We start from the raw sequence: 114361 nt of genomic DNA, 5'->3' as shown, positions 1-114361 counted from the left end.
TCTGGATCGGCGCTGCATGCGCGCAGAGCGCCGTCAACCACGACGGCGGGAGCCCCATCCCCGCCGAGGAGGTCGACGGCGATCCGCACGACGCCGGACGGGAGTTCCCCGCCGTGCGGCGATCGGTCGGATCGCGTCACCCGGATCCGATGGTCAGACCTCGATGACCTGGCGGCCGTTGTACGTGCCGCAGACCGAGCAAGCCGCGTGGGGCAGCTTGGGCGAACGGCACTGCGGGCACGGCTGGGTGGAGACCGCGACGGCCTTCCACTGGCTCCGGCGCGACCGGGTGTTGCTGCGCGACATCTTCCGCTTGGGAACGGCCACGGGACCTTACTCCTCTGACGTCTTGATCTGGGACAGGGCTGCCCAGCGCGGGTCGATCTGCTCGTGGTTGTGTCCCTCGGGCAGCTCGTCGAGCGGTACCCCGCAGCCGGGGCACAGACCTGGGCAGTCTTCACGGCACACGGGGTTGGCGGCCAGGGAGAGCACCACCGCGTCCCGCAGTGCCGGCTCCAGGTCGATCAGGTCGCCCTGCAGCCGTCCGACCTCGTCCTCGTCCGTCGTCTCGTCCGTCGTGCTGTGCTCGTAGGCATAGAACTCTTGGAGCGGGACGTCCAGCGTGTCGCTGATCGGGCGTAGACAGCGCCCGCACTCGCCGACCAGCGGGCCGGTGACGGTGCCGGAGACGAGAACGCCTTCGGACACCGACTCCATGCGCAGCTGGAGGTCGAGTTCGGCGCTCTGGGGCACGCCGATCAGCTCCAGGCCGAGGTCCTCGGGCGCCGGCACCTTCCGCGAGACCGCATGCAGAGCACCCGGTCGGCGTGGGAGGTCTCTCGTCTCGAGGACCAGCGGCGACCGGGGATCCAGGTGCGGGTGCTGCTGATGTGGCATCTTTCAGACTCCGGCCAGGCAGGGCCGACGGACTAGGCTACCCGAGCGGCAGATCTTCCGTCGAATCGCCCCCACCATAGCGCGCCCGGGGCACGGGTCAGAACGGCAGCGGCCGGTCGTCCTCGCCGGAGGGGGTGAACGAGCCGATCTCGCGCAGCGCGTGCATCTTGTCGCGCCCGCGCTCGATCGAGGCCAGGGACCTGGTCAGGAACTGCTCGAAGTTGGCCAGCGCGGTGTCGACGTAGTCGTCGACCTCGTCGCGCAGCCGCTGCGTCTCCGCGCGCGCCTCGTTGATCATCCGCGAGGCCTCGTGCTCGGCCGACACGACGATCTCGTTGATCGACACGAGGCGGGTGTGCTCGGCCTCCGCCTCGGCGATGATCCGATCGGCCTCGCGCCGGCCCGCCTCGACGATCTTGTCGCGCTCGTCGAGCAGCGCGGTCGCCCGGCGCAGCTCGCCCGGCAGGTCGGCCCGCAGCTGGTCGAGCAGGTTGATCATGTCGGCGCGGTCGAACACGAAGTTGCTCCGCGACATCGGCGCCGACCGTGCACCCTCGATCAGCGCGATGATCTGGTCGATGCTCTCGAGCGGATCCACCTGCGGTCACTCCTGTTCACAAGGTCGAACGACGTAACCATCATGCGGCTCGAAGCACGATGCCGCTCCATCGCCACTCGGGGTTTCGCAACTACTTTCGGACCGAGGCGAACCGCTCCCGCAGGCGATTCGCCACGAGATCGGGTACATGTGGCGAAACGTCGCCGCCCCACTTGGCGACCTCTTTGATGAGGCTCGAGGAGACGAAGGAGTACTTCGGGTTGGTCGGGATGAACAGCGTCTCGATGCCGCTGAGGCCGTAGTTCATCTGGGCCATCTGCAGCTCGTAGTCGAAGTCGCCGGCCACCCGCACGCCCTTGACGATCGCGGTGATGTCGTTGGCGCGGCAGAAGTCGACCAGCAGGCCCTGGAAGGCATCGACCCGGACGTTGGCGTACGGCGCGGTCACGGCCGCGAGCATCTCCAGCCGCTCGTCGACGGTGAACAGCCCGGCCTTGCTCTGATTGATCAGCACCGCGACGACGACCTCATCGAACATCTTCGATGATCGACCCACGATGTCCAGGTGCCCGTTCGTGACCGGATCGAACGAACCGGGACAGACCGCGCGCCTCATTGCACCAGCCCAAGCCTCATGAGCGGGGACCGTACCAAAACTCCGGTCAGGCGGCGCGTGAGCCGTCCTGATCGCGTCGGGCGTACCACAGTGCCGTCTCACCGTAGCGTCGCTCGGCGAGCTGGAGCAGGCCCCCGGGCCAGGCGATCGGGGCACCCCGGCTGGACCGCTCGACCACCACCACGGCGTCGGGCGCCAGCCAGCGCCCGGCCAGCGCCTCCAGCACCGCGCCGACGCGCTCGTCGGTCACGGCGTAGGGCGGGTCGACGAACACCGCGTCGTACGCCCCGTCCGGCTCCCCCGCGACCAGCCGCTCGACCTTGTCGGTCACCAGCCGCACCCGGCCACCCACGCCGAGCGCCGCGATGTTGGCCCGGACGACCCGCGCCGCCTTGGCGTCGGCCTCGGCGAGCAGCACGTGGGCGGCCCCGCGCGAGCACGCCTCGAGCCCGACCGCGCCCGAGCCGGCGTAGAGATCGGCGAAGCGGGCCCCGCCGAGGTCGAGCAGGTTGTCCAGGCTGCTGAACAGCGCCTCGCGGACCCGATCCGAGGTTGGGCGGGTGCCCTGCCCGGCCGGCACGGAGAGCCGCCGGCCGCCGAGCGCCCCGGCCACGATGCGCGTCACGCACTCCAGAGTATGCGCCGGTCCGGTGTGATCTGGCTCACGCGGCGTCAGCCCTTCTCCAGGTACTCAGCCCGCTCCTCGTCCACCAGCCGCGCGATCGTGGCGGCCAGGGCCGGGTGCCGCTCCAGCTCCGGGTCCTCGCCGATGAGCTCCATCGCCTCCGTGCGGGCCTCGCCGATGAGTTCGGCGTCGCGCAGCAGCGACAGCAGCCGCAGGTGCGAGCGGTGGCCGGACTGCGAGGCGCCCAGCACGTCGCCCTCGCGGCGCTGTTCCAGATCGAGCTCGGCGAGCTTGAACCCGTCGGTGGTGGAGGCGACCGCGTCCAGGCGCGCCCGCGCGGGCGTGCCCTCCCCCGCCTCGGTGACCAGCAGGCACAGCCCGGGCGCGCTGCCCCGCCCGACGCGCCCGCGCAGCTGGTGCAGCTGCGAGACGCCGAACCGGTCGGCGTCGAGGATGATCATCATCGTCGAGTTGGGCACGTCGACGCCGACCTCGATGACTGTGGTGGCGACCAGCACATCCAGCTGCCCGGCGGCGAAGGAGCGCATCACCGCGTCCTTCTCGTCGGCGGGCAGGCGCCCGTGCAGCACCCCGATGCGCAGGCCGTGCAGCGGCCCGTCCTCCAGCTGCGGCGCGACGTCCAGGACCGCGACCGGGGGCCGGCGCCCGTCGTCGCCGGCCGGCGGGACGTCCTCGCCGTCGGACTTGGCGTCGCCGATGCGCGGGCACACGATGTACGCCTGGTGGCCCTTCGCGACCTCCTCGCGCAGCCGCCGCCAGGCCCGGTCCAGGAACGCGGGCTTCTCGGTGACCGGCACGACGTGCGAGGCGATCGGCGAGCGCCCGCGCGGCAGCTGGCTGAGCACCGACGTCTCCAGGTCGCCGAACACGGTCATCGCGACCGTGCGGGGGATCGGCGTGGCGGTCATGACGAGCACGTGCGGGGGCTGGTCCGCCTTGGTCCGCAGGGCGTCGCGCTGCTCGACGCCGAAGCGGTGCTGCTCGTCGACGACGACGAGGCCGAGGTCGGCGAAGTCGACGCCCTCGTAGAGCAGGGCGTGGGTGCCGACGACGATGCCCGCGCCGCCGCTGCGGATCTCCTCCACGACGCGGCGGCGCGCGGCCGCGCCCAGCGACCCGGTCAGCAGCGCCACGCGGGTGGCCTCCGGGGCGGCGTCGAGCTCGCCGGCCCGGGCCATGCCGCCGAGCAGGTCCACGACGTTGCGGTGGTGCTGGACGGCCAGGACTTCGGTCGGGGCGAGCATCGCCGCCTGGCCACCGGCGTCGACGACCTGCAGCATCGCGCGTAGCGCGCACAGCGTCTTGCCGGAGCCGACCTCGCCCTGCAGCAGCCGGTGCATCGGGTGCGGCCGCGACAGGTCGGCCGCGATCTCGTCGCCGACGTCGCGCTGGCCGCGGGTCAGCTCGTACGGCAGGCCGGCGTCGAACGTCGCGAGCAGCCCGTCGTCGCGGCGCGGGCGCGGCACCGCGGGCCAGTCCTCCGCCCGCTTCTTGCGCTGGACGAGCGTCAGCTGCAGCGCGAACGCCTCGTCCCACTTCAGCCGCCGCCGCGCGATCGCCAGCGACTGCTGCGACTCCGGCCGGTGGATCTCGCGCAGCGCCTTGTCCAGCGCGGACAGCCGGCGGCCCGCGCGCGTGGTCGCCGGCACCGGGTCGGGCGTGGGCGGCAGGACATCGAGCACGGTGCGCACCGCTGCGGCGATCCGCCACGTCGGCACCCGCGCGGTCGCGGGGTACACCGGGATGATCGCGCCGGCGAACTCCTCCACCGCCTCCTCGCCCTCGCCGGCGTCGAGCAGCACATAGTCGGGCTGGTTGAGCTGCAGCTTCTGGTTGAACCGGCCGACCTTGCCGGAGAACAGCCCCCACCGGCCCGGGCGCAGCTGGTTCTCCCGCCACGGCTGGTTGAAGAACGTGACGCTGATCTCGCCGCCGCTGTCGTCGCCGATGACCGCCTCGACCAGCGAGCCCCGCTTGCCGCGCGTGCTGCCGCGCTGCTGCGTGAACTGCCGCGACGTCACGCGCTTGACCTGCCCGAACACGGTGACGTCGGTGTCGATCTCCAGCGCCCGGATGTCGGTGTGCTCGCCGCGCTCCTCGTAACGGCGCGGGAAGTGGTACACCAGGTCGCCGACCGTGTGCAGGTCCAGGTGCTCGGCCAGCAGCTTCGCGCCGTTGCCCCCGAGCACCTTCTGCAGCGGCGTGGTCAGGTCGATGTCGGCCACTTCGGCTCTTTCCCCGTCTCGTTGCTACTCCACTCCCACGAGCAGTGGGTAATGCGGCTGGCCACCTTCGTAGCACTGGACCTCGACGAACGGCCAGGAGCCCTCGACGTGCGCCGTCAGGGCGGCGGCCAGGCCCTCGGGCGCGTCCCGGCCGGAGACCAGGGTGACGAGCTCCCCGCCGCCCGCGAGCATCCGGTCCAGCAGCAGGCACGCGGTCTGCGACAGATCCTGCCCGATCAGGTTGACCTCGCCGTCCACGATCGCGAGGATGTCGCCCGGCTGGCACCGCCCGGCCACCGTCAGCGCCTCCCGGCCGGCGATCGTGACCTCGGCCGCGCGGCACCGCGCGGCCGCCTCCGCCATGGCGATCACGTCGTCCTCGAACCGCCGCTCGGCGTCGCGCACCGCCATCGCGGCCAGCGCCTGCACCGGGGAGCGGGTCGGCACCACGCCCGCGCGGACGCCCGCGGCGCGCGCCTCCGCGGCGGCGGCCGCGGCGACGGCCAGGACGTTCGGGTCGTTGGGCAGCACCACGACGCGGCCCGCGCCCGTGCCGCGGATCGCGTCGAGGATCTCGCCGGTGGAGGGGCTGCCGGTCAGCACCGTGGCGCCCTCGGCCTCGAGCAGCCGGGCGAGGCCCGGGCCGCTGCATACGACGACCACGCCGCTATCCCGGCGCCCCGCCTCGGCGCGCTCCCCGTGCTCTGCGTCCGCGCGCTCCCAGTGCTCCGCCTCGCGCTCCTCACGCCCGGCGTCCGCGCGCTCCTCACGACCCGCGTCCGCGCGCTCCCGGTGCCCCGCTCCGGTCTCGCCCGCCTCCGCGCGCACGCCGACCGGGGCGCCCGCCCCCGCGGGCACGCTCTGCGGGGCACCCGCCTCCGCACGCACGCCGGCCCTGGCGCCCGCCTCCGCACCCACACCTGCCGTCTCGCCTGCCTCCGCGCGCACGCCGACCGGGGAGCCCCCGTCCGCGCGCACGCCGACCGGGGAGCCCGCGTCCGCGCGCACGCCGGCAGGCGCGCCCGCCTCCGCGCGCGCGTCGGGCGGGGCGCTCTGCGATGGCACGGCCGCGGCGGTCCTGGGTCGCGGGGCCTCCGCGCGGGCGGTGATCTGGTCGGCGAACCGGGTCACTGAGATCCGGCTCGGCCGCCCGGCCTCGACGCCCGCCTCGATGGCCGCGCCGACGTCGTTGACGTGCACGTGGACGTGCCAGGTCGGGTCGTCGCCGACCACCACGAGGGAGTCGCCGAGCCCCGCCAGGACGCCGCGCAGGGCCTCGACCGCCGCCGCGCCGGCCTGCAGGAGGTACTGCACCTCGTACGCGTACTCGCCCGAGCCCGCCTCGCGCTCCATCGTCCCGCCCGGTCGCGGGGCCGGCGGCGTCGCCGGCCCCGGCGCGCCCCCGGGCGGCGGCGCCTCGCCGGTCAGCGTCTGCACCAGCGCGTCGAGCAGCACCACGAGGCCGCGCCCGCCGGCGTCGACGACGCCGGCCCGGGCGAGCGCGGGCAGCTGCTCGGGCGTCCGTGCGAGCGCGACGCGCGCCCCTTCGGCGGCCGCCCTCGCCACGGCGGCGACGCCCCCGGACCGCGCTCCGGCGCCGTCCGCCGCGGCCAGCGCGGCCCGGGCGGCGGCCGCGCCGACGGTGAGCACCGTGCCCTCCACAGGCGCCGCGACCGCGCGGTAGGCGCCGCGGGCGGCCTCGTCCAGCGCCCGGGCGAGCTGCGCCGCGTCCGCCGCGGCCACGCCGTCCAGGGCGTCGGCGAGCCCCTTGAACAGCTGCGCCAGGATGATCCCCGAGTTGCCCCGGGCGCCCAGCAGGGCGCCGCGCGCCGCGCCGCGCAGGACGTCGCCCACCGCGGCGCCGTCCGCTGCCTCCACGGCGGCGGCCATGGTCAGCGCGAGGTTGGTGCCGGTGTCGCCGTCCGGGACCGGGTAGACGTTGAGCGCGTCGATCTCGGCCCGATGGCGCCGCAGCGCGTCGAGGCCGGCGGCACACCACCGGCGGACGGTCGCGGCGTCCACGCTGTCTGGCACGCGCCAGAGCCTAACGGTGAGTACCCCCATTCCCCACGGATGTGCCGCCGACAGGGCCGATTGGGTGTCGCGGGCGAGGATCAGGTAACCTTTCCGGGTTGCCCGCCGCTCACCCGGCCGGTGACGCCTGGAACGAGATCCGCGACGCGGGCCCGTTCCGACCCGAGACTGCAAATCAATCCCAGGAGATCCCCGTGGCTAGCGTGTGCGACGTCTGCGGCAAGGGACCGGGCTTCGGCCACAACGTGTCCCACTCGCACCGGCGGACCAACCGCCGTTGGAACCCCAACATTCAGACGGTGCGCACCCCGGCCGGTGGCGGCACCACGCGGAAGATGCAGGTCTGCACCTCCTGCCTCAAGGCCGGCAACGTCGTCCGCGGCTGACTCAGCCCGCCGAAAGGCCCCGTGACGCGGTCACGGGGCCTTTTGCCGTGCTCGGGTCGCCGGGCCGCGGCGTCAGAGATCGCGCCCGAACGACCGCACGTCCGGGTACCCCTTGTAGTGCCCGAAATCCTCGATTCGCGCATATCCGCTCCGCTCGTACAGCGAGATCGCCTCGGGCTGGGCGGTGCCCGTCTCCAGCCAGATCCGCTGCCGCCCGGCCTGCCGCGCAGCGTCCTCCACGGCGGTCAGGAGGGCCTTCGCCACGCCGCGGCCGCGGAACTGCGGCGGCACGTAGAGCCGCTTGAGCTCCGCCGTCGTCTCGTCCTCGGCGAACGTGCGGAAGCCGACGCAGCCGACCGGCGTGTGGTCCAGATAGGCGACGAGGAACGCGCCCTCCGGCGGGTCGAACTCGCCCGGCACGATCGGGGTGGTGTCCCCCTCGCCGCCGTACCGCTCGCTCAGGTCGGCGAGCGCGGCGGTGGTGAGTTCGGTGGCGACCCGCGAGCCGTAGCGGGTCAGTCGGATGTCGATCTCGGTCACGAGCGTAAAGGGTACGGGGCGTGAGGGCCCTTACTGCTTCGGCGGGCTTCCGTCACCGGAAGTGATCCCATCCGGGCGCACCGCCGCTGTACCTGCGCCCGTCGACCGTCACGCCGTCACCCGCTGTGAGCAGACTGGACGGAACGACGGTGCCCACGACGAGCCACTCCGCCGGCAGTTCGATGTCGGGCGGGAAGGTGGCGGCGAGGGCGTGGTCGTCGCCGCCGGCGAGGATCCAGCCGTACGGATCGACGCCGAGCGCGGTCGCGGCGTCGCGCATGGGCTCGGGCACGCTGAACGCACTACGGCGCAGGTCGATGCCGACGCCGCTGGCCGCCGCGATGTGGCCGAGGTCGGCGAGCAGCCCGTCGGACACGTCGATCATCGACGTCGCGCCCATCCGCGCCGCGACCGGGCCCAGGTGGTACGGCACCTCGGGCCGCCGGTGGGCGTCGACCAGCAGCTTCGGCGAGCGGAACCCGCGCGACAGGATCGTGTACCCGGCCGCGGCGTGCCCGATCCGCCCGGCCACGGCCACCACGTCGCCCGGGCGCGCGCCCGAGCGCACCAGCGGCGCCCGCCCCTCCAGGTCCCCGAGCGCGGTCACCGCGATGGTCAGCGTCGGGCTCGCCGACGTGTCCCCGCCCACGACCGTGGCGCCCGTCTTGGCCGCCTCCGCGGCCAGCCCGTCGGCGAGCTCCTCGGCCCACGAGATCTGCAGGTTGGCGGGGGCGCAGAGGGCCACCAGGAGCGCGGTGGGGCGTGCACCCATGGCGGCGATGTCGGCGAGGTTGGCCGCGGCCGCGCGGTGGCCGACGTCACGCGCGCTGGACCAGTCCCGGCGGAAGTGCCGCCCGTCGACCAGCACGTCCGTGCTCGCGACAACGCGCGCGTCCGGGGCCGCGACGAGGGCCGCGTCGTCCCCCGGCCCGAGCAGAACAGAGGGCGACGCCGCCCCGAGCCGGGCCGTCACCCGCGAGATCAGCCCGAACTCCCCGGCGGTTGCTAGGGTCACCCGTCCTCCAACGTGATGTTCGATAGTGTCGCCGACGCCGCGTGTCATGGCATGATCACGCACGGCGGTTGATTTGCCGATTCCATTCTTGCGGTAGGTTGACGCCTGGTCAGCGCTCGGGCGCAGGGAGGGAGTCGTGTCGTGGTACAGGCATACATCCTGATCCAAACAGAGGTCGGCAAGGCACGCGATGTGGCCTCGGCTATCCACGGCCTCAGCGGAGTGGTCCGTGTCGACGCCGTCACCGGCCCCTACGACGTCGTCGTCCTCACGGAGGCGCGCAACATCGACGAGCTGGGGCAGCTCATCGTGTCCAAGGTGCAGCTCGTGCCCGGAATCACCCGCACCGTCACCTGCTCGGTGGTGCACTTGTAGTGACCACGGACACAACACGCCCCGCAGCGGGCCCGGCCAGGATCGCGACCCTCGCGGCACTGCCGGTCGCGCTGGTGGTCGGCCTGGTCGCCTTCTGGGGCCTGGGCGGCTTTCCGAGTCATGCGGAAAAACCGCAAAACCTGGCAGCCGTACCCGCTGAGGCGCCCGGACTCGCCCCGAGCCCGGCCACGGTGTGCCGTGCGCTGGTTTCGAAGCTGCCGGACACGCTCGGCGGCCTCCAGCGCCGCCCGGTGACGGCCGGCGGCGAGCAGAACGCCGCGTTCGGCGACCCGCCGATCGTGCTGTCCTGCGGCGTGTCGAAGCCGGCGGTTCCGCAGGACGCGCAGCTGCTCGGCCTGTCGGGCGTATGTTGGTTCCCGGAGGAGCGCCCCGGCGAGACCGTCTGGCAGTCCGTGGACCGCGACGTCGCCCTCCGCGTCGTGGTACCGAAGTCCGTCGACGGGTCCTGGCTGGTGAATCTTTCAGCGCCGATCGTCGCCACCGTGCCCGCCACGGACCCCGGCCCCGTGCACTGCTGAACCGCTCCCCTCGGTTCGGGCTCGCATCTTCCGGCGGCGCAGCTGCCACTTCGCCCGTTCGCGTCCGCGCGGCACCGGCAGCCGCGCGATCGTGCTCGCGTCCGCGCGACCGTGCATTCGGTCCGGCTTAGCCCAGTGCGGCGTCCAGGGCGCGGCGGACGTCCGCGACCAGGTCGGCGGTGTCCTCCACGCCGCACGAGAAGCGGACGAGGCCCTCGGGGGCGTCGTCGCCCCACTGCGCCCGCCGGTCCGCCGTGGTGTGCAGCCCCCCGAACGACGTGGCGGCGAAGACCAGCTCGGACGCGGCCAGGAAGCGGTCCACGGCCGCCTTGTCCGCCAGCGTGAACGTCACCACGCCCGGCACGCGGCGCATCTGCCGGGCCGCCGCCTCGTACGCGGGATCGCCCGCGCGCCCGGGCCACCGCACGGACGCGACCGCCGGATGGCCCGCCAGCAGCTCGCTCACGGCGGCCGCGTTCGCGGTCTGACGCGCCAGGCGCAGGTCGAGCGTCCCGAGCGACCGGTGGGCGAGCCAGGCCTCGAACGCCCCCGGGATGCCACCCGTCCGCGCGCGCCAGGTGCGGATCGTCGCGAGCAGCTCCGGGTCACGCGCGCACACGTAGCCCAGCAGCATGTCGGAGTGTCCGGTCAGCGCCTTGGTGGCGGACGCGACCGAGAAGTCGGCGCCCAGGTCGAGCGGCCGTTGCCCGAGCGGCGTCGGCGTGGTGTTGTCCACGGCGACCAGGCCCCTGCGCGCGTGCGCCCGCGCGGCCAGGTCGGCCACGTCGCACACGTCCAGGCCCGGGTTGGACGGCGTCTCCAGCAGCAGGAGCCGGACGCCGTCGAACGTCGGGTAAGGCCCCGCGGTCGGCATCGTGCGCACCTCGATCCCGCGCCCGGGCAGGTGCTCGGCGGCGAAGGCGCGGGTGAGGAAGTACCCGTCGCCGGGCAGCACGACGGTGTCGCCCCCGCGCAGCGTGGCCAGGAGGACGGCGGTGATCGCCGCCATGCCGGAGGCGAACACGACGCACTCGCCGCCCTCCAGCTCGCCGATGGCCTGCTCCAGGAGGCGGTACGTCCGGTTGTCCGTCCGCCCGTATCCGTCCACGCCCGGCTGCGGCCCGGCGACCGGATCGAGGTGGTAGGGCGCCCCGAACACCGGGGAGGGCAGGAACGGCTCCCCCGCGACCGGCGCCGGCACCCCGGCATGGACGACGCGCGTACCGTCGCCACGGGGCGGCCAGGAGCCGCCATGCGGCGACGGCGCGGGCGCGGCGGTCGCGTCCCGGAATTCGCTGGTCACTGGCCGGTCGAGGGGACGCCCGGGCGCTCCGGCTTCGTCTCCCTCGCCATCAGCGCGGCGATGGCCTTGAGCGGGTCGACGCCCTCGTGACAGACCTGCTCGACCTGCTCCGTGATCGGCATCTCGACGCCGACGCTGTGCGCGAGATCACGAATCGACAGGCAGCTCTTGACGCCCTCGGCGGTCTGGCGGGTCGCGAGCTGCGCCTGTTCCAGGGTCTCGCCGCGCCCGAGCCGCTCGCCGAACGTACGGTTGCGCGACAGCGGCGAGGAGCACGTCGCGATGAGGTCGCCCAGGCCGGCGAGGCCGGCGAAGGTCATCGGATTGGCGCCGAGGGCCGCGCCCAGGCGGGCGGTCTCCGCCAGGCCGCGGGTGATCAGCGTGGCCTTGGTGTTGTCGCCGAACCCGAGCGCGGAGGCCATCCCGTAGGCGAGCGCGATGGCGTTCTTCACGGCGCCGCCGAGCTCGCAGCCGACGACGTCGTCGTTGGTGTACGGCCGGAGGTACCGCGTGCTGATCGCGCGCTGGACGAGCTCCGCGCGGCGGATATCGCGGCAGGCGACGACGGTGCCCGCGATCTGCTCGGCGGCGATCTCGGGCGCCAGATTGGGGCCGGTGACCACGACGACGCGCTCCGGTTCGACGCCGGCGACCTCGACGATCACCTCGCTCATCCGCTTGAGCGTGTCGAGCTCGATGCCCTTCATGAGGCTGACGAGCGTCGCGTCCGCGCCGATCGCCCCGCGCCAGGCGGTGAGGTTGTGCCGGAGCGTCTGCGACGGCACGGCGAGCACGACGAGGTCGGCCCCCTCGATGGCCTCGAACGCGTCGGACGTCGCGGTGACCGCCTCCGGCAGCCACATCGTGGGCAGATAGTCCGGGTTGTGGTGCTGATCCCGAATCGAGGCGGCGAGCTCGGGGCGGCGCGACCAGATGGTGACGTGAGGGGTACCGGCGTCGGCCAGGATCTTGGCGAAGGCCGTGCCCCACGAGCCGGCGCCCAGTACCGCCGCGCGCTGGATGCTCATGCTGCCTGCTCTTCGGGTCGCTGCGCGGTGCGCTTCGGGGTCCACAGCGGCGGCGGGGTGCCGCCCCGGATCTCCACCAGCATGTCGCGCAGGTGAAGCATGACGTGGTCGGTGATCTCGGCGAGAATCTGCGCCGTGGGCTGCGCGTCCGCCCAGGCCGACAGGTCGATGGGGTCGCCCGTCACGACGGTGACCTTCGCGCGCGGAAGCAGTTTGAGCTTCTTCGTGCGCGGGTCGTAGATCCGCTGCGGCCCCCACATGACGATCGGGATCATGGGTGCCCCGGTGTCCAGCCACAGCCGGGCGGCGCCGGTCTTGCCGCGCATCGGCCACAGGTCGGGCTCGCGGGTCGTGGTGCCCTCCGGGTAGATGACCACGGCTTCGCCTGCGCGGACGCCCGCCCGGGCGGCCTCGAGCGCCTTGACCGCGTCGGTGGTGCCGCGGCGCACCGGGATCTGGCGCACGGACTTCAGCAGGTATCCGAGCACGGGCACCTCGAACAGGCTGGACTTGGCCAGGAAGGACGGCCATCGGCCCGCGTCGTAGATGTAGTGCGCGACCGCCAGCGGGTCAGCGTGCGAGATGTGGTTGACCACGATGATCACGCCGCCCTCGGCCGGGATGTGCTCCATGCCCCGCCAGGTGCGGCGGGTCAGCACCTGGATCGCGGGCTTGACGGTCATGACGGCGAAACGCCGCCAGAAGCCCAGCCTCCGGCGCACCATCTCACCCTCCCCTCACGGTTCTGCTGCGAATCATGCCACTGCCGGGCGCCCGTTGGCCGTGTCAGGATGGCTCATGCACTGCCACGGCCAGTCGTCCACCCAGCCGACGGCTCCCGACCGGCCGGCCGCCTGGGTGGCCGTGGTGCCGGTCAAACCCCTGCGAGCGGCCAAGACGCGGCTGCGCGGCGCCGTGCCCGAGGCCGTACACCCGGACCTGGTGCTGGCCATGGCACGCGACACGGTAGCCGCCGCGCTCGCCTGCCGCGCGGTGGCGCGCGTCGTGGTGGTCTGCGACGACCCCGCGGTCTGCGCCGAGCTGACCGCCCTGGGCGCGTTGTGCCTGCCCGATGCCCCGGCCGCCGGCCTCAACGCAGCCCTGTCGTACGGCGCCCAGGCCGCCCAGCGCGCGACCGCGCCCTGCCACCGGTCGGAGGGTCTCCCACCCGACGGCCCAAGCCCCACCGACGCGGCGCACGCGGAGGCCAGGCCGGCGGACGACGCCGGGCCCGTGGACATGACGCGCATCGACACAGGTCGGACGGACGTTTCCCACATCAGCGTAGACCGCGCGGACGCAGCCCACATCGGCGTAGGACGCCCGGACGCAGCGCACAACGGGGCAGAGCGCGCGGACGCGGCGCACGTCGACGTGATGCGCGCGGATGCGGGCGGGATCGCGGTGGTCGCACTGACGGCGGATCTGCCGGCAATGCGGCCCGAGGATCTTGAGTCCGCCCTGGTCGCGGCCGTGCGGGCAGGGCGGCGGGCGTTCGTGCCGGACCTCGAGGGCACCGGGACCGTGCTGCTCGCGACGCCGGCCGGGGAGGCGCTGGCGCCGCAGTTCGGGCCGGGATCGGCGGCGGCGCACCTGCGCTCGGGCGCGGTGCGGCTCGACGGAGCATGGCCGAGCCTTCGACGCGACGTGGACACCGCGGCCGATCTCGATGCGGCGGCGCGGCTGGGACTCGGCGCACATACCGGACAAGTCCTCTGCACGGTAGCGTGATCGGCATGCAGGGCACAGTGGCGACGTTCGACGACGCGAGTCGCACCGGCACGGTGCTGCTCGACGACGGGGTCGAGGTGACGTTCCCGGCCGCGGCGTTCGACGCGTCCGGGCTGCGGCACCTGCGGCTCGGCCAGCGGGTTCGGCTCGACCACGACGATGTGGGCACGATCACGAAGGTCACGATCCCGACCCTGCCGTGATTCGCCAAGCAGCGGGAAGTTCATGTTGAGACCGGCACAAACAGGCCATGATGATCCGGTGGACGAGAGCACAACCGGTCGAAGCCGCCCGCGCAATGCCGCCCAGCGGCCCGATCCGGCGAGTGCACCACCCAAGACGACGAGGACCAGCGGGAGTGGGGACCCGGCGCGGGCTCGTCGAGCCACAAGGGTCGCGCGGCCGGCAGCGGCCGACGAAGCCACGGTGAGCGAGGTCACGGTGAACGAGGCCACGACAGAGACGACGAAGGCGCCCGATCGGGTTCCGGTGCAGAAGGCCCCGGCGAAGTCGTCCGCGCCCGGGCGAGCCGCGAGCACTCCGGCGAAGTCCACGGAGCCGAAGCCGCCGGCCGACGGCGCGGAGCCGGCCCCAGGGACGTCCGAGACGAGGCCCGGCGGGCGGCCGGACGCCGCCAAGCCCACGACGCAGGCGGCTGCCGGGAAGCCGGCTGCCGCCAAACCCGCGACGGACGCGGCTGGCACGAAGCCGGCGACGCGCGCGGCTGCCGCAAGGGCGACGACGCAGGCGTCCGCCGCCAAGCCCGCGACGGACGCAGCTGACACGAAGTCGGCGACGCAGGCAGCTGGCACGAAGCCGACGACGCAAGCCGGCGGCGTCAAGGCGACGGTCGCCACCACGCAGGATGCAACCCAGCCGGCTACCGCGAGCCGGGCGCACACCAACGGCGTGGCCGTTGCGGAAGCCGCGGTCAGCACCGAAACGGTGGACACCGCAGCCCCGGCGGGCACCACAGACATCGCGGCCCCGGCAGAGGGCGCGGACGCCGTGACACCGGCGGAAGGCGAGACGGACCTGGAGGGCGTCGCCGTGGAGGCGGGCGCGAAGGCAGCAGCGGTGCCGGGCGAGGGCGCGGGAGCCGCGCTCGGAGGCGTCGAAGCCGCACGCGAGGACGCGCCCGCGGCGGGCGCCCTGGCCGAGGGCTCGGCCGCGATCGGGGACGAGGCCGTCGAGGGCGTGGGCGGCGCCGGGTACGCCGCCGACCGCGCGGACGCCCCTGCCGAAGCACCAGAGGCCGTCCGCGGGGACCTCGGCGCCGGGTTGTTCGGGGCCGAAGGGGACGCACTGCGGGTACAGGAGGAAGAGAAGCCGCTGCCGGAGGACCGCTATCTCAACCGCGAGCTGTCCTGGCTCGACTTCAACGCGCGTGTCCTGACGCTGGCCGAGGACCCGACGACGCCGCTGCTGGAGCGGGCCAAGTTCCTGGCGATCTTCGCCAGCAACCTCGACGAGTTCTACATGGTGCGCGTCGCGGGGCTGAAGCGGCGCCTGCAGACCGGGCTGCCGGTGCGGCGGCCCGGGTTCCTGCCGCCGACGGAGCAGTTGGAGCAGATCGCCGAGCGCACGTCCGCGCTGATGTCGCGGCAGTCGCGGGTCTTCGCCGAGGAGATCGCGCCGGCGATGGCCGAGGAGAACATCCACATCGTTCGCTGGACGGAGCTGGACCCTGCGGAGCGGGAGCGGATGCGCGCGTCGTTCCGCGAGCAGATCTTCCCGGTGCTGACGCCGCTGGCGGTCGACCCGGCGCACCCGTTCCCGTACATCTCGGGGCTGTCGCTGAACCTGGCCGTGGTGGTGCGGGAGAAGGACGGCGGGCCGGAGCTGTTCGCGCGGATCAAGGTGCCCAACAACGTGCCGCGGTTCTTCGCGCTGCACGCCGCGCGCGACGGTGCGCGGGTGATGCGCTTCCTGCCCGTCGAGGAGCTGATCGCGGCGCACCTCGGGCAGCTGTTCTCGGGCATGCAGGTGGTCGAGCATCACCTGTTCCGGGTGACCCGCAACGCCGAGGTCGAGCTCGACGAGGACCGCGACGAGGATCTGCTGCAGGCGCTGGAGCGGGAGCTCGCGCGGAGGCGCTTCGGGCCGCCGGTACGGCTGGAGGTCGCCGCCTCGATCTCCGACCACGTGCTGGAACTGCTCGTGCGCGAGCTGGACATGGACTCGCACGACGTGCTGCGGGTGCCGGGTCTGCTCGACCTGACGGCGCTGTGGGAGGTGTACAACGGTGTCGATCGTCCGGACCTGAAGGACCCTCCTTTCGTACCGGCGACGCACCCGCACTTCGCCGAGGGTGAGACGCCGCGCAGCGTCTTCGCGCGGCTGCGCGACCACGACATCCTGGTGCACCACCCGTACCACTCGTTCTCCACGAGCGTGCAGCGCTTCATCGAGCAGGCCGCCGCGGACCCGAACGTGCTGGCGATCAAGCTGACGCTGTACCGCACCAGCGGCGACTCGCCGATCGTCGACGCGCTCGTCGACGCGGCCGAGGCGGGCAAGCAGGTGGTGGTGCTCGTCGAGGTGAAGGCGCGCTTCGACGAGAAGGCCAACATCGGCTGGGCGCGGACGCTGGAGCGGGCGGGCTGCCACGTGGTGTACGGCCTCGTCGGGCTCAAGACGCACACGAAGACGGCCCTCGTGGTGCGGCAGGAGGGCAACCACATCCGCCGCTACTGCCACGTCGGTACCGGCAACTACCACCCGAAGACGGCGCGGCTCTACGAGGACTACGGGCTGCTGACCGCCGACCCGGAGGTAGGCGCGGACCTGACCGACCTGTTCAACGTGCTCACCGGTTACAGCCGCCAGACGTCCTACCGCCGCCTGCTGGTCGCGCCGCACGGTGTGCGCCGCGGCATCATCGAGCGGATCGAGCGCGAGGTCGCGTTCGGTGCCGGCGGCCTCGTGCAGATCAAGGTGAACTCGCTGGTCGACGAGGAGGTCATCGACTCGCTGTACCGTGCGAGCCGCGCGGGGACGCGGGTCGACCTGATCGTGCGCGGCATCTGTGCGCTGCGCCCGGGCGTGCCGGACCTGTCGGAGAACATTCGGGTCCGTTCGGTCCTGGGCCGGTTCCTGGAGCACTCGCGGGTGTTCCGGTTCGGCCACGGCGCCCGCGCGGAGTACTGGATCGGCTCGGCGGATCTCATGCACCGCAACCTGGACCGCCGCGTGGAGGCCCTGGTGCAGGTGACCGACCCGGCGTCGACCGAGGAGCTGCACCGGGTGCTGGGCCTGATGATGAGCGACGAGACGGGCGCGTTCGAGCTGTCGGGCAACGGCGCGTGGCACCGGCGGCCGGGCAGGAACCCGCAGGAGGCCCTGCTGCGCCGCATCGTCGACCGGGTGGAGTGAGCCTGTTCAAGCTTTAGGGTGGCTGGATGCTGGAGGAAGAGCGCAAGTACCTGGTCGACGACGGGTTCACGATGCCGGACCTCAGCGCCGCCGGACGGGTGAGCGCGCGGAAGCCGGTGATGCTGCGGGCGACCTACTACGACACCGCCGAACGGCTGCTCGCCCGGCACGGGGTTTCGCTGCGGTACCGCAAGAACGATGTCCCGGCGAAGGTCTGGACGGTCAAGCTGCCGTCCTCGACGGCGGGGGTGCGCCATGAGCACTCCCGCCCGTCCGTGGGCGCGGGCGTGGTGCCGCCGGACCTGCTGGATCTGGTGACGGCGTACCGGCGCGAGCGCACCCTGCTGCCGGCGGCGGTGCTGCGCACGGTGCGGACCGTCTACGAGGTCTCCGACCGCGACGGCGCGGTCCTGGCCGAGGTGGCCGACGACGTCGTGAGCGTCCTCGACGGGCGCAAGGTCGCGCACCGGTTCCGCGAGATCGAGGTCGAGCGGGTCGACGGCGGGCCGAAACTGCTGGACAAGATCGAACGGCTGCTGCTGCGCGCGGGCGCGGAGGCGGGCGACTTCGTGCCCAAGCACGTGCGGGCGATGGGCCGGCTGGAGGCGCCGGTGCTGGTCGTGTCCGCGCCGCTGCGCCGCCGGCCCCGCGCCGGCGACGTGGTGACCGAGGCGATCCGCCGCGACGTCGCGCGCATCTTCGGGCACGACCCGTTCGCGCGGCTGCGCGCGATCATGCCCAACGGCGACACCCCCGTGCACCAGATGCGGGTCGGCACCCGCCGGCTGCGCAGCGACCTGCAGACGTTCCAGGCGCTGCTGGACCCGTCGTGGACGGCGCAGCTGCGCGCGGAGCTGGCCTGGCTGGCCACCGCGCTCGGGGGCGCGCGCGACGTCGAGGTGCTGCGGGCGAGGCTGCACCGCACGGCCGCCGCCGACCCGCTCGTACCGCCGGATCCGCAGGCGGTGGGGCGCATCGACGCGGCGCTGGCGGCGCGGCAGGAGGAGGCGCTGGCGACGCTGGACGCGGCGCTGCACTCGCCGCGGTACGTGAAGCTGCTCGACGCGCTCGTCGAGGCCGTACAGGCGCCGCGGCTGTCGGCCCTGGCCCGGGAGCGCGCCAACGAGGTGCTGCCGGGCATCGTGCGCAAGCCGTGGCGGCGGCTGGTGTCCGGCGGGGGCCGTGCGCCCGGCGCCGGTGAGCTGACCCCGGACCTGCCCGACGACGAATGGCACGAGGTCCGCAAGCGGGCGAAGCGGGCCCGCTACGCCGCCGACGCGGTCTCGGTGGTGGTCGGCCCCGACGCGGTACTGCTGGCGAAGGCCATCGCGCGGGCGCAGGGCGTGCTCGGCGAGCATCAGGACGCCGCGATCGCCGCGGACGCGTGGCTGGACGCCGCCGCGGCGGCGCCCGGCGACCACGCCCTCGCGATCACGGCGGGGCGGCTGTTCGAACGCGAACGAGCCTCGGTCACGCGCGCCCGCGCGAAGTTCCCGGCCGTGTGGGAGTCGGTGCTGGAGGATAAAAATATCGCATGGCTGAAGTGAACTCGGTGGTCCGCGCCGCGGGCGGCGTCGTGTGGCGGCGCAGCGGCGGCGCGCCGGAGATCGTGCTGGTGCACCGGCCCCGGTACAACGACTGGTCGCTGCCCAAGGGAAAGCTCGACCCGGGCGAGCACGAGCTGACCGCCGCGGTCCGCGAGGTGCTCGAGGAGACGTCGGTGGAGGCGGTACCGCAGGTGCGGCTGCCGTCGATCAGATACCTCACCGGCGAGCCGGGCGTGGAGAAGCTCGTCGACTTCTGGTCGATGCGCGCGGCCGCGTGGGTGCCGCGGCCGGCCGACGACGAAATTGAGGAGGCTCGGTGGGTGCCGGTCACCGACGCCCAGTCGGCGCTGAGCTACGCGCACGACCGGGGCGTGGTGCGCGCGTTCCTGGGCCTGCCGCCGGTCACCGCGGTGGTGGCGCTGGTACGGCACGCGAAGGCCGGCCGGCGGCGCGAGTGGACCGGCCCGGACGCCGAGCGGCCCCTGGAGCCCGTCGGGGAACGGGACGCGCGGGCCCTGAGCGGGCTGCTGGCGCTGCTACGGCCGGACCGGGTGGTGTCGGCCACCCCCCTGCGGTGCCGCCAGACCGTGGAGCCGCTGGGGCTGCCGGTGGAGGTCGACGCGACGTTCGACGAGCTGCAGGAGCCGGAGCCGGCCGCCGCGGCGCTGGCCGAGCTGGCCGGGCGCGGCGGCACGACCGTGGTGTGCAGCCAGGGCAAGCTGATGCCGCCGCTGCTCACGGCGCTGACGAAGCGCACCGACGTCAACTTCCACACCCGCAAGGGCGCCGGATGGGTGCTGTGCTTCTCGGACGGGCGCATCGTCGGGCGGGACAGGCTGACACCGGTGACGTTGCAATAGTCGAAAGCGGAAATGGCGAAAGGGCGGCGCCGCGATTCGCGGCGCCGCCCTTTCGTTGCCTGCTTCCTTACTTGGCGGCGGCCTTCTTGGCCGGCGCCTTCTTGGCGGCCGTGGTGGTCTTGGCGGCGGCCGTGGTGGCCGTCGTCGTCTTGCGCGCCGCCGTGGACGCCGCGGCGCGGGTCGTCTTGGCGGCGGCCTTCTTCGCCGGCGCCGTCTTGGTGGCGGCGGCCTTGGCCGGAGCGGTCTTGGTCGCGGCGGCCTTGGCCGGAGCGGCCTTCGCCGTCGTCGCCTTCGCCGTGGTGGCCTTGGCGGTCGTCGCCTTCGCGGTGGCGGCCTTGGTCGCGACGGCCTTCTTCGCCGCGGCGACCTTCGGCACCTTGCCGCTGGCGACCATCTCGCGGAAGCTGGCGCCGGCGCGGAACGCGGGAACCGACGTCTTCTTCACCTTCACCGCTTCACCGGTGCGCGGATTGCGGGCGGTTCTCGCGCCACGGATGCGCTTCTCGAACACGCCGAAACCGGTGATGGCGACCTTGTCGCCCTTGGTCACGGCGGCCTGGATCTCGGCCAGCACCGCGTCCAGCGCCGCGTTCGCCGACTTCTTGTCGCCCAGGCGAGCGCTGAGCGCCTCGATGAGCTCGGCCTTGTTCACGTTTCCTCCCGTACCAGAATTGAAGTCCCTGTGGGCAAGGTATCCCAACGCACACAGGATACAAACATATGACGGAAAAGAAATCGTTGTGGAGTAACGGATTTGACCGGCGGCTCATCGAGACGCCCCTGCGGGGGCTAGTGAACGACGGGTGTCCACTCCGGACGGCCTTGTTCGAAGGCGGTGATAGCGTCCTCGTGGCGAAGGGTGAGGCCGATGTCGTCAAGGCCTTCCAGCAGCCGCCAACGACTGAAATCGTCCAGTGGGAAGGCCCATTCGTGGGCGCCCGCGCGCAACTGGCGGGACTCGAGGTCGACCGTTACCGCGAGCTTCGGGTCGGCCTCGATCGCGGCCCACAGGGTCTCGACGTTTTCGAGGCCGAGTTCGACGGGCAGCAGCCCGGCCTTGAGCGCGTTGCCACGGAAGATGTCACCGAAACGGGGGGCGACGACGGCCCGGAATCCGTAGTCCTGCAGCGCCCAAACGGCGTGCTCACGCGAGGATCCGGTGCCGAACTCGGGCCCGGCGACGAGGATCGAGGCGCCCTCGTACGCCGGATTGTTGAGCACGAATTCTGGGTCGGAACGCCAGGCGTTGAACAGCCCGTCGGCAAACCCGGTGCGGGTGACGCGCTTGAGGTAGACGGCGGGGATGATCTGGTCGGTGTCCACGTTGGACCGGCGCAGCGGTACGGCGGTGCCGGTGTGGACGGTGAACTTCTCCATGTGTTCGTGTCCCTTTTAGTTCAGGTCGGCGGGGGCGGCGAGGTGGCCGGAGACGGCGGTCGCCGCGGCGACCGGGGGCGAAACCAGGTGGGTGCGGCCACCGCGACCCTGGCGCCCCTCGAAGTTGCGGTTGGACGTCGAGGCGGAGCGCTCGCCCGGCTTCAGCGTGTCCGGGTTCATGCCCAGGCACATGGAGCAGCCGGCGAAGCGCCACTCCGCGCCGGCGGCGGTGAAGACCTGGTCGAGGCCCTCCTGCTCCGCGGCCGCGCGCACGGAGGCCGAGCCGGGCACCACGAGCATCCGTACGCCGTCGGCGACCTTGCGCCCGCGTAGCACCTCGGCCGCGGCGCGCAGGTCCTCCAGCCGGCCGTTGGTGCACGAGCCGAGGAACACCACGTCGACCGGAATCTCGCGCATCGCCGTGCCGGGGGTGAGCGCCATGTACTCCAGCGCCTTCTGCGCGGCGACGCGCTCCGCGCTCTCGGCGAAGTCGTCCGGGCTGGGGACGAAGCCGCCCAGCGGCGCGCCCTGGCCCGGGTTGGTGCCCCAGGTGACAAACGGGGTGAGCTGCGAGACGTCCAGCGTCACCTCGGTGTCGAACTTGGCGCCGTCGTCGGTGCGAAGGCTGCGCCAGTACTCCTTGGCGCGCTCCCATTCCTCACCCTTCGGCGCGTACTGCCGGCCCTCGATGTAGGCGAAGGTCGTCTCGTCCGGCGCGATCATGCCGGCCTTGGCGCCCCACTCGATCGACATGTTGGAGATGGTCATCCGACCCTCCATGGACAGCTTCTCGATCACCGGGCCGCGGTACTCCACGACGTGCCCGCGGCCGCCGCCCGTGCCCACCTGGGTGATGAGCGCCAGCACCAGATCCTTGGCGGTGACGTCGGGGCCGAGCTCACCGACGACGTTGACCGCCATGGTGCGCGGGCGCGCCTGCGAGAGCGTCTGCGTCGCCAGGACGTGCTCCACCTCGGACGTACCGATGCCGAACGCGAGGGCGCCGAACGCGCCGTGCGTGGAGGTGTGCGAGTCGCCGCACACGATGGTCATGCCGGGCTGGGTGAGGCCGAGCTGCGGTCCCATGACGTGGACCACGCCCTGCTGCGCGTCGCCGAGCGAGTGCAGCCGGATGCCGAACTCGGCGCAGTTGCGGCGCAGCGTCTCGATCTGGGTGCGTGACACCGGGTCGCTGATCGTCAACAGGTTGTCGGTCGGCGTGTTGTGGTCCTCGGTCGCGATCGTCAGGTCGCGGCGCCGCACGGGGCGGCCGGACATGCGCAGGCCGTCGAACGCCTGCGGGCTGGTGACCTCGTGCAGCAGGTGCAGGTCGATGTAGAGCAGATCGGGCTCACCGGCGGCGGTGCGTACGACGTGCGCGTCCCACACCTTCTCCGCCAGCGTTCGCGGCTGCTGTCGGGCTTCTCCCACCATCTGGACATCCTAAAATTTGGGAGGTATGTTTCGGTCTGTGGGACACAGTATGAGCGGTGTCGGCGTGCTCGACAAGGCGGTCGTCATCCTTGCCGCCTGCGTCGACGGCGCCAGCCTGGCGGAATTGGTGGAGCGGACCAAGCTTCCGCGCGCCACCGCACACCGCCTGGCACAGGCATTGGAGATCCACCGCTTGCTCGTGCGCGACGCCCAGGGCCGCTGGCGCCCGGGACCGCGGCTCGGCGAGCTGGCCAATGCAGCACCGGACGTACTGCTGACCGCCGCCGAGCCGATGCTGACCGCGCTGCGCGACGCGACGGGCGAGAGCGCGCAGCTGTACCTGCGCCGCGCCGACGAACGCCTGTGCGTCGCCGCGGCCGAGCGGGCCAGCGGGCTGCGTGACACGGTGCCGATCGGCGCCGTGCTGCCGATGACGGCCGGCTCAGCCGCACAGGTCCTCCTGGCATGGGAGCCGCCCGAGGCCGTGATGCCGCTGCTGCCGCGCTGCAAGTTCACCGGGCGCACCCTCGCGGAGGTGCGGCGGCGCGGCTGGGCCCAGAGCGTGGCGGAGCGCGAGGCGGGCGTCGCGAGCGTTTCGGCGCCGATCCGGGACCGCACGGGGCGGGTCATCGCGGCGATCAGCGTTTCCGGGCCGATCGAGCGCCTGGGCCGACGCCCGGGCGATCGGCACGCGATGGCCGTCGTGCGGGCCGGGCAGCGCCTGTCGGGCCTGTAGCCGCTTCGGTTCCTCCCCTGCCGCCTCGCTACCGCACGCGCGCGATTCGCGCGTCCTCCGCCCGGCCGGTCACCTTCCGGCCGGGCGCAGCTCTTGATGCTCGCCGGCGGCTCTTCGTGCTCGCCGCGTCCGTCCTTGAGTTTTCGAGCCTCGACGCCCGGCAGCGCGGGCGCCGTGCGTGTGCCTGAGGGCGCCTGGACGAGGGAGCCGGCTTCGCGGGAATCGCGCGCGGACGCGTCGGGCACGGCGCCGATGCCCTGGTCCTGGCCGCGACGGGCGCCGACAGGGTTGCGCGCCGCGCGGACGCGCCTACGATCTCGGCGAGACGTGCCGTCCGGAGCGTCCGGGGGCGCCCGGGCGCGGGCGCGTCCTGCATCGGCGGATCCGGGGCGCGGTCCCGGAGCGCATCAGCTGGAAGGAACGCCAGTGCCCGATTCGACCACACCTGCCAGCCCCGAGCCGGACGGCTCGGCGGGCATCCACTCCACCCCGACGTCGGGGACGCCGGCCTCCCCGTCGGAACACGGCCCGAGCGGGCCCGACGCGCCGGACTCCCCTCCCGCGCCGCAGGAGCCGCAGCTGCCACCGCCCGCGCAGTCCAGCGGCGGCAGCGGCAACAGCGGCGGCAGCAGCAGTGGCCGCGGCGGCTGCATGACGGCGATGATCGGGCTGTTCGTGTTCATCGCGGCAGTCCTGGGGATCGCCACCCAGTTGTAAACGGACGGGCGACGCGCCCGCGCCCACCTGACCGGCGCGGGCGCGTCGCCGTGGTTCGACGACCGGCTCGGGGTGCCGGCGTGGGGCCGCGCCCGCGCGTCCGGACCGGCCCTGGACGCGCGGTACCGGGCCGGGCTGACGCCGGAAGGCGACCTGCTGGCCGTCGCGGGCGCGGGCGCGCGGCCGGGTGGCGCGGTGCCGAGCGCCGTGGCGCCGCCGAGCCTGCCCGCGCTGGACAACAAGGGCATTGTGGCGCTGGGCCTACAGGCGGAGCGACGACGGCCTCGACGCCCGCGTGCGGCTCATCGGGTCGGCGGGCTCCCCTCGGGTACCCCCGCCGCCGGATCGGACGTCCTGAGCGCGCTCAGCGCCCTCTCCTGCGACGCCGACGGCGCCCTGGCGGCGGTGTTGAGGCGGACGCCGGCTACCTGCCGATCGCGGACGGTGAGCTGCCGCCGACGATGGGGTTTGACCCGCCGCGCTCGTGAGGTGACGCCGAGGCGGCCCCGCGCCCGAGGACAGCGCGGCCAGGCGGAGGGAGATCCGAACGTATCGGTGTGACGTACAGCACGGACGGGCGCCGCACCCGAGCCCTGGTCGAGCGCTTGGGGGCATAACGAGCACCGCTGGCGGCTGATTAGGACGTCAATCGATGCGGGCTAGCCGCAGCCATCCATCGGATGTAAACGACTGCCGCACGGTGTTACGGACGCTACCGGCCGGCTCCACCTGAAACCGAACCACACCGCCAGCTACCGCCTCGAACTCCTCAGTCCTGCTTCCCGACCAATCGATCTGCGCCTGGATCCGGTGTCGACCAGGCGACACCGACACCTCCAGGGTTCCGCCGCTACGGATCCGTCCAACAAAGGCTCCATCGACCATGACGTGATAAGAGCGGAGCACGTCTCTCCACCGACCGCCGGGCCGCGACACCACCACACGAGCCGCCTCGATCATGACGGCCATTCTGCGACATGATCGCACCCCGTGGTGTTGCCGGCCGAGGTGTCCCCGGCGTCACCGCAGCTTGCGGCACGTTCGGGGACAGCCGGGACACCGGGGGCAGCCCGCTGGTGTCCCTGCTGCCTGGCGTTCAGCTGGTCAGCGACGGCCAGCGAACGGTGACAACCACCGAATCGGCCTCGGCCTGCCACGAGTGGTCAATGCCCGGCCCCCATACGACGTAGTCGCCCTGCCGCCCCAAGCACCGTGCTGCCCACAGTGAGGTCGAGCCGGAACCGCCCCTGGACGAGTAGCAGCATGGTGGTTCGCTGATCATCCGGTCCACTCCGGGGGCTGCTGGCCAACGGGGTGAATGCCCCACTTCACCTCCACCGCGTCTTGGGCACGGACGCCTGAGCCAGGCGTCTCAGGGGCGATGAAGTGACCGAGCAGCCATCCGCGGTGCTGGTCGGCATCGTCGGCGGCGTTGCCGGTGTACCAGTTGTTGGACATCGGATGGGGGCGGTCGACCTCGAGTCGGCCGGCGCGCGCAGCATCAAGCCCTACCCGAAGACCCGCGCCGGGGTCCGCACGATCCCGATGCCCAGCTTCCTCGTGGACGAGGTCACGCAGCTGCGCGAGGCGCTCGACGCCAAGCCGAAGCCCACGCAGCTGTTGTTCACCAGCCGATCGGGACAAGCCGGCTCTTGCGCGCGACCTTCCGGCGTGAGGTGTGGCGGCCCGCCGCAGCTTGGACAGCCATGTGGACAGATCCGGCGAGAATCGAACGCACCAAGGAGTTCCCGGCCGAACGGTAGGCGGTCGAGCACGTCGCGGCGCACGCGGCCGGCGGGCTGCACGTGCATGACCTTCGTCACTCCTACGCCATGTGGCTGGTGTCCGACGGCGTGCCGGTGAACATCGTCCGGGCGGTGATGGGCACGAGAGCACGTCCACGACGCTGAACCTCTACACCCGCGTGCGGGACGTCTTTGACCGCCCCGCTGACGACCCGCTGACTCCGGAGGGCTTAACAGACCGGAAAACACATCGGCCGCTCGGAGGTCTGGCACCTCTGAGCGGCCGAAACGTGCTCTGTAGCCCCGACCGGATTCGAACCGGCGCTACCGCCTTGAGAGGGCGGCGTCCTGGGCCGCTAGACGACGGGGCCCCAGTACCTTGCTGACGTGCGGTGAAACTCTACAGCACCGCGATCTTGCTGCGGTGCTGGGGTACCAGGACTCGAACCTAGACTAACTGAGCCAGAATCAGTCGGGCTGCCAATTACCCCATACCCCATTGGCGCTTACCGCGCCGGAAGAGAACTTTACCGGAGGTCCCCTTCCTCGCCAAATCGGTTGTCGGCGACGCGCCTATTCCAAGGTCAGGACCCTGTTGCTGAGCGCGCCGATGCCCTCGATCGAGACGACGACCTCGTCGCCGGCGGCGATCGGGGAGACGCCGGCCGGGGTGCCGGTGAGGATCACGTCGCCGGGCAACAGCGTCATCACGTGTGACACATATGACACAAGCGTCGGCACGTCGAAGATCATGTCCTTGGTGCGGCCGAGCTGGCGGACCTCCTCGTTGACCTCGCAGCGCACCTCGACGTCGCCGACGTCCACGCCGGTGACGATCCACGGGCCGATCGGGCAGAACGAGTCGAAGCCCTTCGCGCGCGTGAACTGCACGTCCTTGCGCTGCAGGTCGCGCGCGGTCACGTCGTTCGCGCAGGTGTACCCGAAAATCGCCGCGGCCGCGCCCGCGCGGTCGACGCGGCGCGCGCCGGTGACGCCGATCACGACGGCGAGCTCGGCCTCGTGCTCGACCTGCTGCGACTGCGGGGGCAGCCGGATCGCGTCGTTGGGGCCGATGATGGAGGTGGACGGCTTCAGGAAGAGCAGCGGCTCCTTCGGCACGTCGTTGCCCAGCTCGGCCGCGTGGTCGGCGTAGTTGCGCCCGACGCACACCACCTTGCTGGGCAGGATGGGCGAGAGCAGCCGCACGTCGGCGACGGCCCAGCGCTGCCCGGTGAACCGGAGGTCTCCGAACGGGTGGCCATCGATCTCGGCGACGGTCAGGCCGGAGACGCCGGCCGCCGGCTCACCCTCGACGACCCCGAACGACATGCCACTGCTGTGGGCGAAACGAGCGATACGCACGGCTGGAATCTACTCCGCGAGCACGTGGCGCTGCACGAACGCGTTGCGGAACGCGCCCCGCGGGTCCAGCCGCGCGGCGAGGGCGGCGAAATCGGCGGAGCGCGGGTAGCGCGGCGCGTGCCGGAAGACCTTGCCCCAGTGCGGCCGCGCCCCCAGCGGCGCGAGCTGCTCCTCCAGCGCCTCAACCGCCCGAAGAACAAGATCATTGTTCGGTACCCAGGTGAAGTGCAGCGCCACGCTGTCGCACCCGTAGTGCGGGCTGAGCCACAGCTCGTCCGCGGCGACCGTGCGGATCTCGGAGATCTGCAGCGCGGGCGCGACCAGGTGCCGCACGCGGTCCACCGCCGCGAACGCGGCGACCGCGTCCGCGCGCGCCACGAAGTACTCCGTTTGCAGCTCCTCGCCGCTGCTCGGGGTGAACTCCAGCTTGAAGTGCGGCAGCCGCGTGTGCCACGGCCCGGGCGCGCCGCCCTGCTCGGTGCAGTGCACCGGCGACATGGCCGCGATCGGGTGCCGCGGCCCGCCGGCCGGTTTGGCCCCGAACAACTCCGCGGGCGCGGAAGCGTCGCCGTCGCGCCGCTTGACCCACACCTGGTCGACGGTGTCGCCGGCCCAGCCGGTGAAGAGACTCACGCTGTACCCGGCGGCCGCGATCTCCTCCCAGTGCGCGTCCAGCTGCGCGCGGGGCAGGTGCTCGAAGACGTGCTGGCTCACCCGGTACGCCGGGACGACGTCCAGCGTCACCCGCACGACCACGCCGAGCGCCCCGAGCGCGACGACGCTGCCCGGAAAGTCGGCGTCCCCGCGCCGCAGCGACACCAGTTCGCCGTCGGCGGTGACGAGCTCGATCGCGGCGACGGCGGTCGCGAGGTTGCCCAGCCCGACCCCGGACCCGTGCGTGCCGGTCGCGACCGCGCCCGCGATGGAGATGTGCGGCAGCGACCCGAGGTTGTGCAGCGCGTACCCGGCGGCGTCCAGCCGCTCGGCCAGCTCCCCGTACCGCACCCCACCGGCGACGCTGACCGTTCCCCGCTCCGCGTCGATCCGGATGTCCGCCGGCAGCCCGGCGACGCTGATGAGATCCCCGGGCGTGTCCGCGATCGGATTGAACGAGTGCCCGGTGCCGAGCACACGGACCCGCTCGGCGCCGGCCACGATCCGCCGCACCTGCTCGACCGTCTCGGGCCGGTGCACCCGCGCCGCCCCGAACTCGATGTTCCCGGCCCAGTTCCTCAGCCGCCCGGTCATCCCCGCCTCCTCGCCACGTGGAGCCACTCCCAAGCCGTGCCGCCCGCCAGCCGGGGCGCAGCCGCCATCATCGCCCCCGCGCCTGACCACCACGGCGAGGGCCTCCACGTCGAGCCCGCCCGGACGCCGCATGGACCGGGCACGCTCGCATCCTGAGTGCCCGCGCACACGTCGCCAGGTGACCCCACAGCATCGGTTGCGAGTCGCCGCCACACGCGGCAGCCGCCGCCGAGAGGCTGGCGGCCGGGCGGACGTCGCCGACCGACCGGTTGTCCGCCCGGTCACGGCGCCGCCTTGCGCGCCCGCGCGGGCGCGACGCATGGGTCAGGCGGGCTGGTTGAGGTACCGAAGCATCTGCTGAATCTCGGCGGTCCTCGACTCGTCGATGCGCCGGGCCAGGTCGAGAGCGCCGGCGTTGACGCCGGTGCCGGTCTCCATCCGGGCGATCTCGATCGCATTGTGCTGGTGCGCGATGAGCATGTTGAGGAACTTGGTCTCGAACTCCGTGCCGCTGGTGGCTCCCAGCGCCTTCATGTCGTCGGGGCTGGTGCCGTGCGCCCCGCCGTGGCCGGCGTGCGCGGACGGGTCCGCGGCCGGCGGCTGGCCCCAGGCGCCGAGCCACACCTGCATGGTCTTGAGCTCGTCGGTCTCGGTGACGTCGATCGCGGCCGCGAGGGTGCGCACGTCCTCGCGCACCGCCTTCGTCCGGGCCAGGCGGACCATCTCCAACGCCTGGCTGTGATGGGCGACCATCATCTGGCTGAACATGACGTCGGTGTCGTTGAAGACGCGTTGCTCGGTGCCTGCGGGGGCGGGCTGTGCCGGGGCGGCGGCACAGCCCGCCAGCAGGAACGCCGCGAGAAGGAGCGCGAAGCGTTTCATGTTCCGGGGGTCTCCTTGCGCGCGGTGGCGTCCCGGTGGTCGGGGACGCCACCGCTTTTCCAGCGGTACCGAGGTTCAGACGCGCAGCCACAGGGCCGGGACGTTGGGCGGCTCCCAGCCCGGGATCGCGGTGTGCGCCTGACGGCACTCGTAGGTCACACCGTTGTAGGTGACGCGGTCGCCGACCTTGTACGCGGTGCCGGCGGCCCAGGTGGTCGTGCCCGTCGGCGGCTGCGAGGCCGTCGGCGAGGCGGTGGGTGAGTTCGACGGCGACGGGCTCGGGCGCGTCGGCGACGGCGACGGCTGCGTGGGCGTCGGCGACGGGTTGCCGCCGCCGACCTGCAGGTCGACGCACGAGTAGAACGCGTTGGGGGTGTCGGCGATGTTCCAGCGGGCCAGCACGAGGATCCGGCCGGTACGCCCGCCGAGGCTCACCGTGTGCGACACGGTGGCGTCGGGCTGCTTGCCGCCGCCGTCGATGACCGCGATGCGGGTGCTGCCGACGAAGTATTCGAAGTTCGTCGTGGCGTGGCGAGCGGTGAACACCCAGGTGAAGGTGACGGTGTCGCCGACCGACGTCGCCGGCCAACCCTTGCTCGGGTCATCGAGTTGGGCGAAGCGGCTGACGCCGCCGCTGCAGCTCGTCAGGCCCTTCGGACCCTCGACGCTCTGCGGCTCGTACACGATCTCGCCGCAGTTGGCGACGCGCCCTTGCGCGCACATCGCCTGACGGCTGGGCGGCGAGGAGATGTACCCGTGCGCCGACGCCGGGGACGCCGTCACCAGCAGTGCGGCGGCCACGGTGGCCAGCGTGATGGGTACCGCTGCGATCGCTTTGCGCATCCAATCGCTCCTTCCAGCGGTGGGGGGTGGTGCCGTCAATGTAAAGGAAGGATTGTTAACAGTAAATAACCTTTATGAATATCGCTCAATGAAGCGCTCTCTCTTAAGGTAGGGTTCAGCTCCCCTTGAGGCGCCCGCGCGGAGGCCGGATCCGCACCAACGGGCGCGGACGCGGCTCGGCATCGCGCAGCAGCGGCACGGCGCGGACGCGGTGATCCGCCGGGCTCACGCCACGCATCCGCGCCTCACCCATGAGGTCACCCCGCGAGTCATCAGGCCGGCCGGGCCGTCGCCAGGCCCGATCACGTCGCGGGCCCGTGCGGGTTTATCCGGCGCCGTCGTGGTCAGCAGGCCTGCACGAGCCAGCCCACACCCGGCTCGCATCGAGCTGCGAGGAGACGTCATGCCCTACATCGCCACGCCCGACGGCGCCCAGATCTTCTACAAGGACTGGGGTGCGGGCCGGCCCGTCGTGTTCAGCCACGGCTGGCCGCTCAACGCCGATGCCTGGGACAACCAGCTGATGCTGCTGGCCTCCAACGGCTTCCGCGCGATCGCCCACGACCGCCGGGGCCACGGCCGGTCCACGCAGACGTGGAACGGCAACACCATGGACCAGTACGCCGACGACCTCGCCGAGGTCATCGACCAGCTCGGCCTCACCGACGCGATCGTGGTCGGGCACTCCACCGGCGGCGGCGAGGTCACGCGGTACCTCGGGCGGCACGGCACGTCGCGCGTGGCGAAGGCCGTCCTGGTCGGTGCGGTGCCGCCGCTGATGCTCAAGACCGACGCCAACCCGGAGGGCACTCCGCTGGAGGCGTTCGACGCCATCCGGGCCGGCCTGGCAGCCGACCGCTCGCAGTTCTACCGCGACCTGAGCGCGCCGTTCTACGGCGCCAACCGCCCGGGTAGCACCGTGTCGCAGGGCATGCGTGACCAGTTCTGGCTGCTGAGCATGCAGGTGGGGCTGAAGGCCGCGTACGACTGCGTCAAGGAGCTCTCGGAGACCGACTTCACCGAGGACCTCAAGCGGATCGACATCCCCGTCTTCGTCGCGCACGGCGACGACGACCAGATCGTGCCGATCAAGGCCGCCGCGCCCAAGACGGTGCAGCTGCTGAAGGACGCGACGCTCAAGGTGTACCCGGGCGCGTCCCATGGCATCGTCGGCGCCTACGAGGCGGCGCTCAACGCCGACCTGCTCGCGTTCATCCGGGCCTGACGCTCACGGCCAGGTGCGCCGCGCCCGGGCGATAGCGCGGTACCGCATGCGGCTTGGACATCACGTCCGGGTGCTGATTGCCTGGAGGCATGGACGATGTGATCGTGCTCGGCGCCGGCGTGATCGGCCTGACCTGTGCGGTGCGGTTGCTCGAGAGCGGCGCGCGGGTGCGCGTGGTGACGGCGGACGAGCCCACCGCGACGGTGTCCCGGCTGGCGGCGGCGGTGTGGTACCCGACGCACACCGAAGCCGACCCGCGCGTCCTCGCGTGGGCGCACCGAACCTACGACGAGTTCATGGCCCAGGCCGCCGCCGGCGTCCCCGGTGTCGCCCCGCGCCCGACGCGCATGCTGCTGCGCGGCCCGGCCGGCTGGCCGTGGTGGTCGGGCGCGGTGCCGGACTTCGTGGCGCATCCGGGCGAGTGGCGCTTCACCGTGCCGTCGGTGGAGATGGAGCCGTACCTCGGATGGCTCGCCGACCGGGTGCGGCAGTCCGGCGGCACGCTGGCGCGCGGGCGCGTCGAGCGGCTGGCCGACCTCGCGGGGCAGGCAGGGACCGTGGTCAACGCGACCGGCCTGGCGGCGCGCGTCCTCGCGGACGACCCGGCGGTGTTCCCGGCCCGAGGGCAGATCGTCGGTGTGGCCAACCCGGGCCTGGTGACGTCGATCCGGGACGAGGACCACCCGGACGGTATGACGTACGTCCACCCGCGCTCCCGCGACGTCGTCCTCGGCGGGACGTTCCAGCCCGGCGACTGGTCCGAGACCGTCGACCCGGCCACGACCGAGGCGATCCTGCGCCGGTGCGCCGGCCTGGTCCCGGAGCTGATCGGCGCGCGGCCGCTCTGGGAGGCGGTGGGGCTGCGCCCGGCGCGGCACGGAGGCCCGCGGGTGGAGCCGGATCCGGCGTCGCTACCGGGCGGCACCCGCCTCGTCCACAGCTACGGGCACGGCGGCGCGGGCGTCACGCTGTCGTGGGGCTGCGCCGATGACGTCGTCCGGCTCGTGTCGTCCTGAGCGGCCCGGCACACCGCGCCCGCGCGGACGCACTCGCGTCAAGCACGCCGTCCCCGCGCGAACCCACCGCGACCGCACGTCGCTCCGGGCCGTAGGCGGGAGCGACGTGCGGTCGCCGGGATCAAGCGTCGCGGGTCTTGAACAGGTACGCGGCCACGGCCAGCAACAGCACCGTCCAGCCGCTGAAGACCGCGAAGCCCTGCCACTGGGTCAGCAGCGCGTCCGGGGGCAGGGTGGGCTCGAAGATGCGCTGGCCGGCGTTCGTGGGCATCCACGCGTGGATGTGGGCGCCCCAGCTGCCCGGCAGGAGCTCGGTCAGCTGCGACACGATCAGGATCAGGCCCAGCACGGCGGTGATGGCGCCCGCGGTGTGGCGGATGATGGCCCCGAACGCCAGCGAGAACAGGCCAAGCATGGCCATGAAGAGGCCGGCGCCGACGACCGAGCGGGTCACGCCCGGGTCGCCCAGGGAGACCGGGATGTGGTCGGCGATGATGGCGCGGCCCAGGAAGAACGCGGCGAAGGAGAGCAGCTCGCCGACGACGAGCATCAGGGCGGCGAACACCAGGATCTTCGCGGCGAGGACGGTGAGGCGGCGCGGCTGCGCTTGGAGGGTGGAGCGGATCATGCCGGTGGTGTACTCCGCCGAGATGACCATCACGCCGAGGACCGCGATCACGAGCTGGGCGATGAACACGGGGCGGGCGATGACGAGCTCGATCGGGTGCTGGCGCAGGTAGCCCTGGTTCGCCGGGTCGGTGCTGCCCCACTGGCGCATCACCGCCCAGGAGATGATCGACATCAGGCCGATCGCGATGCCGGCCATGGCGACGATGGACCACACGGTGGAGCGCACGGTGCGCAGCTTCGTCCACTCGGAGCGCAGCATGCCGGAGAGGCCGGCTCGTGGAAGTACGACATCGGTCATTGCTGTTCTCCCGGAATCGCCGCGTGGTACTCGACGCTGTCCTTGGTCAGTTCCATGAACGCCTGCTCCAGGGACGCCTGCAGCGGCGAGAGTTCGTGCAGCCGGATGCCGTTGTCGAACGCCAGGTCGCCGACGCGCGGGAGCGGCAGTTCCGTGATGAGCAGCGCGCCGTCGGGCTCGGGCGCGGCGTTGCCGCCGGCGGCGGTGACGAGGTCGGCGAGGCGTGCGGCGTCGGGCGTCCGCGCGCGGACGGCGAGCGCCGAGTTGCGGTCGATGAACTCGCGCACCGTGCAGTCCGCGATCATTCGGCCCCGTCCGATCACGAGCAGGTGGTCGGCGGTGTGCTCCATCTCCGACATGAGGTGGCTGGAGACGAGCACGGTGCGGCCCTCGGCGGCCAGGGAGCGCATCAGGTTGCGGATCCACAGGATGCCCTCGGGGTCGAGGCCGTTGACCGGCTCGTCGAACATGAGCACCTTCGGGTCGCCGAGCAGCGCGGTCGCGATGCCGAGCCGCTGGCCCATGCCGAGGGAGAATCCCTTCGAGCGCTTCCGCGCGACGCCGGTGAGGCCGACGATGTCGAGCACCTCGTCGACGCGGCGGCGCGGCAGGTTGTTGCTCTGCGCGAGGCACAGCAGGTGGTGGTACGCGCTGCGCCCGCCGTGGATGGCCTTGGCGTCCAGCAGCGCGCCGACCTCGCGCATCGGGTTGTCCAGGGTGGCGAACGGGCGGCCGTTGACCGTGACGGTGCCCTCCGTGGGCGCGTCCAGGCCCAGGATCATGCGCATCGTGGTCGACTTGCCCGCCCCGTTGGGACCGAGGAACCCGGTGACCTGGCCGGGGCGGACCGTGAACGACAGCCGGTCGACGGCGACGCGTTCGCCGTAGCGTTTCGTGAGGCCGACAGCCTCGATCATGGTGGCTTCCTTCCGCTGGCTGGGCCGGCCCCCGCGCGGGCGCGCCGTCTCAACGGAAGGTAGGGGTGTGTTGCTGTGGCGAGGCTAAGAGAGGCTGTGACGGCCCTCAGCCACGGGTGTACGTCATGTCGAAGTCCTTGGCCCATTTGAGGCCGTCCTTCGACATCTCCCACTGGGCCGTGATGCGCCTGCCGTCGGCGTCGATGATGCCGGTGAAGCGCTGGTTGAAGCCCTCGGCCGCGCGCCAGATCCGCCACGTGCCGCCGTCGAGGTCCATGCCGTAGGCGCGCAGGACGCCGCGGGCGTCGGAGTACAGCATGGTGAAGGTCTTGCTGCCGTCGTCGTAGCCGATGACCGACGTGGTCGGGAACGGCGAGTTGATGATCCACTCCTTGGGCACGTCGTCGCCCGGCGGATCCGCGTCCGCGCGCTGGACGAGGAACTCCCCCTCGTCCGCCCACGCGAAGCTCGTCCAGCCGCGCATGGTGACCTTGCCGTTCACGGTGGCGGTCATGTCCCACATGCCCAGCAGCGGCCCTAGCCGCCGCCGTACCTCGCTCATCGCCACTCCCCGGACCCGAGTTCCCGCCGCAACATGAATCCGACTTATACACTAGGCGGCCGCGTCCGGGTTCCACCCTGCGGTCAATTGCCGACGGCCTCCAGGAGCCTGTCGCACTCGGCGATGAGGCGCCCGCGCAGCGGGGCGGCGCGCTCGGCGAAGGAGCGCTGCTCCTCGACGTACCGCATCCTTCCCGCGGCGGTCTCGATCGGCACCGGCTCGTAGGCGAGGTCGGCGAGGTCGTACGGCGAGGCCCGCATGTCGAGGGTGCGCACGTCGCGGGCGAGCTCGAAGCAGTCGGCGATGAGCTCGGCCGGCACCAGCGGGGTGAGCTTGTACGCGTGCTTGTAGAGGTCCATGTTCGCGTGCAGGCAGCCCGGCTGCTCGTTGGCGGCCTGGGTCTCCCGGGTCGGCTGCAGCAGGTTCAGCGGCCGTGCGGGCGCGGTGTAGAACCGGAACGCGTCGAAGTGGCTGCACCGGATCCGGCCGGCCTCGACGACCGCGTCCGTGCCCCGCGCGCCCAGGCGCAGCGGCCACGCGTTGTGCCGCAGCTCGTCCTGCGTCTGCCGGTACACCATCGCCCACTCGTGCAGGCCGAAGCAGCCCAGGTGCGGCGTCCGCGCGGCCGTGGCGGCGAGCAGGTCGCGGATCCACGCGATCGCGTCCGCGCGGCGGGCCGGTACCGTCGCCGCGTCCTCGCCCGAACCGTCGAGGACGACGCCCGCGCCTGGGTGCCAGCGGCGCAGCTGCGAGGGCCGGTACGAGTAGTAGGTGAAGAGGAAGTCCTCGACCGGGTGCTTGCGCCCGCGCCGGCGGCGAGCCAGGTGCGGCTCGATCCAGGCGTCCACGCGCGCCTCGTGGGCGGCGCGGCGGGCCTCCCAGGTCGGCCGGTCCAGAACGATGAGCTGCACCGGTCAAGCTTACGGAGCGCTAGCGTCGGCACCATGCGCAAGCTCTGGACCCTGCTCCTCGCCTGCTCGCTGCCCCTTGTCGCCTGCTCGGACGCGCCGAACGGCTCGCCCGAGTCCGCGTCCGCGCGGCCGGAGCGTTCGGGCCCGGCCGGTTCGCCGTCTCCCGCCGGCCCCGGGCTCGGACGCCCGACCCGGGTCAAGGTCGCGGTGCCACCCGCGCTCGCGCATACGCGCACGTGCTCAAGAACATCGCCGTGCACGGCGAGACGCTCTACGTGTCGATCGCCTCCACGTGCAACGCGTGCATCCAGGACACCGTGAGCGACCCGCAGCGGGCCACCATCTACACGTACGCCGCGGGCGGCACCAACGCGTCCAGGCGCCTCCTGGCGCGCGGCATCCGCAACGCCGAGGGGCTGGCGTTCCGCCCGGGCACCGACGAGTTGTGGATCGTCGTGAACAACCGCGACAACACGCTGGTGCCGGACGACCGCGACGTGGACGGCGACGGCACGTCGGACAAGGGCAAGCGGATGGCGCAGTTCATCGACGACTACCCGCCCGAGGAGTTCATCAAGGTCCGCGACGGCGGCTTCTACGGCTGGCCGTTCTGCAACCCCGACAGCGACCGCGGGCTGCGCAACATGCCGTTCCTGCGCGACTACGAGCTCAACCGCGACGGGCAGCAGGCCGACTGCTCCAAGGCGGACCCGATCGACCTGGGGCTACCGCCGCACAGCGCCCCGCTGGGCCTGACGTTCTACAACGGGGCGGCGATCGTGCCGCTGCACGGCTCGTGGAACCGCACGAAGCCCGCGGGGTACAAGGTGCTGTACATCCCGTGGACCGCGTCCGGGCCCGGCGACCCGGTGGACCTGGCGACCGGTTTCGTCGACGACGGCGGCAGGTGGTGGGGCCGTCCCGTCGACGCCGCGGTCGACACCGACGGGACGCTGCTGATCAGCGACGACGGCAGCGGCACGGTGCTGCGGCTGACGCCTCCGCGCGCGGGCGCCTAGCCCGGCCGGCCGATCCGGGCGGGCGTGCCGTCGGCGTTGTGGAACGTCACGCCGATGGGTCCATTGTGGATCGTGAGCTCGCCCGCGGCGGTGACGCTCACGTCGAGCTCGCCGTCGGCCACCTTCAGGCCGCGCACGCGGTACGCGCCGACCGGCGACGGGGCGAGCGGCGCGAACGTGATCCGCCCCGCCGGCACGTCGACGTCGAGCCCGAGCAGCGCGGTCAGGATCGCCGGGCCGACCGCCGCGGCCCACGCCTGGGGGCGGCACGCGGCCGGGTACGGGGTGGGCAGGTCGTCCCCGCCGTACAACTCGGGGAGGCGGAAATCGAAGCGCTCGGCCGCGTCCAGGAGGGCCGCGATGACCGCCGACGCCTCCGCGCGGTGGCCGTCGCGCGCCAGACCCAGCAGCGCCACGGCGTTGTCGTGCGGCCAGACGGAGCCGAGGTGATAGGAGAGGAAGTTGTACCCCGCTGAGGCCGGCGCGGCCGTGCGGACGCCGAACGGCGACCGCAGCCCGGCGAGGCGCTCGGCCACGGCGGCGCTCTCCGGCGGCGTGAGCAGGCCGGTGCCGAGCAGGTGGCCTATGTTGGAGGCGACGAGGTCGACCTGCTCGTCGGCGCCGTCCAGGGCCATCGCGGGGTACCCGCCGGGGCACCAGAACCGCGTGCGGAAGCGCTCGGCGAGGTCGTGCGCCCACTCGCGCCATCGCTTCGCCTCCCCCGCCGCGTCGTAGCCTCCGTCGCCGGCCTCGTACGCCGCCGTCGCGTCGCGGGAAGTGCTGCCGGCCTCGCCGCCCGCCGCGGCGTCGTGGGCCCGGCCGGCCCGGCCGGTCACCGCGGCGTCGCGGGCGCTGCCGCCGGTCTCGCCGGTCGCGTCGTCGTCCCGGGTGGCGTCGGGGAACTGCTCGAGGAGCCAGGCGCCGTCGAGGGCGGCCCGGTATGCGTAGGCCTGGACCTCGCTCAACGCGATCGGGCCCCGGGCCGGGCGACCGTCGGCGTGCTGGACGGCGTCGGCGGAGTCCTTCCAGCCCTGGTTCGTCAGGCCGGTGCCGCCGCTGTCGTAGCGCACGAAGCCGTCGTGCCGCGCCAGCCAGCCCAGCGCTCGGTGTGCGGCAGGCAGCAGCGCGCGGACGGCGGCAGGGGGCATGCCCCACCGGTACGCGTCGGCGAGGACGCTCACGAACAGCGGCGTCGCGTCGACCGTGCCGTAGTACACCAGGGGCAGCGTGTGGCCGGTGCCGGCGCGGCGCACCTCGTGCAGGATCCGGCCGGGCTCCTCGTCCGTCTCCGGGTCGTGGCGGGTGCCCTGGCGGGCCGCGAGGAGGCGAAGCGTGCCCGCGGCGGCGTCGTGGCCCAGCGGCAGCGCGAGGCGGGCGGCCCAGAGGGCGTCGCGGCCGAACAGGGTCAGGTACCACGGGCTGCCCGCGGCGTAGTACGCGTCCGCGCCCTCGATCCGGCGCAGCGCGTCGAGGTCCTGGACGCTCGCCCGTACGAGCGCGTCGAGCCGCCGGTCGTCCGCGGCGACGCGGAGGGTGCTGAACCGCTTGGGCCGGGCGATCGGGGGCACGTCCGTGCGGGTGATGCGCAGCTCGGCGGACCAGGTTCCGCGCGCGGGCACGGTGGCGCGCCAGCGCAGCGTCGCCGTGGCCCCGAGGGACGGGTGCGCCTTCACCCGCGAATCGGCGTCCGTGTCCGCGCCGGCGGCGATGTGCGCGGGCGGGGTTGATCGGATGCGAACGGACATGCCGTCGGCGGCGTGCCAGTCGAGGTGTTCCGTCGGCCCGGTCGTGTAGGCCGCGCTGGGTTCCTGCGGGTTCGCCGTGGCCCGGGGTGGTCCGGCGGCGGGGGCTGCCTTCGCGGCGCGGCCCGCGCGGACCTCGCCCATCCCCGCGAAGTCGGTGGCCGCGTGCACCGCCACGTCGACCGTGATCGGGGCGTGGGAGGCGTTGGCCAGGGTGATGGTCTCGGTGCCGCCCGACGGCTCGGCCAGCCGGCGGCGCGACACCGTCAGCGTGAGGGCGTCGCCGGCGGGGGCGGGCTCTTGCGGCACCGACGAGAACTGGGCTGAGGCGGCTCCCGTGCGGCGGACGGCGACCGGGACCGGCTCCGCGGCGTCGACGGTGACGACGAGGCGGGACAGGACGCGGCGGTCCTCGACGTAGAGGCCGTCGGCACCGCCGGCGAGCCGGCCGGAGGGGCCCGAGAGCCAGGTCGCCGGGGCGGCCACACAGGTGACGTGGTCGTGCAGGTAGGGCTGCGCCATCTCGTTCCTTCTGCTCCGCCCTCAGCCGCCGATGACGTTGACCGCGCGGGCCGCGGCGGGCCAGCGCTGCTCCGCCTCCGTGCGTCGCAACCAGCCGGGCAGCGGCGTTGGCCGCGCCGGCTTCGGCGAGCCGTTGGGGCCGAGGTCTGACGTGGGTGGCAGGTCATTCACGGCAGCCAACGTAGACCTGCCGTCGCGCGGGGGCCAGCCGAACCTCCGCGCGGCGCAACGACCTGCGCGCGGACGCGCACGGGCGGGGCCGGGACACGCGCGGAAGCGCCCGGGCCGACCGCGGACGCGTGCGCGGACCGCGCGCGAGGAACGGGCCCGCCGCGCGGAGGCGCGGAGGCGCGGAAGCGCGGGCGCGGAAGCGCGGGCGCGGAAGCGCGGGCGCGGAAGCGCGGGCGCGGAAGCGCGGGCGCGGAAGCGCGGGCGCGGAATCAGGTGAACAGGTGGTAGAGCTGCCAGGCGATGGCCGCGAGGCCGGCCAGGGCGAGGGCGGCCAGGTACGTCAGGACCAGCCGCGTGTCGCGCAGAATGCACTTCGAGCGAGTCAGGCCGCGGCGGCGGGCTCGGGCGTAGCCGGCGAAGCCCAGCAGGGCGAAGCCGAGCACCGCTACCGGGCCCAGGAGCCAGGCCAGGGCCGCGATGGTGGCGTAGACGCAGAGACGGAGCGGATCGTACGGCGCGGACGCGTCAGGCGCCGGGGAAGGCGATGAGGGCGGTTGCGCGCCCGGGCGCGAGGGCCTCGCCAAGGTTGCGGGCAGAGCCGAGGTCGGGGGCGGCGTCGAGGAGGAAACCGACGGCGTGGGCGCGGGTGAGGCCGAGGTCGGGGAGGAAGCCGGCGGCGTGGGCGGGGCCGAGGTCGTGGGTGGGAGCGGGTTTGTCATGAGATCGCCTCGGTTGCGGCCGTGCGCGGGGACAGCGGCAGCAGCGGGTGGGTCGCGCGTGGGAGGCGTTGGGCCGACAGGGCGGGCCAGGCCTGTACGGCGCAGAACGGGGCGCACTGGTCCTGGGGGCCGGTCTCGTCCGTGCGGCGGGTGGCCACGTGGACGCAGCACTGCAGGAGGCGCTCCTCGATCATGGTGTGCAGGTCCATGAAGGGCTTGACGGTGATGCGCTTGACGCGTTCGCCGAGCATCTTGCGCAGGCGGTTGCGGCCGCCCGGTAGCGAGGATGACACGAGGGTGGTCAAGGTCGAGATGCCCAGGTCGCAGTTCTCGCAGATGTCGCGCCACAGGGAGCCTACGTCGGGGTGGGACAGGGAGGACTGCTCGGAGAGCAAGCCCAGCAGGGAGTCCTTGACGGCGGTGCGCAGGGCGGCGGGCAGCTGTACGTCGGCGATGCGGTTGGCGACCATGTCGGGGGCCAGGTCGAGGAACGACAGGAGGCGCTCGTGGCCGATGAGGGCGGTCATCGACTGCCAGCGTCCCGCGTCGTCGCGCAGCATGTAGCCGACCGAGCAGCAGTGCGGGTGCGAGCACGGCAGGGCCGTGAGGTCGCGCCAGGTGACCAGGTCGCCGGTCTGCGGGCCCAGGCGGGCGAGGACGCCCGTGTGGGTGAGGCGGCTCATGGGGTCGATCGGGCCCGAACGGCCGGAGCCGAACTGGGGCTGCAGGGAGACGCCGCCGACGTACGGGGTGTCCAGGGCGCGCTTCACGACGGCGCCGATCTCGTCGTCGTTGACGCCGAGGGCGCACGTCATGGTCAGGGTGGTGAAGATGCCGCGGGCGGAGAGGCGGTCGACCGCCTGATCCTTGAGGCGGCGCAGATCGGCGCCGCGGTGGTGGCGGGCGGCGCGCTCGGACACGCCGTCGTACTGCAGGTAGACCTCGACCCGCTCGCGGTGGCGGGTGAGGAGGTCCAGCAACGCGTCGTCGCGCGCGATGCGCACGCCGTTGGAGTTGATGAGGATCCGAACGACGTTGCGCGCGGAGACCTCTTCGAGCAGTTCCTCGAGCCACGGGTACAGGGTGGGCTCGCCGCCGGAGAGCATCAGCACGTCGATACGGCCGTTCTCGCGCGACAGCCGGGTGTCGACGCTCGCGAGGACGTCGGCGAGGGGCACGGCGCCCTCGATGGCGGGCGAGGAGTCCGTGAAGCACGTGGGGCAGCGCAGGTTGCAGCTGTCGGTGAGGTCGGCGAGCAGGATGCAGGTGTGCTGGGTCTGCATCTCCGGCAGGCCGGCCAGGTACGCGGACGGGACGGGGGCGAAGTTGCCGGCCACGTCGGGGATGTGGGTCTTCGTGGGCGCGGTCCACTGCTCGAGGTATCGCAGGATCTCCGGCGACTCGTCGTAGAGGGTGCGGACGAGGCCGTGGCTCGGGCAGCCGCGCTCGAGCCAGATCCGCCCGTCCCGTTCGGCAAGGAGGCCGGAGAGCCGCTGGACGCTCTCCAGTGGACGGTCGGGGTCGTCGGCCGCGCAGTCGGGGCAGAACGCGTTGACGTAGCGGTGGATGCGGTCGCCGCGCAGCTGCATTCCGGAGGTCATGGCTGTCCCTGGTTGACGATGGCGAGGCAGACGCCGATGCCGGCGACGGGGAAGACGAGCACGCTGACGCCCCAGCCGATGAGGATGCCGAGGCCGATGCCGCGGTCCTTGCGGGCGATCCACACGATGCCGAAGACGAGGCAGGCGACGAACAGCAGGATCTGGAGGAGGATCTCGAGGTAGAAGCCGATGAGGGCGTTCTCGGAGTTGGCGCTGTTGCTGCCGATGATGACCGCGGCGAGGCCGACCAGGATCGCGAGGACCTGGCCGAGGAATGCCAGGCCGATGCCGCCGAAGACGCGCTTCGTCCGGATGGGGCGATCGGGGCCGGGCTGGGGCGGAGGCGGCGGCACGGACCAGCCGTGCTGGGGCGGAGAACTCACGTCAGTGCCTCGGCTTCGTTCGGGGCCTCACGGCCATGGGCGCGTCCGCGCGTGTGCCGCCAGGCATGACGCGCTGTGGTCAGGGGCAGCAGGGCCAGCAGGAACAGTTGCGAACGGGTCAGGCCGGCCCAGACGACCTCGTTGCCGCGCACGAACTCGACGCCGAAGCGGAACGCGGCGTAGGCGGCGAGGTACAGGATGAAGAGCCGCCCGGGCGCGGTGATCCGGCCGCGCAGCGCGAGCAGGGCCGCGAGGGCCGCCAGGTGGAACAGGATCTCGTACGCGAACGACGGGTGCAGCGGCACGCCGGCCGGCACGTGCATCGCGGCGGCGTGCGCGTCGTCGAGGGTGATGCCCCACGGCAGGCGTGTCGGGGTGCCCGGCGGCTCGGCCAGCAGGCAGCCGACGCGGCCGACCGCCATGCCCGCGGCGACGGCGGGTGCGAAGAGGTTGCCGGTCTTGTGCGGGTAGCCGCCGATCCGCTTGCCGAGCAGCGCGCCCAGGTAGGCGCCGAGGAGCCCGGAGAGGACGCTGCGGTTGCCGTACGCCCACTGCTCCAGCAACGGCGCGTTGTCCCTCGGGTCGAGGTGCTGCGCCCACGTGCCCAGGCGGGCCAGGAGCGCCCCGCCGACGAGGGCGCCGGCCAGCACGTACCAGAGGCGCTCGTCCTGGGCCCCGCGGCGGCGGATCTCCCACAGCAGCACGAGCGCGGCGACCCCGATGCCGAGCGCCACGAACACGTCGTGGGAGAGGATCGCCACCGGGCCGATCCGCGCGATCACCGGGTGCACGGATGCCGAGCCTAATGGCAGAGCGCCGCGTCATGCGGCTCTTCCACGCCGACCGAACGGCCACCACGAACCGGGACGGACCCGAACAAATGAGGCACGACGCGGACGGGGTTGCGTGGCTCCCTTACTCTGACGGGATGGCCACCACGGAGGACACCCTGCCGTTGCTGCCCGAAAAGCCGGTCAAGCCGCGGCGGCGCTGGTGGACAGTGGTGGTCTGGCTGGCGGTGGTGCCGTTCGTGGTCTGGGCGGCGACGCGGACGTTCGGGCTGGAAGGCGGTTTCCCCGCCGTACAACTTATCGCCTTCACACCATATGTCGCCGCCGCTTCCCTGGTGCCGCTGCTGGTCGCGGTCCTCACCAAGCGGCTCTGGCCCGCACTGGTCGCGGCGCTGGCCACGATCGCGCTCGCGGCCTGTGTGCTGCCGCGCTGGATCGCCGACAGCTCGCCGGGGCCGGACGGTGGGCCGGCGATCCGGGTGCTCAGCGTGAACATGCTGGTGGGCGGGGCGGACCCGGCGACGATCGTGGGGCTGATCAAGAAGTTCGGCGTGGATCTGGTGGCGTTGCAGGAGTACACGCCCGAGGCGAAGGATGCGCTGCGCTCCGCGGGGCTCGAGGACGTGTTGCCGAACGTGGTGTCGTACCCGCGGCCGGGGGTGACGGGCTCGGCGGTGTACAGCCGCTTTCCGGTGACGGACCTCGGGTACCGGCTCTTCGAGTCCGGGTTCGGGCAGGCGCAGGCGGGGGTGCGGGTGCCGGGCGCGACGGAGATCCGGGTCGAGTCGGTGCACACGTGCGCGCCGGCCGCCGCGTCGCAGAGCGCGTGCTGGGAGCGGGACATCGCGCAGGAGCCGGCGGCCACGCCGGACGGGGCGGTGAGCCTGCTGATCGGGGACTTCAACGCGACGCTGGACCACGAGGGGTTCCGCTCGGTGCTGGCCAAGGGCTACCGCGACGCCGCGGATGTGGTGGGGGCCGGGTTCGAGGCGTCGTGGCCGTTCGACGAGCGGTGGTTCATCCCGGGTGTGACGCTCGACCATGTGGTGGCCGACAAGCGTGTCGGGGTGCGCACGGTGACGGTGCACCGGATGCCGAACAGCGACCACAAGGCGGTCTACGCGGAACTGGTGCTCCCGAAGGGCGCGGCCTGAGCCGGCAGGGCCCGACCGCCGAAAGGATCGAAGGCGTACCTCCGGCTATACGCGGTTCGTTGGCCGGGAGTACCTTCACCTACGGATCGGGCCCCCGCCCGAACGGGAACCACGTTGGAGCAGATGGGTGACACGAACGTTCCGCGGCCTCGCGCTCGCCTTCGCCGTGCCGCTTCTCCTGGGCGCGGCGGCCGCCTGCTCGGACAAGCAGAGCGACAAGACGGAGTCGGCGTCCGACCGGCCCACGGTGGAGGTGACCGCGCAGCCGCAAGACGCGCAGACGGCGCAGGTGACGGCCGAGCAGGTGTTCGACAACCTGTCGGAGGGCGACTGGGCCGGGGCCTACGACCTGTGGACCGACAGCGCCAAGGCGGCGATCGGCAAGGACGCGTACATCGACCTGGTGTCGACGTGCACCGGGCAGCAGGGGCAGTACCAGGTGACGGGCGTGACCCCGGTCGACGACACGACGGCGACGATCAAGTGGACGCACACCCCGGCCGCCGGCACGGCGAACCAGACCGGGACGAACACGGTGAAGTACCAGAACGGGGCCTGGAAGTTCGAGCCCGACCAGGCGGCGCTGGCCGCCTATAAACAGAACAAGTGCCCATAGCGGAACACATGGCGGGGGTCGGCTGATGCCGGCCCCCGCCGCCTGTCTAGACGCGCACCTGGCGGGTCAGGCCGTAGCTGAGCGCGTCGACGAGGGCCTGCCAGCTGGCCTCCACGACGTTCTCGTGGACGCCGACGGTCGTCCAGTCCTCCCCGGTCGCGTGGGTCTCCACGAGGACGCGGGTGACCGCGCCGGTGCCGTGGCTGCCCTCGAGGATGCGGACCTTGTAGTCGGCGAGCTGGAAGCGGGCCAGCTCCGGGTAGTGCCTCGTGAGCGCCACGCGCAGCGCCTCGTCGAGGGCGTTGACGGGGCCGTTGCCCTCGGCGGTGGCGATGACCCGCTCGCCGCGGACGCGGACCTTGACCGTCGCCTCGGAGACCACGGCGCCGTCCTCGCGGTGCTCGACCAGGACGCGGTACGACTCCAGGGCGAACGGCCGCGGCAGGGCGCCTTCGGCCAGCTCCGCGCGGGCCAGCAGCTCGAACGACGCGTCGGCGGCCTCGAACGACCAGCCGCGGGCCTCGAGCTCCTTGACCCGGTTCGTCACCCGGGACAGGGCGTCCGGATTGCCGGCCAGGTCGACGCCGAGCTCGCGCGCCTTGAGCTCGATGCTGGCCCGGCCGGCCATCTCGGTGACCAGGATCCGCATGTCGTTGCCCACGACGACGGGGTCGATGTGGTTGTAGAGCACGGGATCCACTTTGATCGCGCTCGCGTGCAGGCCCGCCTTGTGAGCGAACGCTGACGACCCGACGTAGGCCTGGTGGGTGTCGGGTGCGATGTTGGCGATCTCGGCGATGGAGTGCGAGACGCGCACCATCTGCTCGATGCATCCGTCCGGTAGGACCGGCATGCCGAGCTTGAGCTGCAGGTTGCCGACGACGGCGAAGAGGTCGGCGTTGCCGGGGCGCTCGCCGTAGCCGTTGGCGGTGCACTGGAAGTGCGGCACGCCGGCCTCGACGGCGGCGACGGTGTTCGCGACCGCGCACGAGGTGTCGTTCTGGCAGTGGATGCCGAGGCGGGCGACGGCCTGCTCGGGGGTGACGCCGAGCGCGACGGCGAGCCGCTGCCGTACCTCGCCGATCGTGCGGGTGATCAGCGACGGCAGCATGCCGCCGTTGGTGTCGCACATGACGGCGGCCTCCGCGCCGGCGGCGAGGGCGGCGGCGGCGACGCTGGCGGTGTAGTCGGGGTCGAAGCGGTAGCCGTCGAAGAAGTGCTCGCAGTCGAGGAAGACCCGGCGGCCTTCGGCGACGAAGTACTCGACGGTGTCGCGGACCATCGCCAGGTTCTCGTCCGCGGTGGTACGCAGGGCGCGCTCGACGTGGCGCAGGTCCGACTTGGCCACGAGCGTCACGGCGGGGGTCTCGGCGTCGAGTAGGGCGCGCACCTGCGGGTCGTCCTGGACCCGGACGCCGGCCTTGCGGGTCGAGCCGAACGCGACGAAGACGGCGTGTTTGAGGTTGAGCTCGGTGCGCGCTCTGCGGAAGAACTCGGTGTCCTTCGGCATGGCCCCTGGCCAGCCGCCCTCGATGAACCCGACGCCGAACTCGTCGAGCAGCCGCGCGACGGCGAGCTTGTCGACGACGGAGTAGCTGATCGCCTCACGCTGGGCCCCGTCGCGCAGCGTCGTGTCGTACACGTGCATGGTTGCTCCTTTGGCGGGAAGAGGGGGCCTTGTGCGCGGCTCGGGTCGGGACCAACAAAAAAACCCCTCGCGGATGCGAGAGGTCTGCGCGGCCAGCGGGAGGATGCTGGACGCGCTAGGGGCCAATAATGAGCCGAGTCACGTTCGGTAGCTTGCCACGCACGGGCCCCCGGTGGCACGTGATTCCGGATGCTGAGAACGGGGGTGATCTGCTTCACGATTCACCCTGTTCGTCACGTCCCCGTAACGAGGACCCGGCAATGTTGAAGCCGCTCCGGTGAGCGCCACGCTGCCGGGCTTTGATCACGGTTGGTGAGTACCGTAGGTGAGTGAGGAGGTGTGGTTCGATGTCCATCGCGACGCTGCGGGCGGCCCTGCCGCCGTATGCGCGGGACCTCGAGCTGAACCTCGACTCGGTGCTCGCCGGGGACCTGCTGGACGAGCAGCGACTGTGGGGTGCCGCGCTCGCATGCGCGATGACGACCCGCAGCGCCTTCGTGATCCGCAACATCGCGGCCGAGGCCGGCGGCCACCTGAAGCCGGAGGCCGTCGAGGCGGCCAAGGCGGTCGCGTCGCGGATGGCGATCCACAACGTCTACTTCCGCGCCAAGCACCTCATCGGTGACGAGGCGTACCAGCACCTACCGGCGCGGCTGCGCCGGCAGGTGAGCTCCACGCCCGGCGTCGGCGCCGCCGACATCGAGGCGTGGTCAGTGGCAGTATCCGCGATCACCGGGTGCGGGGTGTGCCTGGAATCGCACGAAAGATCACTTCGCGGTGCAGGGGTGTCCCGCGAAGTGGTCGACGAGGTGTTGCGCGTCGCCGCGGTGGTTCACGCGCTGGCGGTAACCCTCGATGCAGAGGCGGCTCTCGACTAGGAGCTTTCCTCTTGTACGGGTGTCGGAGTGGCGGCTCCGGCACCCGTACGCATTTCCGGCCCCCTCCGGCGACCCGGTCGTACGAGATGCGGTAATCCGGTCGTGCAAGTTGCGCACAGCGTGTCTGCGACCGCGGGCGCACGGCGGCTACCGTTGGCGATCAGCACCGTCGCGCTGGACTTGGGGGCAGGATGATCGACGGAGTTCCGCCGGAGCCGGGCGAGCCGCCGGTCGATCCGCCGCTGGGCTGCGCCGACCCGATGCTGTGGCGCGTGGCTCGGGCCCTGCACGACGCGCACCGCCCGCGGACCGACAACTTCTGCGAGTGCAAGGCGTTCTGGCCGTGCCCGGACGCACGGCTGGCGGAAGAGGCGCTCCAGCTGGCGTACGACCGGCCGCTGCCGCGGGCGATCAAGCCGGGGATGGGCCGCGGCTCCAACCTGGGCCGCTGGTCGGCGTAGGCCTGACGAGGCCGGGGCATCCGAAGACGCGAACGGCGCCGGGACGAGCCCGGCGCCGCTCTCGTTGTAAAGCGTTGGTTACAGAACGCGGTGGACCCAGCCGTGCGGGTCGGGCGCGGTGCCGCGCTGGATCGACACGAGCTGCTCGCGCAGGCCCATCGTCACCTCGCCCGCCTTGCCGTCGGCGATCGTGAACTCGCCGTCGGCGTCGCGCACGGTGCCGATCGGGGTGATCACCGCCGCGGTGCCGCACGCGAACGCCTCGCGCAGCCGGCCGCTGGTCGCGTCGGCGCGCCACTGGTCGTACGAATACTGCTCCTCCCGGACCGTGAAGCCCCGGTCGGCGGCCAGCCGCAGCACCGACTCGCGAGTGATGCCGGGCAGGATCGTGCCGGTCAGCGGCGGGGTGGCGATCGAGCCGTCGTCGAAGACGTAGAACACGTTCATCCCGCCGAGCTCCTCGACGTAGCGCTGCTGCGCCGCGTCGAGGAAGACGACCTGGTCACAGCCGTGCTCGATCGCCTCGGCCTGTGCCACCAGGCTGGCGGCGTAGTTGCCGCCGCACTTGGCCGCGCCGGTGCCGCCAGGGGCGGCGCGGCTGTACTCCCGCGAGACCCAGACGCTGACCGGCTGCACGCCGCCCTTGAAGTAGCTGCCGACCGGGGAGGCGATGATCAGGAAGAGGTACTCCGCGGACGGCTTGACGCCGAGGAAGACCTCGCTGGCGTACTGGAACGGGCGCAGGTAGAGGCTGCCCTCCGGGTCGTCGGGGACCCAGTCGCGGTCGACCCGAATGAGCGCCTCGAGGGCGTCGAGGAAGAGCTTCTGCGGTACCGGCGCCATCGCCAACCGCCGGGCGGAGGCGCGGAACCGGGCGGCGTTGGCGTCGGGGCGGAACATCGTCACCCCGCCGTCGGCGGCCCGGTAGGCCTTGAGCCCCTCGAAGATCTCCTGCGCGTAGTGCAGGACCGCGGTCGCCGGGTCCATCGGGATCGGGCCGCGCGCCTCGACGCGGGCGTCATACCAGCCCTTGCCCTCGGCGTAGCGCACGGTGACCATGTGGTCGGTGAAGATCCGGCCGAATCCGGGGTTGGCCATCAGCGCGGACCGCTCCGCGGCGGCTACGGGCTGCGGATTCGGAAGAATCTCGAAATCGAGCGTTTCACCGCCGTTCATGCATGCCTCCACAAAAGGTTGCGCCGGCACGCTCACGCCGCGTGCCGTGCCTGCAACTTACCCGAACGGACGTTCAATCGCAGCCAGGGCGTCGGGCGTAGGGGAAGTGGCGTCGGGGACCGACGCTCACGCCACGGCCGCGGCGAGGCGGTCACCGATCGCCTCCGTGGACAGCGCGGTGCCCGGGGTCCGGGTGGCCACCTCGGCGCCGACGGCCTCGTTGACCCGCGCCGCGGCCTCGGGGTGACCGAGGTGGTCCAGCAGCAGCGCGGTGGACAGCACGGCGGCCGACGGGTCGGCGACGCCCTTGCCCGCGATGTCCGGCGCCGAGCCGTGCACGGGCTCGAACATCGACGGGAAGGCCCGCTCCGGGTTGATCGAACCGCTGGCGGCCAGGCCGATGCCGCCGGTGACCGCGGCGGCGATGTCGGTGAGGATGTCACCGAAGAGGTTGTCGGTGACGACGACGTCGTAGCGCTGCGGGTTGGTCACCAGGAACATGGCTGCGGCGTCGACGTGCTGGTATTCGGTCTCGATCTCCGGGAAGTCGGCCTTGACCGTGTTGAAGGTGCGCGCCCACAGCCCGCCGGCGTGGGTGAGGACGTTGGTCTTGTGTACCAGCGTCACCTTGCGGCGCGGGCGCTTCGCGGCCCGGGCGAACGCGTCGCGGATGACCCGCTCGACGCCGTGGCGGGTGTTGAGGCTCTCCTCGGTGGCGACCTCGGCGGCGGTGTCCGGGTGCAGGTTGCCGCCGGCGCCCACGTAGAGGCCCTCGGTGCCCTCGCGGACCACGACCAGGTCGATCTCGCCCGGCTTGACGCCCGCCAGGGGGCTGGTCGTGCCGGGCCACAGGCGGGAGGGACGGAGGTTGACGTACTGGTCGAAGTCGAAGCGCAGCTTGAGCAGCAGGCCCCGCTCCAGCACGCCCGGCGGGACGCTGGGGTCGCCGACGGCACCGAGCAGGATGGCGTCGTGGCCGCGCAGCTCCTCCAGGACGCTGCCGGGCAGCACCTCGCCGGTGCGGTTGTAGCGGGCGGCGCCCAGGTCGTAGTCGGTCGTCTCGACACCCGGCAGGACGACGCGCAGCACCTTCAGCGCCTGCGCCACGACCTCCGTGCCGATGCCGTCACCGGCCACAACCGCGATCTTCGCCACCACTGACCCCTTTCGTAGACCCGTCAACGGTACGCTGCCGTCCTATTCCGTGGACGGGCGTCCCGATCATTGGGATCACGCAGAAGGAATGAGGGCGGGGAGCGCCGCCACGCTCCCCGCCCTCGTTGGAGGAAGGTCCCCTAGTCGGCGGACAGGTCCGCCGTGCTCGCCGCGGTCGCACCGATGGCCTGCTGGGCCTCGCCGAGCAGGTCCGCCTCCACGGCGGTGTCGACGGTCAGCGCCATGAGCGCCTCCCCGCCGGCCTCGCGCCGGGCGACCTGCATCGCCGCGATGTTCACCCCCGCCGAACCCAGTATCGACCCGACTGTCCCCACCACGCCGGGGCGGTCGGCGTAGCGGAAGAACAGCAGCACGCCCTCGGCCGCGAGCTCGAGGCTGAAGCCGTCGATGTCGGTGAGCTTCAGCGCCTCGCGCGGGCCGGCGACGTACGTGCCGGACACCGAGGCTACCCGCCCGTCTGGAAGCGCTCCACGCACGGTCACCAGGTTGGGCTGGTCGGAGGAGTCGGTGAAGACCGCGAGGGCGACCTCGACACCTCGATCGGCGGCCAGGTGCGGGGCGTTGACGTACGTGACCTGCTCGGCCACGACGCTGCCGAACAGGCCCTTCGTCGCGGCCAGCTTGAGGACCGACACATCGTGCTTGGCCACCTCGCCGCGCACCTCGACCGTCACCGAGGACGCGACTCCCCCGGCCACGGCGGTGAAGACCGCGCCCAGCCGCTCCGCGAGCGGCAGCAGCGGCCGGATCTCCTCGGCGACGACGCCGCCGGCCTGGACGTTCACCGCGTCGGGGACGAACTCGCCGTCGAGGGCGAGCTTGACGCTGCGCGCCACCGCGAGCCCGGCCTTGTCCTGCGCCTCCACCGTCGAGGCACCCAGGTGCGGCGTGGCGACCACGCTGTCGAACGCGAACAGCGGCGAGGCGACGCACGGCTCCTTCGCGAACACGTCGATGCCGGCGCCTGCGACTCGCCCGTCCGCGATCGCGTCGGCGAGGGCCTGCTCGTCGACCAGGCCGCCGCGCGCCGCGTTGATGATCCGCACGCCGGGCTTGACCAGCGCGAGCTCGCGCACGCCGATGATGCCGACCGTCTCCGCGGTCTTGGGCAGGTGGATCGAGATGAAGTCGCTCTCCCGCAGCAGTTCGTCGAGGCCCAGCAGGCGTACCCCGAGCGCCGCGGCCCGGGCGGGCTGGATGTACGGGTCGTAGGCCACGAGGCGCACCCCGAACGCGGCCATGCGCTGGGCGAAGAGCACGCCGATGCGGCCGAGCCCGACCACGCCGACGACCTTGCCGGACAGCTCGACGCCGGTGTACTTCGACCGCTTCCACTCCCCCGCCTTGAGCGCGGCGGACGCGGCGGCGGTGTTGCGGGCGACGGCGAGCAGCAGCGCGACGGCCTGCTCGGCGGCGGAGACGATGTTGGACGTGGGTGCGTTGACGACCATGACGCCGCGCGCCGTGGCGGCCGGCACGTCGACGTTGTCGAGGCCGACGCCCGCGCGGGCGACGACCCTCAGCCGGGGCGCCGCGGCGACCGCCTCGGCGTCGATCTGGGTGGCGCTGCGTACGATCACGGCACTGGCGTCGGTGAGCGCGGCGAGCAGCTCGGGCCGGTCAGTGCCGTCGATGTGGCGGACCTCGTAGTCGTCGGCGAGCACCTCGAGAGCGGACGGGGCCAGCTCCTCGGCGATGAGCACCACCGGGCGGTCAGGAGGGAGGGTCATAGCGTCCTCGACTTCCGGGCTTCGGTTGGCGTCGACTGCGGGGCGCGCGGCACTGCCCGCCACGCATGGGGGAAACGCGCAAGGGCCGGGCGGTCGGCCTCTTCAGGCGATGGTAGGCCCGCAGCTCCAATGGCCCGTGGCCGCAAGGACGTGAGCGCGATCACAACCACCGATGCCGATCGTCGCGCCGCCGCCGCGGGCTCGGGGAGGCGTCGCAGGGCGGGCACGAGCCGCTTTATCGTGAAATGTCGGATAAGTCGTGGCGCGGAGCGCCCGACTTATCCGGGGTCTGGCTTCGGGGTTGACTCTCCAGCGGCGGGAGACTCCAGGCTTGAGCGCATGACGACGAACCTGACGCCCGAGGAGAAGCGCGAACTCTTCGGGGACTTCGATCCCGACGCGCACGCCGACGAGGCGCGCGAGCGGTGGGGGGACACCGACGCCTACCGGCAGTCGACGCGGCGCGCCGCGAGCTACACCAAGGATGACTGGGCGCGGATCAAGGGCGAGGCGGCCGAGAACACCGCGGCGTTCGTGGCGGCGTTCACCGGCGGCGTCGCGGCCTCCGATCCGCGGGCCATGGACCTCGCGGAGGCGCACCGGCAGCACATCGCGCGCTGGTTCTACGACTGCTCGGTCGAGGCGCACCGGGGGCTCGGCGACATGTACGTCGCGGATCCCCGGTTCACCGCGAACTACGACACCGAGCACCCGGGGCTGGCGCAGTACATCCGCGACGCGATCCACGCCAACGCCGCCCGTCAGGGCTGATCAGAGGCCCTTGGCACGACGGACCTGGCAGGGCCGGGGCCGCCCTTGAGGCAGGCCCCGGCCCGTTGTCTCGCGGGAGGAACGGTCCGCAGGTGACGCGGCCCGAGCCATAAAAAACATGCGGGGCCCCTCACGGTGAGGGGCCCCGCGGCGTGTCAGGCGGTCTCGGTGATGGGGCGGTCCACCCAGCTCATCATCGAGCGCAGCTGCTTGCCGGTCTCCTCGATCGGGTGGTTGGCGCCCTGCTCGCGGTACTTGATGAAGTTCGGGCGGCCCGCGTCGTCCTCGGCGATCAGCTCGCGGGCGAACTCGCCCGACTGGATCTCGCCCAGGATGCGCTTCATCTCCTCCTTGACCCGCGCGTCGATGACGCGCGGGCCGCGGGTGTAGTCGCCGTACTCGGCGGTGTCGGAGACGCTGTAGCGCATGCGGGCGATGCCGCCCTCGTACATCAGGTCCACGATCAGCTTGAGCTCGTGCAGGCACTCGAAGTAGGCGATCTCCGGGGCGTAGCCCGCCTCGGTGAGGACCTCGAAGCCGGTCTGGACCAGGGCCGACGCGCCGCCGCAGAGGACGGCCTGCTCGCCGAAGAGGTCCGTCTCGGTCTCTTCCTTGAACGTCGTCTTGATCACGCCGGCGCGGGTGCCGCCGATGCCGGCCGCGTAGGCCAGGGCCAGCTGCAGCGCGTTGCCGGTGGCGTCCTGCTCGACGGCGACCAGGCAGGGCACGCCCTTGCCGTCGACGAACTGACGGCGGACCAGGTGGCCCGGGCCCTTCGGGGCGACCATGCACACGTCCACGTCCGCGGGGGGCGTGATCAGCCCGAAGCGGATGTTGAGGCCGTGGCCGAAGAAGAGCGCCTTGCCGGCGGTCAGATTCGGGGCCACGTGGTCGGCGTAGAGCGAGCGCTGCGCGGTGTCGGGCGCGAGGATCATGATGACGTCCGCCTCGGCGCTGGCCTCGGCCGGGGTGAGGACGCGCAGGCCCTGCTCCTCGGCCTTGGCACGGCTCTTGGACCCCTCGGGCAAGCCGATGCGCACGTCGACGCCGGAGTCACGCAGGCTCAGCGCGTGGGCGTGACCCTGGCTGCCGTAGCCCAGCACCGCGACCTTGCGGCCCTGGATCAACGACAGGTCGGCGTCGTCGTCGTAATACACCTCGGCGGGCATTGTGTTTCCTTTCAAAAGTGTTCAGGAGGCGGCGCGGAGCGCCGGACCGGTCGTGATGGAGCGCGAACCGCGGCCGATGGCCACGACGCCGGACTGGACCATTTCCTTGATACCGAACGGCTCCAGGTCACGAAGCAGCGCGTCCAGCTTTTCCGACGTGCCGGTCGCCTCGATGGTGAGGGCGTCGGCGGCGACGTCGACCACGCGGGCCCGGAACAGGTTCACGGTCTCGAGGACCTGCGAGCGCACCGGGCGTTCCGCGCGCACCTTCACCAGCAGCAGCTCGCGCTGGACGCTGGCGGTGGTGTCGAGTTCGACGATCTTCAGGACCTGCACGAGCTTGTTGAGCTGCTTGGTGACCTGTTCCAGCGGGGATTCGTCCGCGTTGACCACGATCGTCATCCGGGAGACCTCGGGGTGCTCGGTCTCGCCGACGGCCAGGGAGTCGATGTTGAAGCCGCGCCGGGCGAACAGGCCGGCGACGCGGGCCAGTATGCCGGGCTTGTTCTCCACCAGGACGGAGAGTGTGTGCTTGGCCATGATCGGTCGACTTCCCTACAGGTCGTCCTGGTCGAACGCGGGGCGGACGCCCCGCGCGAACATGATCTCGTCGTTGCTGGTGCCAGCGGCCACCATCGGCCACACCATTGCATCCTTGCCGACCACGAAGTCGACGACGACCGGCTGGTCGGTGACCTTCATCGCGGCCTCGATCGTGGCGTCGACGTCGCGCTTGGTCTCGCAGCGCAGCCCGACGCAGCCCAGCGCGTCGGCGAGCTTCACGAAGTCGGGGATGCGGTGCTTGTGGGTGCCGAGCTCGGTGTTGGAGTACCGCTGGTCGTAGAACAGCGTCTGCCACTGCCGGACCATGCCCAGGTTGCCGTTGTTGATGACGGCCACCTTGATCGGGATACCCTCCAGGGCGCAGGTCGCCAGCTCCTGGTTGGTCATCTGGAAGCAGCCGTCGCCGTCGATCGCCCACACCGTCTTGTCCGGCATGCCGACCTTGGCGCCCATCGCGGCCGGGACCGCGTAGCCCATCGTGCCCAGGCCGCCCGAGTTGAGCCAGGTGGCCGGGTGCTCGTACTGGATGAACTGGGCCGCCCACATCTGGTGCTGGCCGACCCCGGCGGTGTAGATGGCGTCCGGGCCGACGATCTTGCCGAGTCTTTCGATGACGTACTGCGGCGAGAGCGTCCCGTCGGCGGGCTCCTCGTAACCGAGCGGGTATCGGCCACGGATGTCGTCCAGCGTCGCCCACCAGTCCTTGAGCGCCGGCCGGTGCCCGGCCGCGTGCTCGGCCGTCACCGCGGCGATGAGCTCCTCGATGACGTGCTTGGCGTCGCCGACGATCGGCACGTCCGCGACCCGGTTCTTGCCGATCTCGGCCGGGTCGATGTCGGCGTGGATGACCTGCGCGTTCGGCGCGAACGTGGACAGGTCGCCGGTGACGCGGTCGTCGAAGCGGGCCCCGATCGCGATCAGCAGGTCCGACTTCTGCAGCGCGTAGACGGCGCCGACCGTGCCGTGCATGCCCGGCATGCCCAGGTGCTGCGGGTGCGAGTCGGGGAACGCGCCGCGCGCCATCAGCGTGGTGACGACCGGGGCGCCGGTCAGCTCGGCCAGCTTGAGCAGCACCTCGGAGGCGTGCGCCTTGATCACGCCGCCGCCGACGTAGAGGACGGGGCGCCTCGCGGCGGCGATCAGCCGGGCCGCCTCGCGGATCTGCTTGCCGTGCGGGTGCAGCGTCGGGTGGTACCCGGGCAGCTCCATCACCGGCGGCCACTTGAACGTCGTCTGCTTCTGCAGCACGTCCTTGGGGATGTCGACCAGGACGGGGCCGGGGCGGCCGGTGCTGGCCAGGTGGAACGCCTCGGCGAGCACCCGGGGCAGCTCCTCGCCCGACTTGACCAGGTAGTTGTGCTTGGTGATCGGCAGCGTGATGCCGGCGATGTCCGCCTCCTGGAAGGCGTCCGTGCCGATGTACTGCGACGCCACCTGGCCGGTGATGGCGACGATGCCGACGGAGTCCATGTAGGCGTCGGCGATCGGGGTGACCAGGTTGGTCGCGCCCGGGCCGGAGGTGGCCATGCAGACGCCGACCTTGCCGGTGGCCTGCGCGTAGCCGGTGGCCGCGTGGCCGGCGCCCTGCTCGTGGCGGACCAGGATGTGCCGGACGTTCTCGGAGTCGAACAGCGGGTCGTACGCGGGCAGGATCGCGCCGCCGGGGATGCCGAACACGACGTCGGCGTCGAGGGCCTCGAGCGAGCGGACGAGTACCTGCGCGCCGGTGAGCAGCTCCGCCTGGGAAGACTGGGGCTTCTTGCTGTCGGCCGCCGGCGGTGCCGGATGCGCTCGGTGGGCGAGGACTTCTGGCGTGGGTCTCGTCATCGCAGTACGCACTTTCGCTCGAAGGTGTCTAGGCAGGCTCAGAGTTCATGGGGGAATAGCTCCGGACATGAAAAAACCCCACGTGCTCGGCACGGGGGGCTAGCGCGCTGACGGCAGGCGTCGGCGCGCTAGATGATAAGTACTCGGAGCGACCTCGACGACATGTGCCCACTCTGACGCATCTCACCGCCTGAGTCAACCGATCCCAGGATGCGGAACGTGTCAGACTCACAGGTATGCCCGAGCTGCGGTCCAAGACCTCTACTTCTGGTCGCAACATGGCCGGCGCACGCGCCCTCTGGCGCGCCACCGGCATGACCGACTCCGACTTCGGCAAGCCGATTGTCGCCATCGCCAACAGTTTCACGCAGTTCGTGCCGGGCCATGTCCACCTCCGCAACCTCGGGACGATCGTCGCCGACGCGGTTGCCGAGGCCGGAGGGGTCGCCAAGGAGTTCAACACCATCGCCGTCGACGACGGCATCGCCATGGGCCACGGCGGGATGCTCTACTCGCTGCCCAGTCGCGAGCTCATCGCCGACGCCGTCGAGTACATGGTGCAGGCCCACTGCGCCGATGCCCTCGTGTGCATCTCCAACTGCGACAAGATCACGCCCGGCATGCTGCTCGCGGCCCTGCGCCTCAACATCCCGACCGTGTTCGTCTCCGGCGGCCCGATGGAGGCCGGCAAGACGGTCGCCATCGCGGGCGTGGTGCACGAGAAGGACGCCAAGCTCGACCTCATCGACGCGATGATCGCCTCGGCGAACGAGGCCGTCACCGACGAGCAGCTCGGCCAGATCGAGCGCTCCGCCTGCCCGACCTGCGGGTCGTGCTCCGGGATGTTCACCGCCAACTCCATGAACTGCCTCACCGAGGCGATCGGCCTGGCGCTGCCGGGCAACGGCTCGACCCTCGCGACGCACGCCGCCCGCCGCGGCCTGTTCGAGCGCGCCGGGTCGCTGATCGTCGAGCTGTGCAAGCGGTACTACGAGCAGGACGACGCCTCGGTCCTGCCGCGCGCGATCGCCTCGCGACCCGCCTTCGCCAACGCCGTGGCGCTGGACGTCGCGATGGGCGGCTCGACCAACACCGTGCTGCACCTGCTGGCCGCCGCCCGCGAGGCCGAGCTGGACTTCTCCGTGGCCGACATCGACGCGATCTCCCGCCGGGTCCCGTGTCTGGCCAAGGTGGCGCCGAACACGCAGAAGTACCACATGGAGGATGTCCACCGGGCCGGTGGGATTCCGGCGATCCTGGGCGAGCTCTCTCGCGGGGGTCTCCTGGATGAGTCCGTGACGTCGGTTCACAGCTCGACATTTCGGGAATGGATTGACAATTGGGACATCCGCGGCGGCAAGGCGTCCGACGAGGCCCTGGAGCTCTTCCACGCGGCGCCCGGGGGCGTGCGGACCACCGAGCCGTTCTCCACGACGAATCGGTGGCACTCGCTTGACGTGGACAATTCGGGTGGATGCATCCGGAGCGTCGAGCACGCGTACAGCGCCGACGGCGGCCTGGCGATCCTGTTCGGAAACCTGGCGCCGGACGGCTGCGTCGTGAAGACCGCCGGCGTGCCCGAGGAGAACCTGCGCTTCAGCGGGCGCGCCCGCGTCTTCGAGTCGCAGGAGGACGCCGTCGAGGGCATCCTCGCCAAGCGGGTCGTCGCGGGCGACGTCGTGGTCATCCGCTACGAGGGCCCCAAGGGCGGGCCGGGCATGCAGGAGATGCTGTACCCGACGTCCTTCCTCAAGGGCCGCGGCCTCGGCCGCGCCTGCGCGCTGATCACGGACGGGCGCTTCTCCGGCGGTACCTCCGGCCTGTCGATCGGCCACATCAGCCCCGAGGCGGCCGGCGGCGGCCTGATCGCCCTGGTCGAGGAGGGCGACACGATCGACATCGACATCCCGGCCCGCTCCATCGAGCTGCGCGTCGGCGACGAGGAGCTCGCCGCCCGGCGCGTCGCGCAGGAGAAGCGTGACCATCCGTACACCCCGACCGACCGGGAGCGCCCGGTATCGGCCGCTTTGCGCGCTTACGCCTCGATGGCAACCTCGGCGAGCGACGGCGCTTACCGGCGCGTTCCGTAACCGGACACGTTCCCCGGCGGCCGGTTCCACTACGATCGGCGACGTCATCTGCGACTGGCGCACATCAAGGTGGAACCGACCACCGGGGAGCTCCAAAGAATCGCCGGCACCGCGCGCCTGGGTGCCCGATCGGCACCTGCCAGGAGGAAGCGCATGCACGTCCCAGCACTGACCGCCCTCACCGAGGCCGACCCGGAGCTGGCTGGTCTGATCCAGAACGAGGCCGAGCGGCAGCACGACACGCTCCGCATGATCGCCTCGGAGAACTACGTCTCCCAGGCCGTCCTGGAGGCCACCGGCACCGTCCTGACCAACAAGTACTCCGAGGGGTACGCCGGCAAGCGGTACTACGAGGGCCAGCAGTTCATCGACCCGATCGAGTCGCTCGCGATCGCCCGGGCCAAGTCGGTCTTCGGCGTCGACCACGCGAACGTCCAGCCGTACTCCGGCTCTCCGGCCAACCTCGCCGTGTACATGGCCCTCGCGAAGCCGGGCGACACCGTCATGGGCATGGCGCTGCCGATGGGCGGCCACCTGACCCACGGCTGGTCGGTCTCGGCCACCGGCGCCTGGTTCCGCGCCGTGCAGTACACCGTCCGCAAGTCCGACGGCCGCATCGACTTCGACGAGGTGCGTGACATCGCGCTGCGCGAACGGCCGAAGATCATTTTCTCCGGTGGTACGGCGATCCCGCGCACGATCGACTTCCCGCGCTTCGCCGAGATCGCCCGCGAGGTCGGCGCCGTGCTCGTCGCGGACATCGCCCACATCGCCGGCCTGATCGCCGGTGGCGCGCACCCGTCCCCGGTCGGCCACGCCGAGGTCATCTCGACCACCACGCACAAGACCCTGCGCGGCCCGCGCGGCGCGATGCTCATGTGCGACGAGCAGCACGCGAAGGCCATCGACAAGGCGGTCTTCCCCGGCCTGCAGGGCGGCCCGCACAACCACACCACCGCGGGCATCGCGGTCGCGCTGGGTGAGGCGGCGACGCCGCAGTTCCAGGCGTACGCGCACCAGATCGTCGCCAACGCCAAGGCCCTCGCCGAGGCCCTCATCGAGCGCGGCTTCGACCTGGTCTCGGGCGGCACCGACAACCACCTGATCCTGCTCGACCTCACCGGCAAGGGCATCGGCGGCAAGCCGGCCGCGAAGGCCCTGGACCGCGCCGGCATCGAGACGAACTACAACACCGTGCCGTACGACACCCGCAAGCCGTTCGACCCGTCGGGCGTGCGGCTCGGCACCCCGGCGCTGACCACGCGCGGCCTGACCGAGGCCCAGATGCCCCAGGTGGCCGACTGGATCTCCCGCGCCGTGGACGCCGCCGTGAAGGAGGACGAGCCGGTGCTGGACGTCATCGCGGGCGAGGTCCGGGAGCTGCTGTCGGCATATCCGATGGCCGGCTGGCGGTAGTACCTGCCCTGCGACGAAGGGGCGCCCCGCTCGCCGGGGCGCCCCTTCGTCGTTTCGCTCTTCGCGCTTTGGTCCGTGCGTTACTTGCGGCGAAGGAACCGCCGGGATCGCTCTTTGGGCTCCTCGTCGAGGTTGAGCTCGAGCGGCGCGAGATCGTCGAACGCCCCCGCGTCCCGTTTGCGCTGCTCAGGAATCCGGTCCCCGCCCTGCTCCGCCTCACCACTGCGGCGATCGCCTTCTTGGTACCCGCCGTCCTGATACCCACCGGCGACTCGGTCTGGGGTGCCCGCGTCGGTTCTGGCCGCCGTGCGGTCCCATCGGCTGGTCGCCTCGGTCGCCCGCCCGGGGCCGCCGCTCGCGCCCCCGAGCTCCGGCTCGGCCGCAGCCGCGGCCGCCGGTGCGGCGTCCTTGCCGGCACCTTTGTTCCGCCCCCAACGTGAGCGCTTGGGTTTCTCAACGACCTCGGCCGGCTTAGCCTCGCCGTCCCACCAGGCCTCCTCCGGCCCCCCGCCCGCGCCGGCACCCTGCCCCTGCCACGCCTCCGCGCGCGCGTCTTGCCCACGCTGATCCGGCGCACCTGTCCACGCCTCAGCGCGCCCGCCGTCTTCACGCAGGTCGGGAGCGCTCGGCCACGTGCCGGCGCGGCCGCCCCCGTCCCGCGGGTCCGGAGCGCTCGGCCACGTCCCGGCGCGGCCGACCTCATCACGCAGGTCCGGAGCGCTCGACCACGTCCCGGCGCGGCCGACCTCATCACGCGGGTCCGGAGTGCTCGGGAACGCCTCGGCGCGCCCGGCCTCCTCGCGCGGATGCGGCCGGCTCGGCCAGGCCCCGCCGCTCACGGGCCGGTCATCGGCCTCCGGAACGCCGGTCCATGCCCCGGTGCTTCCGGCCTGCTCACGCGCGCCGCCAACGCTCGGCCGCGTCCCGGCCCCGGCCCCGGCGCTCCGATCGTTCGGGTCCGAAATGCCGGACTCCGCACCCGCGCGGGGTTCGGAGGCTCCGTGCTCGGCCGCCTGCTGAGACGCCCGATCCCGCCGCCGGACCGACCGCGAGGCCGGGTCCGACTCCCAGGACCGCCGCAACTCGAGCGGCTTGGCCACGAGCTCGGGCGCATCCCCCTCGAACAGGCTCCCGCCCCACGAGGGCCGCTCCCCACGCTCAACGGGAGGCCGCGCGACGGACGGCCGGTCCCCCGCTCCACGCTCGAAGGACGGCCGCTCCGCCGCCCGCCACTCCACCGAGGGTCGCTCCACCGCAGACGCCTCCACGGGAGAGGTCTCCGAGGCACGCCACGCAACCGACGGCCGCTCCACCGACGACCGCTGCACCTCGGACGCCTCCGCGGGCGGCGCGGCCGCGGCACGCCAGTCGACCGACGGCCACTCCACCGACGGCGGCTCCGGGGACGACCGCTGTGCCGACGACGGCTCCGCGGGCGGCGTCTCCACGGAACGCCACTCCACCGACGGCGCCTCGACCGGCGCCGGCTCCGCAGGGGGCCGCTCCACCGGAGGTGCCTCGGCCGAGGACCAGTCGAACGACGGCCGTTCGGGCGCGAACGAGTCGCGCCACGACGGGGTCGCGGGAGACTCGGGCGCGGCAGTCCAGGGCTCCACCGCCGGACGCGCGGGCGCGGGCGCCGCGGTCCATGGCTCGGACGCCGGAGGCTCGGATGCGGGTGCCGCAGTCCACGGCTCCGTCACCGCACGCTCGGAAGCGGAGCCTGTCTCCTCGGGCTCGGTCCATGCGCGCCCACGGCTGCTCGTGCCCTCGTCGGCCGGAGAGCTGGACCACGTCCCCGCCTCGTACGTGACCGGGAAGTCGTCGGCTCCGCTGCCCCACCGGAGCCGATCCCCGGACGCCGATGCGTCGTCGCCGCCCGTGCTCGACCACGACGCCTCGGGCGACCACGTGCCGGAACCGCCGTCGCCCTCCGTTCGCCGGCGTCCCGGCCGGGTCGGCTCAGCGGGCGGGGGTTCCGGGGTGTCGTCGTACGACGAGGACGTCCCCTCAGCCGCCCACGCCGCCAGCCGGCTTGCGGAGTCGTTGTCCCAGTTGCCGACCAGCTCCCGGGTCGATCGCGCCTCCCAGGACGCCGCCGAGTCGCGACCGGCATCTGTGCGGTCGTCGCCGCCCGCGTCCGCGCGGCCTGGAACGCCGCGGCCGGAAGCATCGCGGTCCGGAGCACGCCCGAACGCATTGTCGCGGCCGCGCGAGGCACTGCCGAACGCATCCTCGCGGTCCCCGATGCCGAAAACGTCGCCGCGGCCGCGTGCCGGGGCGAAATCGTCGTTGCGGCCGCGCGCGGGGGCTACGTCGTCGTTGCGGCTGCGCGTGGTCGGGGCGAATGCGTCGTCGTAGTCGTGGGGGGTGTCGGGCATCGGGTCGGCGTCCGGCGGGGTGTCCGCGTCCGGGGTGTCGCCGCGGGCGGTGGTGCCGCGCGCCAGGCGGCCCAGGCGGGCTCGCATCGCGCCGTTGCCGGGGCGCCAGACGGTGGGGGTGGGCGCGGACGGGTCGGCCGAGCCGACCAGCGTCGGCGGGGTCGGTGCCGCGTCCTCGCCGGCCGCCGCGGCGAACGCGGCGTCGGTGGGCAGGGCGTCGCGGCCCGTGGGCGGGTCGGAGGCCTCGCGGGCGAAGGTGCGCGGCAGGGACAGCGGCTCGGGCAGCTTGTTGCCGGCGGCGATGACCAGCAGGCGCTCCATGACGTGCAGGTCCACGTGGTACGGCTCGGCGGACAGCCAGCGGCCCGCGGCCTCGGCCATCTCGTGGGCGTGGACCAGGTGCAGGTGCTCGCCGGGGGCGACGGAGATCACGAGGTCTTCGCTGACGTCGCCGCGCGCGGGGGCCACCACGAGGTAGCCGCGGACGGCGCCGCCGACCTTGGCCAGCTGTTCGCGCCACGTGTGGATCTCGGCGGCCAGGCCGTCGACGTCCTCCGAGCCGGGCACGAACAGGCGGCCGCCGCGCAGCACCTGGCCCGCGGCGTCCATCGTGAACTCGCCGTGCGGCCAGACCGTGGGCAGGAACAGCGCGACGCGGCGGCCGGCGGCGACGAGGTGGGTGCAGCCGCCCTCGCCCAGGGCGAAGAAGCGGGCGCTGGGGATCGCCTCGAGCTGCTTGAGGCGCGGCAGGTGGTCGTCGGGCTTGCCCCACCAGCGGCGGCCGCTCACCGCCTCGTCGATGGACAGACGGGACAGACGACGCGCGTCGAGCAGGAGGGCGGACAGGAAGGCGCCCGCCAGCGGTACCACGAAAGCCAGATTGATCCCGATGAACGCCAGGACGCCGAGGATGTCGAACCAGCTCTCGGGCAGGCGCCCGCGCGTGGCCACGCCCCACGCGACCGCACCCGCGACGCCGGTCAGGATCGCGAAGAGCGGGAAGCCGCGCAGCGTGAGCACCACCACACCGGCGAGCGCCGCGATCGCGGCCGCGCCCCAGAGGATGCTGAGCTCCTTGATGCCCCAGCCGGCGACGGCCAGCGCGACGACCGTCGCCACGGCCAGTAGCGCGCCGGCCACGATTCCGGTCGGGCGCACCCCGACCCGCCTGCTGCTCTTGACACCGGCGGTCCACGAAGGAGGCGCGTCGCCGCGGAAAGTGGTGGTCAAGTCCTAGCCTCCCGCCACGACCGACAACCCGCAAAGCTGGACATATCGACGCCGATCGCCCGGCAAGCCAACGCGTCCGGGAGCGATCTCGTCAAACACGGCACCGAGCGTAACTCCGGCCGCCGGTGCTAGCGAACGCCTGGTCCGGGTCGACCGGCGGGCAGCCCGGTCGAGCCGGACCGGGCGTAGGCGGCCGGGCCGCCCCGGACACCAGTTCTCATCCCCCACGGCGCTCAGTATGCCCGCCCCACCGCCCGGAAGCAGTTCCTCTGAAGGTGGGAGGATGGCGGGGTGAGCACCCAGGTCAAGGTCAAGTTCCGGCGCAGTGCAGCGCTCGCCGTCGCCGCGGGCATCACCGTGATCGGTGCCGTTCCGCTGCTCGCCGAGAGTGTCTGGTTTTTGGCGGTACTCCTGGTGCCGCTCGCCATCAGCGTCTGGGCCTGGCGGGCCGGCACGGACGTCGACGAGCGCGGCTTCACCGTGCGCGCCCTGCTGGGCAGCCGGACCGTGCCGTGGAACGCGGTCGACGGCCTGGTGTCCGATGGCCGGACGGTGCAGGCCCGTCTCGCCAACGGCCACCTGGTGCCCCTGGACGCGGTACGTCCCGCGGACCTCCCGCGACTCGTCAAGGCGAGCGGGCGCGACCTGGAGACCGACCGCCCCGCGACCACCGAAGACGAGCCTGCGGAGCCGGCCCAGCCGACCGCCTGAGCCGCCTGGACGCCGCTTCCACACGGTTGATCGGCACGGCCTGCGCACCGATTCCGTGGGCGATGCGGATCTGCACCATGCGTCGACGATGCGGGCCGGGAAGTGCCGTGGGAAAAGATGGCGCGACGCCGGGCAACGCTACGCTTGGCCGGGTGAGCGCCCGGACGTACCGTTTCGCAGGCCGGCACATCGGCCGGAGCCTGGCCGCCATCTGCGCGGCCGCCACGGTCCTGACTCTCGGGGCCTGTTCGTTCGGGCCGCCGCCGCCGGACGAGCTGGGGTCGCCGCCGAAGCTGTCGCCGTACCCGTCGCCGTCGAGCTCGGGCGCGGACGAGGGCAGCGGCGAAGTGTCCGTGACGGTGCTGGCCAAGGGGCTGGCGGTGCCGTGGGGCATCGCGTTCCTGCCCGACGGTTCCGGACTGGTCACCGAACGTGACAGCAAGCGGCTCCTCAAGGTCGGCAAGGAGAGCACGTCCGACGGGCTGCTCGTCGCGGAGCTGCAGAAGATCGACGAGGCGGTGCCCGGTGGCGAGGGCGGGCTGCTCGGCATCGCGGTTTCGCCGCAGTACGACACGGATAAGACAGTGTTCGTGTACTACACGTCGAAGGACGACAATCGGGTCGCGAAGCTCACGCTCGGCCAGCCGCCGACTCCGATCCTGACCGGCATCCCGAAGGCGGGGAACCACGACGGCGGGCAGATCCGGTTCGGCCCCGACGGGTTCCTGTATGTGGCCACGGGCGACGCGAACAAGCCCGAGTCGGCGCAGGACCTCAACAGCCTCGCCGGCAAGATCCTCCGGATCCAGACCGACGGGAAGCCGGCGCCCGGTAACCCGTTCGGAACCGCGGTGTACAGCTACGGACATCGCAACGTGCAAGGGTTGGCGTGGGACGGGAGCAAGCGGCTCTACGCCGTCGAGTTCGGCGCCGACGAATGGGATGAGCTCAACGTGATCGAGGCCGGCAAGAACTACGGCTGGCCCGTCGTGGAGGGCAAGGGCACCGACCCGAAGTACACCAACCCGATCCAGACCTGGAAGACGTCCGAGGCGTCGTGCTCGGGCCTGGCGTATCTGAGCGGCTACCTGGTGACCGCCTGCCTCAAGGGTGCCCGCCTGTACGTGATGCAGGTGACCGCGAGCGGCGGGCTGCTCGGCGCGCCCACGCCGCTGCTGCAGGACAAGTACGGCCGCCTCCGCGCGGCCGCGGTCGCGCCCGACGGCAGCCTGTGGGTGTCGACGTCCAACAAGGACGGCCGCGGCGACCCGAAGCCCGACGACGACAAGCTCCTGCGCCTGGTCATCTCCGACGTCGGCGAAGCCGGCAAGAGTTGATCTCGCCGTTTCGGCGCCGCGCGGCGGTCGCCGACCGCCGGGCCCGGCGCCGCGCGATCATCATGGCCGCCGGGCGGCGGCACCACCCGACGGGCGCCCGCACGACGCCGCGGCACCCGCGCCTACGCCGGATCGGGCGCGGCCTGCTGGTGTGCGTCGTGGCGGTCATCGGCATGCTCATCGGCGTACAACTGGGCGGTAGCACGACGCAGGACATCGGCCCCTTCCGCGCGCAGCTGTCGCTCGAGCCGTCGCTGACCGGCGCCACGTCGGTGGAGATCCCGCCGCTCGGATCGCTCGAGCTGGACAGCCACGACGGCCCCGCGCACCTGCGGATCCGGCTGGAGTCGCTCGACGAGGCGCGCACCCGCGCGTTCGCCGCGAAGTCCGGCAACCTCGAACAGATCAGCCACGACGCCGTCGACCAGCTCAACCTGGGGGTGCGCCGGCTGGCGATGCAGACCGCCGGCTGCGGCATCCTCGGCGCGATGATCCTCGTCGCGCTGGTGTTCCGGGGGCGGCGCGAGACCGCGGCCGCGGGCCTCGTCGTGATCGGCGTGCTCGCCTCCACCGGCGCGGCGACGCTGCTCACGTTCAGGCCGGCGGCGATCCAGGAGCCGACGTACCGCGGCTTGCTCGTCAACGCCCCCGCCATCATCGGCGACGCGAGGCGGATCACCGACCGCTACGAGGAGTACCGGGCGCAGCTGCAGAAGCTCGTGCTCAACGTCAGCAAGCTCTACGGCACGATCTCGTCGCTGCCGGTGTACGAGCCGGACACGAGCGCCACGAAGGTCCTGCACATCTCCGACATGCACCTCAACCCGGCGGCGTGGGGCGTGGTGCGCTCGGTCGCGGACCAGTTCGACATCGACATCATCGTCGACACCGGCGACATCAACGACTGGGGCACGGAGCCGGAGGCCTCGTACGTCAACGTCATCGGCAACCTCAGGGTCCCCTACCTCTACATCCGCGGCAACCACGACTCGGCGGTCACCGCGGCCGCGGTCGCCCGGCAGCCGAACGCGATGGTCCTCGACGACACGATCGTCACGGTGAAGGGCCTCACGTTCGCGGGCATCGGCGACCCGCGCTTCACGCCGGACAAGTCGACGGACCCGACCAACGACGAGCAGTACAAGCAGGTCGTGACCTCCGGTGACCTGCTAGCCGCCAAGATCCGCGCGAGCGACAAGCCGGTCGACGTCGCGATGGTCCACGACCCGGTCGCCGCGCAGGAGCTTGCCGGGGTGTGCCCGCTGGTCCTGGCCGGGCACAAGCACCAGCGCTCGGTGTCGCGCCTGGACGCCAAACAGCCCGTTGCCGCGCCCGTGGTGGTCCCGGCGGCGTCGCCGTCCGCATCGGGCGCGGCATCGGCCTCGGCCGCGCCGAAAACCCCGAAGGAGCGCACGCTGCTGATGGTTGAGGGCTCCACGGGCGGCGCGGGCCTGCGCGGACTCGAGAGCACCAAGCCCCTGCCGCTCGCGCTGTCCATCCTGTACTTCGATCAGGAGCGCCACCTCTCCGCCTACGACGACATCCAGGTGGGCGGTACGGGGCTGACGGAGGTCTCGCTCCAGCGGCACATCGTTCCCCCGGACACGAAGGTGCCCGCGACCCTGGAGCCGTCGCCGGCGTCCTCGACGTCGTCGTCCGCGCCCGCGCCGTCACCGTCCTCGTAGGCGCCTGTGTTCTTGGCACCGCGGACGTGGCAGGAAGCGCCTGGTCTGGATCGACCGGCGCGAAGCCTCGTCGAGCCAGACTGGGCGAGCGCCAGCGCCGACCGTTGTCTGACGGGAGCAACGGCGCGCAAGTTGCACGGACCGGAGCAAAAGCGAAATTTCCGGAAAATCCGGCACGTCGCGCGGACGCGGCACCGCGCGGACGCGGCGTCGACCGGATAAAGCGCAGCCGGGCCGGCTCCGACGCGCGGAGGCGGCCCGGTGCGGCGAGCGGTGGGTCAGGACAGGCGGGCGATGATCAGTTCGCGGACCGTCTTCGCGTCGGCCTTGCCGCCGGTGGCCTTCATGACCGCGCCCACCAGGGCGCCGGCGGCGGCCACCTTGCCCTCGCGGACCTTCGTGGCGATGTCCGGGTTGGCGGCGATCGCCTCGTCGACGGCGGCGGTCAGGGCGCCCTCGTCCGAGACGACCTCCAGGCCGCGCGCGGTCACGACCTCGGCCGGGGTGCCCTCGCCGGCGATGACGCCCTCCAGGACGACGCGGGCGAGCTTGTCGTTGATCTTTCCGGCGTCGACCAGGGCCTGGAGCTCGGCCACCGCGGCGGGGGTGACGCCCAGGGCGTCGAGCTCCGTCTCGGTCTCGTTCGCGCGGCGGGCCAGCTCGCCCAGCCACCACTTGCGCGCGGTCGCGGCGCTGGCGCCGGCCTCGACCGTCGCGGAGATGAGCTCCACGGCGCCGGCGTTGACGACGGACTGCATGTCCAGGTCGGAGAAGCCCCACTCGGACTGCAGGCGGGCGCGGCGGACGCGGGGGAGTTCCGGCAGCGCGGCCTTGAGCTCGGCGACCCACTCCGCGGACGGGGCGAGCGGCACGAGGTCGGGCTCCGGGAAGTACCGGTAGTCGGTCGCGGTCTCCTTGCTGCGGCCGGACCTGGTGTCACCGGTTTCCTCGTGGAAGTGGCGGGTCTCCTGGATGATCGTGCCGCCGGACTCCAGCACGCCGGACTGGCGGATGATCTCGGAGCGGACGGCGCGCTCGACGCTGCGCAGGGAGTTGACGTTCTTGGTCTCGGTGCGGGTGCCCCACGGCTCGCCGGGGCGGTTGAGCGACGTGTTGACGTCGCAGCGCAGTGAGCCCTGCTCCATGCGCACGTCGGAGACGCCGAGCGTGCGGATGACGTCGCGCAGCTCGGTGACGTACGCGCGGGCCACCTCCGGCGCGCGGGCGCCCGTGCCGGGGACCGGCTTGGTGACGATCTCGACCAGCGGGATGCCGGCGCGGTTGTAGTCCACGAGGGACTCGGTCGCGCCGTGGATGCGCCCGGTGGCGCCGCCGACGTGGAGGGTCTTACCGGTGTCCTCCTCCAGGTGGACGCGCTCGATGCCGATGCGCACCAGCTCGCCGTCGAGCTCGACGTCGAGGTACCCGTCCACGCACAGCGGCTCGTCGTACTGGCTGATCTGGAAGTTCTTCGGCATGTCGGGGTAGAAGTAGTTCTTGCGCGCGAAGCGGCCCCACGGCGCGATCGAGCAGTTCAGCGCGAGGCCGATGCGGATCGTCGCCTCGATCGCGGCACGGTTGGCGGCGGGCAGCGCGCCGGGAAGTCCGAGGCACACCGGGCAGACCTGGGTGTTGGGCTCGGCGCCGAACACGGTCGGGCAGCCGCAGAACATCTTCGTGTTGGTGCCGAGTTCGACGTGGGTCTCCAGGCCGATGACCGGCTCGAACCGGGCCACCGCCTCCTCGTACGACAGGTGCGTCACGGTGCTCATTGTCAGTGCCTGCTTTCAGCCTTGGTGTATCCACGCACGACATTGGGTATCCATCGCACATCTGGAAGGAGCGACGCCATGCCCGTGCAGTTTCGGAAGAGCAAGAAGTTCGGCCCTTTCATTTTCCACTTCACGCAGGAGGGGTTCTCCTCGTGGAGCTTCAAGCTGGGCCCCTGGTCGTGGAACTCGCGGAGCAGGAAGAACCGCGTGGACCTGCCCGGCCCGTTCTCGTGGCGCCAGGGCAGCCGGGGGTGACCGCTGAGCGGGGCGGCGCGCGCCGCCCCGCCGCGTGGTCTACAGCGCCGGCGGCGTGAGCGCCGGCAGCGCCGACTCCAGCGCGGCCGCGACCCGGTACATCCGGTCGTCGGCCATCGTCGGCGCCATGATCTGCAGGCCGACCGGCAGTCCCTCCGACAGCCCGGCCGGCACCGAGATGGCCGGCCCGCCGTAGAGGTTCGACGGGATCGTGTACAGGTCCGCGAGGTACATCTGGTAGGGGTCGGACGTGCGCGAGCCCAGCGGGAACGCCACGAACGGCGTCGTCGGCGCGATGAGCACGTCGGCGGCCTCGAACGCCGCGGCGAAGTCGCGGCTGATCAGCGTGCGCACCTTCTGCGCCTGGCCGTAGTACGCGTCGTAGTACCCGGCGGACAGCGCGTACGTGCCGAGGATGATGCGCCGCTTGACCTCCGGGCCGAAGCCGGCGTCGCGCGTGATCGACATGACCTCCTCGAGCGAGTGCTTGCCGTCGTCGCCGGCGCGCAGGCCGTAGCGGACGCCGTCGAAGCGCGCGAGGTTGGACGAGCACTCGCTGGGCGCGATCAGGTAGTACGCCGGCAGCGCGAACTTGAAGTTCGGGCAGGACACCTCGACGACCTCGGCGCCGAGCTTGACCAGCGCGTCGATCGACTCGCGGTAGGCCGCGGCGACGCCGGGCTCGGCGCCCTCGCCGGCGAACTCCCGGACCAGGCCGAGGCGAACGCCGCTGAGGTCGCCGGTCGCGCCGAGGCGCGCCGCGCCGACGACGTCCGGCACCGGCTGCGGGATCGAGGTCGAGTCGCGCGGGTCGTGCCCGCCGATCACCGCGTGGAGCAGCGCCGCGTCCTCGACGGTCCGCGCGCAGGGGCCGGGCGTGTCCAGGGACGAGGAGAAGGCGATCAGGCCGTACCGCGAGGTGCCGCCGTAGGTCGGCTTCGCGCCCACGGTGCCGGTGACGGCGGCCGGCTGGCGGATCGACCCGCCCGTGTCCGTGCCGATGGCGAGCGGGGCCTCGTACGCGGCCACCGCGGCCGCCGAGCCGCCGCCGGAGCCGCCGGGGATCCGGGTGGTGTCCCAGGGGTTGTACGTCGGGCCGAAGGCTGAGTACTCCGTCGACGAGCCCATCGCGAACTCGTCCATGTTGGTCTTGCCGACCATCACGAGCCCGGCCTCGCGCAGGCGGGTCATGATCGTGGCGTCGTACGGCGGGCGCCAGCCCTCGAGGATCTTCGAGCCCGCGGTCGTGGGCACGCCGCGGGTGGTGATGACGTCCTTGACGCCGATCGGCACGCCGTCCAGCGGCCCCGCGGCCTCGCCCCGGGCGAGCCGGTCGTCGGCGGCGCGGGCGGCCTCCAGCGCGCCCTCGCGGTCGACGTACAGGAACGCGTGGACCTTGCTCTCGACGGCCTCGATGCGGTCGAGGTGCGCGGTGGCGACCTCGACCGCCGACACCTCCCGGGCGGCCAGGCGCCGGCCAAGCTCGGATGCGGAGAGCTTCGTCAGGTCGGTCAGTTCGGACATGAGCTCAGGCCTCCTCGTCCAGGATCCGCGGGACGCGGAAGCGGTTCTCCTCGGCGTCGGGCGCGCCGGCCAGGGCGTCCTCGCGCACCAGGCCGGGCACGACGACGTCGTCGCGGTAGACGTTGGTCAGCGGCACAGAGTGGGAGGTCGGCGGCACGTCGGCCGCGGCGACCTCGCCCACCTGGGCGACGGCCTGCAGGATCACGTCGAGCTGCCCGGCGAAGGTGTCGAGTTCTTCATCGGTGACGGCAAGCCGCGCGAGGCGCGCGAGATGCGCCACCTCCTCGCGGGAAATCGTGGCCATCGGCGCGTTTCTCCTTCAGGTCGTCGGCTTCGACGCAGCGTGACATGCCGGCGTCGACCCGACGAGTCTATTTCGTGGGTGTCACCCGCTGTGCGCGACGGTGGACCGGTTCCGTTTCGACAGCCAGTCCAGCAGCTGGGTCGGGGGCATGGGGCGGGCGAAGTACCAGCCCTGCGCCAGATCGCAGCCGGCCTCCACGAGCATCCGCCAGGTGCGCTCGTCCTCGACGCCTTCCGCGACGACGCGCAGCCCGAGCGCCCGGGCCAGATCGATCATCGAGCGCACGATCGCGGCGTCGTCCGGGTCGGTCGCCACGCCCAGCACGAACGAACGATCGATCTTCACCTCGGCGAGCGGGAGGCGGCGCAGGTGCAGCATCGAGGAGTACCCGGTGCCGAAGTCGTCCAGCGCGATCGCCACGCCCAGCTTCTCCAGGCGCGCGAGCGTCGCGAGCACCCGGCGCGGGTCGGCCATCAGTGCGCTCTCGGTGATCTCCAGCTCCAGCCGCGAGGGGTCGACCGACATCTGGTGCAGCCGGGCCGCGATCCGGTCGGCGATCTCCCCGGTGTGCAGGTCCCGCACGCTCACGTTCACCGCGACGCGTACGCTCTCGGCCGCCGGCGTGGTGTTGCGCCACGCGGCGAGCTGGCCGATGACCTCGTCGACGATGCGCAGCGTGAGCAGGCGCATGACGGAGCTGTGCTCGGCGACCCGGATGAGCTCCTCCGGGTCGATCGGCCCGCGGTCTGGGTGCCGCCAGCGCAGCAGCGCCTCGACCCCGACGACGGCCCCGGTCGCGAGCGCGACCTGGGGCTGGTAGTACAGCTCGATGCCGCTGTCCGGCCCGGACTCCAGCGCCCGGCGCAGGTCCGCGAGCAGGCTCAGCCGCTCCGGCGAGTTGTGGTCGGACTCGGGCGCGTACACGGCCAGGTTGTCGCCGCGGCCCTTCGCGTCGTACATCGCGACATCGGCGTGCCGCATCAGCTCCGCGAAGTCGGTGCCGTGCTCCGGGTACACCGCCACGCCCACCGACGCGCCGACGTCGATCGGCAGCCCGTCCAGCAGCACCGGCTCGGCCAGCGCCGACATGATCTCCGCCGCGCACCGGCGCGCGTCGGCGGTGTCGCGCAGGTGCGGTATCACCACGGCGAACTCGTCCCCGCCGAGGCGCCCGACGAGGATGTCGTCCCCGGACGCGGCGGCGGCCGCGGTGAGCCGCTCGCCGACCTCGACCAGCAGCCGGTCCCCGACCCGGTGCCCGAGCGCGTCGTTGACCTGCTTGAAGGCGTCCAGGTCGAGCAGCAGCAGGGCCAGGCGCCGCTCGGCCGCGCCGCCCTCGGCACGCTCGGCGTGCTCGTGCAGCGCGCCCGCGACCGCGCGCTCGAGCGCCTTGCGGTTGGCCAGCCCGGTCAGCGGGTCGAGGTGCCCGGCCCGGACGTGCTGAGCGGCGAGCTTGGTCATCCGCCGTACCGCGAACAGCGACACCAGCGCCAGCGGCACCAGCCACACGTCGACGTGCGCGGCCGCCACCAGCCCGGGCGCGGACAGCAGCAGCGCGCCGGTCGGCAGCGCGTCGGCGACGACCGCCCGCCACAGCCCCGCCCGCCAGCCGCCACCGAAGCGCAGCCACACCGCGGTCGACACGAGCAGGTTGTTGACCACGAACCAGACGCCCGCGCCGGCCAGCACCCACAGCACCGCCACCCCGCCGAGCAGCTCGTGCGCGCCCCCGCGCGGCTCGTCCGGCAGCAGCAGCGCGGCCGCGAGGAACGACAGCATGTACTGCGCCGCGTTGAACGCCGCGCGCCAGAGCGCGTGCTTCTGCCACACCGCCGCGACGACCACCGCCGCCAGCTGCACCACCACGGCGGGCGCGCACCCGTACGCGATCAAGATCGCGAACGTGAAGCACACCGACGGGAACGTCGGCTCCGACTCCTCGCGCCCGCCCTGCACGAACGGCGGCGTGTCGGCGACCACGGCCAGCCCCGCGAACACCCAGAACGCCGGGTCCGTGTGCGCGGGCAGCCCCTCCCGCGCCAGGCTCAGCACGAGCAGGACGGCGGCGACCCCGATGACGACCGCGACGTACGCGAAGAACCGATGTCGATGCCGAGGCGGCGCGACGTTGCGCAGCGCGCTCTGCTCCATCCGGTCCCCGCTCTCTGTTCGGCGCCGGCTCGCCTGGCGGGCCGTACGACATCGTTCGGACGCTTAGCGAGCCTGCACCCTCAGCCATGGATAAATCAGGAAAGGATGCCGAATCGATGCAGAAACGTCGCGCTATTCAACCGACCGGGCGATGCCACAGTGGACAGATCAGCTTAAATATCGTTACCGCGTAACCGATTGCCAACTTAACGTGATGGTCACACATTGACCGGAGTAACGGCATTGATACAGTTACGCGGTCATACTGAAGCGATTACTCTCCGACGTCCCCGGATGGTTGCGAATACGCGTTCCGCGGGGTTGCCGGCCTCGACCGCAGGGCGGTTCTTCGGTGTGAGCGGCCCGGACATCGCCACAGCAGCGCCCGGACGTGCGCCGGCGGCGCGGCTCGGAAACTCGGGGCGTGCCGGACGGCCGGGGCCGGGCCACGCCGGGCCGGGCACGCCGGGCCGGGCACGCCGGGCCGGGCACGCCGGGCCGGGGCGCGCCGCGCCAGGCCGCACCAGCCCTGGTGGCTGCGGGCCGCCGGCTCGTTCGCCCTCGCCGATCGACACCGCGACCGCGGCCGTGCAGACCGCAGCCGCGCCGGGCCAGGGACCGGAGTCCGGCCTGGCGGCCGGGGCCGGCGGCCGGGGCCGGCGGCCGGGGCCGGCGGCCGGGCAGCCGCGGTCGGACCGGGCCGGCCCGGGAATGGACAGGGCCGGGGACCGGTCAGCGGCCGGGTCCCGCCGACGGGACCCGGGGGCTGAGTCCGGGGTCGGGGGCCGCGTGCCGGGCGGCAAGGGTCGTGCCGGGCGGCAGGGGTCGAGGGTCGTGCCGAGCGGGGCCGGGCCTGGGCCAGAGCCGGACAGCCAGGTTTGGGGCGGACGGCCGGGGCCCTGACGTGCGGCAGGGTCCGAGCGGCAGTGCCTGGGCAGCCGGGGTCCGGGCGGGGCCGGGCGGCCGGGGTCGCGCCAGGCGGCCGCCCACGGACCTGGAACTGATCATCGCGGCCCGCAAGCCTTGCCAAGGCACAGCGGAACTCAGAGCGACCGCCAAATGGGCCGTTGACATCGCGAGAAGCCAGGTCCGGGCGGCGCTGGCCGCGCCTGCGACCTGCGCCGACCGGCCGGCACGTTCGCCGTGATCACGGAGTGAACATGTACAAGGAGCAGCACGTTCACTCCGTGATCACGGACGACCCCGCGCACCGCGGCTGCCGGGCGCATGATCACGGAGACTTGCTCACGGACTGCCGCTGGCAGCCGATCCACGGTCGCTCTCAGCAACGCACCCGCCACCGGGAGCGGCGTCACCGCGCGAGCCGGCCGACCACGCCCACCACTCACCTACAGCGCCCCGAGGAGGCCGCACCCCCGCCCCACCTGCTCCCTGGAACCGCCCAGGAACCGCACCCCCCGTGCCTACTCCCCCGCCGGCGCCTCCTCGCCGTCCACCGCCTGCACAGCCGAGCGAGCCGCATCAGGACCCTTGCTGAGCAGGATCTCGAAGGCGGCCTCGTCGAGGATCGGGACCTTCAGGGACGCGGCCTTCTCCGCCTTGGAGCCGGGGGACTCGCCGACGACCACGAAGTGGGTCTTCTTCGACACCGAACCGGAGACCTTGCCGCCGCGCGAGGTGACGGCCTCGGTGGCCTGGTCTCGGGAGTACCGATCCAGGGACCCCGTCACCACAACCGTGATGCCCTCCAGCGGGCGCGGCCCGGTGTCGACGCGCTCCTCCTCCATGCGCACGCCGGCCGCGGCCCAGCGCGCGACCCAGTCGCGGTGCCAGTCGACGGCGAACCAGTCGTGCACGGCGCGCGCGATGGTCGGGCCGACGCCCTCGACGGCGACGAGCTCCTCCGTGGTGGCGTTGGCGATCGCGTCCATCGAGCCGAGCGAGTTGGCCAGGGCCTGCGCGGCGGTCGGGCCGACATGGCGGATGGAGAGCGCGACGAGGACCCGCCACAGCGGGCGCTCTTTGACCTCCTCCAGGTTGGCCAGCAGGCTGAGCGCGTTGGAGCCCAGAGCACCGTTCTTGTTGACGAAGAACGGGGAGCGCGCGAGGCGCTCGGCGTCGACGTCGAACAGCTCGCTCTCGTTCGGAATCACCGACTCGAGCAGCGCCGCCGCGGCCTCCGCCCCGAGCGCCTCGATGTCCAGCGCTGCCCGGCCGGCCAGGGCGAACAGCCGCTCGCGCAGCTGGGCCGGGCAGTGCTGCGCGTTGGGGCAGCGAATGTCGACGTCGGTCTCCTTCTCGGGAGCGAGCGTCGTGCCGCAGGAGGGGCACTCGGTCGGCATGACGAACGCGCGCTCGGTGCCGTCGCGCCGGTCGGCGACCGGGCCGAGCACCTCCGGGATCACCTCACCGGCGCGGCGGATCACGACGGTGTCGCCGATGAGCACGCCCTTGCGGACGACCTCCTGGGCGTTGTGCAGGGTCGCCTGCCGGACGGTGACGCCGCCGACATACACCGGCTCCATCACGGCGAACGGCGTGACGCGCCCGGTCCGCCCCACGTTGACCTGCACGTCGATCAGCTTGGTCATCGCCTCTTCGGGCGCATACTTGAACGCGATCGCCCACCGCGGCGCCTTGCTGGTCGAGCCGAGCCGGCGCTGGATCGACATCTGGTCGATCTTCACGACCACGCCGTCGATCTCGTGCTCGAGCTTGTGGCGCCGCTCACCGTAGTCCGCGATGTACGCCTTGACACCGGCCAGGTCGTCGTAGACCCGCCACCGCTGGGAGGTCGGCAGCCCCCAGGCGTGCATCATCTCGTACGCCTCGGATTGGCTGGCCGGGTTGAACCCCTCCCGGGCGCCGAACCCGTGCACCAGCATGCGCATCGGCCGGGAGGCGGTGATGTGCGGGTCCTTCTGCCGCAGGCTGCCGCTGGCCGCGTTGCGCGGGTTGGCGAACGGCTGCTCCCCCGCCGCCACCTGCGCGGCGTTGACCTCCTGGAACCCCTCCAGGGTGAAGAACACCTCGCCGCGCACCTCGAGCAGGTCGGGCACCCCGTCGCCGGCGAGGTGCTCGGGGATCTCGCGGATGGTGCGGGCGTTGAGCGTAATGTCCTCGCCGGTGCGCCCGTCGCCGCGGGTCGCGGCCCTGGTGAGCCGCCCCTTCTCGTAGGTCAGGTTGAGCGCCAACCCGTCGATCTTGAGCTCGCACAGGTAACGCGGCGGGCTGCCGGCATCCCGCTCCACCCGCTCGACCCAGGCGTCGAGCGCGGGCTCGTCGAGCGCATTGTCGAGGCTGAGCATCCGCTCCCGGTGCGTGACGGCGGCGAAGTCGGTCGAGAACGTGCCGCCGACTCGCTGGCTGGGCGAGTCGGGCGTGACCAGCGACGGGAACTGCGCCTCGATCGCCTCCAGCTCGCGCATGAGCCCGTCGTAGACCGCGTCGTCGACCGCCGGCGACTGGAGCACGTAGTAGCGGTACTGGTGCTCGTCCAGCTCACGGGACAGCTCCGCGTGCCGCTCACGCGCCTCGATCGTCGGTTCGGCCTGTGCTTCGGTCATGACAGTGAACTTACCGCTGGGGTACGACAAAAAATCCGCTACTCGGCGTCGTCCGTCAGCCGGCGGCCGGCCTCGCGCACCGCGGTCAGCGCCGAGCGTGCCCCGCCGTCGGCCGGCAGCCCGCACGGCGGCGTGACGACCACCTGCGCGGCCATCGTCTTGAGCGGGAAGCCCAGCTTGCGCCACAGGTCGCGGACCTGACCGGCCAGGTCCGCCGACGAGCGCCCGGACACCCCGGCGAACAGCCCCATGCCCGCGTCCAGCTGCTCGCCCAGCGCATCGAGGTCACGCACCAGCGAAAGGTCCAGCGCCACGCCGAGGGTGCCGGCCTCGCGAAGCAGCTCCAGCGGTACCGAGGAGGCGCAGCAATGGACCACGACCGGGACGCCGGCCGCGGCGATGACCCCCGACAGCGCCGTCCGGGCGACGGCCGGGTCCACGGCCCGCAGCGTGCCGAACCCGCTCTCGGTCGGCACCCGCCCCGCGAGCACCGCCGGCAGCGACGGCTCGTCGAGCTGCAGCAGCACGGTCGCGTGCGGCAGCCGCGCCCGCACCTCGGCGACATGCGCGCGGACGCCGTCGGCGAGCGACTCCGCCAGGTCGCGGCAGGCGCCCGGGTCGCGCAGCACCTGCCCGCCGATCGGCAGCCCGAGCGAGGCGGCGAGCGTCCACGGCCCGGGCACCTGCACCTTGAACACGCCGGCGAACTCGGCGGCCTGCTCCGTCATCGTGTCCAGGTCGCGTTCGAGCAGGTCGCGCGCGACGCGCAGATCGTGACCGGGCCGGGCGGCCATGCGCCACCGCGCGGCGTACAGCTCGATCGGCAGCTCGACCAGGAACGCGCCCCCGCGCCCGATCATGTCCGCGCCCGGGCCGCGCGCGGGCAGCTCCGGCAGGTGCGGCAGGTCGGGCAGCTCACCCAGGACGATGCGCTGCGCCTCGGCGATGTCGGTGCCGGGCATCGAGCCGATGCCGGTGGCGGAACCGACCGGCCAGGGGAAGGACGTCACGTCTGCTCCGAACTCACGATGTCTGCGAGATCGTGGCCGAGCCGAGCACGATGTCGCCGTCCGGCGAGGGCTCGTAGCACACGATCGCCTGCCCTGTCGCGATCCCGCGCGCCGGACGTCCGAGCGAGGCGACGAGGCGCCCCTCCTCCAGCCGCACGGACGCGGGAACCGTCTCGCCGTGCGCACGCATCTGCACCTGGCACGCGACCTCGCGCTCCGTGGGCACCGTCCAGACCGGCCGCTCCCCCACCACGGTCGACACGTCCAGCGCGGACACGGGCCCGACCGTGACGGTGTTGGTCACCGGCGTGATCGACAGCACGTAGCGCGGGCTGCGGTCGGGCGCGGACACCCGCAGGTCGAGCCCGCGGCGCTGGCCGACCGTGTACGCATATGCGCCCTCGTGCCGCCCGATGACCGCCCCGGTCGTCGCGTCGACGATGTCCCCGGGCGCCTGCCCGAGCCGCTCGGCGAGGAAGCGCTTCGTGTCGCCGTCGGCGATGAAGCAGATGTCGTGGCTGTCGGGCTTGTCGGCCACGGCCAGCCCCCGCGCCGCCGCCTCCGCGCGCACCTCGGCCTTCGTGGAGTCCCCGAGCGGGAACATCGCCCCGTCGAGCTGCGCGCGGGTCAGCACCGCCAGCACGTACGACTGGTCCTTCGCCAGGTCCACGCTGCGCCGCAGCAGCCCGTCCGCCCCGAGCCGCGCGTGATGCCCGGTGACGACCGCATCGAACCCGAGCGCGACCGCGCGATCCAGCACCGCCGCGAACTTGATCTTCTCGTTGCACCGCAGGCACGGATTCGGCGTGCGCCCGGCCGCGTACTCGGCCACGAAGTCGTCCACCACGTCCTCGTGGAACTGCTCGGCCATGTCCCAGACGTAGAACGGGATCCCGATCACGTCCGCGGCCCGCCGCGCGTCCCGCGCGTCCTCGAGCGTGCAGCATCCGCGCGCGCCCGTGCGATAGGTCTGCGGGTTGCGCGCCAGCGCGAGGTGTACGCCGGTCACGTCGTGCCCGGCCGCCACCGCCCGGGCGGCCGCGACCGCCGAGTCGACCCCGCCGGACATCGCCGCTAGCACTCTCACGCCACCAGCCTACCGGCGCGCCACGCCACGCCTCCGCGCGTGCCGCAACGCGTGGCGCCTCCGGGCCGAGAATCCGGGATTTCATGGCTCGGGTCCGCGCCACCTGCGGACCGTTCCTCCCGCGAGTCACCGGGCCGGGGCCTGCCTGAAGGGCGGCCCCGACCCTGCCAGGTCCGCGGTGCCAAGAACCCGCGGCCTCCGGCCGCGACCCCACCGTCCCGTCGGCCTCCGCGCGGCCCCGAGCCCCGTCCGCCGCCGGCCCCGCGTCCGCAAGGTCGCGTCCGTGCGCAGCTACGCGGGATCGGCGCCCAGGCACGACCTGTCCGCCTCCGCGCGGCCGCCTCCGCGCGGCCGTGACCGCGCCTCTGCACGCCGGAGCCACGGCCGTCGTTCCACCAACGCGTCCGCGCATGCCGGACACGGCCGCACGGGATCGGCGCCCGGCACGACCCGTGCGCCTGCGCGCGGCCGCGACCGCGCCTCCGCGCGCAAGAACCCGCGGCCTCCGGCCGCGACCCCCACCGTCCCGTCGGCAGCGGCCCCGAGCCCCGTCCGCCGCCGGCCCCGCGTCCGCAAGGTCGCGTCCGTGCGCAGCTGCGCGGGATCGGCGCCCAGGCGCGACCTATACGCCTCCGCGCGGCCGCCTCCGCGCGGCCGCCTCCGCGCGGCCGCGCGCCGGAGCCACGGCCGTCGTTCCACCAACGCGTCCGCGCATGCCGGACACGGCCGCACGGGATCGGCGCCCGGCACAACCCGTGCGTCTCCGCGCGAGCGCGGCCGCGCCTCCGCGCGCCGGAGCCACGGCCGTCGTTCCACCAACGCGTCCGCGCATGCCGGACACGGCCGCACGGCATCGGTGCCCGGGCGCGACCCGTGCGCCTCCACGCGAGCGCGGCCGCGCGGGAGCGGCGCTCGGGTGCGGTCAGGTCGCGATCTCGTACGAGTCGCCGTAGACCCGCCAGTGCAGCGGTGGGTCGAGGTCGAAGTTGCGCGCCGCCAGGAAGACCCGCTGGGCGTCGTTGATACGGCTCTCGTCGCCGTGGCCGCGTTCGGACTCCATCAGCTGCACCCGGGCGTTCAGGAACGCCTCCAGGTACGCCGCCTCGTCGCCGCCCCTCGCCGGGGGCGGGACCTGCGCGGCCGCGGTGCGGCGCAGCTTCGCCAGGCCGTTCGCGCCGTGCATGACGATCGCGTCGTAGTACACGAACTGGCCCAGGATGCGCAGCCCGTCCTGCTTGGCCTGGCTCAGCGCCGGGTTGAAGTACAGCCGGTCGCGCTCGGCGTCCTGAGCGGCGCGGAACGCGGGGTCGGCCGCGGCCGCGCGCCAGTCGGCGGTGAAGTTCGGGTCCAGACCGTCGTGCGAGGCGCTGCCGTTGACCCGCTTGAGCGCGGGCAGGTAGGCGGCCAGGCGGTTGCCCGGCACCGCGGCCGTGTACCGCTCGACGACGGCGCGCATGTCCCCGGTACCGCTGCAGAAACCGACGATCCCGCCCGTGTACCCGCGGCCGTCGTGGATGTCCTCGATGTAGCTGTACTGCGCGGTCCAGTCCAGCGTGGAGTTCTCCGCGCTGGACACGATGCGCATCGCGATGTCCTTCTTCTGCGGATCGGACAGGTCACCGCGGATCGTCTGGGCCGGCCCCACCCGCGCGGCGCGCCGGCCGTCCGGGCTCCGCGGCGCACCGGCGCTCGCGCTCCCGGGCGTGCGCCCCGTCGCCGGCGAGGCGGCCGCCGCGGTGTTCCTGGCCGGCCCCTCGGGCTCGGCCTGGCCGCGTCCGGGCGTGCGCATGGCGAGCGACGCGAGGGCGAGTGACATCACGACGAACGCGGAGACGCCGACGCGACGGCGCAGCGACCAACGGCGCACTCAGGAACCCTCCCCATCGGAATCGGCGGCGCTCGACCGCAGCAGGGTCGAGTGCGACACGGAGTACAGCGCCGCGGTGTGCTCGGAGACGCGATGCTCGGGCGCGGACGCGTGCGGCACCCGCGCCACCCCGCGCGGCTGCCCTCTACGCGGCTGCGAGCCTTCACGCCAGTACGCGTCCGCGCCGTCGCCCCGGTGGGCAACCTCACCGGCCGCTACGGACGTACCCGCAGGCACGCCACCTCGCGCGGACGCGCGGACGCCGCGCGGCCCGGACGCGGAGGCATGATCCGACACGCGGATGCCGCGCGGCCCCGACGCGACGTAGCGGTCCGACGCGAGGCCACGATCCCCCGCGGACGCGATCGCACGGTCCGCCGCGAGCGCACCGCCCGCCGCGGCCGCACCATTCCACGCGCCGGCACCGTTGGATGCGAGCACACCACCGGACGCGGCGGCACCGTCTGACGCACGAGCATCGCCGGGCGCGGGCGCGACGTCCGCGGGGGCCGTCGACGACGGCGGGATCGGCGCGTTCGCCCCGGCGGAGCCCGCCCGGTGCAGCTTGTGCCAGCGCAGCCGCGCCCCGCTCAGCGCCGTTCCCAGCGACTGTATGAGCACGATGTACATCAGCTGCCGGTACACGAACTGCTGCAGCGGCAGCACCCACAGCGGCCGCATCGGCTCCCTGTCCAGCCGGAACGCGACGATCGCGGTCAGCAACTGCAGGCCGAGCATCGCCAACCACGCGATCGTGGTGATCCTCCAGCTGGCGAAGAACAGGCCGTACACGAACAGGATGTCGATCAGCGGGGCGAGCAACGGCAGCGCGATGCCGAAGAAGGCGATGAAGGGCAGCCCGACGCGGCCGAACCGGCCAGACGGGCCGCTGTCGACCAGCGACCGCCGGTGCTTCCACATCGCCTGCATCGTGCCGTAGCTCCAGCGGTACCGCTGCAGCCACAACTGCCGCAGGGTGCTCGGCGCCTCCGTCCACGCGCGGGCGCGCTCCTCGTAGACCACCCGCCAGCCGCTCCGGCACAGCGCCATCGTCACGTCGGTGTCCTCGGCCAGGGTGTCGTGGCTGATCCCGCCGATGTCGCGCAGCGCCTGGCGGCGGAACGCACCGATCGCGCCCGGGACCGTCGGCATGATGCGCAGCAGGTCGTACAGCCGGCGGTCCAGGTTGAACCCGATGACGTACTCGATGTGCTGCCACCGCGCGACGATCGACTTGCGGTTGCCGACCTTGACGTTGCCCGCGACCGCGCCGACGGACGGGTCGGCGAACGGCTGGACGAGGTGGCGCAGCGAATCCGGCTCGAAGACGGTGTCGCCGTCCACCATGACGATCAGGTCGTGCTTCGCCATGGCGATGCCGACGTTGAGCGCGTTGGCCTTGCCGCCGTTGGGGATGCGCACGACGCGCACGTTCGGCAGCTTCAGCGCCTCCACGAGCGCGGCGGTACCGTCGGTGGAGCCGTCGTCGACGACCACGACCTCGATCCCGCCCGGATGGTTGCCGCCCGCGAGGGAGCGCACCGTGGCCTCGATGCCCTCCTTCTCGTTGTAGGCGGGCACCACGACCGACACCGGCTCCTCGACCGGCGGCCCCCATTCCCACGTCTTCGCGCGCCGCCTCCGCGCGTGGCGGCCGGCGAGGAGGAACAGCGCCGCCGTGCGCCCGATCGTCAGGATCCCAACGATCAGGAACAGGACCCGCAGCAGCTCCATGATCCAGTCGGCGACGGAGACCGCGGTCACGAGCGCGAGGGCGCGGCGTTTGTCGCTGGCGGTGGCCGGGGTGTCGACGGCGATGCTGCGGTCCGCGAGCGCCTTCGCCAGGCCGCCGGAGACGGTCGTGAAGGTGTACCCGCGCCGCTGCATCATCGGGATGAACCGGTCCAGCGCCGCGACGGTCTCCGCGCGGTCGCCGCCCGCGTCGTGCATGAGCACGACGGAGCCGTTGTCGCCCTCCGGCGTCGCGCCGCGCACGATCGCGTCCACGCCGGGCCGGCTCCAGTCCCGGCTGTCGGTGTCCGTCATGATCGACAGGTACCCGAGCTGCCCGGCCTCCTGGATCAGCGGCCAGTTGGCGTCGTCGATGGCATCAGCGCTGGACGAGTACGGCAGGCGCAGCAGCGCCGACTTCCGCCCGGTCGCGCGCACGACGGCGAGCTGGGTCTGCGAGTACTCCAGCTCGCGCTGCCACTGCGACAGCTTGTCCAGGCGCGGATGCGTGAAGCTGTGGATGCCGATCTCGTCGCCCTCGCGCGCGAGGTCGGCCACGATGTCGGCGTGCCGGGTCACCTGGGTACCGACGACGAAGAACGTCGCGTTGACGTTGTGCCGCCGCAGGACGTCCACGATGCGCGGCGTCCACACCGGGTCGGGCCCATCGTCGAACGTGAGCGCGATGGTCTTGGGAGGCATGCTGTAGGAGTGCACCGCCCCGTTGCGCGTGTCGATGATCGGCCCGCCGTCGATGACCGACTGTGGCACCTGCGTCTGGCGGCCGGCGCTCCCGCTGTGGTCGGGGTGGAACTCGGCGTTCACGTAGGCCTCGACGAACAGCACGCCCACGAGCATCGTCAGCAGCACGATGCCGAAGATGAGGCGGGCGAGCGGGAACCGCTTCTTCGGGGTCTTCCTCCGGTGGGTCACGCCTGGCTCACGCTCGCGGTCGCGCTGGAGACAAGGCCGGATCCGTCGATTTCCGCATCGGTACCGCCGGTGCCGCCCACCATCGGCGACGCGGCCGGCCGCACGGTCGACGTATCACCGACCGGCACGGTGCCCGCGGAGCGCGACGCCGTGGCCGTCGGGGTCGCGGTGGCGCTCGGCCGCGCCGTGCCCGCTGTCCCCTCGGTCTGACCGGTGTGCGGCGGCGTCGGCGAGGCCGACGCGGACGGCCGGGCCGACGGCTGCGGGGTCCGCGTCGGATCCGCCGACGGCTGCGGCTCGGGCGCGGAACTCGTCGGCACGGCGGAGGGCGCCGTCGTCGCGGTCGCCTCCGGCGTACCCGGCACCCCGGCACCGCCCGGCCGCGCGGACGCGCTCGGCACCGGCTTGCCGTCGGCGATCTTCTTCGCGGTGGAGCTCGGCGGCCTGTTGGCCACCGGCGTGTTCTTCGCCCCCGGCTTGGACGCGGGCGGCTGCGGTTCGAGCACCGGCAGGTTATTCGCAAGATCCGGAAAGGGCAGCAACTGCTGCGGCTTCAACGGCCCACCGGCGAGACTGGTGGCGACGAGCGCTCCGTAAACGAGCGTCGCCGCCCCCAGCAGGCCGAAAACGACGCGGATTCGTTTTCCCCGGCGGCCGGATGCATCGACGAACACCGGTGACGAAAGATCGCCAACAGCGATGATGTCGGTATCGTCATCCATGGAACGGGTTTCGAGTGGCACGGCGCAAACATAGGCGCACGCGAAGACTTAAGAGTCCCGAAAAACGTCAGAGAATTGCCGTAACCAAATCACTAGCCCAGCTACCAGGCAATATTCGCCGTGGTAGGTGCTAATTCACCCGTACGGCTTCACCCCGACGACCGACCACGTTAGGCGTTCCTCACTAATGGCTCACCCTCCCTCACCCTCCCCCATCCACGGCCCCTTGGCCAGCGAAACACGCCCCGGCCACGCGCGGACGCGCGGCCCGCAGACGCGCTCTACGCACACACAAGAACGGACCTGCCCACGCGCCGGACGCAGCCGGGCGCGTGGGCAGCTGCTGACGCCCGGCGCGCCCTGTAGCGCGCGGACGCCACCGCTGCGCGCGGACGCGGCGGCGGTCAGCGGCTCTTGGTGGCGGCGCGGTGGGCGCGTTCGACCGCGGCGGGCAGCGCGGCGACGAGTGCGTCCACGTCGTCCATGGTCGAGGTGTGGCCGAGCGTGAAGCGCAGCGACGAGCGGGCGCGGGCGTCGTCGGCGCCCATGGCCAGCAGCACGTGCGACGGCTGCGCCACCCCCGCCGAGCAGGCCGAACCCGTCGAGCAGGCGATGTCCTGGGCGTCGAGGAGCAGCAGCAGCGCGTCGCCCTCGCAGCCCGGGAAGGAGAAGTGGGCGTTGCCCGGGAGGCGGTCCGCGGGGTCGCCGTTGAGGATGGCCTCCGGTACGGTCGCGCGGACGCGTTCGACCAGGGCGTCGCGGAGGCGTCCGATGCGTTCGGCCGACTCGCGCTGCGTCTTCACCGACAGTTCCAAGGCCACGGCGAACGCCACGATGGCGGGCACGTCGAGGGTGCCGGAGCGTACGTCGCGCTCCTGGCCGCCGCCGTGGGCCAACGGCGTGCAGTCGACCTCGCGGCCCAGCAGCAGCGCGCCCGCGCCGATCGGGCCACCGAGCTTGTGGCCGCTGACCGTGAGCGCGGACGCGCCGCTCGCGGCGAAGTCGACCGGCACCTGGCCGACGGCCTGGACGGCGTCGGTGTGGAACGGCACGCCCGCGCGGACGGCGAGCGCGGCCAGCTCGGCGACGGGCTGGACGGTGCCGACCTCGTTGTTGGCCCACATGGCCGTGACCACCGCGACGTCGTCGCCGGCCAGTGCCTCGGCGAGCGCCTCCGGGTGCACCCGCCCGTACGCGTCGACAGCCAGCCAGGTGACGGCGGCGCCCTCGTGCCGCTCCAGCCAGGCGACGGAGTCGAGCACGGCATGGTGCTCGACGGAGCTGGCCACGACCCGGTTGCGGCGCGCGTCGGCGCCGCGGCGGGCCCAGAACACGCCCTTGACGGCGAGGTTGTCGCTCTCGGTGCCGCCACCGGTGAAGATCACCTCCGACGGGCGGGCCACCAGCGTGGCGGCGACCCGCTCGCGCGATTCCTCCACTCGGCGGCGAGCCTGGCGGCCGGGGGCGTGCAGCGAAGAAGCGTTGCCGACTTCGCGCGCCGTGGCGACGTAGGCGTCGAGCGCCTCCGGGAGCATCGGCGTGGTGGCGGCGTGGTCGAGATACGGCATCGGAGCCAAGCCTAACGGCCAGGCACCCCTTACTTCCCCTCCGGTCGCGCGATGATCGCCCCGCCACCGGACGTGCGTGGCGGGCGACCGCATCGGCGACGGCACCGCCCGTGACGGTCACGAGGCCGCGCAGCGCGGACGCGGGCGGGTCATCGATCCAGAAGAATCGAGGTCGCGGCCCGGATGCCCGCCACCTGCGACCGGGCGCCGCACACGGGCGCGGTCACTGCTGGTGACAGGTTCAACGTCCGGCGATCATTCTCGCAATCTGAAGAACGCGCCCGGGCGCGCGGGTGGTAAGGAGCACCACCCCAGGTGGAACCGCGGTGTGGGAAACCCCACGTGGCGCATCCGCGCCGCTGCGGGCGCGAATGCTTGGTCAGGAACAACCCGTGAACTCCGAGAGCTTCAGGACGTACCCGTGCGATGGTGGCGACCGCGGCATCCGGGCGGGCGGTGCCGATGAGCACCGGGCACCCGCGCGGCGACCACGGCGAGGACGGCTTCGTCGAGCTGTTCCGCGCCGGGGACGAGCGCGCCCTGCGGCTGGCGTACGAGCGGTTCGGGCCGGCGGTGTTCCACCTCGCGCTGCGGGGCGTCACCAGTGCCGCGGACGCCGAGGACGTCACCCAGGCCACCTTCGTGGCGGCCTGGCTCGGGCGCGGGGGCTTTGACGCGACGCGCGGCTCGATGCTCGGCTGGCTGCTCGGCATCGCGTGGCGCAAGGTCGTCGACCGGAACCGCGCCTCCGCGCGGGAAGATCGCATCACCGAATCGATACGCCGGTTGGCCGGCCTCGCCGGCGACCGCGCGAGCGAGGCGCCCCCGGACCGCATCGTCGAACGCCTCCTGCTGGCCGACGAGATGGCCCACCTTCCGGGCGAGCAGCGGCGGGTACTGGAGTTGGCGTTCTACGACGACCTGCCCCACCCGCGGATCGCCGCCCTGACCGGGCTCCCGCTCGGCACCGTGAAGAGCCACCTGCGGCGCGGGATGGCGCGGCTACGCGACCGCTGGGAGGTAGACGGTGCCGCATCTGGAGCCTGAGCGGCTGGTACTTCTGGCGCTCGGTGAGGAGACCCTCGACCTGCGCGAGAACGGCCACCTGGACACCTGCGAGCGGTGCCGCGCGGACGTGGACTCGCTGCGCGACGTCGCCGGGCTCGGCCGGCAGACGCAGCGGCTGCGCGAGCTCCCGCCGCCGCCGGAGCGCGTGTGGCAGCGCATCCGCGCGGAACTGGCCACGCCCCGGGCGGACACCGCCCCGGCCACGGAGCGCCCCGCGACGCCCCGGGAGGACACCGCCCCTGGCACGGAACGCTCGGGAACGCCCCGGGCGGACACCACCCCGGGCACAGAGCGCCCCGCGACGCTCCGGGCGGACACCACCCCAGGCACGGAACGCTCGGGAACGCCCCGGGCCGACACCACCCCGGCCACGGAACGACCTACGACGCCCGAGGCGGACACGCCCCCCGGCGGGTGGCGGTGGGCGACGCCCCCGGAAGAAGCGCTCCCGGGCGAAACGGCCCGGGATAGCGCATGGGACGAGGTGGTGGCAGGGGCGGAGGCGGACGGAGCTGGCACGTCGTCGAGCCGTCGAACGAACGGGCCGGAGCAGAACCGAACGGCACGACATCGCGCCGACCGAGACCGGGCGGCATCGGAAGGCGCCGACCGAAGCCACGCGGCATGGGATGCGGCCAACCGAGGCCAGGCGTGGGACGAGGCCGACCGAGGTCACGCGGCATGGGATGGGGCCGACCGAGACCGGGCGGCATGGGACGCGGCGTGGGACGGGGCTGCGCTGAGCGGTGAGGTGGCGCTCGCCGGCGGGGCTACGCGGAGCGGCGGGCTGACGCGGAAAGGCGCGGCCGCGCTGGCCGGCGGGTCGGCGCAGGATCCTGGGGTCGTGCTGGGCGGCCGGGCGGCGCGGCATCTGAGGCGGCGCGGGCCCGGGTGGGGTGGCGCCGTGGCGATCGCGGCGATGGCCGCCGTCGTGGGGGCGCTGGCCGGGGCCGGGGTGACCGTGCTCCTGCTCCGCGGGCGCGACGGCGGCGACGCCGCGGCCGACTGCCGGCCGCAGGACGCGCGGGTGCGGCTCGATCCGCTGCCGGAGGCGCCGCGCGGAGCGAGCGGGTACGCCTGCGTGCGGACCGTCGACGGCGAACGGCGGCTCATCGTCCGTGCCGAGGGGATGCCCGTCCAGGCGGACAGCGACTACGAGGCGTGGCTGCTCGACGAGACCGGGCCGACCGGGCGTATGGAGGCGCTCGGGGTGCTGGGCAAAGGTCCGAACCTTGCACTTGCGGTACCGGCGACGGTGGATCTCTCTCGGTACAACATCATCGACATTTCCGCGGAGCCGCACGACGGGAAACCCACGCACTCCGGGCGGAGCATGCTGCGCGGCAAACTGCCGTGAATCGCGCAGAAAGCCGGCAACAACCGCGAAGGCGCCCGCCGACGAAGCCGGCGGGCGCCTCAAGCAACCAAGAGCTACTTGCGCTTGCGGATCTCCTCGGCGGCCTGCGGGACGACCTTGAGCAGGTCGCCGACCACGCCGAAGTCGGCCAGTTCGAAGATCGGCGCCTCGGGGTCCTTGTTCACGGCGACGATGGTCTTCGACGTCTGCATGCCGGCGCGGTGCTGGATCGCGCCGGAGATGCCCAGCGCGACGTACAGCTGCGGCGACACGGTCTTGCCGGTCTGGCCGACCTGGAACTGGTGCGGGTAGAAGCCGGAGTCGACCGCCGCGCGCGACGCGCCGACCGCGCCGCCGAGCAGGTCGGCCAGCTCCTCGACCAGCTTGAAGTTGTCCGCGCTGCCGACGCCGCGGCCGCCGGAGACGACGATGGACGCCTCGGCCAGCTCGGGGCGGGCGCCCTTGGACTCGGTCTTGCGCTCCACGACCTTGGCGAGCCGGTCCTTGTCCTGCACGGCGACCTCGACCGGCTCGACGGCGGGGGTGGCCGGCGCGGGGGCGGGCGTGAGGGAGTTCGGGCGCACGGTCACGATCGGCAGGCCCTTGGTGACCTTGGACTTGACGATCGTCGAACCGGCGAAGACCACCTGCGTGGCGGTACCGTCCGGCTCCAGCGCGACCACGTCGGTGAGCACGCCGTTGTCGAGCTTGACGGCGACGCGGGCGGCGATCTCCTTGCCCTCCTGCGTGGAGGCGAGCAGGACCGCAGCCGGCGAGACCCGCTGGATCAGCCCGGCCAGGACGGTGGCCTTCGGGGCGACCAGGTACCCGTCGAGGTCGGCGCCGGCGGCGGCGTAGATCTTCGTGGCGCCGTACTCGCCGAGCTTGGCGGTCAGCGCGTCCAGGGCGTCCGAGGACCCGCCGAGCACGACCGCGGCGACGTCCCCGCCCAGCGTGCGGGCGAGGGTGAGCATCTCGAGCGTGACCTTCTTGACCCCGCCCTGCGAGGAGGCCTCGACTACGACCAGAACTTCAGCCATGGTTTCCGTCTCCCCTTACACGAACTTCTCGGAGGCGAGGTACTCGACGAGCTTCACGCCGCCGTCGTCGCCCGCGTCGATCTTGTTGCCGGCCTGGCGCGGCGGCCGCTTGTTGTGCTCGACCACGGCGCTGGTCGCGCCGTCCAACCCGACCTCGCCGGCGGCGATGCCCAGGTCGGCCAGCGACAGCGTCTGCAGCGGCTTCTTCTTGGCCGCCATGATCCCCTTGAACGAGGGGTACCGCGGGTCGTTGATCGTGTCCCAGACGCTGACGAGCGCGGGGGTGGCGGCGGTGACGACCTCGTAGCCCTCGTCGGTCTGCCGCTCGATGGTCAGCTGTGAGCCCTCCACGGTCAGCTTCCGCGCGCCGGTCAGTGCGGCGATGCCCAGCCGCTCGGCGACCATGTGCGGCATGACCTGTACCCGGCCGTCGGTCGACTCGGCGCCGCAGATGACCAGGTCGGCGTTCTGCTGGGCGATGGCGGCCGCGAGGACCTTCGACGTGGCGACGGCGCACGAGCCGTGCAGCGCGTCGTCGACGACGTGGACGGCCGAGTCCGGGCCCATCGACAGCGCCTTGCGGATCGACTCCGTCGCGCGGTCCGGGCCGACGGTCAGGACGACGACCTCGCCGCCGTGCGCCTCCTGGAGGCGAAGGGCCTCCTCGATGGCGTACTCGTCCATCTCGTTGATCACATTGTTCGCCGACCCGCGGTCGACGGTGTTGTCGTCAGTGCGCAGGTTGCGCTCCGCGCCGGAGTCCGGCACCTGCTTGACGAGTACGACGATCTTCATCGTGGTCCGAGGTCCTCCTGCTTGACAGTCACCGCGCCGTCGCTGGCGACTTGCGCCCCACGTTACGGCTCATCGCGAGTGGTAACAGGTTCGCCTTGCAGATGTTACTGGGCAGTAAGTTCGCGGTCGCGGTGAAAAGTGTCACCAACCGGCCGCAACCTAGTGCCGGGGCTGGGTGATATGTCGGAAAAATCCCTGATCCTCCGGCCGGCCCGGCCGCCTGCCGCCGCCGTCGCACAGCAAGCTGCGGAAAAGGTCACACACCGCAGGCGCGAGGCTCCGGACGATCATCTGTGCACCTGCGGCCGCCTGCGCGAGGCCAAAATGCCCAGGTTTCCCCAGAACACGGGTGAGGCGGGTCAGTCGGAGATCATCGCGGTGGCCAGCGCCGTGCGGGTGGCGCGGCGGGCCGGGGGCAGGGCGGCAGCCGCGGCCGCGCACGTGGCCAGGGCCGCGTACAGGGCGAGCTGGCCGACCGGGATGACCGGGTAGCCGTGGCCGTACTGGCGGATGAGGCCGAACGCGGCCGCCGCGCCCGCGAGGACACCCAGGCCGATGCCCGTCGTGGCGCCCACCGCGGACATCAGCACGGCCTCCAGCACGAGCAGCGCCACCGGGTGGCCGCCGGGGCCGACGACGGACACCGTGCCGCCGAGGCGGAAGCCGTAGGTCTGCACGGTCGTGGCGTCGACCGCGATCTCGCCGTCGCGCTGCGGCAGCCGGCCATGGGACGTGTCGAACATCGACAGCGCCGGGTCGCCCGGGACCGACACCGCCCAGCCGGCCCGCCCGAAGTCGGCGATCAGGCGCCCCTGCCCGTCGAGCATCGACAGCCGCTCGGCCATCCGGCCGTCCGCGTGGGCGACGCCGGGCACCCCGCGCACCGCGTCAAGGTCGCCGAAGTCCAGCCGGCGGGTGGTCTCGGCAAACCCGGAGCCCCGGTCGCCGAACGGCAGCCGGTCAGGGCCGGCCGACGCGTCGACGTTGCGGGCGGCCCGGGCAAGATCGTCGTAGAAGGCGGCGCGCGCCGTGTCGCCGTAGACGAGGGTGCCGGCGAGGAACCCGACACCGATCATGACGGCGACCGCGGTCAGCACAAGACGTACCTTGTGAGCACGCAGTCCGGCGAGCGTCGTTCGGAGCACGGGGCGACTGTACTGAGGGGGTCCGACAATTCATGTCGATGTGGTCGGTGGTCCGGCTCTGGTTCGATCCCGACGAGGTCCGCTCGGTCGGCAGCACCCCCGACTACCGGTTCTCGCTGGCCAACGAGCGCACCTTCCTGGCCTGGCTGCGCACCGCGCTGGCGCTGATCGGCGGCGGGCTCGCGGTCGCGCAGTTCCTGCCCGAACACCGGCTGCGCATCGTGGTCGCGGTGTCACTGCTCGCGCTCGGGGCCCTCGTCGCGATCCGGGCGGTCGATCACTGGGCTCGCAGCGAGCGGGCGATGCGGCTGGGTGAGGCGCTGCCCCCGTCGCGGTTCCCGGCCATCCTCGCGCTCGTGGTCACCCTGGGCGCGGCCGCGCTGCTGGTGGCGACGCTGCTGTGAGCGAGCCGGAGCCGCCCCCGGGCGCCCAGGTCGAGCGCACCCACCTGTCGTGGCGCCGGACCCTGGTCTCGTTCACCGCGGTCGCGCTGCTGCTGGCGCGCCTGGCCGCGGTACAGCTGGAGCCCATGCCCGCGGCGTGGGTCCTGGCCGCCGTCGCGCTCGGCTGGGCCGCCGCGGTGCGGCTCACCCTGCACCGCGTCCACAACCTCACCACCCCGATCGCCCGGGCGGTGCCGTCGCTGGTCGCGCTCATTCTGCTGTACTGCGCGATGGGCACCCTGTTGCTGATGTCATGACCCCCTTTGCTGAGTCATGATGGCGCCATGGGACGCGCACTGCCCTTCTTGATCGTGCTGGTCGCGACGCTGATCGCACTGATCGACTGCCTGTCCTCGGAGCGCGAGGACATCCGCGGGCTGCCCAGGCCCGTCTGGTTCCTGGCGATCCTGCTCCTGCCGATCGTCGGCCCCGTCGCGTGGTTCTTCGCCGGCCGCCCTGCCTCGCTCGAACAGCGGGCGGGGGTGCTCGCGGGCGGTCGAAGCCGAAGGCGGGTGACCGCGCCGGACGACGACCCGGAGTTCCTGCGCGGCATCGACACCACCCAGTCCCGCAACGACGCTGAGCTGCTGCGCCGCTGGGAGGAGGACCTCAAACGCCGCGACGACGATCCGGGCGCATAGCGCACGAGGACGAGGCCAGACGAAGAACGGTCAGACCTGCGGGACGCACACGATCAGCGCGCCTGGGCGTACGCGGGCGGCCAGGCGGCGATCGGGCACGATGACGTCGCCGTCGAGTTCGCGCGGCTCGTCGTGGGCGGCACGGACCTCGACCGCGCGGGCGCGGAAGGTCTCCAGGCCACGCGCGTCGCCACCGCGCCACACCAGCACCCCACCGGCCAGCCGCACCCAGTCCGACAGGTGGCTCGGGCTGAGGACCGCGACGTCGAGGCAGCCGTCGTCGGGCTCGGCGTCGGGCAGTAGCCGGATGCCGCCCTGCAGGCGGCCCACGTTCGCGACGAGCACGCTGCTGGCCCGGCGGTGCAGGTAGCGGCCGCCGTCCAGCCGGATGCGCACCGCCATGCGGCGGCGGGTGAGGTTGCGCAGCCCGGACGCGACGTACGCGGCCCAGCCGAAGCGGCGCTTCGCCTCGTCGGGCGTCTCGCCGACCATCGCGGCGTCGAAGCCCATGCCGGCCATCACGGTGAACGCGCCCGCGCCCTCCACGACGCCGACGTCGATGCGCCGCCGCGCGCCGCCGACGGCGACCGCGACCGCCTCGGCCACGCCGTGCGGGATGCCGAGGTTGCCGGCGAGCAGGTTGCCGGTGCCCGACGGGATGAGCGCGACGGCCACATCGCTGCCCGCCAGCACGCCGGCAACCGCCCTGACGGTGCCGTCGCCGCCGCAGACGAGCACCACCTCCACGCCGGCCGCGGCGGCGTCCTCGGCCATGCCGGACCCGGGGTCCTCCGGCGTCGTCTCCAGCCACAGCGGCTCGGGCCAGCCGGCCGCCGCCAGTGCGTCGCGGAGTTCGCGGCGGCGCGCGTCGAGGTCCAGGACCTTGGAGGGGTTGATAACGACCGCCGAACGGGTCATGAGCGGACCTTTCGGTACCGCGCCTGGAAGAAGCAAGAGCCGCCGACTGCGACCGCGAGGAGGAACTTGCCGTCGATGAAGCCGACCCTCGTCAGGCCGTTCACGAGATCGTTGTCCGTCATGTTCTGCCAATCCCCAGGTTGGGCATGCCGGCAAACGTGAGCGGCGACAAGGCCCCAAACCGCGACCGGGCCGAGGAGGAGCCGACTCCCGCCTGAACGGGTGCCTTCTGACGGTTTTGTGCCGTTCACTCTCCGGCCTCTTCGCCGTGCTCCCATCGCGGGATGACCGCGTGGCAACTCGCCTGCATTGACATGGCAGGCACTACGGTGCGTGATGACGGCCTGGTCGAGCAGGCTTTCACGGTGGCGTTCGCCGGCGAGGGCGTGGCGCCTGGCACCCCGCAGCACGAGCGCATGCTCGCCGTCGTGCGCAAGACGATGGGACAGAGCCGGATCGAGGTGTTCCGGCTCCTGCTGGACGGCGACGAGCGGCGCGCCCAGGCCGCCAACGAGACGTTCGAGGAGGCGTACGGGCTGCTCGTCGACGAGGGCGCCGTGCTGCCGATCCCGGGCGCCATCGAGGCGATCAAGACGCTGCGCGCCGCCGGGATCAAGGTCGCGCTGACGACCGGGTTCGCCCGCGCCACACAGGAGGCGATCATCGACGCGCTCGGCTGGTGGGGCCAGGTCGACCTGGTGCTCTCCCCCGCCGACGCCGGGCGGGGTCGCCCGTTCCCGGACTTCATGCTCGTCTCCGCGCTGAAGCTCGGCGTCGAGGACGTCCGCCGCCTGCTCGTCGTCGGCGACACGCCGCTGGACCTCATCGCCGGCCAGCGCGCGGGCGCGGGCCTGCTCGTCGGCGTCCTGACCGGCGCGGGCGACCGCCAGGCGCTGCAGGCCGCGGGCGCGCACGAGGTCATCGGCTCGATCGGCGAGCTCCCGCGCCTGCTCGGCCTCGAGTAGCCGGCCGCGCGCCCGACCAACACACACGCACGACCAACCCACGAGCACGACCCCACCCACAAGGTTCCCCACGGCAGCACCACCCACAAGGTGGTCCAGGCCGTGCCTCAGGCCAGGTTGGACGAGCGCGGGTACGCGTCCTCCGGATCGGTGAGCACGTTCACCAGGTACGGCACGCCCGAGGCGAACGCGCGCCCCAGCGCCCCGGCCAGGTCGCCCGGCTTCTGCACGGTCTCCCCCGCGCCCCCGAGCGCCTTCACCACGTCGTCGTAGCGCAGCCCGGGCTGCAGATCGGCGGCCAGGTCGTAGCCGTAGATCTGGCGCATCGGGTGCTTCTCCAGGCCCCAGATGCCGTTGTTGCCGACCACGATGACGACCGGTAGCTGCTGGCGTACCAGCGACTCCACGTCCATCAGCGAGAACCCGGCCGCGCCGTCGCCCATGAGCACGCAGATCTGCCGGTCCGGGTAGGTGATCCGCGCACCCATCGCGTAGCCCATGCCGGTGCCGAGGCAGCCGTACGGGCCCGGGTCGAGCCAGGTGCCGGGCCGGGCCGGCTCCAGGTACTTGCCGGCGTAGGAGACGAAGTCGCCGCCGTCGCCGATCGTCACCGCGTCCTCGGCCAGCACCTTGCGCAGTTCGCCGTACACCCGGCTGGGCTTGATCGGGTCGGTGTCGGCCTCCAGGGCCTCGGTCTCCCGCGACTTCGCCGCACTCTCCGCGGCGCGCAGCGTGGCGATCCACTCCTCGTGATCGGCGACGAGGCCGCCGTAGGTCGCGAACGCCGACAGGATCAGCCGCAGGTCGCCGGCGGGCGCCGCGGCCGGCGTGACGTGCCCGGCCTTCTGCGAGGCCGCGTCGGTGACGTGCACGACCTGTGCGCCGCCGAAGTCGCCGAAGCCGAGCCGGAAGTCCAGCGGCGTGCCGATGACCGCGATGACGTCGGCGCCGCCGAACGCGGCCTTGCGCGCCCGCGCGAAGGCGAGCGGGTGGTCCGGCGGCAGCGTGCCGCGCCCCATGCCGTTGGCGAACACCGGGACGCGCAGCGCCTCCGCGGCCTCGCGCAGGGCGGCGGTGGCGTCGCCGGCCCACACGTCGGATCCGGCGACGATGACCGGCCGCTGGGCTGCGGCCAGGATGCTGACGGCACGGTGCACCTCGTCGGGGTCCGGCTCCTGCGCCGGTGCGGCCGGAGCCGCCTCCTCCTCGATCCCGTCCACGGTGGAGAAGACGACCTCCAGCGGCAGGTCCACGAAGACCGGTCCCCGGTGCGGGGTGAGGGCGGTGAGGGCCGCGGCGCGCATCCGCGCGTAGACCTCGTCGGTCGCGAAGATCGTCTCGGCGTGCTTGGTGACCGCGCGCACGACGGGCAGGTGGTCCATCTCCTGCAGGCTGCCCGAGCCCCAGCGGAACTGCGGGGCACGGCCGCCGAGCACGACCACCGGCGCGCCGTTGAACATCGCGCTGGTGAGCCCGGACACGCCGTTGGTGACGCCCGGCCCGGCGGTCAGCACGGCCAGCCCGGGGCGGCGCTGGAGCTTCGCGACCGCCTCGGCGGCGAACACCGCGGACTGCTCGTGCCGCACGTCGACGATGCGGACGCCGGCCTTCTTCGCCGCGTCGTACAGCGGGAAGACGTGGCCGCCGGACAGGGTGAACATCTCGGTGACCCCGAACCCGCGCAGTGCCGCCAGCGCCAGGTCACCGCCGTGCCCGTCGATCTTCGTCATGTGCGAATCCTACTCACGTTCATCGGGCGGAAGTGGCGCCGGACACGCTCACGGGTTGCCCGAGCCGAACCAGTCCGCGACCGGCTGCGGCCAGTGGTCGGTCGTCAGGTAGTACGACACGCACCCGGCCGCCACCGGCGTGACCACCAGCAGCACCAGCACGAACAGGGCCAGCAGCGCCCGCGCGACCGGCCCGCGGCGCGGGCGCGCGCCGTCGTACACGGCGGCTTCGCTCTGCGGTCGCGCGGCGGGCCGGGACGGCGCCGCCGGCGGGCGCGACGGGGCCGGCTGCGGCGGCGAGGGCATCCGGGCCGGCTGCACGGGGGCCACGCGCTGCGGCGGGCGCGGCGGCGCGGGCGGCTGGACGGGCGGCGGGGCGCTGCCGGCGCGGAACGCGTTGCCGTACTCGTCGTAGCGCGTCGACGCCTCCGGGACCCCGCCCCCGGAGACGAACACTCGCCCGGAGCTCACCGGCCGGTCGGGCGGCGCCGAGACGGGCGGCGAGGGGACCGGCGGCACGGAGACCGGGTCGCCCGGAGGCGCGGACACGGGGGTGGTCTGGTAGCCACCGCCCGGCGGCGCGGACACGGGCGTGGTCTGGTAGCCACCGGGCGGCGGCGCGGACACGGGCGCACTGGAGACCGGCGAGGGCGCCGGCACCGGGTCATCGGGCCACAGCGGCCCGCCCGACGGCGGTGCCGACACCGGCGTCCCGAACCCTCCGGCCGGCGGCATCGAGAAGCCCGCGCCCGGGGGCGCCGAGACGGGGTCGGCGGCGGGCGAGACCGGACCCGCGACCGGGGTGGCGCCGGACTGCCGCCCCGGAAAGCCCGGGACCTGCGGCAGCACCCCCGTCGCCGGCCCGGGCGCCGGCGAGGCGCCGGCCTGGGTCGCGGTCGAGCCGGCCAGCATGCTGCCCTCGGCGACGACCAGCTCGGGCTGCTCGATGGCCACCGCGGCCCGGCCGAGCTCGCGGTGCAGCAGGGTCGCCACGAGCGGCATCCGGCTGGAGCCGCCGACCAGGAACACGCCCGCCACCGCGTCCTCGGGCAGCTGCGCCCAGCGCATCACGCCCTCGGTCACGCGCACCGTCTGCTTGAGCATCGGCAGGGCGAGGCGCTCGAGCTCCTCCCGCGTCAGGTGTACGTCCACGTTGAGCAGCGGAATCGTCAGGTCCGACGCCGGCTGGCGGGACAGCCGCTCCTTCGCCACCCGCGCGTCGTCCCACAGCAGGCGGCGGTGCCGGCGATCCTCGACGGTCTGCGGGCTCATCAGCCGCGCCCACTCCTGCGGCGCCTGCGGCTCGCAGAGCGTGCCGATGTGCTTGACGACGGCGTTGTCCACGTCGACGCCGCCGATGTCGTCACGCCCGTCGACGGCCAGCACCTCGAAGCCGCCGGCGGTGCGGGCGACCACGCTCGCGTCGAAGGTGCCGGCGCCGAAGTCGTAGACGACCACGACCGAGCCCACGTGTACGTCGTGGCCCAGAACCTGGGTGAAGTACGCGGCGGCGGCCACCGGCTCGGGCACCAGCCGGACCCGGCCCAGCCCGGCCGCCTCGGCCGCGTCCGCGATCGACAGGCGGCGGGTCGCGCCCCACGAGGCAGGGACCGTCACGGTCACGTCCGGCACGGCGTCGCCGACGGTGCGGGCCCACTCGTCGCGCACCCGGCGCAGCACCGCGGCGATGAGCTCGTTGACCGGCACCTCCCGGTCGCCGAGCAGCACCGTGCCGTCGTCGATGCGGCGCTTCGGGTTGGGCTCGAAACGGGCCGGCTCCAGCCGGGCACTGTGCACCGCGTCGCGGCCGACGATGATCGCGCCGCCGGGCTCGGCGTAGACGGCCGAGGGCAGCAGCGGGGAGCCGTCGAAGATCAGGGGCCGGGAGCGCCCGTCCGGCCATCGCACCACCGCGACGGTGTTCGAGGTGCCGAAGTCGACCCCGAGCCGGATCCCTGGCGTAGGCATGCCCGCAGTCTAGGCGGAGCGGACTACCCCGCCGTGGCCTCCGGTGGCCCGGACTCCGGTTGGAGGGACTTCGGCGCCCGTGGCTTCGGCGGGCGCCGAAGCCACCGGCGCGAGCCCGGCAGCAGGAGCATCACGGTCGAGATCGCGAACACCGCCGCGGGGATCTGCGTCCACGGACCCCCGCCGTAGGCGGAATAGACCAGGTTGCAGCCGGCGACGATCAGGCACAACGCCAGCGGGTACCAGTGGTGCCCGCCCATCGGCCGTCGCGCCCGGCCCGCGCCGTGGACCAGGAGGGTCGCGAACACCGCACAGATTCCTGCCCACTCCAGGCAGGCGCTGGTCAGGTCCTTCACCTCCTTCAGGTCCTGCCCATCGAGGGTCGGCTGGCTGCCGTCGTTGGCAAGGTCGGCAAGGTACGGCAGGACGGCGACGATCAGCAGCAGGGCGGTCACGAAGTACAGCAGGACACCGTACGTCGTCATGAACCCGGCCGGCCAACGGATCGACCACGGGGGCTTCGGCCGCGGCCGGCGCACCGTCATCGGCGGCAGCGCGTACGCCGGGTAGTACACGACCTGCGGCGGCGTGGGCGGCGGGTAGTACATCGGCTGCTGATACACGGGCCGCGGCGGATGGGGCGCGGGGGCCATCACGGGCGGCTGACGCTGCATCGGAGGGCCGATCGGCTTCGGGCTCATCGGGGTCGGGCTCATGGGCGCGATCGGCCCCGAACCGGGCGACACCGGCGGGCTGGACACGGAAGGCGCGGGGGCCGGCGGCGCGGCCGGGCCGGGGGCGGGGCCAGGGGCAGGGGCAGGGCTCGCCGGCAGGGCCAGGGCGCCGGAGGTGACGGGCCGGTCCGCGACCGGGCGGCCGGCCCGCGTCTGTACCGCGCGGCCGACCAGCACCGAGCCCTCCGCGACCACCATCTCCGGCTGCTCGATCGTCACCGGCGGGCGGCCGAACTCGCGGTGCAGCTCCGTGGCGACCAGCGGCATCTGGCTGGCCCCGCCGACCAGGAAGATCCCGGCGACCCGGTCGGTGGTCAGCCGCGACAGCCGCAGCGTCTCGGCGAGGACCCGCACCGAGCGCTCCACCAGCGGCCGGGCGGCGGCCTCGAACTCCTCCCGGGTCAGCGGCACGTCCACTTCCAGCAGCGGCACCATCACGGTCGCCGACGCGGCCCGGGACAGCCGTTCCTTCGCCTCGCGCGCCTCGTCGCGCACCTGGCGCGCCGCCCGTGGGTCGGCGGTCACCCGCTGCCAGTCCTCGGCGGGTAGCGCGCGCCCGATCAGCCCGACGACGACCTCGTCGAAGTCGAGGCCGCCGAGGTCGTCGCGGCCGCCGACGGCCAGCACCTCGAAGCCGGCCGCGGTACGGGCCACGACGCTGCCGTCGAACGTGCCCGCGCCGAGGTCGTACACGACGACGGAGGAGCCGACCGGCACCATGTGGCGCAGGACGCCCACGAAGTAGGTGGCCGCGGCGACCGGCTCGGGGACGAGGGCGGCGTCGGGGAGGCCGGCCTGGCGTACCGCATCCTTGAGGGTGTTTCTGCGGGTGGAGGCCCAGCCGGCCGGATGCGTGACGGTCACCGCGCTCGGGGCGCCGCCGGCGACGCGGGTGAACTCGGCGAGGATGCGCTGGAACACCGCCGTCATCATCTGCCGTACCGGCACGTCGTGCTCGCCCAGCAGGACCGACCCGTCGTCGATGCGCCGCTTCGGGTTGGGCTCGAAGCTCTCCGGCGCGCGGCGGGCGCTGTGCACCGCGTCGCGCCCGACGACGAGCCCCTGCTCCTCCAGGGACACGGCGGAGGGCAGCAGCGGCGAGCCGTCGAACAGCAGCGGGCGGGAGCGGCCGTTCGGCCAGCGAGCCACCGCCACCGTGTGCGACGTGCCGAAGTCGACGCCCAGGGCCACCATGCCGGGCAGTTTAGGCCGACTGCTCGACCGCCCGCTGGAGCGCTCGATAGATCTGTCCGAATTTGGGGGAGTCGGTGGTTGAATAGATCATCATGTCCTGCTCGCGCGTGCGCACCCAGATCTCGTGCACGCCCTTGCCGTGGTCGTGGGCGCGGTCGAGCAGGTCGAGCAGGCCCTCCAGGCTGAACGCGACGATTCCCCCGAGGACGATGACGGCGAGGATGCCCCCGGCGATGTACATCGTGCGCTGCTCGCCGCCGAAGTCGATGCGCCGCGCCGCCATCCCGGCCGCCACGAGCAGGCCGATGACGAGCAGCACGGCGCCGCCGCGGGTGGCGAGCATGTAGGCGCCGTGACGCAGGCGGCCGGTGCGCTCGTGCCAGATGTACGTCAGGGTCTCCAGCGGATACCACGAGTCATTGACGCGCACACCACCGGAGCTGATGTGCACGACATTGTCGCGGTAGTACGTGGTGGCCATGGCAACTCTGACGGTACAGCGGAATACGCTCCGGGCAACGACAACGACGTTGAGGAGACACTGTGGACGCGGTGAAAACGGAGGGGAGCCGGCTCGTCCGGCTGGAGGTCGACGGCGGCATCGGCACGATCCGGCTCGACCGCCCGCCGATGAACGCGCTGAACATCCAGGTCCAGGAGGAGCTGCGGGACGCCGCGCGGGAGGCGACGGAGCGCGACGACGTGCGCGCGGTCGTGCTGTACGGCGGGGAGAAGGTCTTCGCGGCCGGCGCCGACATCAAGGAGATGGCAGGCATGGGCTACGCCGCGATGGCCGCCCGCGCCGGGGCACTCACCAGCGCGTTCGACGCCGTCGCCCGGATCCCGAAGCCGGTCGTGGCGGCGATCACCGGCTACGCGCTGGGCGGCGGCTGTGAGCTGGCTCTCACCGCGGACTGGCGAGTCGCCGCCGAGGACGCGACGCTGGGCCAGCCCGAAATCACGCTGGGCATCATCCCCGGCGCCGGCGGCACCCAGCGGCTGGCCCGCCTCGTCGGCCCGGCGCGGGCCAAGGACCTGATCATGTCGGGCCGGTTCGTGCCCGCCCCGGAGGCACTCGCCATCGGCCTCGTCGATCGCGTCGTACCGCGCGAGCAGGTCTACGAGGCCGCGCTCGACCTCGTTCGCCCCTACGTCAACGGCCCGGCCCTGGCCCTGCGCGCCGCGAAGCTCGCCGTGGACGGCGGCCTCGACATGGACCTGGCCTCCGGCCTGACCTGGGAGAGCCAGCTGTTCGCGGCCCTGTTCGCGACGGAGGACAAGGCGGAGGGCATGACCGCGTTCGTAGAGAAGCGCAAACCCAGCTTCAAGGGCCACTGAGCGAGGGCCCGCGCGAAGCGCAGCCAAAAAGTGCGAGCGAAGCGAGCATGGGGGGCGTGGGGTGGGAACCCCCCACCCGCGCCCGAGCGAAGCGAGCGCCAGGCTGGGATTTCGGACCGGCCCTGCCCCGCGCCAAAGGCGCCCACAAGAAAGCCCGAGCGACGCACGAAGCGCCCGCACGGGGCCACAACCGCTGCGCGCGAGCGCCCGCAAAAGGTGCGAGCGAAGCGAGCATGGGGGGCGTGGGGTGGGAACCCCCCACCGATGCTCGAGCGAAGCGAGAGCCAGGCTAGCGAACAGCCTGGGCGTGGAACCGGTCGTCGATGGTCGACAGCCGTAGCGGCATGCCGAACGTCTTCGACAGGTTGTCGGCGGTGATGGTGTCCCGGAGCAGCCCCTGGGCCACCACACCGCCCTCGCGCATCAGCATCGCGTGGGTGAAGCCGGGCGGGATCTCCTCCACATGATGCGTGACGAGCACGAGCGCCGGCGCGTCCGGGTCGGCGGCCAGGCCGGCCAGCCGGCGCACCAGGTCCTCCCGGGCGCCCAGGTCCAGCCCGGCGGTCGGCTCGTCGAGCAGCAGCAGCTCGGGGTCGCTCATCAGGGCGCGGGCGATCTGCACCCGCTTGCGCTCGCCCTCCGACAGCGTGCCGTAGAACCGGTCGGCCAGCGCCGCGACGCCGAACTGGTCCAGCAGCGCCGTCGCGCGGCCATCGTCCATCGTGTCGTACCGCTCACGGAAGCGCCCCACGACCCCCCAGGACGCGGTGAGCACCACGTCGCGGGCGGTCTCCTCCGGCGGCAGGGCCAGCCCGTTGGAGGAGAACCCGATCCGGGTCTTGAGCTCGGCCATGTTCGTGCGGCCGAGCCGCTCGCCCAGCACGCTGACCGAGCCGCGGGTCGGGTGCATCCGCGCGCCGACGAGGTTGAGCAGCGTGGTCTTGCCCGCGCCGTTCGGCCCGAGGATCACCCAGCGCTCGTCGAGCTCGACCTGCCAGCTCACCGACCGGATCAGATCGCTGCGGTTGCGGGTGACCGTCGCATTCTCCACCGCGATGACAAGGTCATCTGACACGTGCCAATCCAACCATGAGCGGCCCATCGATGGGCGACGGGGCCCCACGGGCGCCGCCGAGGCCGTATTGTGCCGTGCGATGACACCAGCAATGGAAATCTCCGGTCTGGTCAAGACGTATCAGAGCGTGTTCGGCAAACCGCGGGCCGCGATCGACCGGCTCGACATGCTCGTCGAGCCCGGGCAGATTCACGGCTTCCTCGGCCCCAACGGCTCCGGGAAGTCCACCACGCTGAAGACCCTGCTCGGGCTGCTTCGCGCCGACGGCGGGGAGATGCGCATCCTCGGCGAGCCCGTCCCGCGCCAGCAGGCCCGGGTCGCGCCCCGGGTCGGCGCGATCGTCGAGGCGCCGGCGTTCTTCGGTAACTTCACGGGGTACAAAACCCTGTCCTTGCTGGCGAAGGCCGGCGGCGTGCCGAAGCAGCGGATCGGGGTCGTGCTCGACCAGGTCGGTCTCGCCGACCGTTCCGAGGACCATGTCCGGTCATACTCCCTCGGCATGCGCCAGCGGCTCGCCGTCGCCTCCGCGCTGCTCAAGGACCCGGAGCTGCTCATCCTCGACGAGCCCAACAACGGCCTCGACCCGGCGGGCATCCGCGAGATGCGCGACCTGCTGCGTGCCCAGGCCGACCGGGGCATGACCGTGCTGATCTCCAGCCACATCCTGGCCGAGATCCAGCAGATCTGCGATTCGGTCACGATCATCTCGCGCGGCCGTACCGTCGCCGCCGGCCCGGTGTCGCAGGTGCTCGCCGCCGCCGACAAGGGGGCGTATCGGGTGCGCGTCGAGGACCACCACCGCGCCGCGCAGATCCTCACCGATGCCGGCGCGGACGTCAGCGTCGCCGGCGACCACCTCGTGGTGCACGACCTGTCCGACCCCGCCTGGGTGTCGCACGCCCTCGGCGCCAACGACCTGTGGGTGCGCGAGCTCACCCCGGTCGCCCAGCTCGAGGACGCGTTCCTCAGCCTCACCGGCGGCGGCCCGCGCCGCGGCGCGTTCCGCCCCGTCGACAACTCCGACTGGTCCAGCGAGGAGGGCGCATGAACCGTCCGAAGCACAGCGGCGCCTGGTCTGGATCGATCAGCGCGAAGCCTCATCGAGCCGGACTGGGCGAAGCGGAGGTGACGGCATGACCCAGCTGTTCGCCGCCGAGTGGTCGCGGCTGTTCAGCCGCCGCGTCACGCTGGTCACCCTCGTGCTCATCGGCACCCTGCTGGCGCTGCTCACGTTCGGCTTCACGCTCACCCGCAGCACGCCCACCACCACCGAGATCGAGGCGGCGAAGGCCCGCGCCGCCTCCGCGAGCGAGGTCTGGGACCGCAACGTCGACCGCTGCTCCAAGATCCAGAGCGGCCTGGAGAACGCCGAGCCCAACGAGTCGTTCCCGCGCGGCTGCGACTACGGCCCGCGCCCGACGCCCGACTCGCTGCTCGACTACGGCTTCTCGTTCCACCGCCAGTGGCCGTCGCTGTTCTATACCGCCGCGATCGTGCTGGCCGTGGCCGGTTTCGTGCTCGGCGCGTCGTTCGTCGGGGTCGAGTGGAGCTCCGGCGGCATGGCCACCCTGCTGCTGTGGGCCCCCCGCCGCGGCGCGGTCCTGGGCGCCAAGCTGCTCGCCGCGTGCGCCGGCGTGGGCGTCATCTCCGTGGTGTACCTCGGGATCTGGACCGCCGCCTTCATGGCCGTCGCGGCCGGCAACGGCACGGTGAGCCAGATGACGGCCGGCGAGTTCGGCTCGCTGCTGCTGACCGGCGTGCGCGTGGTCGCGCTGGCCCTGGCCGGCACGGCGCTGGGCTTCTCCATCGCGTCGCTGGGCCGGCACACCTCCACGGCCCTCGGCGTCGGCATGGCCTACCTGCTGATCTACGAGCTCGGCGCCCTGGTCCTCTTCAGCGTCGTCCAGACCGCCGACTACTCGCAGAAGTACCGCCTCTCCAGCTACATCGCGGCCTGGCTCACGAAGAGCTTCAGCTTCGACGTGGACGCGACGTCATGCCGCGGCTGCGTGCCGTCGGCGGCGGGCTTCTCCGGCAGCTGGGAGCAGGGCGGGCTGGTGATCGCCGTGGTCGTGGCGATCCTGGTAGCGGCCGCCTTCGCGGCGATGCGCCGCCGCGACGCCCGCTGACCCCCTCGCGACCGGACCAAAGCGCGCAGGGTTCTCCATGACGCTTCTCCAAGAAGCGTCATGGAGAACTCGATGGCGCGTGTGCGCGGCGGGTGAAAACGTCGCGGAGGCGTGAAAGTTTCAGGCGGTCGAGCCGAAGACCTCCTCGCGGACCGCGTCCAGGCCCGTGAGGATGGCACCGTGCAGTACCGGCTCGGAGGCCACCTCCGTGGCGACCACGCGCGGTGACACGACCGCGATCGCGGCCACCTCGTGCTGCACCCGCTGCGCCAGGTCCGCGCCACCGGCCTGGCCGATCTCGCCGGCCAGGACGACCAGCTCCGGGTCGAGCACCAGGCCGACCGACGCCACGCCGAGCGAAATGCGGCGGGCGAGCTCGTCGAGGAAGGGGCTGCCGGCCGTGCCGGCGGAGATGGCGGCGCGGACGGCCTCGGCGGCGCCGGCGGCCTTGAAGCCGTGGGTCTTGGCGATCGCACGCACCGCCGCGGCGTCGACCAGGGTGCGGAACCCGCTCTTCGAGCGGCGCGAGACGTCCCGGCTCACCTGCGTGCCGGCCACCGGCAGGTAGCCGATCTCGCCGGCCGCCCCGACGCTGCCGCGGTGCAGGCGGCCGCCGAGGACCACGGCGGTGCCGACGCCGCGGTCGAGCCAGACGAGCACGAAGTCCTGCGCGCCGACGGCGGCGCCGCTGTGCTGCTCAGCGATGGCGGCCAGGTTGACGTCGTTCTCGAACATGACCGGGCGGTCGAGGTCCTCGCGCAGCGCGGTGAGCAGGCCCCGGTGCCAGCGCGGCAGGTCCCAGGCGAACGTGATCTCGCCGCTCTTCGGGTCGACCAGGCCGGGAGTGCCGAGCACGATGCGCCGGATGCGCTCGCTCGGCGCGCCGCCGGCGGTCGCGGCCTCGACCACCGCGGCGTGCACGACCCTGACCGGGTCGTCGCCGTCGCCGATGGCCACGTCGGTGCGTCCGACGATATTGCCCGTGATGTCCGCTACACCGGCGACGACGTGCGCGGGGCCGGCCTCGACGCCGACGACGAACGCCGTGGCGGGCACCACCGCGTACATCTGCGCGTTGGGGCCGCGCCCGCCGGCCTGCTCGCCGACCCGGGCCACCAGGCCGCGCTCCTCCAGCCGCTCCACCAGCTGCGATGCGGTGACCTTGGACAAGCCGGTCAGCTCGCCGAGCTGCGCGCGGGTCAGCGGACCGCGGCTGAGCAGCAGCTCGAGGGCGGCGCGGTCGTTGAGGGCGCGCAGTAACCGGGGCGTGCCGGGCAATCGGGCGGAACTCATGGTGACCTAGACCCCTAGTATTTAGGAAACTTTCCTATTAGCGTGCCACAAGCAACCTATTGGGAAAGCGTACGGTCGGACCACCCGCTCGGCCTACGCACAACTGGTCAAGAAGCTCTTACGATCGTGGATAGCGCATCGGACAAGTGTGCAGCACTCGTCCCGCGCTGAGGGGGGAACATCGTGTCGACCGATCCCGGACTCCGCCGGCTGGCCCTGGGCACGCTGCTGGGCGCCTTCCGCGGGGAGCAGGCCCCGGCATGGGCCGTGGACCTCCTCGCCGAGGGGATGGCCGGGCATCTGCTCTTCGGGTTCAACATCGTCGAGCGCGAGCAACTCGCCGCGCTGACCGCGAGCCTGCACGCCGCCCGCGAGGGCGTGCTCATCGCCATCGACGAGGAGGGCGGCGACGTCACCCGCCTGGCACACCGGCTCGGCAGCCCCTACCCGGGCAACGCCGCGCTGGGCGCGCTCGGCGACCCGGCCATTACCCGCCGGGTGTACCGCACCATCGGCGCCGAGCTCGACGCGCTGGGCATCAACCTCAACCTCGCGCCCACCGTCGACGTGAACACGGCGGACGACAACCCGATCATCGGTACCCGCAGCTTCGGCGCCGACCCGCTCGCCGTCGCCTCCCACACCGCGGCCGCGGTGCTCGGCCTGCAGGGCGCCGGCGTCGCCGCGTGCGCGAAGCACTTCCCGGGCCACGGCGCGACGCTCGCCGACTCGCACCTGGAGCTGCCCACGGTCGACATCGACCGCGACCTGCTGCACGGCCGCGAGCTCCCGCCGTTCGTCGCCGCGATCGAGGCCGGCACCAAGTCGATCATGACCGCGCACATCCGCGTCCCGGCCCTCACCGGCGACGCCCCCGCCACCTTCAGCCGCGCCGTCCTCGTCGACCTGCTGCGCCGCGACCTCGGGTTCACCGGCGCCGTCGTCACCGACGCCCTGGAGATGCTCGGCGCGTCCCGCTACGCCGGCGGCATCCCGGCCGGCGCCGTGCTCGCCCTCGCCGCGGGCGCCGACCTGCTGTGCATCGGCGCCGACATCGACGAGCGGATCACCAACGCCTGCGCCGACGAGATCGTCGCCGCCGTACGCGACGGCCGCCTCGCCCTGGATCGCCTGGAGGAGGCCGTGGCCCGCGTGGCCGACCTCGCCGCCTGGACGCGCAGCGGCGACCGCACCGACCGCGAGGAGCCGGGCCTGGGCTACCCGGCGGCGCTGGGTGCGGTACGCATCGAGGGCAACCACGACCGCGACCGCTCCCCGCTGATTGTCCAGCTCGAGTCGGAGTCGTCGATCGCGGCCGGACGGGTGCCGTGGGGCCTCGGCCCGCACGTCAACGGCACGGAGCAGGTCCGCGTGGTCGCCGCGCAGGCCTCCGCCGCCGACCTGCGCGCCCGCGCCGGGTCGCGCCCGATCGTGGTCGTAGGCCGCAACGTGCACCGCCTGCCCGGCGCCCGCGCCCTCGTCGAGGCCCTGACGCAGACGCACGCGGTCACGGTGGTGGAGATGGGCTGGCCGTCGTCCTGGCGCCCGACCGGCGTGCGGGCGTTCATCACCACGTGGGGCGCGAGCCACGCCAACGGCCGCGCCGCCGCCGAGACCCTGGGCCTGGCCGCCTAGCCGCCGCAACCGCCCCGCGGCGGTGCAGCAGGCCGGGCTGCGCGGTCCGGCGCTCCACCCGGCGGCGAGCGGCATGATCACGGAGTGAACGCGTACCAGGCGGTACGAGGACACTCCGTGATCATGGCCAGGCCGGCCCGGCCGCTGGCTAGGCGGCCGAGGCGCGGACCAGGGTGCGGATCTGGCGCAGCAGCACCGAGATCGCGGCCAGGTCGCCCGGGGACTCGCCGAACTCGCCGATCGCGTTGCGGGTGCGCGCGATCGACGTGGCGTTGCTCTGCTCCCACTCGTGGACGCGGTCCTCCGGGTCCGCCTCCGGGGAGGTGGCGTTGAGCACCTCCGCGGTGAGCGCCGCGAGCGCCGCGTACAGGTCGTAGCGCAGCGCCATCCGGGCCAGCGTCTGCCAGCGGTCCTCGCGCGGCAGGGCCGAGATCCGCGAGAGCAGGTCGTCGACGCGGAAGCGCTCGGAGAGCAGGTAGTAGACGGTGGCGACCTCGTTGACGTCGCGGCCGGTCGCCGAGGCGACCTCCACGATGTCGAGCAGGCCGAAGCCGTACATGATGCGGGTGGTGATGTCGGCGATCTCGTCCGGCAGGCCCAGCTCGCGCAGGCCCGCGGCGTTGGCGCGCAGGGCCTCGCGCTCGCGGCCGCGGAAGAGGGTGTCCAGCTGCGGCAGCAGGCGGGCGACGCCGGAGCGCAGTCGGGCGATCTCGCCGGGCACGTCGATCGGGAGGCGGCGGTTGGACACCAGCCACCGCACGGCCCGGTCGAGCAGGCGCCGCATCTCCAGGTAGACGGCCGTCTGCGACGACGTCGGGATCCGGTTGTCGAGGGACTCGACGGCCCGGCGGAGCTCGCCCAGGCCGTACACCTCGCGGATCACCACCGAGGCGCGCAGCACGTCGGCGGCGCCGGCGCCGGTCTCCTCGGATGCGCGGTGGAAGAACGACGTGCCGCCGCGGTTGACCGCCTCGTTGACGACCGCCGTGGTGATGATCTCCCGGCGCAGCGGGTGCTCGGCCATCGTCTCCACGAAGCGCTCGCGCAGCGCGGTCGGGAAGTACTCGACCAGCACCTCGTTGGTCCAGTCCTCGTCGGGCAGGCTGGAGTCGAGGATCTCGCGCTCGAGCACGATCTTGACGTACGAGAGCAGGACGGCGAACTCGGGCGAGGTCAGCCCCACCCCGATCGCCGCGCGTTCGTCGAGCTGTTCGTCGGTCGGCAGGGCCTCCAGGACGCGGTCCAGCTGCCCGCGACGCTCGAGATCCGCGATGAGCCGCTTGTGTACCGGCAGCAGCGACCTCGACTGCGCCCGCGCGTTGCCGAGCGCGGTCGCCTGGTCGTAGTTGTCCCGCAGGACGAGCTCGCCGACCTCGTCGGTCATCTCGGCCAGCAGCGGGTTGCGCTCGGTCGCCTCCAGCTCACCGGCGGCGACCGCCCGGTCGAGCAGGATCTTGATGTTGACCTCGTGGTCGGAGCAGTCGACGCCGGCCGAGTTGTCGATGAAGTCGGTGGCGATGCGGCCGCCGTTGAGCGCGTACTCGATGCGGCCCCGTTGGGTCAGGCCCAGGTTGCCGCCCTCGCCGACCACCTTCACCCGCAGCTCGCGGCCGTTGACCCGGATGTAGTCGTTGGCCTTGTCACCGACGTCGGCCTGCGACTCGCCGCTGGCCTTGACGTAGGTGCCGATGCCGCCGTTCCAGAACAGGTCGACGGGCGCGGCGAGGATGGCGTGCATGAGGTCGTTGGGGGCGAGCGGGGCGTCGGTGGTGATCCCGAGCGCGGCGCGGGCCTCGGCGGAGAGCTTGATCGACTTGGCGGTGCGCGGGAACACGCCGCCGCCGGCCGAGATGAGCGACCGGTCGTAGTCGTCCCACGAGGAGCGGGGCAGGTCGAAGAGGCGCCGCCGCTCCTCGTACGAGGTGGCCGGGTCCGGGTCGGGGTCGACGAAGATGTGCCGGTGGTCGAATGCGGCCACCAGGCGGATGTGCCGGGACAGCAGCATGCCGTTGCCGAAGACGTCGCCGGACATGTCGCCGACGCCGACGACGGTGAAGTCGTCCACCTGGGTGTCGACGCCGAGCTCGCGGAAGTGCCGCTTCACGGACTCCCAGGCGCCCCTGGCGGTGATGCCCATCCGCTTGTGGTCGTATCCCGCCGACCCGCCCGAGGCGAAGGCGTCGCCGAGCCAGAACCCGTAGTGCACCGAGATCTCGTTGGCGATGTCGGAGAAGGTCGCGGTGCCCTTGTCGGCGGCGACGACCAGGTAGGGGTCGTCGGGGTCGTGGCGCACCACGTCGGGCGGCGCGACGACCTTGCCGCCGTCAAGGTTGTCGGTGACGTCGAGCAGGGCCGAGATGAACAGCTGGTAGCAGGCCACCGCCTCGTCGCGGTCGCCCGGGTTCTGCTTGAGCACGAACCCGCCCTTGGCGCCGGTCGGCACGATGACGGCGTTCTTCACCATCTGCGCCTTGACCAGGCCCAGGATCTCGGTGCGGAAGTCCTCGCGCCGGTCGGACCAGCGCAGCCCGCCGCGGGCGACGGAGCCGAAGCGCAGGTGCACGCCCTCGAACCTCGGGGAGTACACGAAAATCTCGAAACGCGGCCGGGGCGCCGGCAGGTCGGGGATCGACTGCGGGTCGAGCTTGAAGGCCGTGTAGGACTTCGGCCGGCCGCCGTCGCCACGCTGGTAGAACGAGGTGCGCAGGGTCGCCTGGATCAGGTGCAGGAACGAGCGCAGGATGTGGTCCTGGTCGAGGCTGGTGACCTGGTCGAGGTCGGCGTTGATCGCCGCGGCCAGCTCCTTCGACCACTCCGAGCGGGCCGCGTCGGACAGCGGCAGCCGGTGGTCGAAGCGGGCGACGAAGAGCGCCACGAGCTTGGAGGCGATCGCCGGGTACGCCAGCAGCGTCGTCTCCATGTAGTCCTGCGAGAACACCGTGCCGGCCTGGCGCAGGTACTTCGCATAGGCGCGCAGCACCACGACCTCACGCCAGGTCAGGCCGGCCTTGATCACCAGGGTGTTGAAGTTGTCGACCTCGGCCTCGCCGCGCCACGTGGCGGAGAACGCGTTCTCGAGGTGTGGGCGCACCTCGATGATCGCGCGGGAGTCCGGGGGCAGCTGCAGGCCGAAGTCGTACAGGTAGATCGTGCCGTCGGGGCGGGAGATCTCGTAGGGCCGCTCGTCGGTGACTCGCACGCCGAGGGAGTGCAGCACGGGCAGGACGGCCGAGAGAATCATCGGCTCGCCGTACCGGAACACCTTGAACCGGATGTCCGACTCGTCCTGGCGACGCCGGTACACGTGCATGACCAGCTGCCCGGGCTCGTCGAGCAGCTCCAGCTTGGCGACGTCCTGGACCGCCTCGTACGGCGTGTGCTCGTCCTTGTACGTGTCCGAGATCGCCGCGCCGTAGCGCTGGTACAGGGCCTTGGCCTGGTGCTCGTCGTCAAGCTTGCGCTCCAGGACGAGGCGGAAGTCGTCGTCCCACAGCCGGGTCGCCTCGGACAGGCGCTCGGTGAGCCGGTCGACGTTGATGTCGCCGGGCGGGTTGCCGGGCTCGGTACGCACGATGAAGTGCACGCGGGCGAACTTCGACTCGCTGACCCGGGTGGTGTAGTCCACGCCCACGCCGTTGAGCTCGGCGAGCAGGATCTGCTGGATGCGCAGCCGGTTGGGGGTGGTGAACCGATCCCGGGGCAGGTACACCAGGCACGAGACGAACCGCCCGTAGGCGTCGCGGCGCAGGAACAGGCGCAGCTGGCGGCGGCCGGCCAGGCGCAGCACGCCCATGACCGCCTTGTACAGCTCCTCGGTGCCGATCTGGAACAGCTCGTCGCGCGGGTAGGTCTCCAGCGTCTCCATCAGGTCCTTGCCGGAGTGGCTGCGCGGCGACAGCCCGGAGCGCTCGACCACCTCGGCGACCTTGCGCTTGACGACCGGCAGGTCGCGCACGCTGGTGCGGTAGGCGGCGGAGGAGAACAGACCCAGGAAGCGCTTCTCGCCGATCACGTTGCCGTCGGCGTCGAACTGCTTGAAGCCGATGTAGTCCAGGTAGGCCGAGCGGTGCACGGTCGCCCGCGAGTTGGCCTTGGTGATGATCAGCAGTCGCTTCTCGCGGACCTTGGCGTAGGCCTCCTCGGTCATGGAGGACAGCACCCGCGGCTTGACCTGGTCGCCGCGCAAAATGCCGAGGCCGCTGCCGAGGACCGCCTGGAGCAGCTCTTCGCCGTGCTCACCCTTGATCAGTTTGTACTGCCGGAAGCCCAGGAAGGTGAAGTGGTCGTCGACGAGCCAGCGCAGCAGCTCGACCGAGTCCGTGATGTCCTTGTCCGGGACCGGCAGCTGCGCGCTGCCCAGCTCGTCGGCGAGGGCGAGGGCCTGGGTGCGCATCTTGCCCCAGTCCTCGACGGCCTCCCGCACGTCGTTGAGCACGCGGGCCAGGTCGGTGCGCAGCTCCTCCAGCTCGGCCTCGTCGCGGATGCGGTCGACCTCGATGCGGATCCAGCTCTCGACCAGGTCGCCGGCGATCGCGTCCTCGGGCTCGACGCCGACCCGGATCGCCTCGAGCGCGCCCAGCGGCGCCCGGCGCACCACCACCAGCGGGTGGACCAGCAGGTTCAGGTCGATGTTGCGCGAGGACAGCGCACTGGTCACGGAGTCGACCAGGAACGGCATGTCGTCGGTGACGATCTCCACCGACGTGCCGCCGGTCACGCTCAGCCCGAAGCGCAGCTTCAGCTCGCCGGGGAGGCGCTGCTGCGCCAGCTCCAGGTGCGACTGGGTCGCCTCGACCATCTTCGCGACATTGCAGGCGGCCAGTTCCTCGTCGGGAACCAGGCGCCAGTACGCCTCGACCAGTTCGGGGTCGGCATCCTGCGCGGTGGCCAGCACGACCGCCTCCGCGACCAGGTGCTCCGCGTTGGGCACTGCCTGCTCCAGCTCGTCGTCTTCGGGCCCCGCGTCCGGGGTTCGCCCGCCGTGTGACTCGCGCGCCTCGTCCTTCACCGGGGTTGCCCCAGGCCGGTTCATCGGTTGTTCTCCCCTCGCCCACTCCGTTGTGGGTTGTCCTCGCTCAGCCTAAGACGTTCTCGTGGGGTCGGATTTGCCGCCCGGTTCACCATGGTCGAATACCCGATCAACCGAGCCTCGGCGTACTGAATTGTCCTACTTGTTGGATCTTGGGGCGTGCAGATCGGTGCTTTCATAGCGCAGAATCGCCCACATGGCCGTTTCGATCCGTCGCCTCACCGCCCTCGCCGCCGCTCTGGCGCTGCTCGGCACGCTACCGGCGTGCTCCAGCAAGCCGCCGGACGACTCGCTCAAGACGTTCCTCGGCGCCTGGGAGAAGGGCAACATCTCGGGCCTGAAGTTCTTGGGTCCGGACGGTAAAGCCCTGACCGGCGACGAGGCGCAGAAGCTGCTGACCACGGTCGCGGGCGACCTGGCGGCGCAGCCGCCGAAGCTCACCCTCAACGGCTCGCCCGTGGTCAAGGGCGACAACAGCAGCGCCGTCGTGCACGTGGCGTGGCCCGTCGCCGACTCCACGTGGGAGTACGACACCACGGTCGACGCCAAGCGGGTCGACAAGCAGTGGACGGTGATCTTCGATGCGAAGACCATCAACCCGCAGCTGGAGGCCACCGACAAGCTCGCGATCCGCAAGACCGCCGGATCGCGCGGCAGCATCCTCGACGGCTCCGGCCAGCCGATCGTGAGCAGCAAGCCCGTCGTCATCATCGGCGTCCAGCCGCGGTCGATCACCGACATCAACATCGTTGTCAAGAATCTGACAGACGCCTTCACCCAGGCGAAGGTCTCCGTCGACCTGTCCGGCCTGCCGGAGCAGGTGAAGAAGGCCGCACCCGACGCCTTCGTGCAGATCGTCACACTGCGCAAGGAGGTGTACGACGGGATCGCCAACAAGCTCAACTCGACGCCCGGCGTGGTCACCCGCAACTCGACCCAGGCCCTCGCCCCCTCCGCGCAGTTCGCCCGCGCCCTGCTGGGCACGACCGGCGAGGTGACGAAGGAGATCATGGACAAGAACCCGGGCAAGTACAAGATCGGCGACGTCGTCGGCCTGTCCGGGCTGCAGCAGCGGTACGAATCCGCCCTGCAGGGCAAGCCGGGCGTCAAGGTGGTCGTGCCCATGCCCAGCGGCACGCCCGACAAGCAGCTCTTCTCCACCGACCCGACGACCGGCGCGCAGATCAAGCTCTCCCTCGACGTCAACCTGCAGAACGCCGCCGAGCAGGCCCTGGCCGCCGAGCAGCGGCGCTCGGCCCTGGTCGCGATCCGCATCAGCGACAACTCGATCGTCGCGCTCGCCAACGGCCCGGGGGCGGCGCCCAACAACTTCGCGCTCACCGGCCAGACGCCGCCCGGCTCGACCTTCAAGGCCGTGACCGCCCTCGCCGCGCTCGACAAGGGCATGACCGGCGAGGACGTCGTCGCCTGCCCGAAGAACCTCACGGTCGACGGCCGTACCTTCAAGAACTCCCACGACGAGGAGCTCGGCGACGTGCCGCTGCGCACGGACTTCGCCAAGTCGTGCAACACGGCGTTCGCCTCGCTCGCCCCGAAGATCGCCCCCGACGGCCTGGGCAAGACCGCACAGACCCTCGGCATCGGCATCCCGTGGGACCTCGGCACCGACGTGTTCACCGGCAAGGTCTCCGTCAACGGCTCCAAGGCCGAGCAGGCCGCGGCCGCCTTCGGCCAGGGCACAAACCTCGTCTCCCCGGTCATCCTGGCCGGCGCGGCGGCGGCGATCGCCCGGGGCCAGTGGAAGCAGCCGCAACTGGTCCTCGACCCGGCCCCGAAGAGCCCGGCGCCGGACGGCCCGCAGCTCAACCAGGCGTCGCTGGACGCGCTGCGGGCGATGATGCGCCAGGTGGTCACGGACGGCACGGCCAGCCAGCTCAAGGACCTGCCCGGCGACCTCCGGGGCAAGACCGGGACCGCGGAGTACGACAACAACCCGGCGCACACCCACTCCTGGTTCATGGGGTACCGCGGCGACATCGCCTTCTGCGTGTTCGTCGAGAACGGCGGCGCCTCGACCGCGGCCGCCGTCCCGATCGCCGGCAAGTTCTTCCAGACGATCGGCTGACCCGCGCCGCACGCACAGCACGCACACGGCCGGCCCGCGGCGCTCGTCCGCCGGGCCGGCCGTTCCGTGTCAGCCGGCGGGCTCGTCCTCGTCGACCGGGGTCCGGGCCGCGGGCACGACATCGGTCAGCGGCGACTCCGGCTCCACGGCCACGACCCGGCGGGGCGCCTGCGCGGGCACGAACGGCGGCCCGCCACCCGTGGCGTGCGGCCGCAGGCCGCCGGGCCCGAGGGAGTCCCGCGGCAGCGAGTCGAGCGACAGCGCGGCCGCCCGATTCGACCGCCGCAGCGACAGCCCCGCCCGGACACCGTCCCCCAGGGCCGCCCCGTCCGCCGCGGCCGCCTCAGCCAGGCCGACCTCGCCACCGGCCGCCTCATCCTCGGCCGCTTCCTCCTCGGCCGGGTCGCCTTCGTCCTCGGCCGGGTCGCCTTCGTCCTCGATCGCGTCGGCATCGTCCCGCATCGCGTGGCGGCCCGGCGCCTGGGCCTGGGCCTGGGCCTCGAAAGGCTCGTCCTCCTCGGCCTCCGACTCGTCCCACGCCTCGGCGGCATTCTCCGCGCCCGAACCGTGCACCGCGTCGCCCGCTGCCGACACTCCCCACCCCGGCAGCTCCGAGCCCGGCGCCTGCGCCTCGACCGGCTCGTCTCCTACCGGCCCCGCCTCCCACGCCTCAGCGGCGTCCTCCGCGCCGGAACCGTGCACCGCGTCGCCCGCTGCCGACACTCCCCACCCCGGCAGCTCCGAGCCCGGCGCCTGCGCCTCGACCGGCTCGTCTCCTAC

General features: G+C 72.6%; 96 protein-coding genes, 2 tRNA genes and 2 pseudogenes (1 of these 100 running past the window's edge). 35 read left to right on the top strand and 65 right to left on the bottom strand.

From position 1 onward, the window contains the following. The 8 genes from ACGFI8_RS01675 to ACGFI8_RS01640 all read right to left on the bottom strand — a co-directional run. Positions 1–140, bottom strand: the beginning of a protein-coding gene (locus ACGFI8_RS01675) for a phosphate acyltransferase PlsX (protein WP_392798444.1). It extends 913 nt beyond the left edge of the window; 140 of the gene's 1053 nt are visible here — the first part of the coding sequence; the start codon lies at positions 138–140; its stop codon lies beyond the left edge, outside the window. A 13-nt stretch (positions 141–153) separates the two neighbouring features. Beyond that, the gene (gene rpmF, locus ACGFI8_RS01670) at positions 154–327 is read right to left on the bottom strand and encodes a 50S ribosomal protein L32 (protein WP_259861936.1); all 174 of its coding nucleotides are present in this window, start codon (positions 325–327) and stop codon (positions 154–156) included. 6 nt (positions 328–333) lie between these two features. Next, the gene (locus tag ACGFI8_RS01665) at positions 334–897 is read right to left on the bottom strand and encodes a YceD family protein (RefSeq protein ID WP_392798441.1); all 564 of its coding nucleotides are present in this window, start codon (positions 895–897) and stop codon (positions 334–336) included. A gap of 97 nt (positions 898–994) precedes the next feature. Further along, positions 995–1495, bottom strand: a complete 501-nt coding sequence (locus ACGFI8_RS01660) for a hypothetical protein (RefSeq protein WP_392798439.1) — start codon at positions 1493–1495, stop codon at positions 995–997. Between the two features lie 91 nt (positions 1496–1586). Next, entirely contained in the window at positions 1587–2072 is a 486-nt protein-coding gene (coaD, locus tag ACGFI8_RS01655; RefSeq protein ID WP_392798436.1) for a pantetheine-phosphate adenylyltransferase, read from the bottom strand. Positions 2073–2118: 46 nt separating this feature from the next. Then, the gene (rsmD, locus tag ACGFI8_RS01650; RefSeq protein WP_392798432.1) at positions 2119–2697 is read right to left on the bottom strand and encodes a 16S rRNA (guanine(966)-N(2))-methyltransferase RsmD; all 579 of its coding nucleotides are present in this window, start codon (positions 2695–2697) and stop codon (positions 2119–2121) included. A 47-nt stretch (positions 2698–2744) separates the two neighbouring features. After that, entirely contained in the window at positions 2745–4943 is a 2199-nt protein-coding gene (gene recG, locus ACGFI8_RS01645) for an ATP-dependent DNA helicase RecG (protein ID WP_392798429.1), read from the bottom strand. A gap of 24 nt (positions 4944–4967) precedes the next feature. Next, positions 4968–6977 (bottom strand): DAK2 domain-containing protein, encoded by a 2010-nt coding sequence (locus ACGFI8_RS01640; protein WP_392798426.1) that lies wholly within the window; start codon positions 6975–6977, stop codon positions 4968–4970. Between the two features lie 194 nt (positions 6978–7171). Between ACGFI8_RS01640 and rpmB the strand changes: the two genes are divergently transcribed. Further along, complete coding sequence (gene rpmB / locus ACGFI8_RS01635; RefSeq protein WP_392798423.1) at positions 7172–7363, top strand: 50S ribosomal protein L28; 192 nt, start codon at positions 7172–7174, stop codon at positions 7361–7363. A 72-nt stretch (positions 7364–7435) separates the two neighbouring features. On the opposite strand, the gene ACGFI8_RS01630 is transcribed toward rpmB, so the two are convergent. Together ACGFI8_RS01630 and ACGFI8_RS01625 are read right to left on the bottom strand one after the other, a co-directional pair. Further along, on the bottom strand, positions 7436–7903 hold the full coding sequence (locus tag ACGFI8_RS01630; RefSeq protein WP_392798420.1) for a GNAT family N-acetyltransferase: 468 nt from the start codon (positions 7901–7903) through the stop codon (positions 7436–7438). Positions 7904–7955: 52 nt separating this feature from the next. After that, a complete protein-coding gene (locus tag ACGFI8_RS01625; RefSeq protein WP_392798418.1) occupies positions 7956–8966 on the bottom strand; it encodes a thiamine-phosphate kinase in 1011 nt (336 codons plus the stop codon). Positions 8967–9059: 93 nt separating this feature from the next. On the opposite strand from ACGFI8_RS01625, the gene ACGFI8_RS01620 reads away from it, so the two are divergent. Continuing rightward, positions 9060–9293, top strand: coding sequence for an Lrp/AsnC ligand binding domain-containing protein (locus ACGFI8_RS01620; RefSeq protein ID WP_392798415.1), 234 nt, complete (start codon positions 9060–9062; stop codon positions 9291–9293). Next, positions 9293–9832: a DUF3515 domain-containing protein gene (locus ACGFI8_RS01615; protein WP_392798412.1), complete on the top strand. Its 540-nt coding sequence runs from the start codon at positions 9293–9295 to the stop codon at positions 9830–9832. The genes ACGFI8_RS01620 and ACGFI8_RS01615 overlap by 1 nt, the downstream gene beginning before the upstream one ends. 127 nt (positions 9833–9959) lie before the next feature. Here the strand turns inward: ACGFI8_RS01615 and ACGFI8_RS01610 are convergent, their stop codons facing one another. The 3 genes from ACGFI8_RS01610 to ACGFI8_RS01600 are packed head-to-tail and all read right to left on the bottom strand — an operon-like array spanning position 9960 to position 12888. Further along, complete coding sequence (locus tag ACGFI8_RS01610) at positions 9960–11135, bottom strand: cystathionine gamma-lyase (RefSeq protein WP_392798409.1); 1176 nt, start codon at positions 11133–11135, stop codon at positions 9960–9962. After that, positions 11132–12163: an NAD(P)H-dependent glycerol-3-phosphate dehydrogenase gene (locus ACGFI8_RS01605; protein ID WP_392798406.1), complete on the bottom strand. Its 1032-nt coding sequence runs from the start codon at positions 12161–12163 to the stop codon at positions 11132–11134. The genes ACGFI8_RS01610 and ACGFI8_RS01605 overlap by 4 nt, the downstream gene beginning before the upstream one ends. After that, positions 12160–12888, bottom strand: coding sequence for a lysophospholipid acyltransferase family protein (locus tag ACGFI8_RS01600; RefSeq protein ID WP_392798403.1), 729 nt, complete (start codon positions 12886–12888; stop codon positions 12160–12162). The genes ACGFI8_RS01605 and ACGFI8_RS01600 overlap by 4 nt, the downstream gene beginning before the upstream one ends. A gap of 673 nt (positions 12889–13561) precedes the next feature. Between ACGFI8_RS01600 and ACGFI8_RS01595 the strand changes: the two are divergent. The 5 genes and pseudogenes from ACGFI8_RS01595 to ACGFI8_RS01575 all read left to right on the top strand — a co-directional run. Further along, positions 13562–13891: pseudogene (locus tag ACGFI8_RS01595) on the top strand (2-phospho-L-lactate guanylyltransferase); the annotation flags it as partial. An 8-nt stretch (positions 13892–13899) separates the two neighbouring features. Beyond that, complete coding sequence (locus ACGFI8_RS01590) at positions 13900–14097, top strand: cold-shock protein (protein WP_392798400.1); 198 nt, start codon at positions 13900–13902, stop codon at positions 14095–14097. A 994-nt stretch (positions 14098–15091) separates the two neighbouring features. After that, positions 15092–17269 (top strand): RNA degradosome polyphosphate kinase, encoded by a 2178-nt coding sequence (locus ACGFI8_RS01585; RefSeq protein ID WP_392799590.1) that lies wholly within the window; start codon positions 15092–15094, stop codon positions 17267–17269. Positions 17270–17295: 26 nt separating this feature from the next. Continuing rightward, positions 17296–18816, top strand: coding sequence for a CHAD domain-containing protein (locus ACGFI8_RS01580; protein ID WP_392798397.1), 1521 nt, complete (start codon positions 17296–17298; stop codon positions 18814–18816). Next, positions 18804–19676 carry an NUDIX domain-containing protein gene (locus tag ACGFI8_RS01575; protein WP_392798394.1) on the top strand — a complete coding sequence of 291 codons (873 nt, stop codon included), beginning with the start codon at positions 18804–18806 and terminating at the stop codon, positions 19674–19676. The genes ACGFI8_RS01580 and ACGFI8_RS01575 overlap by 13 nt, the downstream gene beginning before the upstream one ends. A 67-nt stretch (positions 19677–19743) precedes the next feature. Here the strand turns inward: ACGFI8_RS01575 and ACGFI8_RS01570 are convergent, their stop codons facing one another. The 3 genes from ACGFI8_RS01570 to leuC all read right to left on the bottom strand — a co-directional run bounded on the left by ACGFI8_RS01570 (position 19744) and on the right by leuC (position 22487). Next, entirely contained in the window at positions 19744–20328 is a 585-nt protein-coding gene (locus ACGFI8_RS01570) for an HU family DNA-binding protein (RefSeq protein WP_392798391.1), read from the bottom strand. A gap of 137 nt (positions 20329–20465) precedes the next feature. Beyond that, positions 20466–21053 carry a 3-isopropylmalate dehydratase small subunit gene (gene leuD / locus ACGFI8_RS01565; protein ID WP_350548474.1) on the bottom strand — a complete coding sequence of 196 codons (588 nt, stop codon included), beginning with the start codon at positions 21051–21053 and terminating at the stop codon, positions 20466–20468. A gap of 15 nt (positions 21054–21068) precedes the next feature. Continuing rightward, the gene (leuC, locus tag ACGFI8_RS01560) at positions 21069–22487 is read right to left on the bottom strand and encodes a 3-isopropylmalate dehydratase large subunit (protein WP_392798388.1); all 1419 of its coding nucleotides are present in this window, start codon (positions 22485–22487) and stop codon (positions 21069–21071) included. A gap of 49 nt (positions 22488–22536) precedes the next feature. Between leuC and ACGFI8_RS01555 the strand changes: the two genes are divergently transcribed. Together ACGFI8_RS01555 and ACGFI8_RS01550 are read left to right on the top strand one after the other, a co-directional pair. Next, on the top strand, positions 22537–23223 hold the full coding sequence (locus ACGFI8_RS01555) for an IclR family transcriptional regulator (protein WP_392799587.1): 687 nt from the start codon (positions 22537–22539) through the stop codon (positions 23221–23223). Between the two features lie 426 nt (positions 23224–23649). Beyond that, positions 23650–23940 (top strand): hypothetical protein, encoded by a 291-nt coding sequence (locus ACGFI8_RS01550; RefSeq protein ID WP_392798385.1) that lies wholly within the window; start codon positions 23650–23652, stop codon positions 23938–23940. A gap of 1278 nt (positions 23941–25218) precedes the next feature. Here ACGFI8_RS01550 and ACGFI8_RS01545 read toward each other — a convergent pair. The 7 genes from ACGFI8_RS01545 to ACGFI8_RS01515 form a co-directional block, all read right to left on the bottom strand. After that, positions 25219–25584: a hypothetical protein gene (locus ACGFI8_RS01545; RefSeq protein ID WP_392798382.1), complete on the bottom strand. Its 366-nt coding sequence runs from the start codon at positions 25582–25584 to the stop codon at positions 25219–25221. Positions 25585–25983: 399 nt separating this feature from the next. Further along, positions 25984–26056 (bottom strand) — tRNA-Glu (locus ACGFI8_RS01540). Positions 26057–26112: 56 nt separating this feature from the next. Next, positions 26113–26184: transfer RNA gene (locus ACGFI8_RS01535), tRNA-Gln, on the bottom strand. Positions 26185–26258: 74 nt separating this feature from the next. Then, on the bottom strand, positions 26259–27047 hold the full coding sequence (locus tag ACGFI8_RS01530; protein ID WP_392798379.1) for a fumarylacetoacetate hydrolase family protein: 789 nt from the start codon (positions 27045–27047) through the stop codon (positions 26259–26261). A 9-nt stretch (positions 27048–27056) separates the two neighbouring features. Next, positions 27057–28295 (bottom strand): FAD-binding protein, encoded by a 1239-nt coding sequence (locus tag ACGFI8_RS01525; protein ID WP_392798376.1) that lies wholly within the window; start codon positions 28293–28295, stop codon positions 27057–27059. 324 nt (positions 28296–28619) lie between these two features. Continuing rightward, positions 28620–29177, bottom strand: a complete 558-nt coding sequence (locus tag ACGFI8_RS01520; RefSeq protein WP_392798373.1) for a DUF305 domain-containing protein — start codon at positions 29175–29177, stop codon at positions 28620–28622. Between the two features lie 75 nt (positions 29178–29252). Then, on the bottom strand, positions 29253–30020 hold the full coding sequence (locus tag ACGFI8_RS01515; protein WP_392798371.1) for a lytic polysaccharide monooxygenase: 768 nt from the start codon (positions 30018–30020) through the stop codon (positions 29253–29255). Positions 30021–30423: 403 nt separating this feature from the next. Between ACGFI8_RS01515 and ACGFI8_RS01510 the strand changes: the two genes are divergently transcribed. Further along, positions 30424–31245, top strand: coding sequence for an alpha/beta fold hydrolase (locus tag ACGFI8_RS01510; protein ID WP_392798368.1), 822 nt, complete (start codon positions 30424–30426; stop codon positions 31243–31245). An 89-nt stretch (positions 31246–31334) separates the two neighbouring features. Next, positions 31335–32261: an FAD-dependent oxidoreductase gene (locus tag ACGFI8_RS01505; protein WP_392798365.1), complete on the top strand. Its 927-nt coding sequence runs from the start codon at positions 31335–31337 to the stop codon at positions 32259–32261. A 121-nt stretch (positions 32262–32382) separates the two neighbouring features. On the opposite strand, the gene ACGFI8_RS01500 is transcribed toward ACGFI8_RS01505, so the two are convergent. The 4 genes from ACGFI8_RS01500 to ACGFI8_RS01485 all read right to left on the bottom strand — a co-directional run bounded on the left by ACGFI8_RS01500 (position 32383) and on the right by ACGFI8_RS01485 (position 35579). Continuing rightward, complete coding sequence (locus tag ACGFI8_RS01500) at positions 32383–33189, bottom strand: ABC transporter permease (protein ID WP_392798362.1); 807 nt, start codon at positions 33187–33189, stop codon at positions 32383–32385. Further along, on the bottom strand, positions 33186–34106 hold the full coding sequence (locus ACGFI8_RS01495) for an ABC transporter ATP-binding protein (protein ID WP_392798360.1): 921 nt from the start codon (positions 34104–34106) through the stop codon (positions 33186–33188). The genes ACGFI8_RS01500 and ACGFI8_RS01495 overlap by 4 nt, the downstream gene beginning before the upstream one ends. Positions 34107–34212: 106 nt before the next feature. Further along, on the bottom strand, positions 34213–34668 hold the full coding sequence (locus ACGFI8_RS01490; protein ID WP_392798357.1) for a hypothetical protein: 456 nt from the start codon (positions 34666–34668) through the stop codon (positions 34213–34215). 83 nt (positions 34669–34751) lie between these two features. Next, the gene (locus ACGFI8_RS01485; RefSeq protein ID WP_392798354.1) at positions 34752–35579 is read right to left on the bottom strand and encodes a 3-methyladenine DNA glycosylase; all 828 of its coding nucleotides are present in this window, start codon (positions 35577–35579) and stop codon (positions 34752–34754) included. A gap of 236 nt (positions 35580–35815) precedes the next feature. Here ACGFI8_RS01485 and ACGFI8_RS01480 point away from each other — a divergent pair, with 236 nt between their 5' ends. After that, positions 35816–36598 carry a PQQ-dependent sugar dehydrogenase gene (locus tag ACGFI8_RS01480; RefSeq protein WP_392798352.1) on the top strand — a complete coding sequence of 261 codons (783 nt, stop codon included), beginning with the start codon at positions 35816–35818 and terminating at the stop codon, positions 36596–36598. On the opposite strand, the gene ACGFI8_RS01475 is transcribed toward ACGFI8_RS01480, so the two are convergent. From ACGFI8_RS01475 to ACGFI8_RS01450, 6 genes are all read right to left on the bottom strand, one after another. Further along, positions 36595–38862: a glycogen debranching N-terminal domain-containing protein gene (locus ACGFI8_RS01475; RefSeq protein ID WP_392798350.1), complete on the bottom strand. Its 2268-nt coding sequence runs from the start codon at positions 38860–38862 to the stop codon at positions 36595–36597. The two genes, ACGFI8_RS01480 and ACGFI8_RS01475, sit on opposite strands and share 4 nt — an antisense overlap. A gap of 21 nt (positions 38863–38883) precedes the next feature. Beyond that, complete coding sequence (locus ACGFI8_RS01470) at positions 38884–39033, bottom strand: hypothetical protein (RefSeq protein ID WP_392798347.1); 150 nt, start codon at positions 39031–39033, stop codon at positions 38884–38886. A 269-nt stretch (positions 39034–39302) separates the two neighbouring features. Further along, positions 39303–39617, bottom strand: a complete 315-nt coding sequence (locus tag ACGFI8_RS01465) for a hypothetical protein (RefSeq protein WP_392798345.1) — start codon at positions 39615–39617, stop codon at positions 39303–39305. A 131-nt stretch (positions 39618–39748) separates the two neighbouring features. Beyond that, positions 39749–41353 carry a radical SAM protein gene (locus ACGFI8_RS01460; protein WP_392798342.1) on the bottom strand — a complete coding sequence of 535 codons (1605 nt, stop codon included), beginning with the start codon at positions 41351–41353 and terminating at the stop codon, positions 39749–39751. Continuing rightward, complete coding sequence (locus tag ACGFI8_RS01455; protein WP_392798340.1) at positions 41350–41736, bottom strand: hypothetical protein; 387 nt, start codon at positions 41734–41736, stop codon at positions 41350–41352. Before ACGFI8_RS01455 ends, ACGFI8_RS01460 begins: the two co-directional genes overlap by 4 nt. Further along, a complete protein-coding gene (locus ACGFI8_RS01450; RefSeq protein WP_392798337.1) occupies positions 41733–42527 on the bottom strand; it encodes a prolipoprotein diacylglyceryl transferase in 795 nt (264 codons plus the stop codon). The genes ACGFI8_RS01455 and ACGFI8_RS01450 overlap by 4 nt, the downstream gene beginning before the upstream one ends. A gap of 137 nt (positions 42528–42664) precedes the next feature. Here ACGFI8_RS01450 and ACGFI8_RS01445 point away from each other — a divergent pair, with 137 nt between their 5' ends. After that, on the top strand, positions 42665–43681 hold the full coding sequence (locus tag ACGFI8_RS01445) for an endonuclease/exonuclease/phosphatase family protein (RefSeq protein WP_392798335.1): 1017 nt from the start codon (positions 42665–42667) through the stop codon (positions 43679–43681). 127 nt (positions 43682–43808) lie between these two features. Beyond that, the gene (locus tag ACGFI8_RS01440) at positions 43809–44297 is read left to right on the top strand and encodes a hypothetical protein (protein WP_392798332.1); all 489 of its coding nucleotides are present in this window, start codon (positions 43809–43811) and stop codon (positions 44295–44297) included. Between the two features lie 46 nt (positions 44298–44343). Here ACGFI8_RS01440 and cimA read toward each other — a convergent pair whose 3' ends face one another. Next, positions 44344–45945 carry a citramalate synthase gene (cimA, locus tag ACGFI8_RS01435; protein WP_392798330.1) on the bottom strand — a complete coding sequence of 534 codons (1602 nt, stop codon included), beginning with the start codon at positions 45943–45945 and terminating at the stop codon, positions 44344–44346. Between the two features lie 347 nt (positions 45946–46292). Between cimA and ACGFI8_RS01430 the strand changes: the two genes are divergently transcribed. Continuing rightward, the gene (locus ACGFI8_RS01430) at positions 46293–46823 is read left to right on the top strand and encodes a carboxymuconolactone decarboxylase family protein (protein WP_392798327.1); all 531 of its coding nucleotides are present in this window, start codon (positions 46293–46295) and stop codon (positions 46821–46823) included. A gap of 191 nt (positions 46824–47014) precedes the next feature. After that, positions 47015–47284 (top strand): hypothetical protein, encoded by a 270-nt coding sequence (locus ACGFI8_RS01425; protein ID WP_392798325.1) that lies wholly within the window; start codon positions 47015–47017, stop codon positions 47282–47284. A gap of 78 nt (positions 47285–47362) precedes the next feature. Here the strand turns inward: ACGFI8_RS01425 and ACGFI8_RS01420 are convergent, their stop codons facing one another. From ACGFI8_RS01420 to serA, 3 genes are all read right to left on the bottom strand, one after another. Further along, positions 47363–48460 (bottom strand): branched-chain amino acid aminotransferase, encoded by a 1098-nt coding sequence (locus ACGFI8_RS01420; RefSeq protein WP_392798323.1) that lies wholly within the window; start codon positions 48458–48460, stop codon positions 47363–47365. Positions 48461–48586: 126 nt separating this feature from the next. Next, entirely contained in the window at positions 48587–49615 is a 1029-nt protein-coding gene (locus ACGFI8_RS01415) for a 3-isopropylmalate dehydrogenase (RefSeq protein WP_392798321.1), read from the bottom strand. 140 nt (positions 49616–49755) lie between these two features. Further along, a complete protein-coding gene (gene serA / locus ACGFI8_RS01410; protein ID WP_392798319.1) occupies positions 49756–51366 on the bottom strand; it encodes a phosphoglycerate dehydrogenase in 1611 nt (536 codons plus the stop codon). Between the two features lie 339 nt (positions 51367–51705). Between serA and ACGFI8_RS01405 the strand changes: the two genes are divergently transcribed. After that, positions 51706–52137 carry a TipAS antibiotic-recognition domain-containing protein gene (locus ACGFI8_RS01405; protein ID WP_392798316.1) on the top strand — a complete coding sequence of 144 codons (432 nt, stop codon included), beginning with the start codon at positions 51706–51708 and terminating at the stop codon, positions 52135–52137. Positions 52138–52292: 155 nt separating this feature from the next. Here ACGFI8_RS01405 and ilvC read toward each other — a convergent pair whose 3' ends face one another. The 3 genes from ilvC to ACGFI8_RS01390 are packed head-to-tail and all read right to left on the bottom strand — an operon-like array spanning position 52293 to position 55697. After that, a complete protein-coding gene (gene ilvC / locus ACGFI8_RS01400; RefSeq protein ID WP_392798313.1) occupies positions 52293–53306 on the bottom strand; it encodes a ketol-acid reductoisomerase in 1014 nt (337 codons plus the stop codon). A 21-nt stretch (positions 53307–53327) separates the two neighbouring features. After that, positions 53328–53846, bottom strand: coding sequence for an acetolactate synthase small subunit (gene ilvN / locus ACGFI8_RS01395; protein ID WP_344613581.1), 519 nt, complete (start codon positions 53844–53846; stop codon positions 53328–53330). Positions 53847–53861: 15 nt separating this feature from the next. Beyond that, positions 53862–55697, bottom strand: a complete 1836-nt coding sequence (locus ACGFI8_RS01390; RefSeq protein ID WP_392798309.1) for an acetolactate synthase large subunit — start codon at positions 55695–55697, stop codon at positions 53862–53864. A 236-nt stretch (positions 55698–55933) separates the two neighbouring features. Here ACGFI8_RS01390 and ilvD point away from each other — a divergent pair, with 236 nt between their 5' ends. Together ilvD and glyA are read left to right on the top strand one after the other, a co-directional pair. Then, positions 55934–57787 (top strand): dihydroxy-acid dehydratase, encoded by a 1854-nt coding sequence (ilvD, locus tag ACGFI8_RS01385; protein WP_392798306.1) that lies wholly within the window; start codon positions 55934–55936, stop codon positions 57785–57787. A gap of 153 nt (positions 57788–57940) precedes the next feature. After that, positions 57941–59203 (top strand): serine hydroxymethyltransferase, encoded by a 1263-nt coding sequence (gene glyA / locus ACGFI8_RS01380; RefSeq protein ID WP_392798303.1) that lies wholly within the window; start codon positions 57941–57943, stop codon positions 59201–59203. Positions 59204–59283: 80 nt separating this feature from the next. On the opposite strand, the gene ACGFI8_RS01375 is transcribed toward glyA, so the two are convergent. After that, positions 59284–62814, bottom strand: coding sequence for a hypothetical protein (locus ACGFI8_RS01375; RefSeq protein WP_392798301.1), 3531 nt, complete (start codon positions 62812–62814; stop codon positions 59284–59286). 291 nt (positions 62815–63105) lie between these two features. Here ACGFI8_RS01375 and ACGFI8_RS01370 point away from each other — a divergent pair, with 291 nt between their 5' ends. From ACGFI8_RS01370 to ACGFI8_RS01360, 3 genes are all read left to right on the top strand, one after another. Beyond that, entirely contained in the window at positions 63106–63525 is a 420-nt protein-coding gene (locus tag ACGFI8_RS01370; protein WP_392798298.1) for a PH domain-containing protein, read from the top strand. A 152-nt stretch (positions 63526–63677) separates the two neighbouring features. Beyond that, on the top strand, positions 63678–64862 hold the full coding sequence (locus ACGFI8_RS01365) for a PQQ-dependent sugar dehydrogenase (RefSeq protein ID WP_392798295.1): 1185 nt from the start codon (positions 63678–63680) through the stop codon (positions 64860–64862). Then, positions 64859–66547: a metallophosphoesterase gene (locus ACGFI8_RS01360; protein WP_392798293.1), complete on the top strand. Its 1689-nt coding sequence runs from the start codon at positions 64859–64861 to the stop codon at positions 66545–66547. Before ACGFI8_RS01365 ends, ACGFI8_RS01360 begins: the two co-directional genes overlap by 4 nt. 278 nt (positions 66548–66825) lie before the next feature. Here the strand turns inward: ACGFI8_RS01360 and gatB are convergent, their stop codons facing one another. Beyond that, on the bottom strand, positions 66826–68319 hold the full coding sequence (gatB, locus tag ACGFI8_RS01355) for an Asp-tRNA(Asn)/Glu-tRNA(Gln) amidotransferase subunit GatB (RefSeq protein ID WP_392798290.1): 1494 nt from the start codon (positions 68317–68319) through the stop codon (positions 66826–66828). A gap of 78 nt (positions 68320–68397) precedes the next feature. Between gatB and ACGFI8_RS01350 the strand changes: the two genes are divergently transcribed. Further along, positions 68398–68574, top strand: coding sequence for a DUF4236 domain-containing protein (locus ACGFI8_RS01350; RefSeq protein WP_345124978.1), 177 nt, complete (start codon positions 68398–68400; stop codon positions 68572–68574). Positions 68575–68613: 39 nt separating this feature from the next. Here ACGFI8_RS01350 and gatA read toward each other — a convergent pair whose 3' ends face one another. From gatA to ACGFI8_RS01300, 10 genes are all read right to left on the bottom strand, one after another. Next, positions 68614–70089: an Asp-tRNA(Asn)/Glu-tRNA(Gln) amidotransferase subunit GatA gene (gene gatA / locus ACGFI8_RS01345; protein WP_392799584.1), complete on the bottom strand. Its 1476-nt coding sequence runs from the start codon at positions 70087–70089 to the stop codon at positions 68614–68616. 13 nt (positions 70090–70102) lie between these two features. Further along, complete coding sequence (gene gatC, locus ACGFI8_RS01340; protein WP_360369302.1) at positions 70103–70402, bottom strand: Asp-tRNA(Asn)/Glu-tRNA(Gln) amidotransferase subunit GatC; 300 nt, start codon at positions 70400–70402, stop codon at positions 70103–70105. Between the two features lie 81 nt (positions 70403–70483). Next, positions 70484–72553 carry a putative bifunctional diguanylate cyclase/phosphodiesterase gene (locus tag ACGFI8_RS01335; RefSeq protein ID WP_392798287.1) on the bottom strand — a complete coding sequence of 690 codons (2070 nt, stop codon included), beginning with the start codon at positions 72551–72553 and terminating at the stop codon, positions 70484–70486. 1424 nt (positions 72554–73977) lie between these two features. After that, a complete protein-coding gene (gene ligA, locus ACGFI8_RS01330; RefSeq protein WP_392798284.1) occupies positions 73978–76080 on the bottom strand; it encodes an NAD-dependent DNA ligase LigA in 2103 nt (700 codons plus the stop codon). A gap of 38 nt (positions 76081–76118) precedes the next feature. Then, the gene (locus tag ACGFI8_RS01325) at positions 76119–77090 is read right to left on the bottom strand and encodes a methionine synthase (protein WP_392798282.1); all 972 of its coding nucleotides are present in this window, start codon (positions 77088–77090) and stop codon (positions 76119–76121) included. A gap of 13 nt (positions 77091–77103) precedes the next feature. Next, positions 77104–78177 carry a tRNA 2-thiouridine(34) synthase MnmA gene (gene mnmA, locus ACGFI8_RS01320; protein ID WP_392798279.1) on the bottom strand — a complete coding sequence of 358 codons (1074 nt, stop codon included), beginning with the start codon at positions 78175–78177 and terminating at the stop codon, positions 77104–77106. A 922-nt stretch (positions 78178–79099) separates the two neighbouring features. Further along, a complete protein-coding gene (locus tag ACGFI8_RS01315) occupies positions 79100–80044 on the bottom strand; it encodes a chitosanase (protein ID WP_392798276.1) in 945 nt (314 codons plus the stop codon). Further along, the gene (locus tag ACGFI8_RS01310; protein ID WP_392799581.1) at positions 80045–82633 is read right to left on the bottom strand and encodes a glycosyltransferase; all 2589 of its coding nucleotides are present in this window, start codon (positions 82631–82633) and stop codon (positions 80045–80047) included. It abuts the gene before it with no gap. Between the two features lie 71 nt (positions 82634–82704). Then, on the bottom strand, positions 82705–83451 hold the full coding sequence (locus ACGFI8_RS01305) for a hypothetical protein (protein WP_392798274.1): 747 nt from the start codon (positions 83449–83451) through the stop codon (positions 82705–82707). Positions 83452–83834: 383 nt separating this feature from the next. Beyond that, entirely contained in the window at positions 83835–84998 is a 1164-nt protein-coding gene (locus ACGFI8_RS01300) for a cysteine desulfurase family protein (RefSeq protein ID WP_392798271.1), read from the bottom strand. A 462-nt stretch (positions 84999–85460) separates the two neighbouring features. Between ACGFI8_RS01300 and ACGFI8_RS01295 the strand changes: the two genes are divergently transcribed. Further along, on the top strand, positions 85461–86045 hold the full coding sequence (locus tag ACGFI8_RS01295) for an RNA polymerase sigma factor (protein ID WP_392799578.1): 585 nt from the start codon (positions 85461–85463) through the stop codon (positions 86043–86045). Beyond that, a complete protein-coding gene (locus tag ACGFI8_RS01290; protein ID WP_392798268.1) occupies positions 86026–87423 on the top strand; it encodes an anti-sigma factor domain-containing protein in 1398 nt (465 codons plus the stop codon). The genes ACGFI8_RS01295 and ACGFI8_RS01290 overlap by 20 nt, the downstream gene beginning before the upstream one ends. Positions 87424–87497: 74 nt before the next feature. Here the strand turns inward: ACGFI8_RS01290 and ACGFI8_RS01285 are convergent, their stop codons facing one another. The 3 genes from ACGFI8_RS01285 to ACGFI8_RS01275 form a co-directional block, all read right to left on the bottom strand. Beyond that, complete coding sequence (locus tag ACGFI8_RS01285) at positions 87498–88463, bottom strand: electron transfer flavoprotein subunit alpha/FixB family protein (RefSeq protein WP_392798265.1); 966 nt, start codon at positions 88461–88463, stop codon at positions 87498–87500. Positions 88464–88478: 15 nt separating this feature from the next. After that, on the bottom strand, positions 88479–89258 hold the full coding sequence (locus tag ACGFI8_RS01280) for an electron transfer flavoprotein subunit beta/FixA family protein (protein WP_392798262.1): 780 nt from the start codon (positions 89256–89258) through the stop codon (positions 88479–88481). A 359-nt stretch (positions 89259–89617) separates the two neighbouring features. Further along, a complete protein-coding gene (locus ACGFI8_RS01275; protein ID WP_392798259.1) occupies positions 89618–90403 on the bottom strand; it encodes an ABC transporter permease in 786 nt (261 codons plus the stop codon). Between the two features lie 38 nt (positions 90404–90441). Here ACGFI8_RS01275 and ACGFI8_RS01270 point away from each other — a divergent pair, with 38 nt between their 5' ends. From ACGFI8_RS01270 to ACGFI8_RS01260, 3 genes are read left to right on the top strand one after another with little or no spacing between them, the layout of a single operon-like run. Next, positions 90442–90807, top strand: a complete 366-nt coding sequence (locus tag ACGFI8_RS01270; RefSeq protein WP_392798256.1) for a YidH family protein — start codon at positions 90442–90444, stop codon at positions 90805–90807. After that, positions 90804–91103: a DUF202 domain-containing protein gene (locus tag ACGFI8_RS01265; RefSeq protein WP_392798254.1), complete on the top strand. Its 300-nt coding sequence runs from the start codon at positions 90804–90806 to the stop codon at positions 91101–91103. Before ACGFI8_RS01270 ends, ACGFI8_RS01265 begins: the two co-directional genes overlap by 4 nt. A gap of 27 nt (positions 91104–91130) precedes the next feature. After that, positions 91131–91487, top strand: a complete 357-nt coding sequence (locus ACGFI8_RS01260) for a PLD nuclease N-terminal domain-containing protein (RefSeq protein WP_392798251.1) — start codon at positions 91131–91133, stop codon at positions 91485–91487. Positions 91488–91517: 30 nt separating this feature from the next. Here ACGFI8_RS01260 and ACGFI8_RS01255 read toward each other — a convergent pair whose 3' ends face one another. Continuing rightward, positions 91518–92405, bottom strand: a complete 888-nt coding sequence (locus ACGFI8_RS01255) for a diacylglycerol/lipid kinase family protein (protein WP_392798248.1) — start codon at positions 92403–92405, stop codon at positions 91518–91520. Then, positions 92402–92527, bottom strand: a complete 126-nt coding sequence (locus ACGFI8_RS01250; protein WP_392798245.1) for a hypothetical protein — start codon at positions 92525–92527, stop codon at positions 92402–92404. Before ACGFI8_RS01250 ends, ACGFI8_RS01255 begins: the two co-directional genes overlap by 4 nt. Before the next feature lie 162 nt (positions 92528–92689). Between ACGFI8_RS01250 and ACGFI8_RS01245 the strand changes: the two genes are divergently transcribed. Continuing rightward, positions 92690–93370 carry a phosphonatase-like hydrolase gene (locus ACGFI8_RS01245; RefSeq protein WP_392798242.1) on the top strand — a complete coding sequence of 227 codons (681 nt, stop codon included), beginning with the start codon at positions 92690–92692 and terminating at the stop codon, positions 93368–93370. A gap of 107 nt (positions 93371–93477) precedes the next feature. Here ACGFI8_RS01245 and ACGFI8_RS01240 read toward each other — a convergent pair whose 3' ends face one another. From ACGFI8_RS01240 to ACGFI8_RS01225, 4 genes are read right to left on the bottom strand one after another with little or no spacing between them, the layout of a single operon-like run. Further along, positions 93478–95100 (bottom strand): acetolactate synthase, encoded by a 1623-nt coding sequence (locus tag ACGFI8_RS01240; RefSeq protein ID WP_392798239.1) that lies wholly within the window; start codon positions 95098–95100, stop codon positions 93478–93480. Between the two features lie 48 nt (positions 95101–95148). Beyond that, on the bottom strand, positions 95149–97068 hold the full coding sequence (locus tag ACGFI8_RS01235; RefSeq protein WP_392798237.1) for an Hsp70 family protein: 1920 nt from the start codon (positions 97066–97068) through the stop codon (positions 95149–95151). A 23-nt stretch (positions 97069–97091) separates the two neighbouring features. Continuing rightward, positions 97092–98996, bottom strand: coding sequence for an Hsp70 family protein (locus ACGFI8_RS01230; RefSeq protein ID WP_392798234.1), 1905 nt, complete (start codon positions 98994–98996; stop codon positions 97092–97094). 10 nt (positions 98997–99006) lie between these two features. After that, complete coding sequence (locus ACGFI8_RS01225) at positions 99007–99477, bottom strand: DUF6232 family protein (RefSeq protein WP_392798231.1); 471 nt, start codon at positions 99475–99477, stop codon at positions 99007–99009. 71 nt (positions 99478–99548) lie between these two features. Here ACGFI8_RS01225 and ACGFI8_RS01220 point away from each other — a divergent pair, with 71 nt between their 5' ends. Beyond that, a complete protein-coding gene (locus ACGFI8_RS01220; RefSeq protein ID WP_392799576.1) occupies positions 99549–100334 on the top strand; it encodes an enoyl-CoA hydratase/isomerase family protein in 786 nt (261 codons plus the stop codon). A 289-nt stretch (positions 100335–100623) separates the two neighbouring features. Here ACGFI8_RS01220 and ACGFI8_RS01215 read toward each other — a convergent pair whose 3' ends face one another. Next, on the bottom strand, positions 100624–101409 hold the full coding sequence (locus tag ACGFI8_RS01215) for an ABC transporter ATP-binding protein (protein ID WP_392798228.1): 786 nt from the start codon (positions 101407–101409) through the stop codon (positions 100624–100626). Between the two features lie 79 nt (positions 101410–101488). Between ACGFI8_RS01215 and ACGFI8_RS01210 the strand changes: the two genes are divergently transcribed. Together ACGFI8_RS01210 and ACGFI8_RS01205 are read left to right on the top strand one after the other, a co-directional pair. After that, complete coding sequence (locus ACGFI8_RS01210) at positions 101489–102457, top strand: ABC transporter ATP-binding protein (RefSeq protein WP_392798225.1); 969 nt, start codon at positions 101489–101491, stop codon at positions 102455–102457. An 85-nt stretch (positions 102458–102542) separates the two neighbouring features. After that, complete coding sequence (locus ACGFI8_RS01205) at positions 102543–103538, top strand: ABC transporter permease subunit (protein ID WP_392798223.1); 996 nt, start codon at positions 102543–102545, stop codon at positions 103536–103538. A gap of 120 nt (positions 103539–103658) precedes the next feature. On the opposite strand, the gene ACGFI8_RS01200 is transcribed toward ACGFI8_RS01205, so the two are convergent. After that, a complete protein-coding gene (locus tag ACGFI8_RS01200) occupies positions 103659–104831 on the bottom strand; it encodes an ROK family protein (RefSeq protein WP_392798220.1) in 1173 nt (390 codons plus the stop codon). A 183-nt stretch (positions 104832–105014) separates the two neighbouring features. Here ACGFI8_RS01200 and ACGFI8_RS01195 point away from each other — a divergent pair, with 183 nt between their 5' ends. Beyond that, complete coding sequence (locus ACGFI8_RS01195; protein ID WP_392798217.1) at positions 105015–106466, top strand: glycoside hydrolase family 3 protein; 1452 nt, start codon at positions 105015–105017, stop codon at positions 106464–106466. 148 nt (positions 106467–106614) lie between these two features. Here ACGFI8_RS01195 and ACGFI8_RS01190 read toward each other — a convergent pair whose 3' ends face one another. Continuing rightward, on the bottom strand, positions 106615–111498 hold the full coding sequence (locus ACGFI8_RS01190) for an NAD-glutamate dehydrogenase (RefSeq protein WP_392798214.1): 4884 nt from the start codon (positions 111496–111498) through the stop codon (positions 106615–106617). 193 nt (positions 111499–111691) lie between these two features. Between ACGFI8_RS01190 and ACGFI8_RS01185 the strand changes: the two genes are divergently transcribed. After that, positions 111692–113581: a penicillin-binding transpeptidase domain-containing protein gene (locus tag ACGFI8_RS01185; RefSeq protein WP_392798212.1), complete on the top strand. Its 1890-nt coding sequence runs from the start codon at positions 111692–111694 to the stop codon at positions 113579–113581. Positions 113582–113650: 69 nt separating this feature from the next. On the opposite strand, the pseudogene ACGFI8_RS01180 reads toward ACGFI8_RS01185, so the two are convergent. Continuing rightward, positions 113651–114361: pseudogene (locus ACGFI8_RS01180) on the bottom strand (hypothetical protein); the annotation flags it as partial.

The sequence above is a fragment of the Dactylosporangium sp. NPDC048998 genome, assembly GCF_043197855.1.
Classification (GTDB): domain Bacteria; phylum Actinomycetota; class Actinomycetes; order Mycobacteriales; family Micromonosporaceae; genus Dactylosporangium.
This window is presented reverse-complemented; position numbering and strand designations above follow the sequence as displayed.

What these genes read in the sequence shown, in the direction of transcription:
- ACGFI8_RS01665 (WP_392798441.1), bottom strand. Translation starts at nt 897, where the DNA reads ATGCCACATCAGCAGCACCCGCACCTGGATCCCCGGTCGCCGCTGGTC.
- coaD (WP_392798436.1), bottom strand. Translation starts at nt 2,072, where the DNA reads ATGAGGCGCGCGGTCTGTCCCGGTTCGTTCGATCCGGTCACGAACGGG.
- ACGFI8_RS01625 (WP_392798418.1), bottom strand. Translation starts at nt 8,966, where the DNA reads ATGACACGCGGCGTCGGCGACACTATCGAACATCACGTTGGAGGACGG.
- ACGFI8_RS01605 (WP_392798406.1), bottom strand. Translation starts at nt 12,163, where the DNA reads ATGAGCATCCAGCGCGCGGCGGTACTGGGCGCCGGCTCGTGGGGCACG.
- ACGFI8_RS01600 (WP_392798403.1), bottom strand. Translation starts at nt 12,888, where the DNA reads ATGGTGCGCCGGAGGCTGGGCTTCTGGCGGCGTTTCGCCGTCATGACC.
- ACGFI8_RS01590 (WP_392798400.1), top strand. Translation starts at nt 13,900, where the DNA reads ATGCAGGGCACAGTGGCGACGTTCGACGACGCGAGTCGCACCGGCACG.
- ACGFI8_RS01580 (WP_392798397.1), top strand. Translation starts at nt 17,296, where the DNA reads ATGCTGGAGGAAGAGCGCAAGTACCTGGTCGACGACGGGTTCACGATG.
- ACGFI8_RS01575 (WP_392798394.1), top strand. Translation starts at nt 18,804, where the DNA reads ATGGCTGAAGTGAACTCGGTGGTCCGCGCCGCGGGCGGCGTCGTGTGG.
- leuD (WP_350548474.1), bottom strand. Translation starts at nt 21,053, where the DNA reads ATGGAGAAGTTCACCGTCCACACCGGCACCGCCGTACCGCTGCGCCGG.
- leuC (WP_392798388.1), bottom strand. Translation starts at nt 22,487, where the DNA reads ATGGTGGGAGAAGCCCGACAGCAGCCGCGAACGCTGGCGGAGAAGGTG.
- ACGFI8_RS01555 (WP_392799587.1), top strand. Translation starts at nt 22,537, where the DNA reads ATGAGCGGTGTCGGCGTGCTCGACAAGGCGGTCGTCATCCTTGCCGCC.
- ACGFI8_RS01525 (WP_392798376.1), bottom strand. Translation starts at nt 28,295, where the DNA reads ATGACCGGGCGGCTGAGGAACTGGGCCGGGAACATCGAGTTCGGGGCG.
- ACGFI8_RS01520 (WP_392798373.1), bottom strand. Translation starts at nt 29,177, where the DNA reads ATGAAACGCTTCGCGCTCCTTCTCGCGGCGTTCCTGCTGGCGGGCTGT.
- ACGFI8_RS01515 (WP_392798371.1), bottom strand. Translation starts at nt 30,020, where the DNA reads ATGCGCAAAGCGATCGCAGCGGTACCCATCACGCTGGCCACCGTGGCC.
- ACGFI8_RS01510 (WP_392798368.1), top strand. Translation starts at nt 30,424, where the DNA reads ATGCCCTACATCGCCACGCCCGACGGCGCCCAGATCTTCTACAAGGAC.
- ACGFI8_RS01505 (WP_392798365.1), top strand. Translation starts at nt 31,335, where the DNA reads ATGGACGATGTGATCGTGCTCGGCGCCGGCGTGATCGGCCTGACCTGT.
- ACGFI8_RS01500 (WP_392798362.1), bottom strand. Translation starts at nt 33,189, where the DNA reads ATGACCGATGTCGTACTTCCACGAGCCGGCCTCTCCGGCATGCTGCGC.
- ACGFI8_RS01495 (WP_392798360.1), bottom strand. Translation starts at nt 34,106, where the DNA reads ATGATCGAGGCTGTCGGCCTCACGAAACGCTACGGCGAACGCGTCGCC.
- ACGFI8_RS01490 (WP_392798357.1), bottom strand. Translation starts at nt 34,668, where the DNA reads ATGAGCGAGGTACGGCGGCGGCTAGGGCCGCTGCTGGGCATGTGGGAC.
- ACGFI8_RS01475 (WP_392798350.1), bottom strand. Translation starts at nt 38,862, where the DNA reads ATGGCGCAGCCCTACCTGCACGACCACGTCACCTGTGTGGCCGCCCCG.
- ACGFI8_RS01460 (WP_392798342.1), bottom strand. Translation starts at nt 41,353, where the DNA reads ATGACCTCCGGAATGCAGCTGCGCGGCGACCGCATCCACCGCTACGTC.
- ACGFI8_RS01445 (WP_392798335.1), top strand. Translation starts at nt 42,665, where the DNA reads ATGGCCACCACGGAGGACACCCTGCCGTTGCTGCCCGAAAAGCCGGTC.
- cimA (WP_392798330.1), bottom strand. Translation starts at nt 45,945, where the DNA reads ATGCACGTGTACGACACGACGCTGCGCGACGGGGCCCAGCGTGAGGCG.
- ACGFI8_RS01430 (WP_392798327.1), top strand. Translation starts at nt 46,293, where the DNA reads ATGTCCATCGCGACGCTGCGGGCGGCCCTGCCGCCGTATGCGCGGGAC.
- ACGFI8_RS01425 (WP_392798325.1), top strand. Translation starts at nt 47,015, where the DNA reads ATGATCGACGGAGTTCCGCCGGAGCCGGGCGAGCCGCCGGTCGATCCG.
- ACGFI8_RS01420 (WP_392798323.1), bottom strand. Translation starts at nt 48,460, where the DNA reads ATGAACGGCGGTGAAACGCTCGATTTCGAGATTCTTCCGAATCCGCAG.
- serA (WP_392798319.1), bottom strand. Translation starts at nt 51,366, where the DNA reads ATGACCCTCCCTCCTGACCGCCCGGTGGTGCTCATCGCCGAGGAGCTG.
- ACGFI8_RS01405 (WP_392798316.1), top strand. Translation starts at nt 51,706, where the DNA reads ATGACGACGAACCTGACGCCCGAGGAGAAGCGCGAACTCTTCGGGGAC.
- ilvC (WP_392798313.1), bottom strand. Translation starts at nt 53,306, where the DNA reads ATGCCCGCCGAGGTGTATTACGACGACGACGCCGACCTGTCGTTGATC.
- ilvN (WP_344613581.1), bottom strand. Translation starts at nt 53,846, where the DNA reads ATGGCCAAGCACACACTCTCCGTCCTGGTGGAGAACAAGCCCGGCATA.
- ACGFI8_RS01390 (WP_392798309.1), bottom strand. Translation starts at nt 55,697, where the DNA reads ATGACGAGACCCACGCCAGAAGTCCTCGCCCACCGAGCGCATCCGGCA.
- ilvD (WP_392798306.1), top strand. Translation starts at nt 55,934, where the DNA reads ATGCCCGAGCTGCGGTCCAAGACCTCTACTTCTGGTCGCAACATGGCC.
- glyA (WP_392798303.1), top strand. Translation starts at nt 57,941, where the DNA reads ATGCACGTCCCAGCACTGACCGCCCTCACCGAGGCCGACCCGGAGCTG.
- gatB (WP_392798290.1), bottom strand. Translation starts at nt 68,319, where the DNA reads ATGAGCACCGTGACGCACCTGTCGTACGAGGAGGCGGTGGCCCGGTTC.
- ACGFI8_RS01350 (WP_345124978.1), top strand. Translation starts at nt 68,398, where the DNA reads ATGCCCGTGCAGTTTCGGAAGAGCAAGAAGTTCGGCCCTTTCATTTTC.
- gatC (WP_360369302.1), bottom strand. Translation starts at nt 70,402, where the DNA reads ATGGCCACGATTTCCCGCGAGGAGGTGGCGCATCTCGCGCGCCTCGCG.
- ACGFI8_RS01335 (WP_392798287.1), bottom strand. Translation starts at nt 72,553, where the DNA reads ATGGAGCAGAGCGCGCTGCGCAACGTCGCGCCGCCTCGGCATCGACAT.
- ligA (WP_392798284.1), bottom strand. Translation starts at nt 76,080, where the DNA reads ATGACCGAAGCACAGGCCGAACCGACGATCGAGGCGCGTGAGCGGCAC.
- ACGFI8_RS01310 (WP_392799581.1), bottom strand. Translation starts at nt 82,633, where the DNA reads ATGCTCGTGGGCGTGCTGTTCGTCGAGGCCTACGTGAACGCCGAGTTC.
- ACGFI8_RS01300 (WP_392798271.1), bottom strand. Translation starts at nt 84,998, where the DNA reads ATGCCGTATCTCGACCACGCCGCCACCACGCCGATGCTCCCGGAGGCG.
- ACGFI8_RS01295 (WP_392799578.1), top strand. Translation starts at nt 85,461, where the DNA reads ATGAGCACCGGGCACCCGCGCGGCGACCACGGCGAGGACGGCTTCGTC.
- ACGFI8_RS01285 (WP_392798265.1), bottom strand. Translation starts at nt 88,463, where the DNA reads ATGGCTGAAGTTCTGGTCGTAGTCGAGGCCTCCTCGCAGGGCGGGGTC.
- ACGFI8_RS01280 (WP_392798262.1), bottom strand. Translation starts at nt 89,258, where the DNA reads ATGAAGATCGTCGTACTCGTCAAGCAGGTGCCGGACTCCGGCGCGGAG.
- ACGFI8_RS01270 (WP_392798256.1), top strand. Translation starts at nt 90,442, where the DNA reads ATGTGGTCGGTGGTCCGGCTCTGGTTCGATCCCGACGAGGTCCGCTCG.
- ACGFI8_RS01260 (WP_392798251.1), top strand. Translation starts at nt 91,131, where the DNA reads ATGGGACGCGCACTGCCCTTCTTGATCGTGCTGGTCGCGACGCTGATC.
- ACGFI8_RS01255 (WP_392798248.1), bottom strand. Translation starts at nt 92,405, where the DNA reads ATGACCCGTTCGGCGGTCGTTATCAACCCCTCCAAGGTCCTGGACCTC.
- ACGFI8_RS01250 (WP_392798245.1), bottom strand. Translation starts at nt 92,527, where the DNA reads ATGACGGACAACGATCTCGTGAACGGCCTGACGAGGGTCGGCTTCATC.
- ACGFI8_RS01245 (WP_392798242.1), top strand. Translation starts at nt 92,690, where the DNA reads ATGACCGCGTGGCAACTCGCCTGCATTGACATGGCAGGCACTACGGTG.
- ACGFI8_RS01240 (WP_392798239.1), bottom strand. Translation starts at nt 95,100, where the DNA reads ATGACGAAGATCGACGGGCACGGCGGTGACCTGGCGCTGGCGGCACTG.
- ACGFI8_RS01235 (WP_392798237.1), bottom strand. Translation starts at nt 97,068, where the DNA reads ATGCCTACGCCAGGGATCCGGCTCGGGGTCGACTTCGGCACCTCGAAC.
- ACGFI8_RS01230 (WP_392798234.1), bottom strand. Translation starts at nt 98,996, where the DNA reads ATGGTGGCCCTGGGCGTCGACTTCGGCACGTCGCACACGGTGGCGGTG.
- ACGFI8_RS01225 (WP_392798231.1), bottom strand. Translation starts at nt 99,477, where the DNA reads ATGGCCACCACGTACTACCGCGACAATGTCGTGCACATCAGCTCCGGT.
- ACGFI8_RS01210 (WP_392798225.1), top strand. Translation starts at nt 101,489, where the DNA reads ATGACACCAGCAATGGAAATCTCCGGTCTGGTCAAGACGTATCAGAGC.
- ACGFI8_RS01205 (WP_392798223.1), top strand. Translation starts at nt 102,543, where the DNA reads ATGACCCAGCTGTTCGCCGCCGAGTGGTCGCGGCTGTTCAGCCGCCGC.
- ACGFI8_RS01200 (WP_392798220.1), bottom strand. Translation starts at nt 104,831, where the DNA reads ATGAGTTCCGCCCGATTGCCCGGCACGCCCCGGTTACTGCGCGCCCTC.
- ACGFI8_RS01190 (WP_392798214.1), bottom strand. Translation starts at nt 111,498, where the DNA reads ATGAACCGGCCTGGGGCAACCCCGGTGAAGGACGAGGCGCGCGAGTCA.
- ACGFI8_RS01185 (WP_392798212.1), top strand. Translation starts at nt 111,692, where the DNA reads ATGGCCGTTTCGATCCGTCGCCTCACCGCCCTCGCCGCCGCTCTGGCG.